General features: G+C 70.7%; 99 protein-coding genes, 5 tRNA genes, 5 pseudogenes and 1 riboswitch (2 of these 110 only partly in view). Of the genes and pseudogenes, 54 read left to right on the forward strand and 55 right to left on the reverse strand.

The window, feature by feature from the left end:
* Positions 1-995, forward strand: the 3' portion of a protein-coding gene (locus ACIQRL_RS09275) for an MFS transporter (RefSeq protein ID WP_401329147.1). The gene continues 214 nt to the left of window position 1, outside the view; 995 of the gene's 1,209 nt are visible here — the last part of the coding sequence; its start codon lies off the left edge, out of view; its stop codon occupies positions 993-995.
* Between the two features lie 101 nt (positions 996-1,096).
* Complete coding sequence (locus ACIQRL_RS09280; protein WP_401329150.1) at positions 1,097-1,519, forward strand: heme-binding protein; 423 nt, start codon at positions 1,097-1,099, stop codon at positions 1,517-1,519.
* Positions 1,520-1,623: 104 nt separating this feature from the next.
* Here ACIQRL_RS09280 and ACIQRL_RS09285 read toward each other — a convergent pair whose 3' ends face one another.
* Positions 1,624-2,490 (reverse strand): GNAT family N-acetyltransferase, encoded by an 867-nt coding sequence (locus ACIQRL_RS09285; RefSeq protein ID WP_401329153.1) that lies wholly within the window; start codon positions 2,488-2,490, stop codon positions 1,624-1,626.
* Positions 2,491-3,515: 1,025 nt separating this feature from the next.
* Here ACIQRL_RS09285 and ACIQRL_RS09290 point away from each other — a divergent pair.
* Positions 3,516-5,042 carry a globin domain-containing protein gene (locus tag ACIQRL_RS09290; RefSeq protein WP_401329567.1) on the forward strand — a complete coding sequence of 509 codons (1,527 nt, stop codon included), beginning with the start codon at positions 3,516-3,518 and terminating at the stop codon, positions 5,040-5,042.
* Positions 5,043-5,065: 23 nt separating this feature from the next.
* Here ACIQRL_RS09290 and ACIQRL_RS09295 read toward each other — a convergent pair whose 3' ends face one another.
* The 5 genes from ACIQRL_RS09295 to ACIQRL_RS09315 form a co-directional block, all read right to left on the reverse strand.
* The gene (locus tag ACIQRL_RS09295; RefSeq protein WP_355848175.1) at positions 5,066-5,548 is read right to left on the reverse strand and encodes an NUDIX hydrolase; all 483 of its coding nucleotides are present in this window, start codon (positions 5,546-5,548) and stop codon (positions 5,066-5,068) included.
* A gap of 183 nt (positions 5,549-5,731) precedes the next feature.
* Entirely contained in the window at positions 5,732-6,637 is a 906-nt protein-coding gene (locus tag ACIQRL_RS09300; protein WP_401329156.1) for a LysR family transcriptional regulator, read from the reverse strand.
* A 216-nt stretch (positions 6,638-6,853) separates the two neighbouring features.
* Entirely contained in the window at positions 6,854-8,053 is a 1,200-nt protein-coding gene (locus ACIQRL_RS09305) for a cystathionine gamma-lyase (RefSeq protein WP_401329159.1), read from the reverse strand.
* A complete protein-coding gene (locus ACIQRL_RS09310) occupies positions 8,050-8,541 on the reverse strand; it encodes a low molecular weight protein-tyrosine-phosphatase (protein ID WP_401329161.1) in 492 nt (163 codons plus the stop codon). Before ACIQRL_RS09310 ends, ACIQRL_RS09305 begins: the two co-directional genes overlap by 4 nt.
* A 9-nt stretch (positions 8,542-8,550) precedes the next feature.
* The gene (locus tag ACIQRL_RS09315; protein ID WP_401329164.1) at positions 8,551-8,928 is read right to left on the reverse strand and encodes a phage holin family protein; all 378 of its coding nucleotides are present in this window, start codon (positions 8,926-8,928) and stop codon (positions 8,551-8,553) included.
* An 81-nt stretch (positions 8,929-9,009) separates the two neighbouring features.
* Between ACIQRL_RS09315 and ACIQRL_RS09320 the strand changes: the two genes are divergently transcribed.
* The 4 genes from ACIQRL_RS09320 (at position 9,010) to ACIQRL_RS09335 (ending at position 11,529) form a co-directional block, all read left to right on the forward strand.
* Positions 9,010-9,327, forward strand: a complete 318-nt coding sequence (locus tag ACIQRL_RS09320; RefSeq protein ID WP_401329167.1) for a cupin domain-containing protein — start codon at positions 9,010-9,012, stop codon at positions 9,325-9,327.
* A gap of 164 nt (positions 9,328-9,491) precedes the next feature.
* Positions 9,492-9,704, forward strand: a complete 213-nt coding sequence (locus tag ACIQRL_RS09325) for a DUF5326 family protein (protein ID WP_401329170.1) — start codon at positions 9,492-9,494, stop codon at positions 9,702-9,704.
* 549 nt (positions 9,705-10,253) lie between these two features.
* A complete protein-coding gene (locus ACIQRL_RS09330; RefSeq protein ID WP_401329569.1) occupies positions 10,254-10,991 on the forward strand; it encodes an IclR family transcriptional regulator in 738 nt (245 codons plus the stop codon).
* Positions 10,992-11,091: 100 nt separating this feature from the next.
* Entirely contained in the window at positions 11,092-11,529 is a 438-nt protein-coding gene (locus ACIQRL_RS09335) for an SsgA family sporulation/cell division regulator (protein ID WP_401329172.1), read from the forward strand.
* Positions 11,530-11,611: 82 nt separating this feature from the next.
* On the opposite strand, the gene ACIQRL_RS09340 is transcribed toward ACIQRL_RS09335, so the two are convergent.
* Positions 11,612-13,129 (reverse strand): YibE/F family protein, encoded by a 1,518-nt coding sequence (locus ACIQRL_RS09340; RefSeq protein WP_401329175.1) that lies wholly within the window; start codon positions 13,127-13,129, stop codon positions 11,612-11,614.
* Positions 13,130-13,200: 71 nt separating this feature from the next.
* Positions 13,201-13,357, forward strand: a riboswitch (TPP riboswitch).
* Here ACIQRL_RS09340 and thiC point away from each other — a divergent pair.
* Positions 13,350-15,170, forward strand: coding sequence for a phosphomethylpyrimidine synthase ThiC (gene thiC / locus ACIQRL_RS09345; RefSeq protein ID WP_401329178.1), 1,821 nt, complete (start codon positions 13,350-13,352; stop codon positions 15,168-15,170). Its footprint overlaps the riboswitch before it by 8 nt.
* Before the next feature lie 57 nt (positions 15,171-15,227).
* On the opposite strand, the gene ACIQRL_RS09350 is transcribed toward thiC, so the two are convergent.
* Together ACIQRL_RS09350 and ACIQRL_RS09355 are read right to left on the reverse strand one after the other, a co-directional pair.
* On the reverse strand, positions 15,228-15,614 hold the full coding sequence (locus ACIQRL_RS09350) for a VOC family protein (protein WP_401329572.1): 387 nt from the start codon (positions 15,612-15,614) through the stop codon (positions 15,228-15,230).
* 5 nt (positions 15,615-15,619) lie between these two features.
* Positions 15,620-15,982 carry a DUF1801 domain-containing protein gene (locus ACIQRL_RS09355; protein WP_401329181.1) on the reverse strand — a complete coding sequence of 121 codons (363 nt, stop codon included), beginning with the start codon at positions 15,980-15,982 and terminating at the stop codon, positions 15,620-15,622.
* 187 nt (positions 15,983-16,169) lie between these two features.
* Here ACIQRL_RS09355 and ACIQRL_RS09360 point away from each other — a divergent pair, with 187 nt between their 5' ends.
* Together ACIQRL_RS09360 and ACIQRL_RS09365 are read left to right on the forward strand one after the other, a co-directional pair.
* A complete protein-coding gene (locus ACIQRL_RS09360; RefSeq protein WP_401329183.1) occupies positions 16,170-17,063 on the forward strand; it encodes a LysR family transcriptional regulator in 894 nt (297 codons plus the stop codon).
* Positions 17,064-17,110: 47 nt separating this feature from the next.
* Positions 17,111-18,622 (forward strand): VWA domain-containing protein, encoded by a 1,512-nt coding sequence (locus tag ACIQRL_RS09365; protein WP_401329186.1) that lies wholly within the window; start codon positions 17,111-17,113, stop codon positions 18,620-18,622.
* 234 nt (positions 18,623-18,856) lie between these two features.
* On the opposite strand, the gene ACIQRL_RS09370 is transcribed toward ACIQRL_RS09365, so the two are convergent.
* The 3 genes from ACIQRL_RS09370 to ACIQRL_RS09380 all read right to left on the reverse strand — a co-directional run bounded on the left by ACIQRL_RS09370 (position 18,857) and on the right by ACIQRL_RS09380 (position 22,359).
* Positions 18,857-19,720 carry a hypothetical protein gene (locus ACIQRL_RS09370; RefSeq protein WP_401329188.1) on the reverse strand — a complete coding sequence of 288 codons (864 nt, stop codon included), beginning with the start codon at positions 19,718-19,720 and terminating at the stop codon, positions 18,857-18,859.
* Between the two features lie 181 nt (positions 19,721-19,901).
* Positions 19,902-21,059 (reverse strand): metallophosphoesterase, encoded by a 1,158-nt coding sequence (locus ACIQRL_RS09375; protein WP_401329575.1) that lies wholly within the window; start codon positions 21,057-21,059, stop codon positions 19,902-19,904.
* A gap of 187 nt (positions 21,060-21,246) precedes the next feature.
* The gene (locus ACIQRL_RS09380; protein ID WP_401329191.1) at positions 21,247-22,359 is read right to left on the reverse strand and encodes a LacI family DNA-binding transcriptional regulator; all 1,113 of its coding nucleotides are present in this window, start codon (positions 22,357-22,359) and stop codon (positions 21,247-21,249) included.
* Between the two features lie 468 nt (positions 22,360-22,827).
* On the opposite strand from ACIQRL_RS09380, the gene hisC reads away from it, so the two are divergent.
* The 6 genes from hisC to ACIQRL_RS09410 all read left to right on the forward strand — a co-directional run bounded on the left by hisC (position 22,828) and on the right by ACIQRL_RS09410 (position 33,431).
* A complete protein-coding gene (gene hisC, locus ACIQRL_RS09385; RefSeq protein ID WP_401329194.1) occupies positions 22,828-23,904 on the forward strand; it encodes a histidinol-phosphate transaminase in 1,077 nt (358 codons plus the stop codon).
* A gap of 283 nt (positions 23,905-24,187) precedes the next feature.
* Complete coding sequence (locus ACIQRL_RS09390; protein WP_401329197.1) at positions 24,188-25,696, forward strand: cytochrome ubiquinol oxidase subunit I; 1,509 nt, start codon at positions 24,188-24,190, stop codon at positions 25,694-25,696.
* Between the two features lie 20 nt (positions 25,697-25,716).
* A complete protein-coding gene (gene cydB, locus ACIQRL_RS09395; protein WP_401329200.1) occupies positions 25,717-26,724 on the forward strand; it encodes a cytochrome d ubiquinol oxidase subunit II in 1,008 nt (335 codons plus the stop codon).
* 60 nt (positions 26,725-26,784) lie between these two features.
* Positions 26,785-30,318 carry a thiol reductant ABC exporter subunit CydD gene (cydD, locus tag ACIQRL_RS09400; RefSeq protein ID WP_401329203.1) on the forward strand — a complete coding sequence of 1,178 codons (3,534 nt, stop codon included), beginning with the start codon at positions 26,785-26,787 and terminating at the stop codon, positions 30,316-30,318.
* 198 nt (positions 30,319-30,516) lie between these two features.
* A complete protein-coding gene (locus ACIQRL_RS09405; protein WP_401329206.1) occupies positions 30,517-32,235 on the forward strand; it encodes a GAF domain-containing protein in 1,719 nt (572 codons plus the stop codon).
* A gap of 146 nt (positions 32,236-32,381) precedes the next feature.
* Positions 32,382-33,431 (forward strand): peptidoglycan DD-metalloendopeptidase family protein, encoded by a 1,050-nt coding sequence (locus ACIQRL_RS09410; protein WP_401329209.1) that lies wholly within the window; start codon positions 32,382-32,384, stop codon positions 33,429-33,431.
* Between the two features lie 222 nt (positions 33,432-33,653).
* On the opposite strand, the gene ACIQRL_RS09415 is transcribed toward ACIQRL_RS09410, so the two are convergent.
* The 7 genes from ACIQRL_RS09415 to ACIQRL_RS09445 form a co-directional block, all read right to left on the reverse strand.
* A complete protein-coding gene (locus ACIQRL_RS09415) occupies positions 33,654-34,541 on the reverse strand; it encodes a Cof-type HAD-IIB family hydrolase (RefSeq protein WP_401329212.1) in 888 nt (295 codons plus the stop codon).
* A 96-nt stretch (positions 34,542-34,637) separates the two neighbouring features.
* The gene (locus ACIQRL_RS09420) at positions 34,638-35,540 is read right to left on the reverse strand and encodes an LLM class flavin-dependent oxidoreductase (RefSeq protein ID WP_401329215.1); all 903 of its coding nucleotides are present in this window, start codon (positions 35,538-35,540) and stop codon (positions 34,638-34,640) included.
* Between the two features lie 74 nt (positions 35,541-35,614).
* Positions 35,615-36,163: an RNA 2'-phosphotransferase gene (locus ACIQRL_RS09425; protein ID WP_401329217.1), complete on the reverse strand. Its 549-nt coding sequence runs from the start codon at positions 36,161-36,163 to the stop codon at positions 35,615-35,617.
* A gap of 230 nt (positions 36,164-36,393) precedes the next feature.
* Complete coding sequence (locus ACIQRL_RS09430) at positions 36,394-37,338, reverse strand: MerR family transcriptional regulator (protein WP_401329220.1); 945 nt, start codon at positions 37,336-37,338, stop codon at positions 36,394-36,396.
* Positions 37,339-37,374: 36 nt separating this feature from the next.
* On the reverse strand, positions 37,375-38,280 hold the full coding sequence (locus tag ACIQRL_RS09435) for a metal-dependent hydrolase (RefSeq protein ID WP_401329577.1): 906 nt from the start codon (positions 38,278-38,280) through the stop codon (positions 37,375-37,377).
* Positions 38,281-38,372: 92 nt separating this feature from the next.
* Positions 38,373-40,142 (reverse strand): SDR family oxidoreductase, encoded by a 1,770-nt coding sequence (locus ACIQRL_RS09440; protein WP_401329223.1) that lies wholly within the window; start codon positions 40,140-40,142, stop codon positions 38,373-38,375.
* Entirely contained in the window at positions 40,139-40,981 is an 843-nt protein-coding gene (locus tag ACIQRL_RS09445) for a M24 family metallopeptidase (protein ID WP_401329226.1), read from the reverse strand. The genes ACIQRL_RS09440 and ACIQRL_RS09445 overlap by 4 nt, the downstream gene beginning before the upstream one ends.
* Positions 40,982-41,341: 360 nt before the next feature.
* On the opposite strand from ACIQRL_RS09445, the gene ACIQRL_RS09450 reads away from it, so the two are divergent.
* From ACIQRL_RS09450 to ACIQRL_RS09475, 6 genes are all read left to right on the forward strand, one after another.
* Positions 41,342-42,358, forward strand: coding sequence for an ABC transporter ATP-binding protein (locus ACIQRL_RS09450; protein ID WP_401329579.1), 1,017 nt, complete (start codon positions 41,342-41,344; stop codon positions 42,356-42,358).
* Entirely contained in the window at positions 42,348-43,253 is a 906-nt protein-coding gene (locus ACIQRL_RS09455; protein ID WP_401329229.1) for an ABC transporter permease subunit, read from the forward strand. Before ACIQRL_RS09450 ends, ACIQRL_RS09455 begins: the two co-directional genes overlap by 11 nt.
* A complete protein-coding gene (locus ACIQRL_RS09460; protein ID WP_401329232.1) occupies positions 43,250-44,161 on the forward strand; it encodes an ABC transporter ATP-binding protein in 912 nt (303 codons plus the stop codon). The genes ACIQRL_RS09455 and ACIQRL_RS09460 overlap by 4 nt, the downstream gene beginning before the upstream one ends.
* Before the next feature lie 10 nt (positions 44,162-44,171).
* Positions 44,172-44,891 (forward strand): ABC transporter permease, encoded by a 720-nt coding sequence (locus ACIQRL_RS09465; protein ID WP_389071670.1) that lies wholly within the window; start codon positions 44,172-44,174, stop codon positions 44,889-44,891.
* Positions 44,892-45,024: 133 nt separating this feature from the next.
* A complete protein-coding gene (locus ACIQRL_RS09470; protein ID WP_401329599.1) occupies positions 45,025-45,336 on the forward strand; it encodes a hypothetical protein in 312 nt (103 codons plus the stop codon).
* 261 nt (positions 45,337-45,597) lie between these two features.
* A tRNA-Ser gene (locus ACIQRL_RS09475) sits at positions 45,598-45,684 on the forward strand.
* Positions 45,685-45,855: 171 nt separating this feature from the next.
* On the opposite strand, the gene ACIQRL_RS09480 is transcribed toward ACIQRL_RS09475, so the two are convergent.
* From ACIQRL_RS09480 to ACIQRL_RS09520, 9 genes are all read right to left on the reverse strand, one after another.
* Complete coding sequence (locus ACIQRL_RS09480; RefSeq protein ID WP_401329235.1) at positions 45,856-46,710, reverse strand: HAD family hydrolase; 855 nt, start codon at positions 46,708-46,710, stop codon at positions 45,856-45,858.
* The gene (serS, locus tag ACIQRL_RS09485; RefSeq protein WP_401329238.1) at positions 46,707-47,984 is read right to left on the reverse strand and encodes a serine--tRNA ligase; all 1,278 of its coding nucleotides are present in this window, start codon (positions 47,982-47,984) and stop codon (positions 46,707-46,709) included. The genes ACIQRL_RS09480 and serS overlap by 4 nt, the downstream gene beginning before the upstream one ends.
* Positions 47,985-48,556: 572 nt before the next feature.
* Positions 48,557-49,492 carry a prephenate dehydratase gene (pheA, locus tag ACIQRL_RS09490; RefSeq protein ID WP_401329240.1) on the reverse strand — a complete coding sequence of 312 codons (936 nt, stop codon included), beginning with the start codon at positions 49,490-49,492 and terminating at the stop codon, positions 48,557-48,559.
* A 212-nt stretch (positions 49,493-49,704) separates the two neighbouring features.
* On the reverse strand, positions 49,705-51,063 hold the full coding sequence (gene efeB, locus ACIQRL_RS09495) for an iron uptake transporter deferrochelatase/peroxidase subunit (protein WP_401329243.1): 1,359 nt from the start codon (positions 51,061-51,063) through the stop codon (positions 49,705-49,707).
* Positions 51,064-51,071: 8 nt separating this feature from the next.
* Positions 51,072-53,273 carry a copper resistance CopC/CopD family protein gene (locus ACIQRL_RS09500; RefSeq protein ID WP_401329246.1) on the reverse strand — a complete coding sequence of 734 codons (2,202 nt, stop codon included), beginning with the start codon at positions 53,271-53,273 and terminating at the stop codon, positions 51,072-51,074.
* Between the two features lie 13 nt (positions 53,274-53,286).
* Positions 53,287-53,769 (reverse strand): copper chaperone PCu(A)C, encoded by a 483-nt coding sequence (locus tag ACIQRL_RS09505; protein ID WP_401329249.1) that lies wholly within the window; start codon positions 53,767-53,769, stop codon positions 53,287-53,289.
* On the reverse strand, positions 53,766-54,419 hold the full coding sequence (locus ACIQRL_RS09510) for an SCO family protein (RefSeq protein WP_401329251.1): 654 nt from the start codon (positions 54,417-54,419) through the stop codon (positions 53,766-53,768). The genes ACIQRL_RS09505 and ACIQRL_RS09510 overlap by 4 nt, the downstream gene beginning before the upstream one ends.
* Before the next feature lie 213 nt (positions 54,420-54,632).
* Entirely contained in the window at positions 54,633-55,367 is a 735-nt protein-coding gene (locus tag ACIQRL_RS09515) for a YcnI family protein (protein WP_401329253.1), read from the reverse strand.
* Between the two features lie 224 nt (positions 55,368-55,591).
* Positions 55,592-56,470 (reverse strand): hypothetical protein, encoded by an 879-nt coding sequence (locus tag ACIQRL_RS09520; RefSeq protein ID WP_401329255.1) that lies wholly within the window; start codon positions 56,468-56,470, stop codon positions 55,592-55,594.
* 251 nt (positions 56,471-56,721) lie between these two features.
* Between ACIQRL_RS09520 and ACIQRL_RS09525 the strand changes: the two genes are divergently transcribed.
* The gene (locus ACIQRL_RS09525; RefSeq protein WP_401329258.1) at positions 56,722-57,177 is read left to right on the forward strand and encodes an ATP-binding protein; all 456 of its coding nucleotides are present in this window, start codon (positions 56,722-56,724) and stop codon (positions 57,175-57,177) included.
* A gap of 424 nt (positions 57,178-57,601) precedes the next feature.
* Positions 57,602-58,426: a triphosphoribosyl-dephospho-CoA synthase gene (locus ACIQRL_RS09530; protein WP_401329261.1), complete on the forward strand. Its 825-nt coding sequence runs from the start codon at positions 57,602-57,604 to the stop codon at positions 58,424-58,426.
* A 165-nt stretch (positions 58,427-58,591) separates the two neighbouring features.
* On the opposite strand, the gene ACIQRL_RS09535 is transcribed toward ACIQRL_RS09530, so the two are convergent.
* Both ACIQRL_RS09535 and ACIQRL_RS09540 read right to left on the reverse strand, forming a co-directional pair.
* Positions 58,592-60,079 carry an aminopeptidase P family protein gene (locus ACIQRL_RS09535; RefSeq protein WP_401329264.1) on the reverse strand — a complete coding sequence of 496 codons (1,488 nt, stop codon included), beginning with the start codon at positions 60,077-60,079 and terminating at the stop codon, positions 58,592-58,594.
* Positions 60,080-60,178: 99 nt separating this feature from the next.
* Positions 60,179-61,690: a PP2C family protein-serine/threonine phosphatase gene (locus ACIQRL_RS09540; RefSeq protein WP_401329266.1), complete on the reverse strand. Its 1,512-nt coding sequence runs from the start codon at positions 61,688-61,690 to the stop codon at positions 60,179-60,181.
* Between the two features lie 482 nt (positions 61,691-62,172).
* Here ACIQRL_RS09540 and ACIQRL_RS09545 point away from each other — a divergent pair, with 482 nt between their 5' ends.
* Positions 62,173-62,838 (forward strand): bifunctional DNA primase/polymerase, encoded by a 666-nt coding sequence (locus tag ACIQRL_RS09545; protein ID WP_401329269.1) that lies wholly within the window; start codon positions 62,173-62,175, stop codon positions 62,836-62,838.
* Positions 62,839-62,893: 55 nt separating this feature from the next.
* Positions 62,894-63,466, forward strand: coding sequence for a hypothetical protein (locus ACIQRL_RS09550; protein ID WP_401329272.1), 573 nt, complete (start codon positions 62,894-62,896; stop codon positions 63,464-63,466).
* A gap of 244 nt (positions 63,467-63,710) precedes the next feature.
* On the opposite strand, the gene ACIQRL_RS09555 is transcribed toward ACIQRL_RS09550, so the two are convergent.
* The 3 genes from ACIQRL_RS09555 to ACIQRL_RS09565 form a co-directional block, all read right to left on the reverse strand.
* A complete protein-coding gene (locus ACIQRL_RS09555) occupies positions 63,711-64,679 on the reverse strand; it encodes a DUF5926 family protein (RefSeq protein WP_401329275.1) in 969 nt (322 codons plus the stop codon).
* Between the two features lie 137 nt (positions 64,680-64,816).
* Positions 64,817-65,446 carry an ATP-binding protein gene (locus tag ACIQRL_RS09560; protein ID WP_401329277.1) on the reverse strand — a complete coding sequence of 210 codons (630 nt, stop codon included), beginning with the start codon at positions 65,444-65,446 and terminating at the stop codon, positions 64,817-64,819.
* A 127-nt stretch (positions 65,447-65,573) separates the two neighbouring features.
* Positions 65,574-66,383 (reverse strand): glycerophosphodiester phosphodiesterase, encoded by an 810-nt coding sequence (locus ACIQRL_RS09565; protein ID WP_401329280.1) that lies wholly within the window; start codon positions 66,381-66,383, stop codon positions 65,574-65,576.
* A gap of 257 nt (positions 66,384-66,640) precedes the next feature.
* On the opposite strand from ACIQRL_RS09565, the gene ACIQRL_RS09570 reads away from it, so the two are divergent.
* A complete protein-coding gene (locus ACIQRL_RS09570) occupies positions 66,641-68,131 on the forward strand; it encodes a S1C family serine protease (RefSeq protein ID WP_401329283.1) in 1,491 nt (496 codons plus the stop codon).
* Between the two features lie 181 nt (positions 68,132-68,312).
* Here ACIQRL_RS09570 and ACIQRL_RS09575 read toward each other — a convergent pair whose 3' ends face one another.
* Both ACIQRL_RS09575 and ACIQRL_RS09580 read right to left on the reverse strand, forming a co-directional pair.
* A complete protein-coding gene (locus ACIQRL_RS09575) occupies positions 68,313-69,134 on the reverse strand; it encodes a DUF2637 domain-containing protein (RefSeq protein WP_401329285.1) in 822 nt (273 codons plus the stop codon).
* On the reverse strand, positions 69,127-69,435 hold the full coding sequence (locus ACIQRL_RS09580) for a hypothetical protein (protein WP_401329288.1): 309 nt from the start codon (positions 69,433-69,435) through the stop codon (positions 69,127-69,129). Before ACIQRL_RS09580 ends, ACIQRL_RS09575 begins: the two co-directional genes overlap by 8 nt.
* Before the next feature lie 257 nt (positions 69,436-69,692).
* Between ACIQRL_RS09580 and ACIQRL_RS09585 the strand changes: the two genes are divergently transcribed.
* Positions 69,693-69,777: transfer RNA gene (locus ACIQRL_RS09585), tRNA-Ser, on the forward strand.
* Positions 69,778-69,887: 110 nt separating this feature from the next.
* Here the strand turns inward: ACIQRL_RS09585 and ACIQRL_RS09590 are convergent.
* Positions 69,888-70,769, reverse strand: coding sequence for a bifunctional DNA primase/polymerase (locus ACIQRL_RS09590; protein ID WP_401329291.1), 882 nt, complete (start codon positions 70,767-70,769; stop codon positions 69,888-69,890).
* A gap of 371 nt (positions 70,770-71,140) precedes the next feature.
* Here ACIQRL_RS09590 and ACIQRL_RS09595 point away from each other — a divergent pair, with 371 nt between their 5' ends.
* The 9 genes and pseudogenes from ACIQRL_RS09595 to ACIQRL_RS09635 all read left to right on the forward strand — a co-directional run bounded on the left by ACIQRL_RS09595 (position 71,141) and on the right by ACIQRL_RS09635 (position 80,136).
* Positions 71,141-71,452 (forward strand): hypothetical protein, encoded by a 312-nt coding sequence (locus tag ACIQRL_RS09595; protein ID WP_401329293.1) that lies wholly within the window; start codon positions 71,141-71,143, stop codon positions 71,450-71,452.
* 340 nt (positions 71,453-71,792) lie between these two features.
* Entirely contained in the window at positions 71,793-73,049 is a 1,257-nt protein-coding gene (locus ACIQRL_RS09600; protein WP_401329296.1) for an acyl-CoA dehydrogenase family protein, read from the forward strand.
* Between the two features lie 92 nt (positions 73,050-73,141).
* Positions 73,142-74,236, forward strand: a complete 1,095-nt coding sequence (locus ACIQRL_RS09605; RefSeq protein WP_401329299.1) for a bifunctional MaoC family dehydratase N-terminal/OB-fold nucleic acid binding domain-containing protein — start codon at positions 73,142-73,144, stop codon at positions 74,234-74,236.
* Position 74,237: 1 nt separating this feature from the next.
* A pseudogene (locus ACIQRL_RS09610) lies at positions 74,238-74,639 on the forward strand (acyl-CoA dehydrogenase family protein); the annotation flags it as partial.
* Between the two features lie 483 nt (positions 74,640-75,122).
* Positions 75,123-75,779 (forward strand): annotated as a pseudogene (locus ACIQRL_RS09615) (acyl-CoA dehydrogenase family protein); the annotation flags it as partial.
* Positions 75,776-76,165 (forward strand): annotated as a pseudogene (locus ACIQRL_RS09620) (MaoC family dehydratase); the annotation flags it as partial. The pseudogenes ACIQRL_RS09615 and ACIQRL_RS09620, both read left to right, overlap by 4 nt.
* A 218-nt stretch (positions 76,166-76,383) precedes the next feature.
* The gene (locus tag ACIQRL_RS09625; protein WP_401329302.1) at positions 76,384-77,550 is read left to right on the forward strand and encodes a lipid-transfer protein; all 1,167 of its coding nucleotides are present in this window, start codon (positions 76,384-76,386) and stop codon (positions 77,548-77,550) included.
* Between the two features lie 236 nt (positions 77,551-77,786).
* The gene (locus tag ACIQRL_RS09630) at positions 77,787-78,380 is read left to right on the forward strand and encodes a SigE family RNA polymerase sigma factor (RefSeq protein ID WP_401329304.1); all 594 of its coding nucleotides are present in this window, start codon (positions 77,787-77,789) and stop codon (positions 78,378-78,380) included.
* A 100-nt stretch (positions 78,381-78,480) separates the two neighbouring features.
* Positions 78,481-80,136, forward strand: a complete 1,656-nt coding sequence (locus tag ACIQRL_RS09635; protein ID WP_401329307.1) for a long-chain fatty acid--CoA ligase — start codon at positions 78,481-78,483, stop codon at positions 80,134-80,136.
* Between the two features lie 227 nt (positions 80,137-80,363).
* Here ACIQRL_RS09635 and ACIQRL_RS09640 read toward each other — a convergent pair whose 3' ends face one another.
* Positions 80,364-84,491: a PAS domain-containing protein gene (locus ACIQRL_RS09640; protein ID WP_401329309.1), complete on the reverse strand. Its 4,128-nt coding sequence runs from the start codon at positions 84,489-84,491 to the stop codon at positions 80,364-80,366.
* Between the two features lie 257 nt (positions 84,492-84,748).
* Positions 84,749-85,414 carry an SSI family serine proteinase inhibitor gene (locus ACIQRL_RS09645; RefSeq protein ID WP_401329312.1) on the reverse strand — a complete coding sequence of 222 codons (666 nt, stop codon included), beginning with the start codon at positions 85,412-85,414 and terminating at the stop codon, positions 84,749-84,751.
* A 157-nt stretch (positions 85,415-85,571) separates the two neighbouring features.
* Here ACIQRL_RS09645 and ACIQRL_RS09650 point away from each other — a divergent pair.
* The 4 genes and pseudogenes from ACIQRL_RS09650 (at position 85,572) to ACIQRL_RS09665 (ending at position 87,015) form a co-directional block, all read left to right on the forward strand.
* Positions 85,572-85,662 (forward strand) — tRNA-Ser (locus tag ACIQRL_RS09650).
* A 236-nt stretch (positions 85,663-85,898) separates the two neighbouring features.
* Positions 85,899-85,971, forward strand: a tRNA-Arg gene (locus ACIQRL_RS09655).
* A 304-nt stretch (positions 85,972-86,275) separates the two neighbouring features.
* A pseudogene (locus ACIQRL_RS09660) lies at positions 86,276-86,440 on the forward strand (GntR family transcriptional regulator); the annotation flags it as partial.
* Positions 86,437-87,015 carry a GNAT family N-acetyltransferase gene (locus tag ACIQRL_RS09665; protein WP_401329315.1) on the forward strand — a complete coding sequence of 193 codons (579 nt, stop codon included), beginning with the start codon at positions 86,437-86,439 and terminating at the stop codon, positions 87,013-87,015. The pseudogene ACIQRL_RS09660 and the gene ACIQRL_RS09665, both read left to right, overlap by 4 nt.
* Positions 87,016-87,042: 27 nt before the next feature.
* Here ACIQRL_RS09665 and ACIQRL_RS09670 read toward each other — a convergent pair whose 3' ends face one another.
* Complete coding sequence (locus ACIQRL_RS09670; RefSeq protein ID WP_401329317.1) at positions 87,043-87,597, reverse strand: DUF4760 domain-containing protein; 555 nt, start codon at positions 87,595-87,597, stop codon at positions 87,043-87,045.
* 351 nt (positions 87,598-87,948) lie between these two features.
* Here ACIQRL_RS09670 and ACIQRL_RS09675 point away from each other — a divergent pair, with 351 nt between their 5' ends.
* From ACIQRL_RS09675 to ACIQRL_RS09710, 8 genes are all read left to right on the forward strand, one after another.
* Complete coding sequence (locus ACIQRL_RS09675; protein WP_401329581.1) at positions 87,949-88,863, forward strand: DUF2797 domain-containing protein; 915 nt, start codon at positions 87,949-87,951, stop codon at positions 88,861-88,863.
* A gap of 186 nt (positions 88,864-89,049) precedes the next feature.
* Entirely contained in the window at positions 89,050-89,400 is a 351-nt protein-coding gene (locus ACIQRL_RS09680; RefSeq protein WP_401329320.1) for an antibiotic biosynthesis monooxygenase family protein, read from the forward strand.
* Positions 89,375-90,370, forward strand: a complete 996-nt coding sequence (locus tag ACIQRL_RS09685; RefSeq protein WP_401329322.1) for an amidohydrolase family protein — start codon at positions 89,375-89,377, stop codon at positions 90,368-90,370. Before ACIQRL_RS09680 ends, ACIQRL_RS09685 begins: the two co-directional genes overlap by 26 nt.
* Positions 90,371-90,636: 266 nt before the next feature.
* Positions 90,637-91,377, forward strand: coding sequence for a response regulator transcription factor (locus tag ACIQRL_RS09690; RefSeq protein WP_261703843.1), 741 nt, complete (start codon positions 90,637-90,639; stop codon positions 91,375-91,377).
* Complete coding sequence (locus tag ACIQRL_RS09695; RefSeq protein ID WP_401329327.1) at positions 91,374-93,017, forward strand: ATP-binding protein; 1,644 nt, start codon at positions 91,374-91,376, stop codon at positions 93,015-93,017. The genes ACIQRL_RS09690 and ACIQRL_RS09695 overlap by 4 nt, the downstream gene beginning before the upstream one ends.
* A 14-nt stretch (positions 93,018-93,031) precedes the next feature.
* Positions 93,032-94,522, forward strand: a complete 1,491-nt coding sequence (locus tag ACIQRL_RS09700) for a glycosyltransferase (protein ID WP_401329330.1) — start codon at positions 93,032-93,034, stop codon at positions 94,520-94,522.
* Complete coding sequence (locus ACIQRL_RS09705; RefSeq protein WP_401329333.1) at positions 94,519-96,825, forward strand: ArnT family glycosyltransferase; 2,307 nt, start codon at positions 94,519-94,521, stop codon at positions 96,823-96,825. Before ACIQRL_RS09700 ends, ACIQRL_RS09705 begins: the two co-directional genes overlap by 4 nt.
* Positions 96,826-97,046: 221 nt before the next feature.
* Positions 97,047-97,820 carry a TetR/AcrR family transcriptional regulator gene (locus ACIQRL_RS09710; protein WP_401329336.1) on the forward strand — a complete coding sequence of 258 codons (774 nt, stop codon included), beginning with the start codon at positions 97,047-97,049 and terminating at the stop codon, positions 97,818-97,820.
* Between the two features lie 43 nt (positions 97,821-97,863).
* Here the strand turns inward: ACIQRL_RS09710 and ACIQRL_RS09715 are convergent, their stop codons facing one another.
* On the reverse strand, positions 97,864-98,334 hold the full coding sequence (locus ACIQRL_RS09715) for a PPOX class F420-dependent oxidoreductase (protein WP_401329339.1): 471 nt from the start codon (positions 98,332-98,334) through the stop codon (positions 97,864-97,866).
* Between the two features lie 154 nt (positions 98,335-98,488).
* Between ACIQRL_RS09715 and ACIQRL_RS09720 the strand changes: the two genes are divergently transcribed.
* Positions 98,489-99,247 carry an ANTAR domain-containing protein gene (locus tag ACIQRL_RS09720; RefSeq protein ID WP_401329584.1) on the forward strand — a complete coding sequence of 253 codons (759 nt, stop codon included), beginning with the start codon at positions 98,489-98,491 and terminating at the stop codon, positions 99,245-99,247.
* Between the two features lie 7 nt (positions 99,248-99,254).
* Here the strand turns inward: ACIQRL_RS09720 and ACIQRL_RS09725 are convergent, their stop codons facing one another.
* The 3 genes from ACIQRL_RS09725 to ACIQRL_RS09735 form a co-directional block, all read right to left on the reverse strand.
* Entirely contained in the window at positions 99,255-100,076 is an 822-nt protein-coding gene (locus ACIQRL_RS09725; RefSeq protein ID WP_401329341.1) for a YceI family protein, read from the reverse strand.
* 94 nt (positions 100,077-100,170) lie between these two features.
* Positions 100,171-102,699, reverse strand: coding sequence for an MFS transporter (locus ACIQRL_RS09730; protein WP_401329344.1), 2,529 nt, complete (start codon positions 102,697-102,699; stop codon positions 100,171-100,173).
* A 21-nt stretch (positions 102,700-102,720) separates the two neighbouring features.
* On the reverse strand, positions 102,721-103,227 hold the full coding sequence (locus ACIQRL_RS09735) for a MarR family winged helix-turn-helix transcriptional regulator (RefSeq protein WP_401329347.1): 507 nt from the start codon (positions 103,225-103,227) through the stop codon (positions 102,721-102,723).
* A gap of 366 nt (positions 103,228-103,593) precedes the next feature.
* Here ACIQRL_RS09735 and ACIQRL_RS09740 point away from each other — a divergent pair, with 366 nt between their 5' ends.
* Positions 103,594-103,791: a hypothetical protein gene (locus ACIQRL_RS09740; protein WP_401329349.1), complete on the forward strand. Its 198-nt coding sequence runs from the start codon at positions 103,594-103,596 to the stop codon at positions 103,789-103,791.
* A 308-nt stretch (positions 103,792-104,099) separates the two neighbouring features.
* On the opposite strand, the gene ACIQRL_RS09745 is transcribed toward ACIQRL_RS09740, so the two are convergent.
* The 9 genes from ACIQRL_RS09745 to ACIQRL_RS09785 form a co-directional block, all read right to left on the reverse strand.
* Positions 104,100-104,978, reverse strand: a complete 879-nt coding sequence (locus ACIQRL_RS09745) for a hypothetical protein (protein WP_401329351.1) — start codon at positions 104,976-104,978, stop codon at positions 104,100-104,102.
* A gap of 50 nt (positions 104,979-105,028) precedes the next feature.
* Positions 105,029-105,925, reverse strand: a complete 897-nt coding sequence (locus tag ACIQRL_RS09750; RefSeq protein ID WP_401329354.1) for an RNA polymerase sigma factor SigF — start codon at positions 105,923-105,925, stop codon at positions 105,029-105,031.
* A gap of 244 nt (positions 105,926-106,169) precedes the next feature.
* Complete coding sequence (locus tag ACIQRL_RS09755; RefSeq protein WP_401329357.1) at positions 106,170-107,282, reverse strand: SigB/SigF/SigG family RNA polymerase sigma factor; 1,113 nt, start codon at positions 107,280-107,282, stop codon at positions 106,170-106,172.
* A gap of 215 nt (positions 107,283-107,497) precedes the next feature.
* Positions 107,498-107,791: a Dabb family protein gene (locus ACIQRL_RS09760; protein WP_401329360.1), complete on the reverse strand. Its 294-nt coding sequence runs from the start codon at positions 107,789-107,791 to the stop codon at positions 107,498-107,500.
* 145 nt (positions 107,792-107,936) lie between these two features.
* Positions 107,937-108,116 (reverse strand): hypothetical protein, encoded by a 180-nt coding sequence (locus ACIQRL_RS09765; protein ID WP_037615173.1) that lies wholly within the window; start codon positions 108,114-108,116, stop codon positions 107,937-107,939.
* 529 nt (positions 108,117-108,645) lie between these two features.
* Positions 108,646-108,730: transfer RNA gene (locus ACIQRL_RS09770), tRNA-Ser, on the reverse strand.
* A gap of 156 nt (positions 108,731-108,886) precedes the next feature.
* Entirely contained in the window at positions 108,887-109,318 is a 432-nt protein-coding gene (gene tadA, locus ACIQRL_RS09775) for a tRNA adenosine(34) deaminase TadA (protein WP_401329587.1), read from the reverse strand.
* Positions 109,319-109,614: 296 nt separating this feature from the next.
* A complete protein-coding gene (locus ACIQRL_RS09780; RefSeq protein WP_401329589.1) occupies positions 109,615-110,160 on the reverse strand; it encodes a hypothetical protein in 546 nt (181 codons plus the stop codon).
* A gap of 843 nt (positions 110,161-111,003) precedes the next feature.
* Positions 111,004-111,186, reverse strand: a complete 183-nt coding sequence (locus tag ACIQRL_RS09785) for a hypothetical protein (protein ID WP_261703857.1) — start codon at positions 111,184-111,186, stop codon at positions 111,004-111,006.
* A 138-nt stretch (positions 111,187-111,324) separates the two neighbouring features.
* Between ACIQRL_RS09785 and upp the strand changes: the two genes are divergently transcribed.
* A complete protein-coding gene (gene upp, locus ACIQRL_RS09790; protein WP_389071401.1) occupies positions 111,325-111,960 on the forward strand; it encodes a uracil phosphoribosyltransferase in 636 nt (211 codons plus the stop codon).
* A gap of 63 nt (positions 111,961-112,023) precedes the next feature.
* Here the strand turns inward: upp and ACIQRL_RS09795 are convergent, their stop codons facing one another.
* Together ACIQRL_RS09795 and ACIQRL_RS09800 are read right to left on the reverse strand one after the other, a co-directional pair.
* Positions 112,024-112,680: a LytR C-terminal domain-containing protein gene (locus ACIQRL_RS09795; RefSeq protein WP_401329365.1), complete on the reverse strand. Its 657-nt coding sequence runs from the start codon at positions 112,678-112,680 to the stop codon at positions 112,024-112,026.
* Between the two features lie 90 nt (positions 112,681-112,770).
* Positions 112,771-113,067 carry a type II toxin-antitoxin system VapB family antitoxin gene (locus ACIQRL_RS09800; RefSeq protein ID WP_003999914.1) on the reverse strand — a complete coding sequence of 99 codons (297 nt, stop codon included), beginning with the start codon at positions 113,065-113,067 and terminating at the stop codon, positions 112,771-112,773.
* Between the two features lie 105 nt (positions 113,068-113,172).
* On the opposite strand from ACIQRL_RS09800, the pseudogene ACIQRL_RS09805 reads away from it, so the two are divergent.
* Positions 113,173-113,430, forward strand: a pseudogene (locus tag ACIQRL_RS09805) (helicase HerA-like domain-containing protein); the annotation flags it as partial.
* Between the two features lie 22 nt (positions 113,431-113,452).
* Positions 113,453-113,653: a hypothetical protein gene (locus ACIQRL_RS09810; RefSeq protein ID WP_401329602.1), complete on the forward strand. Its 201-nt coding sequence runs from the start codon at positions 113,453-113,455 to the stop codon at positions 113,651-113,653.
* Between the two features lie 99 nt (positions 113,654-113,752).
* Here the strand turns inward: ACIQRL_RS09810 and ACIQRL_RS09815 are convergent, their stop codons facing one another.
* On the reverse strand, positions 113,753-113,754 hold a 2-nt sliver of the coding sequence (locus tag ACIQRL_RS09815; protein ID WP_401329367.1) for an HhH-GPD-type base excision DNA repair protein. 583 nt of this gene lie beyond the right edge of the window; only 2 of the gene's 585 nt are visible here; its start codon lies off the right edge, out of view; the stop codon is cut by the window's right edge — 2 of its three bases fall inside, at positions 113,753-113,754.

The raw sequence follows: 113,754 nt of genomic DNA on the forward strand, positions 1-113,754 counted from the left end.
TGGTGCTCATGGGTCTGTTCATCCTCGGCAATCTGATCTCCGCCGTGGCTCCGGTCTTCTGGCTGATGTTCGCGGGCCGGGTGGTCGCCTCTCTCGCGCACGGTGCCTTCTTCGGCATCGGATCGGTGGCCGCCGCCGAGCTGGTCGTACCGGAGAAGAAGGCCGGAGCCATCGCGATGATGTTCAGCGGGCTCACGATCGCCAATGTCGTCGGTGTCCCGCTGGGCACGCTGATCGGGCAGACCGCCGGTTGGCGGGTCACGTTCGCGGGAGTCGCCGCGCTCGGTGTCATCGGGCTGCTGGGGATCGCCAAGCTGGTTCCGGAGATGCCGAGGCCCGAGGGAGTGCGTCTGCGCCACGAACTGGCCGCCTTCAAGAACGTTCAGGTCCTGCTCGCGATGGCGATGACCGTGCTCGGTTTCGGCGGTGTCTTCGCGGCCGTCACGTACATCGCGCCGATGATGACGCACGTCGCCGGCTTCGCCGACGGTTCCGTCACCTGGCTGCTGGTCCTCTTCGGCCTCGGCATGGTCGGCGGGAACCTGCTCGGCGGCAGGTTCGCCGACCGCGCGCTGATGCCGATGCTGTACGTGTCTCTGGGCGGCCTCGCCGTCGTGCTCGCCCTTTTCACCGTCACCGCGCACAACAAGGTCCTGGCGGCCGTCACGATCGCCCTGATCGGCGGCCTGGGCTTCGCGACCGTGCCCCCTCTGCAGAAGCGTGTTCTCGACCAGGCGCACGGCGCCCCCACTCTGGCCTCGGCCGTGAACATCGGCGCCTTCAACCTCGGCAATGCCCTCGCGGCGTGGCTCGGCGGCGTCGTCATCGCGGCGGGTCTCGGCTACACCGCTCCCAACTGGGTCGGTGCGGTTCTCGCCGCGAGTGCGCTCGTCCTGGCCGTCCTCTCGGCCGCTCTGGAGCGCCGCACGGCTCTCCCCAGTGCCGTGGTCGCCGGAGGTGTCCCCGCCGAACCGCGGACAGCCGTCCACCACTGACCGGGATCAGGCCCGTCACAGGACCAGGGCCGTTCCCGCGAGTTCTCGATCCAGCACGTCCCCGACTCGACACAGCACGCCCCTGCAAGGAGAAAACCCTGATGAGCACCACCACTGCCGCTTCCCCCCTGACCATCGAGGACGCCGAGGTTCTCGTCGCCGCGGCCCGTCGTGCCGCCGAGGCCGACGGTGTTCGGGTCAGCGTCACCGTCCTCGACGCGGGCGGCCACCTGCTCGCCTTCCGGCGCGACGACCACGCCGTACTGATCTCGGGAGAGACCAGCACGCGCAAGGCGTACACGGCACTCCAGCTGAACTCGGCCACCGCCGATCTCGTCGACGCGGTGCTGCCCGGCGGTCTGTTCCACACCCTGCCCACCGCGCTGGACCGCCCTCTGCTGTTCATCGCGGGCGGCGTTCCGGTCCACCGTGACGGCCGTCTGATCGGCGCGATCGGGGTCGGCGGCGGAATGCCCGATCAGGACCACGGTTTTGCCGCCGTCGCTGTCGAATCGCTCGTCTGACACTCGGCAGTCGCGGCACCCGCCCGACGTATGGCAGTCCGGAGGCGCCGGTCCCCTCACCTGTTCCGGGGATCGGCGCCTTTGCTGTGAAAGGCGTCCGGACCCTATCCGGCGGCCACGGTCAGCGGCGCGAAGCGGCGGGTCCAGTCACCGGGCAGTTCCGGGATCCCGTACGTCATGACCGCGTTGAATCCGACGGAGGCGAGCCCGCGTTCCTTCAGCCAGATCAGCAGTTCTTCGTGGCGCACGTCGACGTCGGTGCGCAGCGGACGGTCGGTGTGGGCGGCGAGTGAGGAGACGAGAGCCTTCGCCGTCCCCGTGTCCCGTGCGATCAGGGGGCCCACGACCTGGTTGGTCATGTTGGGCCAGGCGGCCGCGTAGCCGATGATCCGGCCGTTCTCCTCGGCCACTCGCAGCTGGTCCGCGAACGCGGGCAGCCGCGTGATCATGTGGGTGCGGTCGGCCCCGAAGATCTCCTCGTCCAGCCGGAGGATGGGGGCGAGGTCCCCCGCTGTCGCCGACCGGGTGAGGATTTCGGGCCCAGGGTCGCCAGGAGCGAACACCCCACGGACCATCTCGGCCCCGCCCGTGACCTTGAACCCCAACTCCTCGTAGAGCGGGCGCCCGTACACGGTCGCGTGCAGGGTCATCGGGATGGTGCCCATCTCCTGGACGACGTGCCGCATCAGACGGCGGCCGACACCCTGACGGGCGTACCGCTCGGCGACGAGGACCATGCCGATCGCACCCAGTTCGGGGCGCTCGCGCGGTCCGTAGGTGGTCACCACGCAAGCAGCGACGAGACCGCAGGCGGGGTCATCGATCCCGTATCCGGTCCCCGCGGCGAGCAGCAGACCCCACTTGTGCTCCTCACGGGGCCAGCCCCGGTTCTCGGACAAGTCGGCGCACGCGGCGAGGTCGCGGGGCGTCAGACGACGAACGGGCAGAACGGTGAGGGAAGGAATCGACACACAACCAGGCTGTCCGACACAGGCCTCTGACGTCCACCGCTTTCCCGACGGTCCCATCAGCTTCGGTCGTATGCCGCATCAGCGGTAGTGAGGGACCAGCTGTTTCACGTGAAACCTCGGCCCTGACCAACGGCGGCTTCAGTGGCCTCGACAGACATGGCGGGGCTGCATCTCTTCTACCTCGCTGGGACGTTGCTCCACGGCAGCCCGCGCCCTTGCGGGTTTCCCGGCAGCTTGGACGGGAAGCCGAGACCGCGGCGCTCGAAAGGAGCGCATGCGGTCCATGGCTCGCGCTTTCCCGCCGTCCGTTCGTGGAGCCGTTGGATGCGACCGGTGCTCTCAGCGCCGCGGCAAAGGTGCAGGTCACGGACCATCTCTGTGAAGAGTCCGGGGTGAGTCGCACCGACTGCGGCGCCTATCAATTGACGTGTCATGCCCGGTAATTGAGTGCGCGTGTTCTGCGTGGCGCGAATGGCAACGCAGGCCAAAACAGCCTAACGGGACGGAGAGATCGAAGACCTGCGTTTTCCCTTATGCGGCCGGGCGTTGACTCGAAGTGCGATGCTCGATGAGGGCGCTGCGGCCAATGCCGCTCTCTTTCCTTTCTTGTTCGTACGGGGTGGGTATCCGGCTTCAATGTGACCGCATTGGGCCGACAAGGACTGAACCGGGAAGGGGAGCAAACCGGCTGCGGGGGAAAGACAGGCATCTTCCGACCGAGGAGGTGCGCAGACCGACCGAAGATGTTCGAGGCGAGGCAGACCATGGACGCTCCGACCACCACGTCGGCCGACAACGGCACTTCAGGCGGCGCCGGCGGGGGCGGCTGGTTCACGCCGCGCAATGAGCCGTCGGCTCCCAGCGGTGACCAGGGGGCATCCGACGGCCGACGACTGGCCGCGATGCGTCCGGTGGGCCGTTCGTCCTCGACGCGGGGGGAACCGGGCCGGGCCGTCCCCGAGCTACCGGCCTCCGGACAGGAGAACACCGAGCGGGCCGGACGGCGAACACCCCAGCAGGAACGAATATCCCCGGCCGGCGAAGCGCTCTCGCCAGCTCGTGGGACAGCGCCGGTGCCCCACGGGACAGCTCCCACCGAGACGCGAACTCATGGGACAAACCTCCCGCAGTCGCGACCGCGCGAAGCCGCATCTCCTGGAACGCGGCCTTCCGAGCCCCCGGAGGCCGAGCCCGTTCCGGCCGTGAAGCGCTTCCTTCCGCCGGCACCGTCCGAGCTGCGGCACTTCGAGCCGGAACCCGCCCACGAAGGGGTACGGCCTCGGTCGGGTCCCGGACAGACGCAATTCGGCTCTCTGCGGCCCTCAGGGACCTTCGCGCCCGAGCAAGGATCCCCGCAACCCCAGCACGGCCCTCCGCGGTCCGACGCCCTCCCTGAGCCCCTTGTGACGGGCCGACAGCCCGCTCCCGACCCCGAGGCGTCACCCGACGCCGTGCTGATCCGCCGGACGATGGCCGAGGTCGGTCACATCGCCGACAAGGTCACCTCCTACTTCTACGCGCTGCTCTTCGTGCGCCACCCGGAACTGCGCCCGCTCTTCCCCGTCGCGATGGACACCCAGCGGGACCGGCTGCTGAAGGCATTGCTCACCGCGGCCGAGCACATCGACAACACCGAGGTCCTCGTCGCGTATCTGCAGAGCCTCGGCCGGGGACACCGCAAGTACGGCACCCGGCCCGAGCACTACCCGGCCGTCGGCGAATGCCTCATCGGCTCGCTCGGCCGGTACGCCTCGGCGGTCTGGGACGCCGAGATGGAAGCGGCCTGGGTGCGCACGTACACGACGATCTCCCAGGTCATGATCGACGCGGCCGCCGCGGACGAGCTGCGCGCTCCGGCCTGGTGGTTCGCCGAGGTGGTGTCCCACGACCTGCGGACACCGGACGTCGCGGTCGTCACGGTCCGGCCCGACCGGCCGTACCCGTTCCTCGCCGGGCAGTACACAAGCCTGGAGACGCCATGGTGGCCACGGATCTGGCGGCACTACTCCTTCGCCTCGGCGCCCCGACCGGACGGCCTGCTGACGCTCCACGTGAAGGCGGTTCCGGCGGGCTGGGTCTCCAACGCGCTGGTGCACCGAGCCCGGCCCGGCGATGTCATCCGGCTGGGGCCGCCGTCCGGCTCGATGACCGTCGACCACACCACCGACAGCGGCCTGCTCTGTCTGGGTGGCGGAACCGGCATCGCACCCATCAAGGCCCTGGTCGAGGACGTCGCCGAACACGGGGAGCGCCGACCCGTCGAGGTCTTCTACGGGGCTCGCACCGATCACGACCTCTACGACATCGACACCATGCTGCGGCTCCAGCGGACCCACCCCTGGCTCTCGGTGCGCCCCGTCGTCGACCGGCGGGCCCATCTCCAGCTGCCGGACGCCGTACGCGAGTACGGGCCGTGGAACGAGTACGACGCCTACCTGTCAGGGCCGCCCGGCATGATCCGCAGCGGTGTCGACGCACTCAGGGAGATCGGCATCCCGTCGGACCGTATCCGCCACGACTCGGTGGAAGAACTCGTCACGACAGGCGACTGACCCCGCGACGGCTTCTCCTCGCGTCAGCCCAGGTCGGGTGCGTGCATGGCACGTACGCCCTCGATGTTCCCGTCGAGATAGTGCCTCAGCGACAGCGGTACGAGGTGCACGGAGGCGATCCCGACCCGGGTGAACGGGACGCGGACGATCTCGTACTCACCGCATGGCTCGTCCACCTCCGGACCGTGCCGCAGTGCGGGATCCATGGACTCCAGCCGGCAGACGAAGAAGTGCTGGACCTTCACCCCGGTCGCGCCGCCGTCGTCGCCGATGTGCTCGACCGTGTCGACGAAGCAGGGCACCACATCGACGATCTTGGCGCCGAGTTCCTCGTGCACCTCACGATGGAGTGCTTCGACGACAGTCGTGTCCTCCGGTTCGACCCCGCCACCCGGTGTGAGCCAGTAGGGATCGACGCCGGGCTTGGTGCGCTTGATCAAGATCAGGTCGTCACCGTCCAGCAGGACGGCGCGAGCGGTTCGCTTGACCACGGGTCGGACGGTCATGGGAGAAATGTGGCCCGGCTGGTTCCACGTGAAACCTCGCGCGGCCGCGATTCCGCGTGAAAGGTCCTGGAGCCCTTCCCGGGCCCCGAGGAACTGGGGACGGACTTCGCCCGCGGCGCCGCCGTTCGGTCCTCGGCGGCAGGCCGTGTTGCCTTGCGAAGCGGTTCCCGGTCCGTGCCCGCCTCAGCTCCAGTCGGAGGCCGCCCGCAGCAACCATTCGTGCGCCCGGGCGATGTGCGGCATCGCCAGCGTTCCGGTCCGGACGACAAGGAAGTACGTACGCAGCGGAGGCACCGCGGGGTCGAGGAGCGCCACGACGTCTCCGCGCTCGATGGCTTCGGAGCAAAGATATTTGGGCAGGACGGCGAGGCCGGCGCCCGCGGTGGCGCAGGCGAGGACCGCCCGCAGATCCGGGACGACAACCGTGCCGGCGGCGGCCGGCCGGCAGTCGAAGACCGAGGCCCAGTAGCGGGCGACGAGCGGCAGCGACTCGTGGACCTCGACGATGGGGAAGTCCTCGAGTGCGTGGGCCCCCTTGCGGCGGAGCTTGCCCGGACCGATTTCCGCGGCCCAGCGCGGAGCGGCGACCAGGACATGCTCTTCGTCGCAGAGCGGAGTCGCGGTGAGAAGCGCACCCCGTGGTTGGGCCGTCGTCATGGCCAGATCATGATGTCCGGCGGCGAGTCCCTCCATCGTCTCCTCCGCGTTGCCGAAGGAGGCGCGCAGCGCGAAACCCTGTCCGTCGTCGCCGGTCAGTTCCGTGAGAGCGGGCAACGCGCGTTCCGCGGTGAACTCCGGTGGCCCCGCGAGATGCAGTGTGCGCAGGGAAGAGTCCTCGTCGAGTCCGGTCTCGGCTATTTCCACGAGGGCATCGAGATGCGGCGCCGCCTTGTGGGCGAGTTCGTCGCCGATGGTCGTGGGGGTCACCCCGCGCGCTTGCCGCAGAAACAGAGGCCGCCCCAACTGGCGCTCCAGTGTGCGGATCTGCGAGGTGACGGCCGGCTGGGACAGGCCGAGCAGCGCGGCGGCGCGAGTGAAGGAACCGGCCCGGTGCACTGTCACAAAAGTGCGCAGCAAGGCCAAGTCCATGGTGCCCCTCCCCTTTCAGCACCCCCGCGCGAGCCCCAACTATAAATAAGTCGATAGGTCTCTGTCGCTACTGTGATTGGACACTGACACAGAGTCAACTAGCCTTGTTCGCGCGGTTCTTCGCGCGCGGAACCGGGACGGTCCGAGCCACGAGGGGGGAGGCTCGGACCGTCCGTAATACGTAGCGGGGGTACTGATCCCGCCGTCATGGCCGTTTCACTCGGCGGATGCGTCGAGGGCCCGCAGCACGTCCGCCACCAGGTCCTCGGGGTCCTCGGCGCCGGCGGAGAAGCGGATGAAGCCTTCCGGGACGGCGTCCCCGCCCCAACGGCCGCGCCGCTCCGCCGTGGACCGCACCCCGCCGAAGCTGGTGGCGTCGTCCACCAGGCGCAGCGCGTCGAGGAAACGCTCGGCACGCTCGCGCGAGGGCAGCGTGAAGGAGACCACGCATCCGAAGCGACGCATCTGCTGCGAAGCGATCTTGTACGAGGGGTCGTCGGGCAGGCCCGGGTAGCGCAGCCCCGTCACCTCGGGCCGGTCCCGCAGGACCTCGGCGATCGTCCTCGCGGTGGCGGTCTGCCGGTCGGCCCTGAGCTGGAGCGTGGCGAGCGAGCGGTGGGCCAGCCAGGCCTCCATCGGGCCGGGGATGGCGCCGACGACCTTGCGCCAACGTCGTACGGGAGCCATCAGAGCGGCGTCCCGCCCGGTCACGTACCCCAGGAGGATGTCGCCGTGCCCGGTGAGCATCTTGGTGCCGCTGGCCACGGAGAAGTCGGCGCCCAGCTCCAGCGGGCGCTGTCCGAGCGGGGTGGCCAGGGTGTTGTCCACGGCGACGAGCGTGCCCTGCGCGTGCGCGGCGGCGACGAGGCGTCGCAGGTCGCAGACGTCGAGACCCGGGTTGGACGGGGTCTCGATCCACAGCAGCTTCGCGCCGTCGAGCACCTCCAGCTGGGCATCGCCGGCAGTGGGGGCGGTGCGCACCTCGATGCCGTAAGCAGTCAGCTGTTCGCGCACCAGCGGCAGCACCTGATAACCGTCGTCGGGCAGGACGACGATGTCGCCGGCCCGCAGCTGCGAGAAGAGCACCGCGGAGATGGCTGCCATGCCGGAGGGGAAGGAGAGCGTTTCGACGGAGTCCAGTCCGGGCGCCTCCAACTCGCCGATGGCACGCTCCAGGAGCGTCCAGGTCGGGTTCTCGTCACGGCCGTACGTGTACGGGCCGGTGGGTTCACCGGGCAGATGGAAGTGCGCGGCGAAGACCGGGCCGGGAAGAGTCGGCTCGTACTTGACGGGCTCGGGCAGCCCGGCACGCACCGCCCGTGTGCCGTCGCCCGGCGTCGTCGCCCGGGTGCTCCCACTCTCTTCCGCCGGGTCCGTGCCCTCGCCGCTCGCCGTGACGAAATCCCCTGACGTCATGCCGATCGTCCCTCCACTCGCTCTTGTACCGCGGCGAGCAGACCTGGGCTCGCCGCCTCCACCATCTCAAGACATTCCTCGAAGCCGTCCATATGTCCGTAATACGGATCGGGGACGTCCAGGTCGCCGGCCGCCGTGGGGTCGTACGAGCGCAACAGCCGGATCTTCTCCGCGTCCTCGGCACTGGTCGCGAGGCGGCGCAGGGCCTTGAGATGGCCGGTGTCCAGGGCGACGACGAGATCGAGACGGGAGAACCACGAGGCCTGGAACCGCCGGGCCGCGTGGCCGCTCTCGTAGCCGCCCCCTTCCAGCACGGCGACGGTGCGCTCGTCGGCGCCGTCGCCCTCGTGCCAGCCGTCCGTACCCGCGCTGTCGACCTCGACCAGCTCCCCGAGTCCGGCTTCCACCACGTGGGCGCGGAAGACGGACTCGGCCATCGGCGAGCGGCAGATGTTGCCGGTGCAGACGAAACAGACGCGGTAGGTCATCGGACTCTCTCAGTCGTTGTCGGGCAGGACGACATTGAGCGCCCAGGAGACGACGGAGATGATCAGGCCGCCCAGGACGGCGGTCCAGAAGCCCTCCACGTGGAAGCTCAGGTCGAGCTTGTCGGCGAGCCACGAGGTGAGCAGCAGCATCAAGGCATTCACCACAAGGGTGATCAGGCCGAGCGTGAAGATGAAGAGCGGGAAGGTCAGTACCTTCACGACCGGCTTGACCAGGAAGTTCACCAGTCCGAAGACCAGTGCGACGAGGAGGAGCGTGCCTATCTCCTTGCCCGTGCTGTCGCCCGTCAGGGTGATCTTGTCGAGCAGCCAGACGGCGACGGCCAGGGCCCCCGCGTTGGCGAGTGTCTTGACTACGAAATTCTTCATGTGTCTGATCGTGGCAGAGAGATCGACTGGCAAGAAGGGGCTGTGGAAACAGCCTGCGGTGCACAAGAGCGGACGAGGGCGATGAAGGCATTCCGGCTGGACGAACTGGAGGCGGAACGCGCCGCCAACGATGGCGCCTACCTGCAGTTCCTGCGGGAGCGGAACATGTCGGTCGGGCTGTACGCGCTCGACGCGGGCGGCCTCGACCCGCAGAAGCCGCACGCCCAGGACGAGGTGTACTTCGTGGTGAGCGGGCGTGCGTCGATCACCGTCGGCCTGGAGACCACCCAGGTGGCACGGGGCAGCGTCGTCTACGTACCCGCCGGAGTCGGCCACAAGTTCCACCACATCACGGAGGATCTGCGGGTCCTGGTTGTGTTCTCTCCGCCCGAGAGCTGACCCACGTCTCAGGGTTCCCTAGGGGGACGGTCAGGGGAGGACAAGGGACGCGGGGTCACCGCACGGCCCCCTCTCCGGCCTAGCATCGGATGCGAGACATCAAAGAACCCGGAATCAGTGTCCCGGCGTTGGGGCCACGGGCTAGGAGAGGTAAGGACAGGGCGATGCGAGAGATCTTCAACGGTATGCCGTGGTGGGTGAAGTGGGTCGCGGTGCCGGTCATCGCCCTGGTGGTGTTCGGCGGCCTGATAGCGACCGTCGTCGGCTTCGTGATCGGCCTGCTCTTCAAGCTGCTCGTCTTCGTCGCGCTGGTCGGCGGGCTGATCTACATCGTGCGGAAGTTCATGTCGAGTTCCTCCTCGCACGGCGACTGGTGAGGCGCGAGAGGGTGAGCGACAGGTAACGGTGAAGGGGGAAAGGGAACCCAAGGTTCCCTCGGCCGGGGGAAGTTTTCGGCGAGGCCGTATGCGAGCGGTGACGGGCGGTTAGAGTCCGGAACTCGACGCGGGGTCGACCCCGCGGGCAGCGCACAGCCCCCTCCCGTGTCTCCCCGCACGGGCGGTCCTCCTCGCGCTTCGGAGTGCCCCTTGGCCATGGTTGACACCGCACCCGCACCATCAGTCGCTCCCCCTTTCCGGCGATCGGGCACGCCCGCGGCGGCACGCGTGCCACCGGTCCAGCCGCGTACGTCACTGGGGGAGCCGCCTCTTCCACGCGCGCAGCCGGCCTCGCCGAGGGAGCCGACGCCGCAGCGAACTCCGACGGCGGAGATGCCTGCTCGGCGCACCCCGCCTGCGGATGGGCTCACCGGACGCACCAGGCCGTCGGTGACCCACGGTTCGCCGTCCCCGGTCGCGGGGACGGCACGGCTCGCCCGTACTCGTCCTGCGGAGCCCGACGCCGCTCTGGACTCCCACCCCACCACCCTGATCGGCTCGGTCCAGCGGGCGATGCGTCTGCTGGAGGCCGTCGCCTCGCGTGAGCAGGGCGCACCCGCCAAGCAGCTCGCCAGGGAGGCGGGACTCGCGTTGCCGACCGCCTACCACCTGCTGCGCACCCTGGTCCACGAGGGCTATCTGCGCCGCGACAGAGGGCTGTTCTTCCTCGGTGAGGCCGCCGAGCGGCTGAGCAGCAGTGGAGCCCAGCAGAAACGTCGCAGCACGGTGAGGGACACGCTCGCGCACTGGCGCGACGCACTCGGCGCCCCCGTGTACTGGGCGGTCTACCGAGACGGCGAGATCGAGCTCATGTGTGTCGCCGACACTCCGGCGAACCCCGCGGTCGAGGAGTGGGCCGACTTCCGTGAGACCGGTCACGCCCATGCGATCGGCCAGTGTCTGCTCTCCCAGCTGGACGACAAGTCCCGGCGAGACCACCTCGATCGCTACCCGGTGCAGCCGATCACTCCGTACACGGTGCGTGACAAGGACCGTCTGCTGCGGCGCCTGGAACGGACGGGGCGGATGGAACCGGTGATCGAGCGGCAGGAGTACGCGCTGGGCACGGTCTGCGCCGCGATCCCGGTCACCGCGGGCAGTTCGGCCGCGGCCGTCGCCCTGTCCCTCCCTTCCCACCAGGTCGACCGACTGCTGCCCGCGGCACGGAAGTTGCAGAGCGAAGTCGGCAGGCTGCTAGGAACACTCGCCATCTCTATCAGTATCTGAAAACTCACTCCTTGTAATGCGGCATGCACGTTGAGCAAGATTTCCAGCAGTGTCAGGGGGACGAATCCTGGCCAGTCGATGGCAAACGACGGGGTAGGCGATGCGCGAGTCGGTGCAGGCAGAGGTCATGATGAGCTTCCTCGTGTCCGAGGAGCTGTCCTTCCGGATTCCGGTCGAGCTGCGCTATGAGACCGGTGATCCGTACGCCGTGCGGCTGACCTTCCACTTGCCCGGCGACGCGCCTGTGACCTGGGCGTTCGGGCGGGAGCTGCTGATCGACGGAGTCGGCAGGCCGTGTGGTGACGGCGATGTGCACATCGCTCCGGCGGACCCGGAGGCGTTCGGCGAGGTGCTGATCCGGCTTCAGGTCGGCGGCGATCACGCGCTGTTCCGGTCCGGGGCCGCGCCGCTCGTCGCGTTTCTCGACCGGACGGACAAGTTGGTGCCGCTCGGGCAGGAGCGCTCTCTCGCGGGTTTCGACACGTCTCTGGACGAGGCGCTCGACCGCATCCTCGCGGAGGAGCAGAGCGCGGGCTGAAGCCCCGGCAGCCCGGAGCGGAGGAACGCTTCCTCACAAGGGGCGCCCGTGCAGGATGGTTTCAGCGTTTCCGGCGGGCCGTTCAGTGCTTGCGGCGACGTCCCTTCCCGCTCCGTGCCGACGTCCTGGCAGCCGCCGGCTCCGCGGGGACGGGCGCCGTCCCTTCACGGTCCGCGGCGACCACGAGTGCGGCCAGTACGGTCGTCACCGGCACCGCGGCGACCAGACCGATCGATCCGACCAGGGTGCGCACGATCTCCTCGGCGACCAGTTCGCTGTTGGCGACGGTGCCCACGCTGCTCTGCGCGATCGAGAAGAGCAGCAGCAGCGGCAGCGCGGCGCCCGCGTAGGCCAGGACGAGCGTGTTGACGACCGACGCGATGTGGTCGCGGCCGATACGGATGCCCGCGCGGTACAGGCCGCGCCAGCCCATCGTGGGGTTCGCCTCGTGGAGTTCCCAGACCGCGGACGTCTGCGTCACCGTCACGTCGTCGAGGACACCCAGCGAACCGATGATGACTCCGGCAAGCAGTAGACCGCTCATGTCGATGGACGGGTACAGGCCGTGGATCAGGCCGGTGCTGTCGTCGGTGTTGCCGGTCAGCACGGCCCAGTCGATGAAGACCGAGCCCAGGAGGCCGATCAGCACCAGTGAGAGCAGGGTGCCGACCACCGCCACGGATGTCCTGGCCGACAGACCGTGACACATGTAGAGCGCGATCAGCATGATCGCGCTGGATCCGACGACGGCCACCAGCAGCGGGTTCGAACCCTGCAGGATCGCGGGCAGGATGAAGAAGTTCAGGATCATGAAGCTGATGGCCAGGGCGACCAGCGCCATGACACCGCGCATCCGGCCGATCACCACGACGACCACGGCGAAGATCACGGCGAGCAGTGTCAGGGGCAGCTTCCGGTTCGCGTCCGTGACCGAGTACTGGAGGTCCTTGGGGGCGGAGGGCTCGTACGCGACGACGACCTTCTCGCTCTGGTGCAACTGCCGTGACTGATCCGGCTGAACGATCTCGACGAACGTACGGCCCGTGTCCTTGCCGGTGTCGATCCGGACGGTCGCCTTCTTGCATTCACCCGCGGCCTGCTGCTGGGCGGAGGAGCCCTCGGCGGTGGAGGTGTCGCCCGTCGGGGTCTCCGCGGAGGCGTTCACGGACTTGCAGTCCACCTGGTCGATCCTGGTGACCGTCGCCTGCTGCGTCTGCCGGTCGAAGCCGACACCGGTGCGTTGGTGGGAAGGCGCGCCGCCGGGCCACAGCACCACGAGACCCACCGCGACCGCGGCGGCGAAGGGGATCAGTACCGCGGCGATGACCTTGCGCAGGTGCTTGGAGACCGGCGCGGCGGGACCGTGGCTGTGCGAGTGCCCGTGCCCGGCGCTGGAACCCTCGCCGTGTCCGCCGTCGGGACTCGCTCCGTGTCCGCCGTCGGGACCGTGGTGCTCGCCGCCGGCCCCGTGACCCGGACCACCACCCGGCCCATGTCCATGCCCGTGTCCGTTGCCGGAGTTGTGCCTGTGCGCGTCGTCGGAGCCCGGACGGCGCGGCGGCTCAGACGGCGGGAACGGATGCTGCTGCGTCGTTGTCACCGCCAGATCATCGCAAGAACGGCAAGGGCCCTCTGTTCAGCGCGCCAAATATGACGCTAGCGTGGAGGCACCTTTGCACACGCGGGAGCTCGGAGCACCGGGCTGAGAGGGCGCTGACCTCCGTCTTCGCGATGTTTCACATGAAACATCGACGAACGGAAGCCGCTGCGTCGACCGCTGAACCTGTTACCGGGTAATGCCGGCGTAGGGAGTAGGTCTCATGACCGACAAGGACGTACGCACGCCTGCCTCCAGCCAGACGGAGGGGGCTTCCTCCCCGTCCCTGAACAGCGAGGCCGGGAAATCCATCGGCTGGCACAAGGCGTACGTCGGGGGTACGCGTCCCGATCTGCGGGTGCCGGTTCGCCAGGTGCACCTCACCAACGGCCAGTCCGTGACGCTGTACGACACCTCCGGCCCGTACACCGATCCGACCATCGACACCGAGGTGCGCAGGGGGCTGGCACCGCTGCGCGAGAACTGGATCATCGCCCGCGGAGACACCGAGGAGTACACGGGCCGGCCCGTGCGCCCCGAGGACGACGGGATCAAACACACCGCCCCGCGCGGGGGGCTGCGCAACCTCGACGCGGTGTTCCCCGGACGGCCGCGCCAGCCGCGCAGGGGGCGCGCCGGGCAGGCGGTCACCCAGCTCGCGTACGCGCGACGCGGCGAGATCACGCCCGAGATGGAGTTCGTGGCGGTCCGCGAGAACGTCGACCCCGAGGTCGTACGGGAGGAGATCGCCGCCGGCCGGGCGGTGCTGCCGGTGAACGTCAACCACCCGGAGACCGAACCGATGATCATCGGCAAGCGGTTCCTGGTGAAGGTCAACGCCAACATCGGCAATTCCGCGGTCACTTCCTCCATCGAGGAAGAGGTCGAGAAGATGACCTGGGCGACCCGCTGGGGCGCCGACACGGTCATGGACCTGTCGACCGGCCGCAACATTCACACCACACGTGAATGGGTGCTGCGCAACTCCCCCGTCCCCATCGGCACGGTGCCGCTCTATCAGGCGCTGGAGAAGGTCGACGGCCGTGCCGAGGAGCTGACCTGGGAGATCTACAAGGACACGGTCATCGAGCAGGCCGAGCAGGGCGTGGACTACATGACGGTCCACGCGGGCGTGCGCCTGGCGTACGTGCCGCTCACCGCGAACCGCAAGACCGGCATCGTCTCGCGCGGCGGCTCGATCATGGCGGCCTGGTGCCTCGCGCACCACAAGGAGTCGTTCCTGTACGAGAACTTCGAGGAGCTCTGCGAGATCCTCGCCGCGTACGACGTCACCTACTCGCTCGGTGACGGTCTGCGTCCCGGCTCCATCGCGGACGCCAACGACGCCGCCCAGTTCGCGGAGTTGACGACGCTCGGGGAACTCAACACGATCGCGAAGCGTTTTGATGTGCAGACGATGATCGAAGGCCCGGGACATGTCCCGATGCACAAGATCAAGGAGAACATCGACCTTCAGCAGGAGATCTGTGATGAAGCTCCGTTCTATACGCTCGGCCCGCTGACGACGGACGTCGCGCCGGCGTACGACCACATCACTTCCGGCATCGGTGCCGCGATGATCGCCTGGTGGGGCACGGCCATGCTCTGCTATGTCACGCCCAAGGAGCACTTGGGCCTGCCCGATCGTGACGACGTCAAGACCGGCGTCATCACCTACAAGATCGCCGCCCACGCAGCCGACCTCGCCAAGGGGCACCCGGGTGCACAGGAATGGGATGACGCGCTCTCCGACGCCCGCTTCGAGTTCCGGTGGGAGGACCAGTTCAACCTGGCCCTCGATCCGGACACCGCAAGGGCGTTCCACGACGAGACGCTGCCGGCCGAACCCGCCAAGACGGCCCACTTCTGTTCCATGTGCGGGCCGAAGTTCTGCTCGATGAAGATCAGCCAGAGCATCAACGAGCGGTTCGGCGGTGACACGGCCGACGGTGCTTCCGCGGCGGAGATCTCCGAGGGCATGCTTCAGAAGTCCCGGGAGTTCGCGGAGGCGGGCAACCGCGTGTACCTGCCGTTGGCCGACTGAGCCGCTTCACAGGGGCGCGGTCCGGGGCGGGTTCCCGGGCCGTCGCCCTCGGTCCGGTCATTCCGTGACGTCCTGCGGGTACCAGCGCAGTTCCACCGTGTTGCCGTCCGGGTCCTGGACGTAGACCGAGGTGGCGGTGCCCCGCGCGCCGAAGCGTTCCACGGGACCCTCGAGCACGGTGAAGGATTCCGACGCGATGACCTCGTCCCAGTCCAGCGGCTCCACGGTGAGACAGATGTGGTCGACGTTGGACTCCCCGCGGGCGTGGGCGACCAGGTCGATGATGGTTCCCTCGGTGACCCTCACCGACGGGAACGGGACCTGGCCGCCCCGCCACTCGGCGACGCGTACGGGAGCCAGGCCGAGGAGTCCGGTGTAGAAGGCCAGGGACCGTTCGACGTCCTCGACGTTGAGGACCAGGTGGTCGAAGGCCTTCACGCGCACGGTGGTCACTTCGCCTCCAGGGCGACGGCGAGGCGGAGCCACTCGCTGAACAGGGCGGGGTCGATGTCGTCGGCACGGCTGAGTTTCACGGAGGCCATCCGGCGGGCTCCCGCGATCAGTCGGCCCGAGGGGTCGGTCACTTCCTGGCCGCGCCAGAGGCCGAAGGTGACGTACGACGTGTAGGCCTTGAGCAGGCAGACCGGGGTCCGGCCCGGCTTGTCCCCGAGGCTCCAGGTGGGGTGGCCGTGCCACAGTGCGCCGGAGTCGTCGGGGAGGGCCGAGTCGATGACAGGCCTGAGTCTCTCGCCGATGGCGCGCAGGGGGCCGTCGAGTTCGTTCACGTAGGCGGTGATGTCTGACGAGTTCATCTGGTCCCGTTCGGAAGGGTGTGATGGGTGGTACCGGGCACGCGTGCCGTGCGCCCGGGTGTCCGGGGGACTCGTCGGGTTCTCTCCGGAGGCCGGGTGGACGCCTTCTACGATCCGCCGCGGACAGTTCGCCATCAAGGCAAGATCGGTGTACGACCGTTGAGCCAGATTTAACGCCGGGGGATTCATGCTGGAGCGACTGGAGATCGAGGCCTTTCTTACGCTGGCCGAGGAACTGCACTTCGGCCGGACCGCCGAGCGGTTGCTGATCACGACCGGACGGGTCAGCCAGGTGATCAAGAAGCTGGAACGCAGAGTGGGCGGCTCGCTGTTCGAACGCAACAGCCGTTCCGTCCGGCTCACCCCGATCGGCCGACAACTGGCGGACGACCTGACGCCCTTGGTCGCCGGGATGGAAGCGGCGCTGCGAAGAGCAGCCGACGCCAGCCGTGGGGTCACCGGAGAGCTGCGGGTCGCCTTCCTCGGTGAGTGGACGGCACCCGCGCTGCTCAGGGCGGTCGGCCTGTTCGGAGAGCGGCACCCGGACTGCCGGGTCGACGTACGGGAGGTTCAGCTGTCCAACTCCCGGGCGAGCCTGCTGGACGGTTCGATCGACGTGCTGCTCGCCTCGTTCCCCTTCGACGGCATGGCCTGCGGGCCCGCGCTGCTGCGGGAGAGACGGGTACTGGCCGTGGCGGCCGGTCATCCGCTGGCAGGCGAGGAGCGGGTGTCCGTCGAGGTGCTCGCGGAACACCCCGTCGTGCAGTACCCACAGGTGACCTCGGCGGGGTTCAAGCGGGACCGCACACCGGAGCGCACTCCCTCGGGCAGGCCCGTTCCCAAGGGCCCGGTCGGCGGGTCGTTCTCCGAAATGCTGACCCTGGTGGCGATGGGCCGGGGCGTGCTCCCGGTCGGGGAGCACTCGCGGCAGTACTACCCCCGGCCCGATGTGGCCTACGTACCCCTTCACGACGCGCAGCCGATCGAGCGGGGACTGGTGTGGAGGGAGGGCAACACGACCGAACGGCTTCGCGCGTTCGTCCGGGCCGCGACGGATGCGGCAGGCGCTCCCCGCGCGTAGGCGTATCGCTCGGTTCCGATGGCGGATTCTCTAGGCAGACTGGGCGTATGACACCGACATCGATGAGCAAGGGCGCGAACATTCCCGTTGCCGCGCAGGAGGTGCAGGTCGTGCTCAGCTGGTCCGGGGGTCCCGGTGCGCCGGACGCCGATGCCTCGGCTCTGCTGCTCCGTGCGGACGGACGGGTGCGGGACGACGGCGACTTCGTCTTCTACAACCAGCCGAGGCACGCCTCCGGTGCCGTGCGTCATCTGGGGAAGCGGAGGGAGGGCGACGGGACCACGGACACCGTCGGGGTGGACCTGCGTGCTCTGGAGCCGGAGATCCAACGGGTCGTCCTAGGCGCCTCCGCCGACGGGGGCACCTTCGGCCGGCTGTCGGATCTGCGACTGAGACTGCTCGACGCCGCTACGGGGCAGGAACTGGCGCTGTTCGACATGGAAGCGACGACGGAGACGGCGTTCATCGGGGGTGAGCTGTATCTGCGGGGCGATCAGTGGAAGTTCCGCGCGGTGGGCCAGGGGTACGCCTCCGGACTCGCGGGCCTGGCCACCGACTTCGGGATCAGCGTGGACGAGGAGCCGGCTGCTCCCGGGAGCACGGGCGCCAAGGACGCGCCCTCCGGAGCCGTCGGCGCCGGAGGCGCCCCGTCCCGGTTCGAGGAGACACCTCGGGCGTCCCCGCCCGCCGTTCCGCCCCGCCCTGTGGTGACGCCCCCTTCCACGCCGATGCGCCCTTCCACGCCGGTGCCCTCGTCCTCCCCGATGTCCCCGGGCTTCGGCTCGGCTCCTCATCTCATCAAGGGCGAGGAGCGGTTGCCCGTGGACATGCGCAAGCGGCTCTCCCTGCGCAAGGAGCAGGTGGCGGTCAGTCTGCGCAAGCACGGGGCGGTGGGTGTCAGGGCCCGCGTCATCCTGGTCCTGGACGCGTCCGGGTCGATGTCGTTCCTGTATTCGAAGGGCGTCGTCGCCGATGTGGTGGAGCGCATGGCCGCGGTGGCCGCGCAGCTGGACGACGACGGAGAGCTGCAGGCGTGGACCTTCGCGTCGAACCCGGCCCGGCTGCCGGACCTTGCCCTGGGGGACCTGCCGGAGTGGCTGGAGCGCCATGTCCGGGTCGGTGAACTGACCTTGTTCCGGCGGAGCAAGAAGCCGCGGAAGGGGCTGCAGCCGGGCCAGGTGGACATGCGGGCGGTCGGGATCCAGAACGAGGAGCAGAAGGTGATCGCCGAGGTCCGGACGTATGTCCGCGAGCACCCGGCCGCCGATCCCACGCTGGTGCTCTTCTTCTCCGACGGTGGCGTCTACCGCAACAAGGAGATCGAGAAGGAGCTGCTGGAGGCGGTGGACGAGCCGGTCTTCTGGCAGTTCGTCGGGCTGGGGCGCTCCAACTACGGCGTTCTGGAGCGGTTCGACACGCTGCCGGGCCGACGCGTGGACAATGTGGGCTTCTTCGCGGTCGACGACATCAGCGACGTACCGGATCCGGAACTCTACGACCGGTTGCTGTCCGAGTTCCCGTCGTGGACGAGGGAGGCACAGCGACTGGGCATCATCTAGAAGACGGGCCGAGGCAGCGTCCGGCGCCCGCGGGACCGCCCCGCAGCTCCGTAGGGACCCGTACCCGAGGCAGCCGTACGAGGTACTCGCGAAGGCCGTACGGACTCGCGGCCTGCCCGTACGAACGCGCAGGCGTGACGCGGCCGTACTGGGCCCGCACGCGTGACGGCCGTGCGGGCCCGCGCGAGCGCGCGGGCCCTTTCCTCCCTTGAACCCGGCCGTCGGCCGACCGGGTCACTCGGGCTGGTGCTCCGGTCCCCCGAAGTCCGGGCTGGAGAAGTCCGGGCTGGAGAAGCTCGGGCGCGGACCGGCCGCGGGTCCGCCGTCGGGGCTGCTGAACCCCGGCCGGCCGTAGCCGAGGTGGGGGATACGGCTGGGAGCCGGTGCCGGGCGGCCCAGTGCCGCCGAGCCCGGGTCCGCGAGAGCTTCCCGGAGGAACGGCAGGATGCCGCGCTCCAGCAGGGCATCGCGCCAGGCTTCCCTGGCCCGGGTGACCTGTTCGGTCAGCTCGCCGCCCGCTCCGGCACGGAGCGAGGACGAGCTGTTGCGCAGTGCGGTCAGCAGCAGTCCGGCCGCGGCGACCAGAATCGCGGCCGCCGTGACCGCGCCGAAGACCCAGCCCGTGGCCAGGAGAGTCCTGGCGATGGTCGGCTCGGGATCGAGCATCTTCAGGACGTAGCCGACGAGCAGGAAGATCACCGCGGCTGTTCCGGCGAGGACGGGGGCGAGCACCGCGACGACGGCGACCGCGCCGGCACCTGCGGTCTCGGTGACCTCCCCCACGGTGGCGGCGAGCCCCATCGCGGTCGAGCCCGGCTCGGTGGAGCCGGCTTCCTCGTTCACGACCGGGGTGGACCGCACCGGGCGTCGCAGTTCCTCGCGGACCTTCACATAGTGCGCGTACTCGTCCGACGCGGCGGACGTGATGAGGACGGTCGCGTTGAGCGCCATGGTGCGCAGTTGTTCGAGGTTGAGCCGCTGGCCGACAGCGGCGAGTTCCGGGCGGTGTGGTGCGGAGCGCAGCGCCTCATCGAGGATCCGCTCGTATTCCTGGCGGTCCTCGCTCAGCAGGTGCTGCGGAACGCTGTTCATCTGCATCCCCCGATGCTCCGTAGGGCTGGTGGCTCGCACGCTGACGAGCCGTTGGGCAGAAACGGAGGGGAGCCTGCTACGGATAAGCCGATGGTAGAGCGGTGACGGCACGCCGTGACAGGGGGTTTCCAGAAATTGGCCCCCGGCCGGCGTGGTCCGCCCGGGGAGACGCCTGCCCGGTGAACGCTCACATATCCAGCGGAAGTTGTTGGACCAGCAGCTTTCCGGCCATGGTCACTCCGCCGTCCATCGCGATGGCCAGCCCGTCGGCGTAGACGTGCGGTCCTTCGACCACGGGGCCCGCGCCGGCCTCGCCGTCCTCCGGGCCGACCTCGCCCAGCAGGTACGGAATGGGGCTGTGACCGTGGACGACCCGCGAGCCGCCGTACGCGCCGAGCAGCTCGTGGACGGCCTCGGCGCCGTCGTCGCGGAAGGCGAAGCGCCGGGTGAACTTGCGGAAGAGGTCCCAGCATTCGTCGGCGTCGTTGCGGGTGAGGGTTTCGCGGACGGTGTCGTTGACCGCTTCGATGGAGTCGCCGTAGTCGAGGTAGGCGGTCGTGTCGGAGTGCACCAGGAGGTGTCCGTCGACCAGTTCCATGGCGTCCAGGCGGGCCATCCACTGCAGGTGGTGGTCCTGGAGGCGGTCCATGTCCGTCTTCTGGCCGCCGTTGAGCAGCCAGGCGGCCTGGAAGGTGGCGGTGCCCGCGCCGGAGCTGACCGGGGTGTCGCCGAACCGCTTGGCGCCGAGCAGCAGCAGCTCGTGGTTGCCCATGAGCGCCTTGCAGTAGCCGCCGGCCGCGGCCGCTTCGGCGGACAGCCGCATCACGAGGTCGATCACACCGATGCCGTCCGGGCCGCGGTCGGTGAAGTCCCCGAGGAACCACAGCCGCGAGGTGCCGGCCGACCAGTTGCCCGTGGCGTCGACGAGGCCCTTCTCCTGGAGCGCGGCGACGAGCTGGTCGAGGTAGCCGTGCACGTCCCCGACGACGTAAAGGGGGCCGGGGCCCGTGCCGGGCGCGGGGGCAGGGGCGCCGGTGGGGTCGACGGCGACCTGGAGGGTGTCACCCCGATGGATGACCGGCAGATCGCGCTGTGTGGGGGTGTACCCCTCGGAGAACTCTCCCGGAAACTCCGCGGGAGACCCCCCGGACGCGTAGGGCGAGGATTCGCCCGACGTGTACCGCGCAGTCTCCCCGACGGGTCCGGCGCCCTCGCCCTGAGGCGTGTTCTGCGCATACGGACCGGTCTCGTGGACGTACCCGGGTACCCGGAAGTCGCGCAACGTCGCCGTCCGCACCACCTCGGGTCCCTGACCGGCCCCCTGAGTCATCGACCCCTCCACCACCATCGCGCCGCATCTGCACCGGTTCGGACTGCCTGGTCGCAGCGGCCCGCGGTGTCGTCCGCCCATCATAGGAATGCGGATCGCGCCATGTGATGACCCAGGGGTGGTGAATCGGAACAGGAGCCCAGTTCACCGCGGTTTTCGCCCGAATTGGGCGGGGCCCGCCCCGCCCTTCGCGCATCGGGCGTCAGCCCTGCTCGGGTGATCGGGGCGGACTGACGGTCGTACGGGGCGGACGGCGCTGCGACGAGGTCCGCACGATCAGCTCCGTCGGTATCACCTGCTCGACCGGTTGGTCCGATTCGACCCCCTCGATGGCGTCGATCAGCAGCTGGACGACGGCGGTGCCGATTCTGCGCGGTTTGAGGGAGAGGGTCGTGACGGGCGGCTCGGTGCTGGCGTAGACCGTCGACTCGCTGCAGCAGACCAGCAGCAGGTCGTCGGGTACGCGCAGACCGTAGCGGCGCGCCGCGGCGAGCAGGTCGGTGCCGTTCGGGTCGAAGAGGCCGTAGACGGCGTCCGGGCGGTCGGGCCGGGCGAGGAGCCGGTCGGCGGCGACGGCTCCGGCGCACGGATCGTGCGCCGGATAGGCCTCGTACACCGGATCCTGGCCCACGCGCTCGCACCAGCGCAGGTATGCGGTGGTGGAGAGATGGGTGTAGGTGTCCGTGGTGGTGCCGGTGAGGAGGCCGATGCGTCGGGCGCCGGCGGCGGCCAGGTGGTCGAGGATGCCGAGGACCGCGGCCTCATGGTCGTTGTCCACCCAGGCGGTGACCGGGAGCGATCCCGCGGGGCGGCCGTCGGAGACGACGGGCAGCCCCTGGCGGACCAGCTCGCTGACGACCGGATCCTGGTCGGACGGGTCGATGACCACGGTTCCGTCCAGGGCGACGTTCGACCACACGTCGTGGCGGGAGGTCGCGGGAAGGATGACCAGGGCGTATCCCCGGGCGAGGGCGGCCGAGGTGGCGGCTCTGGCCATCTCGGCGAAGTACGCGAACTCGGTGAAGGTGAAAGGTTCATCCCCGTACGTGGTGACGGTCAGGCCGATCAGGCCCGATTTGCCGGTACGGAGGGTTCTGGCCGCGGCCGACGGGCGATAGCCCAGCCGGTCGGCGACTTCGCGGACATGGCGTCGGGTGGCGTCCGGGAGCCGGCCCTTGCCGTTGAGGGCATCGGACACAGTTGTGATGGAGACCCCTGCTGCCGCGGCCACGTCTCTGATACCCGCCCGGCCCGGCCGACCGCCTCGGCGGGAGGTCTCCGCCCGGCTCACCTGGTGCTTCCCTGCTGCTGTCATGGCGAGCCGATAGTAGGGCTCATACGGTGGGGTAGTGCGGACGCATATGCACGCGTTGACAGGCACGTTTCTGCATGGTCCAAATGGCTTAACTTCCTTTGAAGTAAAGGCAGTTGAGCGATCTCATGCCAGTACGTGACTTGTCGGCGCGCATGGGCCTGCCAAGTGGGCCATGTTTCGAAGAGGTCTCAACTCACCTGTACGAGGGATGCGCGCCACGGCGTGAGCCACCGGCGCATGTGACGGCTGTCGACGCGCCCCCTTTTCGTACGACTTCGTACGAGGGGGACCGCCGGACGTACGGCGCCGACGGCCGGGTCCGGCGTACGCGGATGATCACCCGGCCGGACACAAGGTGGTGTTCGGTTGTCCACAGGCCATTCGCAGGGGCGCCGAATCCTCATAAGGTGAGAAGCATTGGTAGCCGGTGGTGGTCATGAGCCGCTGGTGGTCGCGAGGAGGACTGCGGTGAGCGAGACGAACCCCAAGCTGCGTGCGGAGCTGGCGGGTATCCCCACCTACAAGCCCGGCAAGCCCGCCGCGGCCGGTGCCGTGGCGTACAAGCTGTCCTCCAACGAGAACCCGTATCCGCCGCTGCCCGGGGTGATCGAGAGCGTCACGGCGGCGACCGGGTCGTTCAACCGCTACCCGGACATGGCGTGCACCGGACTGATGAACGAGCTGGCGGACCGGTTCGGCGTCCCGGTCTCCCACCTGGCGACCGGCACCGGCTCGGTGGGCGTCGCGCAGTCGCTGCTGCAGGCCACGAGCGGTCCCGGTGACGAGGTCATCTACGCCTGGCGGTCCTTCGAGGCGTACCCGATCATCACGCAGATCAGCGGGGCCACCTCGGTGCAGGTGCCGCTGACCCCGGGCGAGGTGCACGACCTGGACGCGATGGCCGACGCCATCACCGACCGGACCCGCCTGATTTTCCTCTGCAACCCGAACAACCCGACCGGCACCGTGGTGCGCCGGGCCGAGCTGGAGCGGTTCCTGGACCGGGTGCCGAGCGATGTGCTGGTCGTCCTGGACGAGGCGTACCGCGAGTTCATCCGTGACGCCGAGGTGCCGGACGGTGTGGAGATCTACCGCGACCGGCCCAACGTCTGCGTGCTGCGCACCTTCTCCAAGGCGTACGGGCTGGCCGGTCTCCGGGTCGGCTTCGCGATCGCTCACGAGCCGGTGGCGGCGGCGCTGCGCAAGACGGCGGTGCCGTTCGGGGTGAGCCAGCTGGCCCAGGACGCCGCCGTGGCGAGTCTGCGGGCCGAGGACGAACTGCTCGGCCGGGTCGGCTCGCTGGTCTCCGAGCGGACCCGGGTGGTCGACGGCCTGCGCGGTCAGGGCTGGACGGTGCCCGAGACACAGGCCAACTTCGTGTGGCTGCGCCTGGGGGAGCGCACCCTCGACTTCGCCGCCCACTGCGAGCAGGCCGGCGTCGTCGTGCGCCCGTTCGCGGGCGAGGGCGTTCGCGTCACCATCGGCGAGACCGAGGCGAACGACATCTTCCTGAAGGCGACCGAGGGTTTCCACAAGGAGCTGTAGCCGTCCGGCGGAGCACCGCCCCACCCGAGCCGCGAGAGAGGGCCCCGTACGCGTCGACCGTGTACGGGGCCCTCTTTCACGCATTGGGCCACCTGGTCCCTCCCGGTGGGGGCCAGTGGGTCCCGCTTAGGGACCCCCCACCCCTCATGTCTCGAACGACCATGCGTCATAATTGCTTGTGAATGTGAACGCGTTCACAAGCGTGTCCTGTTGCTCCCGTGATGTCTGCGATAAAGCGGGCAAACTGCCGCTGTGACCACGGCGATGTAAGGAGACTGACGACGTGGAATTGGCTTTGGCGCCGGAGACTCTGGCGCGATGGCAGTTCGGCATTACCACCGTCTACCACTTCTTCTTCGTCCCCCTGACGATCTCGCTCGCGGCGCTCGTCGCCGGCCTGCAGACGGCCTGGGTACGTACGGAGAACCAGAAGTACCTCAGGGCCACGAAGTTCTGGGGCAAGCTCTTTCTGATCAACATCGCGATGGGTGTCGTCACCGGCATCGTCCAGGAGTTCCAGTTCGGCATGAACTGGTCCGCCTACTCACGCTTCGTCGGCGACATCTTCGGCGCGCCGCTCGCCTTCGAGGCCCTGATCGCCTTCTTCTTCGAGTCCACCTTCATCGGGCTGTGGATCTTCGGCTGGGACAGGCTCCCGAAGAAGCTCCACCTCGCCTGCATGTGGATGGTCGCCATCGGCACCGTCCTGTCGGCGTATTTCATCCTCGCGGCCAACTCGTGGATGCAGCACCCCGTCGGCTACCGGATCAACAGGGCGAAGGGGCGCGCGGAACTCACCGACTTCTGGCATGTGCTGACCCAGAACACCGCGCTCGCCCAGGTGTTCCACACGCTCACGGCGGCCTTCCTGACCGGCGGCGCCTTCATGGTGGGCATCGCCGCGATCCACCTGTTCCGCAAGAGGCACATCGCCGTCATGAAGACCTCACTGCGGCTCGGCCTGGTCACCGTCGTCATCGCCGGTCTGCTCACCGCGATCAGCGGCGACACCCTCGGCAAGGTCATGTTCAAGCAGCAGCCGATGAAGATGGCCGCCGCCGAGGCGCTCTGGGACGGCCAGGACTCCGCACCCTTCTCGATCTTCGCGTACGGCGACGTCAGCAAGGGCCACAACACCGTCGAGCTGTCCATCCCGGGGATACTGTCGTTCCTCGCCAACGACGACTTCAACTCGTATGTCCCCGGCATCAACGACACGAACAAGGCCGAGCAGGCGAAGTACGGCCCCGGCGACTACCGCCCCATCATCCCGGTCACCTTCTGGGCGTTCCGCTGGATGATCGGCTTCGGCATGGCGTCGTTCGTGATCGGCGTGATCGGACTCTGGCTGACCCGCAAGAAGTTCATGCTGCCGCAGCATCTGAGGGTCGGCGAGGACGAGGTGCCGCATCTGGTCCTGTTCAAGAACAAGGCGCTCGGCCCGAAGCTCACCAAGTGGGGCTGGCGCATCGCCATCTGGACCCTGGCCTTCCCGCTGATCGCCAACTCCTGGGGCTGGATCTTCACCGAGATGGGCCGTCAGCCGTGGGTCGTGTACGGCGTGCTGCAGACCCGGTTCGCGGTCTCCCCCACCGTCTCGCAGGGCGAGGTCATCACGTCGATGACCGTCTTCACGGCGCTCTACGCGGTCCTCGCGTTCATCGAGGTCAAGCTGCTCGTGAAGTACGTCAAGGCAGGGCCCCCCGAGCTCACCGAGTCCGACCTCAACCCGCCCACCAAGATCGGCGGCGACTCGAGTGACGCCGACAAGCCGATGGCCTTCTCCTACTAGGCTCAGGGAGCTGCTGAGTCATGGAACTTCACAACGTCTGGTTCGTACTCATCGCGGTCCTCTGGATCGGCTACTTCTTCCTGGAGGGCTTTGATTTCGGAGTCGGCATCCTCACCAAGCTGCTGGCCCGCGACCGCGCCGAGAAGCGGGTGCTGATCAACACGATCGGTCCCGTGTGGGACGGCAACGAGGTGTGGCTGCTCACGGCGGGCGGCGCGACCTTCGCGGCCTTCCCGGAGTGGTACGCCACGCTCTTCTCGGGCTTCTATCTGCCCCTGTTGATCATCCTGGTCAGTCTGATCGTGCGCGGTGTCGCCTTCGAGTACCGGGCGAAGCGGTCCGAGGAGCACTGGCAGCGCAACTGGGAGACGGCGATCTTCTGGACCTCGCTGATCCCGGCGTTCCTGTGGGGTGTGGCCTTCGGCAACATCGTGCGCGGAGTGAAGATCGACCGGAACTTCGAGTACGTCGGCAACTTCTGGGACCTGCTCAACCCGTACGCGATCCTCGGCGGTCTGGTCACGCTGACCCTGTTCACCTTCCACGGGACGGTGTTCGTCGGACTCAAGACGGTCGGGGACATCCGGGAGCGGTCACGGAAGCTGGCACTGCAACTCGGCCTGGCAACGGCGGTGTTGGCGCTGGTCTTCCTGATCTGGACCCAGGTCGACAACGGTGACGGCGCCTCGCTGGCCGCGCTGATCGTGGCCGTGGTCGCCCTCGTAGCGGCGCTGGTGGCGGTCAATGCCGGGCGTGAGGGATGGGCCTTCATGCTCTCCGGGCTCACCATCGTGGCGGCTGTGGCGATGCTCTTCCTGTCGCTCTTCCCGGACGTCATGCCGTCCTCGCTCAACGCGGACTGGAGCCTCACGGTCACCAATGCCTCGTCGAGCCACTACACCCTGAAGATCATGACCTGGTGTGCCGTGATCGCCACGCCGATCGTCCTGCTCTACCAGAGCTGGACCTACTGGGTGTTCCGCAAGCGCATCGGCACGCAGCACATCGCCGTGGACGTGTCGCACTGAATCCGACGTAGTGGCATGTTTCACGTGAAACATGCCTGATGAGCCAGGGGTGTGTTTCACGTGAAACCAATCGATCCGCGTCTGCTTCGGTACGCCCGAGCCACCCGCCTCTTCCTTGCGGCGGTCGTGGGTCTGGGTGCCGCCGGAGCGGCGCTGGTCATCGCCCAGGCGATGCTCGTCGCCGAGGTGGTGGTCGGCGCATTCCAGCACGGTTTCTCCGTCGCTGAACTCCGCACCCCCCTGCTGCTGTTGATGGCCGTCGCTGCCGGGCGGGCGGTCGTGGCCTGGCTCACCGAGCTCGCCGCGCACCGGGCGAGCGCCGCGGTCAAGTCGGAGTTGAGGGGGCGGCTGCTGGAACGGGCCGCGTCCCTCGGGCCCGGGTGGCTCAGCGGTCAGCGGACGGGCTCACTGGTCGCCCTGGCGACGCGGGGAGTCGACGCGCTGGACGACTACTTCGCGCGCTATCTGCCGCAGCTGGGGCTCGCGGTGGTCGTCCCGGTGGCCGTGCTGGCGCGGATCGTCACCGAGGACTGGGTGTCGGCGGCGATCATCGTCTGCACCCTGCCGCTGATCCCCTTGTTCATGGTCCTGATCGGCTGGGCCACGCGCAGCCAGATGGACCGCCAATGGCGGATGCTGTCCCGGCTGTCCGGACACTTCCTGGACGTGGTCGCGGGACTGCCCACGCTCAAGGTGTTCGGCCGGGCCAAGGCGCAGGCCGAGTCGATCCGGAAGATCACCGGTGAGTACCGGCAGGCGACCATGCGGACGCTCCGGATCGCCTTCCTGTCGTCCTTCGCCCTGGAACTGCTCGCCACCATCTCGGTCGCACTGGTCGCGGTGACCATCGGAATGCGGCTCGTCCGCGGCGAGATGGACCTGTATGTGGGGCTCGTCATCCTCGTGCTGGCGCCCGAGGCCTATCTGCCGCTGCGGCAGGTGGGAGCTCAGTACCACGCCGCCGCCGAGGGGCTCGCGGCCGCCGAGGAGATCTTCGCGGTGCTGGAGACCCCGGCGCCGAGGTCCGGTTCGCTGCGCGCGCCCTCCGGGGAGATCGCCTTTGACGGCGTCACCGTGCGGTACCCGGGGCGCTCCGCGGACGCGGTCTCGGACGTCTCCTTCACGGTCGAACCCGGAGAGACGGTCGCCCTCGTCGGACCCAGCGGCGTGGGCAAGTCGACGCTGCTGAACGTCCTGCTCGGCTTCGTCGAGCCCACCGCGGGCCGGGTCCGGGCCGGGGGAGCCGATCTCGCCGAGGCCGACCTCGCGGAGTGGCGCTCGCGGATCGCCTGGGTGCCGCAACGGCCGCACCTGTACGCCGGATCCATCGCCGACAACGTCCGGCTGGCACGACCCGACGCGGACGAGGCGGCGCTGCGCAGGGCTCTCGTCGACGCCGGCGCGGCCGCATTCGTCGACGCGCTGCCCGACGGGGCCGACACGGTTCTCGGTGAGGACGGTGCCGGGCTGTCGGCCGGTCAGCGTCAGCGCCTCGCCCTCGCCCGGGCGTTCCTCGCGGACCGGCCCGTGCTGCTGCTCGACGAGCCGACGGCCTCGCTCGACGGGGCGACCGAGGCCGAGGTCGTCGCGGCGGTACGGCGGCTCGCCGTGGGGCGGACCGTACTGCTGGTCGTACACCGGCCGGCCCTGCTGGAGGTGGCGGACCGGGTGGTGCGCCTGGAAGCCGCCCGGACCGACGAGCCGCGGCCGGCACTTGTGGCCCCCGTCGAGGCTCCTGGCTCCCCGGAGCCGTTCCGCACACAGCTGCCCCAGGGAGTCGAACCAGAAGGCGCGCCCTCGGCGGACGGTGAAGCACTCGCCCCGACGTCGCCGAGCCGGGGTGGCGTGCTCGCCCGAGTCCGTGCCATGGCGGTTCCCCGCCGTGGACCGCTCGCGCTCGCCCTGCTCCTCGGCAGCCTCGCGCTGGGGAGCGCCGTCGGCCTGATGGCGACCTCCGGGTGGCTCATCTCGCGGGCCTCCCAGCAGCCGCCGGTGCTGTATCTGATGGTGGCCGTGACAGCCACCCGGACGTTCGGAATCGGCCGGGCGGTGTTCCGGTACGCGGAACGACTCGTGTCGCACGACGCCGTGCTGCGGATGCTGGCCGATACGAGGGTCGCCGTCTACCGGCGCCTGGAGCGGCTCGCGCCCGCCGGGCTGCGGACCACCCGGCGCGGCGATCTGCTGTCGCGGCTCGTCGCCGACGTGGACGCCCTCCAGGACTACTGGCTGCGGTGGCTGCTGCCGGCCGGAACCGCGGTCCTGGTGTCCGCCGCCTCCGTAGGGTTCACCGCCTGGCTGCTGCCCGAAGCCGGTGCCGCCCTCGCCGTCGGTCTGCTGGCGGCCGGTCTCGGCGTTCCCCTGGTGACCGGCGCCGTGGCGCGCCGCGCCGAGCGCCGGCTGGCTCCCGCACGCGGCGAGCTGGCGACCCAGGTCGCCGATCTGCTCACGGGGACCGCCGAGTTGACCGTCGCGGGCGCGCTGCCCGCCCGTACTGCCGAGACACGGCGAGCGGACGCCGTCCTCACCCGCATCGCCTCGCGAGCGGCCACCGCGACCGCCCTCGGCGACGGACTCACGGCACTCGTGTCCGGGCTCACCGTCGCGGCCACCGCTCTCGTGGGTGCCCAGGCGGTCGCCGACGGGCGCCTGCACGGTGTGCTGATGGCCGTCGTCGTCCTCACCCCGCTCGCCGCCTTCGAGGCCGTCATGGGACTGCCCCTCGCCGTCCAGTACCGACAGCGGGTGCGCAAGAGCGCGGAGCGCGTATACGAGGTGCTGGACGCCACCGATCCCGTACGCGAACCCGAGCAGCCGCGGCCGGCGCCCGCGTCGCCGTTCCCGCTCCGGGTGGCGGGGCTCCGGGCCCGGCACGCGGGACAGGACCGGGACGCGCTGGCCGGCCTCGATCTGACCCTCGAAGAGGGCCGCAGGGTCGCCGTGGTCGGCACGTCCGGAGCCGGCAAGACGACACTCGCGCAGGTGCTGCTGAGGTTCCTGGACACGGAAGCGGGGACGTACACCCTGGGAGGGGCGGACGCGTACGGGATGGACGGGGACGCCGTGCGCCGGCTCGTCGGGCTGTGCGCCCAGGACGCGCACCTCTTCGACAGCACCGTGCGCGAGAACCTGCTGCTCGCCCGCAAGGACGCGACCGAGACGGCGTTGCGCGACGCCCTCGATCGGGCCCGGCTCCTCGGCTGGGTGGACGGGCTCCCCGACGGGCTCGACACCCTGATCGGTGAGCACGGGGCACGGCTGTCCGGCGGCCAGCGCCAGCGACTCGCGCTGGCCCGCGCGCTGCTCGCCGACTTCCCCGTCCTCGTTCTCGACGAACCGGCGGAACACCTCGACCTGCCGACAGCCGACGCGCTCACCGCGGATCTGCTGGCCGCGACGCAGGGCCGTACGACCCTGCTGATCACCCATCGGCTGGCCGGGCTCGACGCGGTGGACGAGGTGATCGTCCTCGCTCAGGGACGGGTGATCCAGCGCGGGGCGTTCGCGGAGCTTTCGGCCGTCGAGGGACCGCTGCGGGAGATGGTGGAACGGGAGACCGCGGGAGATCTGCTGGTGGACGCGGTGGCCCTTTGAGCGCCGTGCGGACGGGTCGTCCGTGACGAGCGCGGGGGCGGTGACTGGTGGCCCGGGGAGGTGGCGGGGGCGGTGACTGGTGGCCCAGCCCAGGGGAGGTGGCGGGGTGGCGGCCTTGCTGTGCCCTCCCCGACCCGGCTTTCCCTTGCAAACCTGACTCGACTTTCCCCCGCAAAGGGGACTCATTAGGCTCAAGGCGTGTCAGCAGCGCCGGTCTCCCCCGTCCCGGACGGCAGCTCGGACGCGGTGGCCCGGGCGGTTCGTGGCCTGGACGGGCTGCCCGACGAGTCGGCCGCACGCGTCCCCCGGCTGCTGGAGGCCATGCGGTCGGTCGGATCGGGGCTGGAGCTGCACGCCACGCTGGACCGGATCTGCGAGACCGCGGCCGAGCTCACGGACGCGCGGTACGCGGCCATCGGGGTCGTGGCCGAGAGCGGGGAAGGACTCGCGGACTTCGTCCAGCACGGCGTCGACGAGGAGACCGCCCGACGGATCGGACGGATGCCCGACGGCCACAAGGGGCTGCTGGGGGCGCTCATCCGCGACCCCGATCCGCTCCGTCTCGCGAACCTGACCGTCGACCCCCGCTCCTGCGGGTTCCCGGCCGGGCATCCACCGATGCACAGCTTTCTCGGAGTGCCGATCCGGGTGCAGGGGGAGGTATTCGGGAACCTGTATCTCACGGAGAAGCGCGGCGGCGGGACCTTCGGCGACGACGACCTCACCATGGTCCGGGTCCTGGCCACGGAGGCGGGTATCGCCATCGGCAATGCCCGCCTGTACGAGGCGGCGAAGCAGCGCGAGCGCTGGATCGACGGCTCGGTGGCCGTCACCACCGCCCTGCTGGCGGGCGGCGATGCCGAGGAGGCCTTGCAGGTCGTCGCCGAACAGGCCCGCCAGCTCTCCGGATCCGCCGCCGGGATCGTACTGCTGCCCGCCGAGGAGGGCGGCCTGGAGGTCGTCGCGGTGGCCTCGGAACACCCTGCGAAGCTGCTCGGCGTGGTCGTCCCGCCGGAGAGCGAACTGGTCGCCGAACTCCGCGACGGGAAACCGGTGTTCCTGGAGGACGCGGCCGTCGACCCGCGCCTGCGCACGGATCTCACCCGCGCCTACGGACCCGTCATGATGCTCCCCCTGCAGAGCGACGGCCGGGTCCTCGGGGCGCTCCTCACCCCGCGAGGCCACGAAGGGCGCCCGTTCACGGAGACGGAGCGGACCCTCGCGACGCAGTTCGCCTCGCAGGCAGCGCTGGCGCTGATGATGGCCGAGACACAGCGCAACCGGGAACGGCTCGCGGTGTACGAGGACCGCGACCGGATCGCCCGTGACCTGCACGACCTGGTCATCCAGCGGCTGTTCGCCACCGGAATGACGCTGGAGAGCGCGCAGCGCCGGTCGAACGTGCCCGAGGTGCAGCGCGGGGTCGGCAAGGCGGTCGACGAACTCGACGTCACCATCCAGGAGATCCGCACCGCGATCTTCGCGCTCCGGCAGGGCCCCGCGGAGGCGCCGTCCGGGCTGCGCACCCGCGTCCTGCGCGAGATCAACATGGCCGCCGTCCCTCTCGGCTTCCAGCCCGGACACCGCTTCACCGGCCCCGTCGACACACTGGTCGGCGAACTCACCGCCAAGAACCTCATCGCCGCGCTGCGCGAAGCCCTCTCCAACGCCTTCCGGCACGCGGGGTCCTCCCGTATCGAGGTCTCCGTCGACGCGAACGTCCTTCTGCCGGACGGGCGGCCGGGGGTGCGCCTCGCCGTCGCGGACGACGGCGTCGGCATCCCCGACGGCGGTCGGCGCAGCGGTCTGAAGAACCTCAAGCGGCGTGCCGAGTCGCTGGGCGGCGCCAGTTGGTACGGGCCGGGGATCGGTGCGGACGGAGGCGGTACGACGGTGGTGTGGCAGGTTCCGCACTGAATCCCCGTGCGTGGGAGACCTGTTCGCGGGCCACCACGTCGGCACGGGGCCGTTCGGTTCCGCCATTGGGCCATCCGTGACGTCCCGTCCCCCAGGTGTACGCCTTGAACAGGCCGGGCCCGGAGGCGCGGGCCACGATCGCTGTCATGCGCTCATCTCGTCGCCATCCCCTCTTCGTACCGGCGCTGTTGTGCGCGCTCGTGGTTCTCGCGGCCCGGCCGGCGGTGGCCGACGGGGACGGCGACGGGGAGGACCTCGACATCAGCGCCCAGGTGGCGCGGCTGTACGAGGACGCCTCCGTGGCGACCGGGCAGTACGAGGCGGGGCGGCAGGATGCCGAGGCGCAGCGCGGCAGGGCGGAGCGGGCCGAGCAGCTCCTCGTACAGGAGCGCCAGGAGATCGCGGCACTGCACGAGGACCTGGGCCGGATCGCGAGCGCTCAGTACCGGCAGGGCGGTGGGCTGCCGTACACGGCGCAGATCTTGTTCGCGAAGGATCCCGACGACCTGATGCGCGGCCAGCGTGCCGTGCGGCGGGCCGATCTGGCCGTCGTCCACGCCGTCACGAAGAGCCGGCGCGCCGAGGGCCGGCTCGCCGCCGACGAGGAGAAGGCCCGGTCCGAGTGGCAGGCGCTGGAGAAGCGGACCGGGGAACTCGCCGAGATCAAGCGGACCATCGAGGAGAAGCTCGACGAGGCGCGGTCGACGTTGCAGAGCCGGGCGGACGCCTCGGTGGCGGCGGGCTCGTGCCGCGGTGCCGCCCGTCTCGACCAGCCGCCGGTGGACTCCACGCGCGCGTGGGTCGCGCCGGTGGAGACGTACGAGCTCTCCGCGGGCTTCGGCAGCGGGGGCGAGCACTGGGCGCACCGGCACACCGGGCAGGACTTCGCGGTGCCCATCGGCACCCCGGTGCGGGCGGTCGGGGCGGGCCGGGTGGTGAAGGTGTCCTGTGGCGGTGCCTTCGGCATCGAGATCGTGGTCGAGCACCCCGGCGGCTACTACACGCAGTACGCGCATCTGGCGTCCGTCGCCGTCGACCAGGGGGAGCGGGTCTCGACCGGGCAGTGGATCGGGCAGTCGGGCACGAGCGGCAACTCGACCGGCCCGCATCTGCACTTCGAGGTGCGGGTGACGCCGGACATGGGATCGGCGATCGACCCGGTGCCGTGGCTGGCGGAGCACGGGGTCGTTGTGTAGGTCCGTCGGCGGCACAAGCGGTTGCGGTGAGGCGACCCCGGCACCACCGCCGTACGAGGGCCGTAGGACCGCCGAATGCCTGCGGCAGGACCGGAAGCGACCGCCGTGGGGCCTTCGGCACGTGCGCCGGAGGCCCCGCGGGTATTGCCGCCGAGTGGTCCGGAAGCCCCGCGGTCGTGCTGCGGGAGGGTCCGGAGGTCCCGTGGCCGTGCTGTCGGTCGGTTACGAGCGGTCTGCCAGGATCCGCTCGATCACGACCGCCACCCCGTCCTCGTTGTTCGCGACCGTGCGTCCGGAGGCGGCGGCGATCACGGCGGGGTGGGCGTTGCCCATCGCGTACGAGCGGCCGGCCCAGGTGAGCATCTCGACGTCGTTCGGCATGTCACCGAAGGCGACGACCTCCTCGGGGGAGATACCGCGCTCGGCGCAGCACAGCGCGAGGGTGCTGGCCTTGGAGATGCCGGGGCCGCTGATCTCCAGCAGGGCGCTGGGGCTCGAGCGGGTCACATTGGCCCGGTCGCCGATGGCCGGGCGGGCGACGGCGAGGAAGTCGTCCGGGTCCATGTCCGGGTGGTACGCGAGCACCTTCAGCACCGGCTGATCGGCGTCCAGCGCGTCCTCGGCGAGGAGTTTCTCGGCGGGGGCGACGATCTCCGGAGGCTCCATGTGCATGAGGGGGTAACCCGGTTCGAGATGGAGGCCGTACGTCCGCTCGACGGCACACACGGTGCCGGGCGCGGCGGAACGCAGCACCTGGACGACGTCCAGGGCGATGTCGGGCGTCAGCTCGCGGATCTTGACGAAGCGATGGGTGCCGGGGCCGCCGTGCAGGTCCACCACGGCGGCGCCGTTGCCGACGATGGCCAGGCCGTGCCCGTGGACGTGGTCGCTGACGACGTCCATCCAGCGGGCCGGGCGGCCGGTGACGAAGAAGACCTCGATACCGGCCTGTTCGGCGGCGGCGAGGGCGGCGATCGTGCGGGCGGACACCGATTTGTCGTCGCGCAACAAGGTGCCGTCGAGGTCCGTGGCGATCAGCCGGGGCGGGACGGTGGAGGCCGGGGTCTCGGGCCGGCGAGTCGCTGAGGTCACGCGCTCATTCTCCCGCATATGCGCGCACGGCCGTGCGGCGGTCCGCACACTTGAGTGGTTACCGTCCTCACCGGTGCCGTCACGGCCTGTCGAACCAGGTCGCGGCGGCGGAGGTCAGTGCAGCTGGGCCACCGCTTCCATGGCGATCCGCTCGAAGACCTTCTCGTCGGCGGCGAAGTCCGAGTCGGGGATCGGCCAGTGGATCACGATGTCCGTGAAGCCCAGCTCGACGTGCCGGCCCGCGAAGTCGACGAACGCGTCGAGGGACTCCAGGGGGCGGCTCCGATCGGGGGTGAAGCCGGTGAGCAGGACCTTGTCGAGCTCGGCCACATCCCTGCCGATCTCGGCGCACGCGTCGGCCAGCCTGCCGATCTGCTCGCGAATGGCTTGAACCGACTGCTCGGGGGTGCCCGTCTCGTACAGCTTCGGGTCGCCGGTCGTCACCCACGCCTGCCCGTGCCGGGCGGCGAGCCTCAGTCCGCGCGGGCCGGTGGCGGCCACCGCGAACGGAAGTCGGGGGCGCTGGACACAGCCGGGGATGTTGCGTGCCTCGTGCGCCGAGTAGAAATTGCCGCCGTAGGAGACGGAGTCCTCGGTGAGGAGCCGGTCGAGCAGTGGAACGAACTCAGCGAAGCGGTCGGCGCGCTCCCGCGGGGTCCACGGGTCCTGGCCGAGCGCGGTGGCGTCGAAACCGGTGCCGCCCGCGCCGATGCCCAGCGTGACCCGGCCGTTCGAGATGTCGTCGAGGGAGATCAGGTCCTTGGCGAGGGTGACCGGGTGCCGGAAGTTCGGCGAGGTCACGAGCGTGCCCAGGCGCAGCCGGTCGGTGACGGCGGCCGCCGCGGTCAGTGTCGGCACGGCCCCGAACCACGGGCCGTCGCGGAAGGTCCGCCAGGAGAGATGGTCGTAGGTGAACGCGGTGTGGAAGCCGAGTTGCTCCGCACGCTGCCACGCGGAACGCCCGCCCTCGTGCCAGCGGACGTACGGCAGGATCACGGTGCTCAGACGCAGGCTCATGCATCGAGCGTAAACGGAGCCGGGGCGTGGCCGCCTCAGGGCAGTCCGTGGACCGGTCGTCCGGCGCCCGGGATTCAGTGCGGGCCGGGAAAGCGCAGGTAGCGCGGGGGTACGGTCTCCGTCAGCCAGACGCCGTTGGCGCTGACCCGGAAGACATGGCCGTCGCGGTGCATGGCGGCGGCGTCCACGGAGAGCACGACCGGGCGGCCGCGGCGGGCGCCGACGCGGGTGGCCGTCTCCCGGTCCGCCGAGAGGTGCACATCGTGCCGGTTCATGGGTTTCAGTCCCTCGGCGCGGATCGCGTCCAGGCTGCGGGCCACGGTCCCGTGATAGAGGTACGCCGGTGGGTTCGCCGGGGGCAGTCCGAGGTCGACCTCGACGGAGTGGCCCTGGCTGGCCCGGATCCGGGTGCCCTCGACGGCGAAGCGGCGCTTGTCGTTGTTGGCCACCACATGATCGAGTTCGTCGCGGGTGAACCGGAAGCCATGTGCGGCAGCCGCGGAGATCAGTGTGTCGATCTCGACCCAGCCGCCCTCACCGAGCGTGAGTCCGATCCGCTCGGGCTGGTGCCGCAGATGCTTCGAGAGGTACTTCGACACCTTCACGGTGCGCTTTTCATCCATCTGTTCATCGGCCTGCCCTTCTGTCCGATCATGCGACCGCTCATGCGCTTGGTGACGCGTCTGGTCGCCTGTCGGTGCATGCGCTCGGTCGTCCGTCTGTTCCTTCATCCTCCCAGCGTGCCTGGCGAGAGGCGGATCACGCATTTGATTTTAGATCGGAGGTTTGATCCACAGCCAAGTCGCGTTATCCACAGGTGAATTGACGAATCTGTGGACAACGCGGCGGCCGTTTAAGGTATTTCGTCAACAATGCTGTGATTCAAGCCCTTTGCGGCCAGCCGGTCCAACGTGCGTGCCTGCAGCTCTCGTTCAGCCGCCGCTGCGACGAACGCCGCCGCGTGCTCAGGGCCAACCAGGGCTTCCACGGCCCGCATTGTCCCCGCGGCGACCTCCACCCTACGGACGCCTTCCGGTTCGTTCGGGAGCTGCCCGGCCGCGAGGTGCCGGCTCAGGTGGCGCGTGGCGAAGAGCCGCATGGCGCGGGCCAGTTCGGCATCAACGGTCTGCTGCGCGAGCGGTCGCAGCCGCCGGACGAGCGAGGCCGCTTCGGCCGCCTCCGTGTCGCTCGGCGGGCGCTCCCCCAGATAGCGGGCGAAGACATACTCCGTGGTGAACTCCAGGAAACGGGAGGCGATGTGCTCCACCTGTCCCCTCAACTCCCGCAGATGGCAGGAGATCGCGGACAGCGGAACGCCCGCCGTGTACAACTCGACCGCCGCGGAAAGCTCTTGAGGACTCGGAACGAGGAAGACGTCCTCATCGCCCGGAACGGGCTCCAGCACGCCGAGCTCCACGGCTTCCGCCACCGCGGCTTCGTCAGAACGGCCGCCGAACCGCTCCTCCAGCTCGGCCCGGGAGATCCGGGCGGCCTCCTCGTCGGTCCACGGGCCGTCGACCTCCGCGACCAGGCCGAGTATCCCGCCGAGGCCCCGGCCGGCGTCCCAGGCCTCCAGGAGTTCCTTGATCGAGGCCAGCGTGTAGCCGCGGTCGAGGAGGCCGGCGATCTGCCGCAGCCGCGCCAGATGGGCCTCCGCGTACACATTGGCGCGACCGCGCCGCTCCGGGCGGGGCAGCAGCCCGCGGTCCTGATAGGCGCGGATCGTCCGGACCGTGGCACCGCTGCGGTGCGCCAGGTCCTCGATACGGTACGCGGCACCGCCCGGCTCGTCGCTCATCTCTCCCGCCGCCTCCCGCCCTCTCCGCACTGGGACCTAGGAGGCCACCGCCCGCCCGATCGCCCCCACCGCCGACCGCGCCGCGGGCGACTGCGCCAGATACTCGACCGCTCTGAGCAGAGAGCCCTCCTTCGACGGATGGTACGACCGCCGCAGATAGCGCGGTACGGCCGCGCCGAGCTCCTTCCAGCTCGGCAACAGCCCTTTGCGCACCGCCTTGTTGTGGGCGGCGAGCGAATAGCGCAGCCGGCTGGCGAGCTGGGGGTCGTGGCGGATCAGATAGGCGGTGCCCCACATCCACAGGTAGAGCATCATCGGCGCGGTGACGGCCATGCCCACGACCCGCCGGGCGTACCGGGGCGCGCCCTCGCCGCCGCAGTGCTGGTACAGGTCGAAGGCCACCGAGCGGTGCTCGACCTCCTCCGCGCCGTGCCAGCGCAGCAGGTCGAGCATGACCTCGTCGGCGTCGGCGAGGTCCAGGCCCTCGGCCGTCAGCACCCAGTCGCCCAGCACCGCCGTGAACTGCTCGATCGCCGCGACCACCGACAGCCGGAAGCGCAGCCACTCCCGGGCCGGGACCGGCACTCCCGGGGGCGGCTCCTCACCGAGCAGCTTCTCGAAGAGGAAGTCGACGTGCCGGGTGAAGCCGGAAGTGTCGAGCCGCTGGGCGGCGAGGTGGTCGAGGACGTACGCGTGCTGCACGCTGTGCGTGGCCTCCTGGCCCATGAACCCCTTGACGTCCTTGCGGAGTTCGGGATCGCGGACCAGTGGCAGCGCCTCCTTGAGGACCCGCACGAACCACCGCTCCCCGGCCGGGAGCAGCAGATGCAGCACATTGATGACGTGGGTGGCGGTGGGCTCCTCAGGGATCCAGTGCAGCGGGGTGTCCTCCCAGTCGAAGGACACCCGTCTCGGGACGATCGCGTGATGGCCGCCGCTCATGGAACCGCCGACCGGGCCGTCTCCGAGCGGTCCTGCCACGCCGTCTTCCGGCGGTCCGGCCGGGCTGTCCGCCGCGTCGTGCGATCGTTCGCTCACAGGGGTGGCTCCATTCGTGCGATCGCGCGCAGTGCCCTGGGCGCGAAACGGTGCATGAGGTGGGCGCCGCGCGCCTCCGGGGTGACCGGCACGACCGCCTCGTTGCGTACGACCGCGCGCAGGATCGCGTCGGCGACCTTCTCCGGTGGGTAGTTGCGCAGCTTGTACAGCCGCGCGGACTTCTTCTGGCGCCGTTTCTCCTCGGCCGCGTCGACCCCGGCGAAGCGCGCGGTCGAGGTGATGTTCGTGTTGACGACGCCGGGGCAGATCGCCGAGACGCCGATGTCCTGCCCGGCCAGCTCCGCGCGCAGACACTCGCTGAGCATCAGGACGGCCGCCTTGGAGGTGCTGTAGGCGGGCAGCGCCTTCGAGGGCAGGTACGCCGCCGCCGACGCGGTGTTGACGATGTGGCCGCCCTGTCCGCGCTCCGCCATCTGCTTCCCGAAGAGCCGGCAGCCGTGGATCACGCCCCACAGATTGACGTCGAGGACCTTCCTCCAGTCCTCCGGGGTGGTGTCGAGGAAGGAGCCGGAGAGGCCGATACCGGCGTTGTTCACCAGGACATCCACCACGCCGTACTCGGTGAGGACCTTGTCGGCGAGCTTCTCCATGGCCTGCTCGTCGGAGACGTCGACCGTCTCGGCCCAGGCCGCGGGTGAGCCGATCAGCCGGGACATCTCCGCGGTGCGGGCCGCCCCCTCCGCGTCCCGGTCGACGGCCACCACGCGCGCGCCGTTCTCGGCGAACGCGAACGCGGTGGCCCGTCCGATGCCGCTGCCGGCGCCGGTGACCAGCACCAGCTGGCCGCCGAACCGGTCGGCGTACCTGCCGGTGGCGACGGGTTCGGGTGCGGGCGTCCCGGCCTTGCGGTCCTCGTTGGCCGTTGCGAACTCGGATATCCAGGCGGCCAGTTGGTCAGGTCGGGTCCGCGGGACCCAGTGCTTGGCCGGAAGCGTGCGGCGCACCAACTTGGGCGCCCACAGCTCCAGTTCGTCGTAGAGCCGCTCGGACAGGAAGGCGTCCCCCAGGGGCGTGACGAGCTGCACGGGCGCGTGCGCGTACGCGTCCTCGCGGGGGCGGCCGAGCCGGGACCGTACGTTGTCGCGGTACAGCCACGTGCCGTGCGCCGCGTCCGAGGGCAGCGACGGGGTCGGATAGTCGCCCGCGGGCACCTTCTCGATCCGCTGGAGGATCTTCGGCCACCGCCTGCCCAGGGGCCCGCGCCAGGCCAGCTCGGGCAGCACCGGCGTGTGCAGCATGTACACGTACCAGGACTTGGCGCCCTGGCCGAGGAGCTGGCCGATCCTTCGGGGGGTGGGCCGCCTCACGCGCCGCTTGATCCAGAGGCCGAAGTGGTCGAGGGACGGACCGGACATCGAGGTGAAGGACGCGATCCGGCCCTCGGTGCGCGCGACCGTGACGAACTCCCACGACTGCACGGAGCCCCAGTCGTGACCCACCAGGTGCACGGGCTCGTCGGGGCTGACCGCGTCGACGACCGCCAGGAAGTCGTCGGTCAGCTTCTCCAGCGTGAACCCGCCGCGCAGGGGCTGCGGAGCCGTCGAACGGCCGTGTCCCCGTACGTCGTACAGCACGACATGGAAGCGGTCGGAGAGCCGGACGGCGACCTCGGACCACACCTCCTTGGAGTCCGGATAGCCGTGCACGAGGACCACGGTCGGCTGCCTGTCGTCGCCCAGCTCGGCGACGCACAGCTCGATTCCGCCCGTCCGCACCCAGCGCTCGCGCGCGCCCACGAGACTCACTTGTCCTCCGCCCAGCGCCGCACGTGCGGCAGATCGTCGTCGAGCCAGAACGCGCTCTGTTCGGGGTCACCGGAGTCCGTGACGACCAGGATCTCCTCGAACTTCGCGCCCGTACCCCGGAAACCGAGGTGCGGTTCGACCGCCCACAGCCCCGGCCGGGGCGGATGGTCGGAGAATCTGTACGGCGACCACAGGGGGGACCAGCCCTCCCGGTGCCCGCGCAGCGCGTCGCTCGCCAGCCCCTTCAGTGACTGGGTGCCGAACCCGAACAGACGCGGCGACCAGGACCGCTCCTTCACCCGGTCCACCTTGTGCGCGATCACGCCGAACGGATACGCGCGGTGCCGGTTGGCGCAGCCCTGACGGGTCATGAGCCGGTCGACGTCCTCGTATATCTCCCGCAGCGACCGCCGCTCGCGCACCTCGCGCAGGATCAGCTCGCGGTGCGCCTCCAGATCGGCGAGCAGCCTGTCCTGCACGGGGTTCGGCCCGAGCGAGCCCGAATAACCGATGTCCGCCGTGAAGCCCTTGTGCACCGGGGCCATGTCGAGGATGAAGGGCATCCCCGGCTCCAGCCGGCGGTCGGTGGGGAAGAACTGCAGCGGGATCCGGAAGCCGGCGAAGGCGGTGCGGTCACCGAACCAGGCGAACGGCAGATGGAACCAGTCCCGCACCCCGCGCTCACGCAGCCACACCCGCTGCATGCGCGCCGCCTCGCGCTCGGTGACGCCGGGCTTCAGCTGCGCCGCGACCGCCTCCGCGCACGCGTACGCGAGGCGCTGGACCTCTCTGAACCCCCGCAGTTCCGCCGAGAGTTCGCCCGCCACTGCCGTCGCCATGCCACCGTCCCACCCTGTCCGCACCGATTGCGGTACGTGCCCGTAACGTGACACTGGCGAATGTGACAGTTGTTAGAGGCTGCGTCAATAGGGTCGGGGCTGCCTGTGGACAACCGACGGGTCCTTCGCCTCGTCCGCGCACACTGACCTCTTGCCCGCGAACATGCCGCTCGGCATCGGCATCGGCTTCGGCCCGGCAATGGCCTCGCCGGCCGGACCGGCTGGCTGTGGATGACGGGCACCCGGCAGCCGGTACCTGAGGGTGACCCCTACGGGCCCGTACGACTGGAGACTGACGCGGATCCACCTCCGTGGGCTGACGACCGCTGTGGTGTGCGCCACTACCGTCGAAGCGTGACTGTGATCGCGACCGAAAGCCTGAGCAAGCGGTACCCCCGGGTGACCGCGCTTGACCGGCTCTCCGTGGACGTCGGGCCCGGTGTGACCGGACTCGTCGGAGCCAATGGAGCCGGCAAGTCCACACTGATCAAGATCCTGCTGGGTCTGTCCCCCGCCACCGAGGGCAGCGCCCGCGTGCTCGGCCTCGACGTCGCCACCGAAGGCGGCGCCATCCGCGAGCGGGTCGGGTACATGCCCGAGCACGACTGCCTGCCGCCCGACGTCTCGGCCACCGAGTTCGTCGTCCACATGGCGCGGATGTCCGGGCTGCCGCCGGCCGCGGCCCGCGAACGCACCGCGGACACCCTGCGCCATGTCGGACTGTACGAGGAGCGCTACCGCCCCATCGGCGGCTACTCGACGGGCATGAAGCAGCGCGTCAAACTCGCGCAGGCCCTTGTCCACGACCCCCAGCTGGTCTTCCTGGACGAACCGACCAACGGCCTGGACCCGGTCGGCCGCGACGACATGCTCGGACTGATCCGCCGTATCCACACGGACTTCGGCATCTCGGTCCTGGTCACCTCGCACCTCCTGGGCGAACTGGAACGCACCTGCGACCACGTCGTCGTCGTCGACGGCGGCAAGCTGCTGCGCTCCAGCTCCACCACGGACTTCACCCAGACCACCACGACCCTCGCCATCGAGGTCACCGACACCGACGAGCACCCGGACGGCACGAGCGCGGTGCGCGAGGTCCTCCACGCGCGCGGGATCGAGACCCACGACGGCAGCGGGCTGCCGGGCGCCGGACACATCCTGCTGCTCACCACCGAGAGCGAGGACACCTACGACCTCGTCCGCGACGTGGTCGCCGACCTCGGTCTGGGCCTGGTCCGCATGGAACAGCGCAGGCACCACATCGCCGAGGTCTTCGCCGACAGCGACGAGCAGCGGGCGAAGAACGAGCGAGCGGCGAGCGGCGATCCGCGGACCGGCGACGACCAGCGGAAGGAGGCGGTCGGCCATGGCAGTTGAGCAACCCCTCACCCAGCCGGGTGAGCAGACCCGTATCCACAACATCGGCTACCGCAACTACGACGGCCCGCGCCTCGGCCGCGCCTACGCCCGGCGCTCCCTCTACTCGCAGTCCCTGCGCGGCGCCTACGGACTCGGCCGCTCGGTCAAGTCCAAGGTCCTGCCGATGCTGCTCTTCGTGGTGATGTGCGTCCCCGCGCTGATCATGGTGGCCGTCGCGGTCGCCACCAAGGCGAAGGACCTGCCCGTCGACTACACGCGCTACGCGGTGATCATGCAGGCCGTCATCGGCCTGTACGTCGCCTCGCAGGGCCCCCAGGCCGTCTCCCGCGACCTGCGCTTCAAGACCGTTCCGCTGTACTTCTCGCGCCCCATAGAGACCGCCGACTACGTGCGTGCCAAGTACGCGGCGCTGGCCTCGGCACTGTTCATCCTCACGGCCGCCCCACTGATCGTGCTCTACGTGGGAGCGCTGCTGGCCAAGCTCGACTTCTCCGACCAGAGCAAGGGCTTCGGACAGGGACTGCTCTCCGTGGCGCTGCTCTCGCTCCTCTTCTCCGGCATCGGCCTGGTCATCTCGGCGATCACCCCGCGCCGCGGCTTCGGCATCGCGGCCGTCATCGCCGCCCTGACCATCTCCTACGGAGCGGTCTCCACCGTCCAGGCCATCGCCTTCGAGCGGTCCAGCAGTGGAGCCGTCCCCTGGCTCGGGCTCTTCTCGCCGATCACGCTCATCGACGGAGTGCAGACGGCGTTCCTCGGCGCCTCCTCCGCCTTCCCCGGCGAGGTGGGCCCCTCGTCCGGACAGGGCGTCGTCTACCTCGTCGTCGTCCTGGGTCTCATCGCGGGCTGCTACGGCCTCCTGATGCGCCGCTACCGAAAGGTCGGGCTGTGACCACGCTCAACATCGACCATGTCTCGCGCTGGTTCGGCAACGTGGTGGCGGTCAACGACATCACGATGACGATCGGCCCCGGCGTCACCGGCCTGCTCGGCCCGAACGGCGCCGGCAAGTCCACCCTCATCAACATGATGGGCGGCTTCCTCGCCCCCTCGACGGGCACCGTCACCCTCGACGGAAAGCCGACCTGGCGCAACGAGGACATCTACCGGCACATCGGCATCGTCCCCGAGCGCGAGGCGATGTACGACTTCCTCACCGGGCGCGAATTCGTCGTCGCCAACGCCGAGTTGCACGGCCTCGGCGCGAAGGCCGCCCACCGGGCCCTCGCCACGGTCGAGATGGAGTACGCGCAGGACCGCAAGATCTCCACGTACTCCAAAGGCATGCGACAGCGCGTGAAGATGGCGTCCGCGCTGGTCCACGACCCGTCGCTGCTACTGCTCGACGAACCCTTCAACGGCATGGACCCGCGCCAGCGCATGCAGCTCATGGATCTGCTGCGCCGCATGGGCGACGAGGGCCGCACGGTGCTGTTCTCGTCCCACATCCTCGAAGAGGTGGAGCAACTCGCTTCCCACATCGAGGTGATCGTCGCCGGACGGCACGCGGCGAGCGGCGACTTCCGGCGCATCCGCCGGCTGATGACCGACCGCCCGCACCGCTACCTGGTCCGTTCCAGCGACGACCGGGCGCTGGCCGCCGCACTGATCGCCGACCCGTCGACGTCCGGCATCGAAGTCGACCTCGCCGAGGGCGCGTTGCGCGTCCAGGCGGTCGACTTCGGCCGGTTCACCGCACTGCTGCCGAAGGTCGCGCGTGAGCACGGCATCCGGCTGCTGACGGTGTCGCCGTCCGACGAGTCGCTGGAATCCGTCTTCTCGTATCTTGTCGCGGCGTAGGAGGCCGAAGATGTACGACCCCACAGTCGCCCGGCTCACCTATCGGGGCCTGCTCGGCCGCCGACGGGCCCTCATCCTCGGCGTCCTGCCCGTCCTGCTCATCGTGCTCTCCCTGGCCGTCCGGAGCTTCTCCGGGGCCGACGACCAGGTGGCCTCGGACCTGCTCGGCGGGTTCGCGCTCGCCACCATGGTGCCGATCATCGGTGTCATCGCCGGCACGGGAGCGATCGGGCCCGAGATCGACGACGGCTCCGTGGTGTATCTGCTGGCGAAGCCCCTGAAGCGGCCCACGATCATCTTCACCAAACTGATCGTCGCGATCGCCGTCACCATGGCCTTCTCGGCGGTGCCGACCTTCATCGCGGGCATGATCCTGAACGGCAACGGCCAGCAGATCGCCGTCGCCTACACCGTGGCCGCCCTGGTCGCCTCGATCGCCTACGCCGCGATGTTCCTGCTCCTCGGGACCGTGACCCGGCACGCGGTGGTCTTCGGACTCGTCTACGCGCTCGTCTGGGAGGCCCTGTTCGGGTCCCTGGTGTCCGGCGCGCGCACGCTCAGCGTCCAGCAGTGGGCGCTCGCCGTGGGCCACAAGGTGACCGGCGGCGACCTGGTCACCTCGGACGTGAGCCTGCCGACCGCGACGGTCCTGCTGATCGTGGTCACCGTCCTCGCCACCTGGTACGCGGGACAGCGGCTGCGGTCGCTGACGCTGGCCGGCGAGGAGTGAGCGAGGGCTCTCCGCGCGCGTGCCGGCTGGTGGCCGGCACGCGCCCGGGGAGCCCCCTTTTTTGTTGACATCGGCTTCATCCCTGTCCGGGCACACTGGGCGAACGGGGGACGCACGGCCAGGAGGAACGGGGATGACAGCCCAGGAACCACGGGGTGACGGCCGCGAACAGGCCGGGAACCGGTCCGTGAACAGGTCGGGGGACGGGGCCGGGAACAGGTCGGGGGACGGGCTCGGGGACACGGCCGGGGAGCCGTGGGACGACCTCGTGCTCGACGAGAACTTCATACGGTCCGCCGAGACGGCCGAACCGTCGGCCCGCGCGCGCATGCTCGCCGCCCGCTGGCGCGAGGGAGGCCCCGATCCGCAGCCCTGGCGCTCGGACGAGCCGCCCGCGGGGTGGTTCTTCAGCAAGGGGCGTCGGCGCAGATGGCGCCGCAAGTGAGGCCCCACGGGGGCGGCCTTTAATCAGTGGCGCCCAAGTCGGCTTACGGGCACAGTGGTTGTGTTCACGCCGCCGCACAAAGCCGGCGCCACGTTCTGGGAGAGGAGCGCGACGATGTTCATCAGGAGCAGTACGTCGAGCTCCCGGCAGGGCAGCCCGCGGCGGGTTCCGGAGTAGTCACTACCTCCGTCGAACCCGCTCGCAGGGGGAGTTGCCCGGGGCGGCCGCTTCGAGCGCGCGTCATGCGCGGGCCGCCCACCCGGAGGATTGGCCGAGTGGAAAGGCACCGGCTTGCTAAGCCGTAGTCGGGGGTGAAACCCCGCGCGCGTTCGATCCGCGCATCCTCCGCAAGACCTGGCCGGGACACCCCGGCGAAGACACCCGCCGGCCCGTCACCAGCCGACCATCCACCCGCCAACACACCAGGCGGCCTGCCACCAGCCGACCAGCCATCCTTCGACCTGCCACCCGTCGAGGGCAGCTACCGGCCCGGGACCCCGAGACGGGTCCCGGCAACCGCTACGGCTGCGTCAGCAACCGCTCCAGTACCACCGCGATCCCGTCCTCCTCGTTCGAGGACGTCACCTCGTCCGCGATCGCCTTGAGGTCGTCGTGGGCGTTGGCCATGGCGACCCCGCGGGCCGCCCAGGCGAACATCGGGAGGTCGTTCGGCATGTCGCCGAAGGCGATGGTGTCCGCGGCCCTGACGCCGAGGCGCCTGGCCGCCAGGGACAGCCCCGTCGCCTTGGAGAGGCCGAGGGGGAGGAGTTCCACGATCCCCGCGCCCGCCATCGTGACGCCGACGAGTCCGCCCGCGACCTCCATGGCCACGGCCGCCAGCTCGTCGTCGGAGAGCGTCGGGTGCTGGACGTACACCTTGTTCAGAGGGGCCGACCAGAGGTCCGCCGCGTCCTTGATCGGAACGACCGGGAGCGGGCCGTCCAGCCTGCGGTAGCCGGGGCCGACCAGCACCTCGCCCTCGAGACCGTCGCGGCTCGCCGCCAGCAGCAGCGGGCCGACCTCCGCCTCGATCTTGGCGAGCGCGAGACCGGCGAGCTGCCGGTCCAGCGTCACCGAGGTGAGCAGCCGGTGCTCCCGCGCGTCGTAGACCTGCGCGCCCTGTCCGCAGACCGCGAGACCCCGGTAGCCGAGGTCGTCGAGGATGTGCCGGGTCCAGGGCACCGCCCGCCCGGTGACGACGATGTGGGCCGCGCCCGCCTCGGTCACCGCGGCGAGCGCGTCACGCGTGCGCGCCGAGACCGTCTCGTCGGAACGCAGCAGCGTCCCGTCGAGATCGGTCGCGACGAGCCTGTACGGGAAGGCCCCCGGCCCCGTGGCCCCGGACGGTCCCGTCGACCCGGCGGTGCTGGTCACTTGGAGATCGGCTCCAGAACCTCACGGCCGCCCAGGTAGGGCCGAAGTACCTCGGGAACCCGCACCGAACCGTCGGCGAGCTGGTGGTTCTCCAGGATCGCGACGATGGTGCGCGGGACCGCGCACAGCGTGCCGTTCAGCGTGGCGAGCGGCTGGACCTTCTTGCCGTCGCGCATACGCACGGACAGGCGGCGGGCCTGGAAGCCGTCGCAGTTGGAGGCCGAGGTCAGCTCGCGGTACTTGCCCTGGGTCGGGATCCACGCCTCGCAGTCGAACTTGCGGGACGCCGAGGCGCCCAGGTCACCGCTCGCCACGTCGATCACCTGGAAGGGCAGTTCGAGGCCGGTCAGCCACTGCTTCTCCCAGTCGAGGAGCCGCTTGTGCTCGTTCTCGGCGTCCGCGGGGTCGACGTACGAGAACATCTCGACCTTGTCGAACTGGTGGACGCGGAAGATGCCGCGGGTGTCCTTGCCGTAGGTGCCGGCCTCGCGGCGGAAGCACGGCGAGAAACCGGCGTAGCGCATCGGCAGCTTGTCGGCGTCGAGGATCTCGTCCATGTGGTACGCCGCGAGGGGGACCTCGGAGGTGCCGACCAGGTAGTAGTCGTCCTTCTCCAGGTGGTACACGTTCTCCGCGGCCTGGCCGAGGAAGCCGGTGCCCTCCATGGCGCGCGGGCGGACCAGCGCCGGGGTCAGCATGGGCGTGAAGCCGGCCTCGGTGGCCTGCGCGATCGCCGCGTTGACGAGGGCGAGCTCCAGGAGCGCGCCGACGCCGGTCAGGTAGTAGAAGCGCGAGCCGGAGACCTTGGCGCCGCGCTCGACGTCGATGGCGCCCAGGGCCTCGCCGAGTTCCAGGTGGTCCTTGGGCTCGAAGCCCTCCGCGGCGAAGTCGCGGATGGTGCCGTGCGTCTCCAGGACGACGAAGTCCTCTTCGCCGCCGACCGGGACGTCGGGGTGCACCAGGTTGCCGAGCTGGAGGAGGAGCCGCTTGGTCTCGTCGTCCGCCTCGTTCTGTTCGGCCTCGGCGGCCTTCACGTCGGTCTTGAGCTGCTCGGCCTTCTTCAGCAGCTCGGCGCGCTCGTCCGGCGAAGCCTTGGGGATCAGCTTGCCGAGCGACTTCTGCTCGGAACGCAGCTCGTCGAAGCGGACGCCGGACGACCTGCGCCGTTCATCGGCGGAGAGGAGAGAGTCGACGAGCGCGACATCCTCTCCACGGGCGCGCTGGGAGGCGCGAACACGGTCGGGGTCCTCACGGAGCAGGCGAAGGTCAATCACCCCTCAAGGCTACCGGTGCGGGCTTCCGGCCAACGACCCGATATTCCAGAGCGTGAGGGCTGTCACGGTATGAGTGAAATGCCGGACTGAATCCCTTGATCACCGAACGACGTCAAGGAAAAGGGTCCTACTCCCTGAAACGGGGCAGACGGACCTTCACCGGTTGACTGGATTTCCTTGCGGGGGACGGGACTTGCGAACCAGGTTGTCCACAGGTGCCGGGCCCCTCGGGTAGTTATCCACAGGGTGTGTGGAAGATCTGTGGATGTCGGAATTGATCATTCCGAGTAGCCTTCGTGGGCTGAGGAATTCCCGGTTCAAACCCTCCGTATGCCCACTTTCGGGTGTAAAAGATTCCCTCCATAGGGTTGATCAATGGAAAAGGGTAGACGAAGGGTGTCGTACCTGGGTGTGGAAGGACTTGGGCCAAGTAGCCGATTTGTCGATGATGTAGTGCTTCGTTGTCGACTTGTCCCCAGGTCGAGAAGCGCACCTGTGGATAACCTCTGTGGATGACGAAAATCAGCAGGTAGGACCGTGCGGAAACGTTCGGACGGGCGTGGATCCGCCGTTCAGAACCGGCCGTCCGCGCAGCGCGCCAGCCAGTCCGACGCGGCGGCGAACTCGGTGTCCGACGTTCCGGGCCGCAGCGGCCGTACGTCCTCCAGGGCGACACCGGCCCGCGGATAGGAACCGAGGAAGCGCACCTGCGGGCAGATCCGCTTGAGGCCCATCAGGGCCTCGCCGACCCGGCGGTCGGTGATGTGGCCCTCGGCGTCCACCGAGAAGCAGTAGTTGCCGATGCCCTGGCCGGTCGGGCGGGACTCGATCCGCATCAGGTTGACGCCGCGCACGGCGAACTCCTGAAGCAGTTCGAGCAGCGCGCCGGGGTGGTCGTCGCCCAGCCAGATCACCACGGACGTCTTGTCGGCGCCGGTCGGCGCGGCCGGCCGGGCGGGGCGGCCGACCAGTACGAAGCGGGTCTCGGCGTTCGCCGCGTCGTGGATCTCGGTCACCAGCGGTTCGAGGCCGTACGTCGCCGCGGCGAACTCGCCCGCGAAGGCCGCGTCGAAACGGCCCTCCTGGACCAGCCGGGCGCCGTCCGCGTTCGAGGCCGCCGACTCCCACAGGGCGTCCGGCAGGTGCGCGGCCAGCCAGTTGCGCACCTGGGGCTGGGCGACCGGGTGTCCGGTGACGGTCTTGACGTCCTTCAAGGTCGTGCCGGGCCTGACCAGCAGGGCGAAGGCGATGGGCAGCACGACCTCGCGGTAGATCATCAGCTGGTCGCCCTTGGCGAGCTCGTCGAGGGTGGCGGTGACACCGCCCTCGACGGAGTTCTCGATCGGGACGAGAGCGCCCGCGGCCTGGCCGCCGCGCACCGCGTCGAGCGCGGCCGGTACGGACACCATGGGCACCAGCTCCCGCGTCGCGGCCTCGGGAAGCGTGCGGAGGGCGGCCTCGGTGAACGTACCCTCGGGGCCGAGATAGGTGTAGCGCGTCGCCGACATACCGTCACCCTAATGGGCCCCGCCCGACGCGGCGGCTCACGCCTGTGGAACCCGGGCACCGTGCCCGTTGCGGGGCCCGGCACCGAGCCCGTTACGGGTCGGGCGCCCCGATCCTGGTACGGAGCCCGGCACTGAGCGCCCGGATCCCGGCGCCGGACCGGGTACGGAGCCCGGCACCGAGCCCGGTCGGCGCTCGGCACGGATGGTCCCCGTCACCCCTCCAGCAACCGCTGCCCCACGTACTCCCCCTCCGCCGCGCCGCCCGGCACCGCGAAGAGCCCGCTCGCCTCGTGGCGGATGAACGTCGAGAGCGCGTCACCGCGGTCGAGTTTGCGCTGGACGGGGACGAAGCCGCGCACCGGATCGGCCTGCCAGCACACGAAGAGCAGGCCGGCGTCGGGTGTCCCGTCGGCGCCGATGCCGTCGTGGAAGGAGAACGGACGGCGCAGCATCGCGGCGCCGCCGTTCTGGTCGGGCCGGGTGATGCGGGCGTGCGCGTTGACGGGCACGACCGGGTTTCCGTCGGCGTCGGTCTTGTCCAGGTCCATCGCGGTGGTCTCGGTGCCGCCGCTCAGCGGCGCCCCGGTGGACTTCTTCCGCCCGATGACGTCCTCCTGGGCCTTGCCCGAGAGCTTCTCCCAGTCGTCGAGAAGCATGCGGATACGGCGTACGACGGCGTACGAGCCGTTCGCCATCCATCCCGGGTCGCCGGAGGCGGGGACGAAGATGCGCCCGTCGAAGTCGGGCTCGGAAGGCTTCGGATTGCGGGTGCCGTCGATCTGGCCCATCAGATTGCGCGCGGTCATCGGCTCGGCGGTGGCGCCCGGCGAGCGGTTGAAACCGTTCATCTGCCAGCGCACACGCGCCGCGCTGCCCGCGTCCTTCTGGATCGCGCGCAGGGCGTGGAAGGCGACGAGAGCGTCGTTCGCGCCGATCTGGACCCAGAGGTCACCGTCGCTGCGCGCCTTGTCGAGCTGGTCGGAGGAGAAGTCGGGCAGCGGGTCCAGCGCGACCGGGCGCTGCTTCTCCAGGCCCGTACGCGCGAAGAAGCTGTGCCCGAAGCCGAAGGTGACCGTGAGGGACGACGGGCCGGCGTCCCGCGCGACATCCGTGTCCTCATGGGCCGCGGCCTCGCCCGCCATCAGCCGCTGGGCCGTCACCGACCAGCGGCGCAGCAGCGCGGCGGCCTCCCTGCGGCCCGCGCCCGCCGTCAGGTCGAAGGCGACGAGATGGCCGCGTGCCTGGAGGGCGGTGGTGATGCCGGGCTGATGTTTCCCGTGAAACATTGCCATGTCCGCGCCGACCGAGGTCAAGGGGACGGTCTTCCCGGGGGAGGGCGCCGCCGCGTACCCCACGGCCGCCCCCGCTGCTCCGAGGGCGAGCCCGGTGGCGCCGGCGGTGCCGAGCAGCCGGCGCCGCGACATGACCCCCTTCGGGGAGTCGCCGGGAGTCGCGATGCCGGAGGTCGCGATGCCGGAAGAGCCGATGCCGGGGGCCGCCGGGGACGCCTCGGGGGAGGGGGCCTTCCGGGCGGAGGGGGAGGAGGTCCCGGGGGTGGACTGGTCAGCCATGGTCAGGTTCAGCCGATCTGCGCGTTCTTGTTCACGGTGGTCTGGTCGATGTCCGAGGTGCGCACGGTCACCGCGATCTTCCAGTCGCCCGCCATGGGGATCTGCACTCCGCTCGCCGCCCAGTGTCCGGTGGCGACCCGGTCGGGGGTCACGGGCAGCGGGCCGACGTTCTTCGCCGTGAGCGTGAAGGCGACCTTCACCTCGGGGACGTCGAAGGCCTTGCCGTTCGGCCGGACCACGAAGACGTGCATGTCGTTGCCGCCGACGCGGGCCGGGTCGAGGGTGACCTCCACCGTGCCCCTGCCGTCCTCGCCGCCCGTGTCGAACGGGATCTTCAGGGACAGCGGCCCGGAGCGCTGCGAGGCGGACGCGGTGGCCTGCCGGGCCGCCTCCGCCGTACGTCCCGGTTCGGTGGTCGTCAGCGCGGTCGTGACCGCGAGCAGGACGACCGCGACCCCGGCCTCGGCGAGCACCGAGCGGCGCAGACCCGAGCGGTGCGGGTCGGCGTCGCGGACGCGCTTCTCGCGCGTGGAAGCCACGGCGGCCTGCTGCCGGGCGAGTTGGGCGGCGCGCCGGGAGTCGGCGGGGACGGTGGCGGGCGTCCGCGGTGCGGAGCGCTGCTCCACCACGGCGGCGACGGCCTCGGGGGCCGTCTCGGCCAGTTGGGCCGTCCAGCGCCGCGAGATCCACGCGATGCCCACGAGGAGGGCCACCAGGCCGACCTTGACGAGCAGCAGCTGTCCGTACGTCGTGTCGGTGAGCGCCGACCAGGAGCCGAGCTGTCGCCACGACTGGTAGATCCCGGTCGAGACCAGGACGAGGACGGCGCCGAACGCGAGGCGGGAGAACCGGCGTACGGCCGTCGCCTCGATCTGCGCGTCCGCCGGTGCCCGGAACAGGGCCACCACCAGCGTCGACAGACCGCCGAGCCAGACGGCGACGGCCAGCAGGTGCAGGATGTCGACGGGCATCGCGATGCCGGGCTGGATGCCGGTGGAGGCGTGCTCGGCCATGGCCCAGGTCGCGGCCAGGCCGGCCGCGACGACCGCGCCGCCGACGGCGAGTCCGAAGGTGAGATCGCTCTTCTCCGCGGCCAGGTCCTCGGCGTCGGAGGGGAGCTCGTCGGCCGTGGCGTCGGCGGGGCCGCCGTCCGCTGCGCCGGCCGGTCCGTCGCCCGTCACCTCGGTGGCGACGGTACTCGTTTCGGCCGCCTTCGCCCCAGCGGCCTCCGCGTCGGCCGCCTTAGCGGTGACGGCGTTCGTGTCGGCCGTCTTCGCGGAGACGGTTTTGGTGGAGACGGTTTTGGCGGCGACGGTCTTGGTGTCCGTCTTACCGGCGGTTTCCTTGGCGCCGGCCGTCCTTGCGCCGGCCGGCGCCACGGCGGCGTCCGCTGTTTCGGCCGTGACCGCCGCCCGTTCGTCCTCGTCGCGTTTGGCGTACGCGCCGAAGAGCACCGCGATGAACAGCGCCGCCGCGGCGAGCAGCAGCAGCCGCGACACGAGCGCCGCGCCCGACTTGGTCTGCAGTACCTCCCCGAGCAGGGTCAGGTCGAAGATGTCGCCGACCTTGCCGGACCCCACGTACGAACCGCGCAGGAGCAGCAGGGCGAGCGTGGAGGCGGTCAGCGTGAGCCATCCGCAGACCACGAGCCGCTGCACCGGCCGGATGCCGGAACCCCGCTGCCAGCAGCCCAGCACGAAGGCGGCGCCGCCGACGAGCAGGATGAATCCCGCGTACGAGAAGTAGCGCGCGGCTCCGTAGAGGAAGCCGACCACTCCGCCGCCCACCGCCTGGTCGGACAACGCGACGGAGGTCTGCGAGGGCGCGCCGACGGAGAAGGTGAAGGCGCCGGACACGGGGTGGCTGTCCGCCGACACCACCTGGTAGGTGACGGTGTACGTGCCGTCGGGCAGCCCCGGGCGCAGCTTCAGGCCGTAGGTGTCGCCGCCGAGGTCGCTCGCGCCGCCGGCGTCGACCCGGTCGCCCTTGGGGTCGAGCACCTGGAGCGAGTTGCCGTTCAGCGAGACCTGCTCGGAGAAGGTGAGCGAGACCTGGGCGGGTGCCGTGTCGACCACCGATCCCTGCGTCGGGTTGCTCCCGGTCAGCGCGGCGTGCGCGGAGGCGGGCGCGGCGCCCACCAGGAGCGCGCCGAAGACGGCGAGGAACAGCAGCAGGAGGGTCCGGAAGCGGGGAGCGATGGTCAGTGTCACGGTGATGCCTCCCTCAGTGCCCGGTCTTCGGGTTGTATGTCGCGGACTTCACCGGCATGGAGATCCTGACCGTGCCGGACTTGGCGAAGTGCAGTTCCACGGACACCTTCTCGCCCTGTTCGGGCTTGTGGGTGAGCTTTGCGAACATGAGGTGGTTGCCGCCGCTCGCGAAGTCCAGGGTGCCCTCGGCGGGCACGGCGAATGATTCCTTCTCCTGCATCGCGCCGTCCTCGGTCGCGTGCATCGTCACGTCGTCCGAGAGGTCGCTGGTGACCGAGGTGAGTGTGTCGGCGCCGCCGGAGTTGGTGACGGTGAAGAAGCCCGCCGCCATGGTGTCCATGCTCGGGGCGGGCATGTAGGCGCCGGTGACCTTGAGTTCGGGGCCGGCCGAGGACGACGAGGAGCCCGAGCCGCAGCCCGCCAGGGTCCCCGCGGCGGCTATGACCAGGGCGCCGACGGCGAGGAGCCCCGCGCGACGGCCCGGACGGCGCCTCACGGGTTCTTCCCCTCGGCGATCTTGGGCAGGTCCTTGGTGTAGTCGTCGACGGTGGCGCCCTCGCCGTACAGCACATAGCCCGCGTCGGTCTTGGGCGAGAAGGCGATGACCTGGGTGCCGTGTACGGAGACGACCTTGCCGTTCTTGTCCTTCGTGGTCGGCTCGATGGTGATGCCCAGGGTGCGGGCCCCGGCCTGGATCGTGGCGAAGTCGCCGGTCAGGCCGATGAAGTCGGAGTCGATGCCCTTGAGCCACGCGCCGAGCGCGGCGGGGGTGTCGCGGGCCGGGTCGGTGGTGACGAACACGACGCGCAGCTTGTCCTGTTCGGCCTTCGGCAGTTGCTTCTTGGCGACCGCGAGGTTGTTCATCGTCAGGGGGCAGACGTCGGGGCAGTGGGTGTAGCCGAAGTAGATGAGCGTCGGCCGGCCCTTGGTCTCGGCGCGCAGGTCGTACTTCTTGCCGGTCGTGTCGGTGAGTACGAGGTCCGGCTTCTCGAAGGGATTGTCGAGGACGGTCGCGGCCTTGCCGGAGCCCGCCTCGGCGGACACGACGGCGACCGGCTTGTTGCCGTCGTCGCCACTGCCGCAGGCGGAGAGGGTCAGAGCGGCGGCGGCGAGCAGGGCGGCCACCGCGTACGTCTTCTTGCGCATAGAAAAATGTCCCAGATGTGAGCGCTCCGGTGCGCACCGGGGGTCGAACGAGGCCGAACTGCCAGGTCGGACGTGACCGGGGGCGGGTCCGAGCCGGCCGAGCCGAGCCGGTTGGGCCGAGCCGAGCCGGTCGGTCCGGAGAGCCGCGTCCGCGACCGTCCGGTGCGCACCAAGAGCTGTTGTGTCTCAGTACCTCAGGTGTGTGCCGGCACCTCAGACGTTCGTACGCCGCCGGCCGGCCAGAACGCCGTACGCCACGCCCGCCAGGCCGACGGCGATGCCCACGACGCCGAGCACGCGCGCGGTGGTGTCGCCGCCGTCCGTGGAGGAGGCCGCCTCGGCTGTGTCCTTGGCGGTCTTCCCGGTGGCGGAGGCGTCCTCCGCGACGCCGGAACCGTGATGGCCCTCCTCGGTCGCCGCCGAGAGGGCGAGCACCGGAGCCGGGTTCGCGGGTTCCTCCGCACCCGCCTTCTGCGGCTCGATCCAGCGCACGACCTCGTTGTCGGAGTACGTCTGGAGCGCCTTGAAGACGAGTTCGTCGGTGTCCTCGGGCAGCGCGCCGATGGAGAGCGGGAACTTCTGGAAGAAGCCCGGTTCGATGCCCTTGCCGTCCGCGGTCCAGGTGACCTTGGTGACGGCTTCGCTGATCTTCTCGCCGTGGGCGGTGACCGGCTTGTCCAGCTTGGATTTGGTGACCTTCACGGTCCAGCCGTCGAGCGGCTGCGGCATGACGGAGGCCAGCGGGTGGTCGGCCGGGAGGTTCACCTCGACGCGGGTGGTCGAGGCGTTGTCACGCTCGTTGGGCACCTTGAAGTTCACGACGGCGTAGCCGCCCTTGGCGGCCGCACCCTCGGGCTGCACGCTGACGTGCGCGAACGCGGGGGCGGACAGGGCGAGAACGGCCGTGGCGGCGACGGTGCCGACGGTGGCGAGACGAGAAGCCTTCATGGAAAGGAACACTCCACTTTCAGTCCGGTGACGAAGGGGACGCGCGTGTGCCTCGGTGTCCCGCGGAAAGGGGCGAGACGGTGCCCGGGGAGACCCGGTGGGCACGCGCGCGTGCGGCACGACCGCGTCCCCTTCGGGAAGGTCCGTGAAGCCCATGAGGTCCGCGAAGTCGAGGACTTCGGGGACGCGGGAATTCAGTGGATTCCGTGAGGTGGCGCGTCGTGTCAGGCGGCGAGGACGAGTGCGGTGGAGACGGGCGGCCCGCGTCGGACGACGGTGTGCTGAAGGGCGGTCGTCCGTGGAGCGAGGGGCACGAGCAGCGCGGTGCGAGGCGTGCGCGTGACTGCGGGCGCTCCGGGAAGTCCCGTACACAGGGCGCGTACGAGGGTCAGAGCGGCGCGCAAGGACCGTACGAGCGCCGTCTCCGTGACTCCCTGGGCCGACAGCCGCATGAGACGCAGGAGCGCCAGGTCGCCGCGGCGCAGCACCCAGCCGGCGACCACGGCCGCGAGAACGTGCCCGAGCAGCATCGGCAGGGAGGGCAGCACCGCCATCGGGGAGCCGGCGGAGGCCGGTACGGCGTCCGCGGCATGGCGCATGGACGACGTCATGCCCGTCATGCCGGTGTCGATCCGCGCGTCGACGAGGATCTTCCGGGCGGCGGCGGGGTTGATCGCCGTCGCGGCCGTGCCGCACACCAGGTGGGCGGCCCGCGCCACGAGCGAGGCGTCGGACATCGACATCCCCGAGGCCATCGAACCCATCGAAGCCATCGAGCCCGTGGAACTCATCGAGCCCATCGACCCGGTGGCCGTCGTCGTACCGGCCTGCAGGCCGAGCCCGAAGAGGGTGTGCAGCACGGTCTGGCCAAATGCCAGGAGCGCCACGATGCCCGGCAGCGCGCGTTCCCGTCCCGCCAGCGCCGCGGCGACGGCGAAGACCGCGAGGAAGCCGGCGCCCAGAGTCCACAGGGGGACCGTGGCGCAGGAGGCGATCCCGTGACCGGCCGCGGCCAGCACGACGCAGACCGCGGCGAACACCGCGGCCCTCAGGGTCCGGAGGCCTGCTCCGGAGCGCGCCGAACGCTGGTGGGGGGCAGTCATGGCGGGCCCATCATCGCACTGGGCGCGGACGCCCCACGCGGCAGGTCCGATTGACGGCATGTGACTGTTCCGTCCGCAACGCGGCGTTCGGCCGAAAGGCGGTCGTCCGGCGTCGGCTCGCTTGTGCATACACCGCCCTCTCGGGAGAGCGCGTCGGCCGTATGGGCGGCATCACGTCTCGTATGCGATTGCGCACGGGTGGTTGCGGCAATACGTAACGGTATGTCGAGCCGCGGCCGGGAGGCTGGAGCATGAGCATCTGGTGGTCACTCCATTTGCGGCGCGAGGCTGCGAGTGTTCCGCTCGCCAGACGCCTGTTGCTCGGCACGATGGAGAGTGCGGGCGTCGACCCGGACATCTCGTACGACCTTTCCGTCGCTCTCACCGAGGCCTGCGCCAACGCCGTCGAGCACGGCGGTGACGACGTGCGGGGTGCCTCCTGCGAGGCGTATCGCGTGACGGCCTATCTCGACGGTGATCAGTGCCGCATCGAAGTCGCCGATTCCGGTCCCGGTTTTCCCGCCGGGAACGCCCGCGCCCTGCTCCGCCAGGCCGGGGAGGACGCGGAGCACGGCCGGGGGCTGTGCCTGATCCGCGAGCTCGCCGACCACGTCCACATCGGCAACAAGCCGGGGCGGGGCGGTGCGGTGGTGAGCTTCGACAAGATCCTCAAGTGGAAGAAGGTCCCCTCGCTGCTCCCGGCTTGACGCGCCGAGCCGAGCCGAGCCGAGCCGAGCCGTGCCGAGCCGAGCCGTGCCGAGCCGAGCCGTGCCGAGCCGCGGTGACGAGCTGAGCCGCGCCGCGCCGCAGTGACGCGCCGAGTCGCGCCGCGGTGACGAGCTGAGCCGCGCCGCGCCGCGGTGACGAGCTGGGCCGCCCGATCGCGTCGCTCGACCGAGCCGGTTGATCGAGCCGCCTCGCCGTGATCCCTTTCGGTCGTCGGGAGAACCCCGGCCGCCGAAAGGGCCCCTCCACTCGCCGGTCCGGGTTCCGGTCGCCCCGGAGTCCACAGGACCGTCACAGGCTGCACCCAGGTTCTTGAGGGCTGATGTGCCTAGCTTTCCTTCGCACGCAGCCGGCTCGTCTCCAGGTGCCCTCATCGCCGGCGTCCTCATGAGAAGGGGTACCTCGATGAGCAGCCGCGAGGACGACGAGGCGCTGGCGCTGGCCGCCGTGGCCGCGCTGACCCGGCAGTTGGAGCTGGCACCCAAGCCCGGGCTGCCCGACCCGCGCGACCTCCGCGCTCGGGCCACCCGGCGGGATCTGTGTTCCCTGCGCTGGTCCGCCAAGGCGCTGGCACCCGGTCTCGCGGCCATGGCCGCGGCCGCCCGCCGTACCGGCCGCGCGACGCCCGAACTCCGCGCGGAACTGGGCGCGATCGGCCGGTGCACCGAGCACTCGGTGGCCCTGACGGGCGGCGGTCACCGCGGCGCCCTGTGGGCCCTGGGTCTGCTGGTCGCCGCGGCGGCCCTGGACCCCCGGGCCACGGGGCCCGACGTCACCACGACCGCCAAGCGGATCGCCGCGCACGCCGACCGGCGGGCACCGCGACGCCCGTCCCGCGGCTCGTCCGTCTCCGCGAAGTACGGCGCGGCCGGTGCGCGCGGTGAGGCGCGTGCCGGATTCCCCCACGTGCGAAGGGCGTTGGACGCGCTCGCCACGGCACGCGCGGCCGGCGTGCCCGAACCCAGCGCCCGTCTCGACGCCCTCCTCACCGTCATGTCCACCCTCCAGGACACCGAGTTGCTGTACACCGCCGGGCCCCACGGTCTCCGGCATGTCCAGGCGGGCGCCCAGGGAGTGCTGGAAGCGGGGGGCACGTCCACGGAGGCGGGGCGTGCGGGCCTGGCCGTTCTCGACGAGGATCTCCACGCGCGCGGGTGGAGCCCCCGGGGCAGCGGCGGCCTGCTCGCGGGCGCGCTGTTCGTGGACGCTCTGCCGGTCGCGCGCCTCTGACGGGCCCGTTGGGTCCACTCCGGCACCGGACCGGAAGCCGGAGTCCGGGCAGGGCCGCCCGCGTGGTCACGCCGGGGTCCGGAGGCGCCCCGGGACACACCGATGGCCGGGCACCCCGGAGGGCACCCGGCCATCAGTCTCGTATCAGCCCTCGCGGGCACCGTGTCAGTCCTTGAGGGACGCCATCCAGGCCTCGACCTCGTCCGAGCGGCGCGGGAGGCCGGCCGACAGGTTGCGGTTTCCGTCCTCGGTGACGAGGAGGTCGTCCTCGATGCGGACGCCTATCCCGCGGTACTCCTCGGGCACGGTCAGGTCGTCCGCCTGGAAGTACAGGCCAGGTTCGACGGTCAGGCACATGCCCGGCTCCAGCGTGCCCTCGACGTACGTCTCGGTGCGCGCGGCGGCGCAGTCGTGGACGTCCATGCCGAGCATGTGGCCGGTGCCGTGCAGGGTCCAGCGGCGCTGCAGGCCGAGCTCCAGGACGCGCTCGACCGGCCCCTCGACGAGGCCCCACTCGACGAGCTTCTCGGCCAGCACGTGCTGGGCGGCGTCGTGGAAGTCGCGGTACTTGGCGCCCGGCCGCACGGCCGCGATACCGGCCTCCTGGGCCTCGTACACGGCGTCGTAGATCTTCTTCTGGATCTCCGTGTACGTGCCGTTGACCGGGAGGGTGCGCGTGACGTCGGCGGTGTAGAGGGTGTGGGTCTCGACGCCCGCGTCAAGGAGCAGCAGGTCGCCGGAGCGGACCGGGCCGTCGTTGCGCACCCAGTGCAGCGTGCAGGCGTGCGGTCCTGAGGCGCAGATCGAGCCGTAGCCGATGTCGTTGCCCTCGACCCGCGCGCGCAGGAAGAAGGTGCCTTCGATGTAGCGCTCGCTGGTGGCCTCGGCCTTGTCGAGGACCTTCACGACGTCCTCGAAGCCGCGCACGGTGGAGTCGACGGCCTTCTGCAGCTCGCCGGCCTCGAACGCGTCCTTGACGAGCCGTGCCTCGGAGAGGAAGACGCGCAGTTCGTCGTCGTGCTCGCGAGTGACCTTGTCGGTCAGGGCGGCCTCGATCGCGGCGTCGTAGCCGCGCACGACCCGGACGGGTCCGGTGGCTTCCTTGAGCGCGGCCGGCAGTTCGCGGACGTCAGACGCGGGGATGCCGTAGAGCTGCTCGGCCTCGGCGAGGGAGTGGCGGCGGCCGACCCACAGCTCGCCCTGGCCGGACAGCCAGAACTCGCCGTTCTCGCGGTTGGAGCGCGGCAGCAGGTAGATCGTCGCCTTGTGGCCCTCGGCGGCGGGCTCCAGCACGAGGACGCCGTCCTCGGTGAGGTTGCCGGTGAGGTACGCGTACTCGACCGAGGCACGGAAGGGGTATTCCGTGTCGTTCGAGCGGGTCTTCAGGTTGCCCGCGGGGATCACCAGGCGCTCGCCCGGGAAGCGCGCGGACAGCGCGGCGCGGCGGGCCGCCGTGTACTCGGCCTGCGTGATCGGCGCAAGGCCCCGCAGCTCGGTGTCGGCCCAGCCGGACTTCATGCTGTCGGCGAGCTCGTCGGACACGCCCGGGTACAGGCCGTTCTTGCGCTGCTTGATGGGCTCTTCCTCGCCCGCTTCGTCAGCGGCTTCGTCGAGCACGGCTTCCGGGGTCTCCGGGGTGAGCGCCTCCGACACGGTCTGCCTCCTTGATACGACTCTGGACCTCCCCCATCGTACGGTCGTACTGAAGGGGGCCCAGGGCCGGAAGACCCATTACACCGGGTGTCCGTCCGTTCACTCGAACCGGGCCGCCAGCAGGACCACGTCCTCGTCGCTGTCCCCGTCGTCGAGACCGTCCGGCAGCACGCCGCGCAGCACATGGTCGGCGATCGCGCCCGGGTCGTCGCGCAGCGCCCTCGGGACACTCGCCGCCGCCGCGTGCAGCCGCGCGAAGGCACGGTCCATCGGATCGCCGGTGCGGTGCAGCAGGCCGTCGGTGTAGATCAGCACGGTCTCGCCGGGGTCGGCGGTCAGTTCGACGCTCGGGGCCTCCCAGCAGGCGAGCATGCCCAGCGGCGCGGACAGGGAGGTCTCCACGAACTCGGTGCGCCGCGGGCCGATCACCAGGGGCGGGCTGTGTCCCGCGCCGGCCAGCGTGAGCTTGCGCAGGGCGGGTTCGCAGTACGCGAACAGGGCGGTCGCGGAGCGCGCGGGTTCGGTCAGCCGCAGCAGCAGTTCCAGGTCGGAGAGCACGGCGACGGGGTCCTCGCCCTCCATGACGGCGTAGGCCCGCAGGGAGGCCCGCAGCCGGCCCATGGCGGCGACCGCGCTGGGACCGGACCCGGTGACGGAGCCGACCGCGAGGCCGAGCGCGGCGTCGGGCAGCGGGAGCGCGTCGTACCAGTCGCCGCCGCCGCGCGGGCCGGTGCGGTGCCGGGCGGCGAGCTGGACGCCGGAGACCCGGGGCAGCCGTGGGGGAAGCAGCTCCGCGGACATCGTCGTCACACAGGCACGCGCGCGTTCCAGCTCCAGCACCCGCGCCAGGTGCTCCGTGGCGTAGCGGGCGTAGAGGCCGATGAGGTGGCGCTGACGCTCCACCGGTTCGGCGGGTTCGTCGTAGAGCCATACGGCGGCACCGAGACGGCCCGCAGCCTCCGTGGACAGCGGCAGCGCGTAGCTCGCGGCGTAGCCGAGGCGGGCGGCCACCTCGCGGTGGCGCGGGTCGAGCCCGTCCTCCGAGAGGAGGTCCGGCTGGGTGATCTCGCCCTCGCCGCCCGGCAGCCCGTCCAGGATCTTGCCGTACGACATGGAGCTGCGCGGCACCGTCTCGATGTGCCCGAGATCCGCTCGGGCCAGGCCGAGGCCGATCGTGGTGTCGGGGCCGAGGCCGTCGCCGGGTTCCATGACGACGAGGCCGCGCCGGGCGCCGACCAGGGCGGCTCCGGCACGCAGAAGTTCCTGCAGCGCGTCGCTCAGTGTCGCGGTGCGTGCGAGGCGCTCGGTGAGCTCGTGGAGCGTGGTGAGATCCGAGACCCAGCCCGCGAGGCGGTCCTGGAGAGCGGCCCCGGGACCGGCCGACGGGATGGCCGAAGAGGCCCCCGTGGGCGCGGGCGCCGGCGCGACAGTGTGTGCGGGCGATGGAACCGTTGAATCGATTCCGGCCACTTTCGGAAGGTGAGGGGCGTTCATGACGTCCGGCTTTCCGACCGGTGCGTATTGCTCAATAGCATCGCAAACCCCCATGTCGTTCTGCGCCGCTAGCGGTGTCTCCACATGTACACGTACTCGTGAGGGGATGTCCAGCATTGTCCTGCTGGGATTCCTGGTGTCCGTGAGACCGGCGGTAACCCTTGCGGGAAAACAAAATTGGCCTAAAACTGACTCGGGTAACGGCTTATTGAGGTCGACTGGCCTCGTTCGACGGAGCGTCACAGCGGTCGTGATGGGTACGTACTCGGTGAAGGCCAGGGGTGGTTGAGATCCGCCCGGAACCTGGCGACGGACCCGGGCGTCTTAACCACCGACGACCGTGCCCCATCCTCCCGTGGCGGAGGCGGCAAGGAATACGCGGGACGTAAAACGCCAGGCGCCGCCACCCCACGCCATGCCCATGCTTTGGATACCCGCAGCATGGGCGCGGACACAGCCACATGCTCGGCTCAGAGGGGTTCCCCTTGTCTCCAGCAGGGGTGTGATGCGCCAGCAGGTACGCACAGTGAAGTGATCGACACTTGGTGTGATGTGATCCTCGGTGTTGCCAGGCGTGCAACGGAAAGGAACGAGCGCTCATGCGCGAGATCCTCGGAAGGCGACGCAGGCTCCTGTCCAGGCGGAACAACGGGAGGCCTGAGATGCTCAGCGCGGCCCTGACCTTCGCGACCGAATGGCGGTGGCCCGTACTCCCGGGTGTGGCGGCCGACCCGCAGGGGCGTGCCCGCTGCGGATGCCCCGACCCGGAGTGCACGGTGCCCGGCGCCCATCCCTTCGATCCCGGCCTTCTCGCGGCCACCACCGACCGGCGCATGGTGCGCTGGTGGTGGACCAACCGGCCGTCGGCCCCCATCGTGCTGGCCACCGGAGGCAGCGCCCCGTGCGCGGTGAGCCTGCCCGCACTCGCGGCGGCCCGCGCTCTCGACGCCCTCGACCACACGGGCATGCGCCTCGGCCCGGTCGTCGCGTCCCCCTCCCGCTGGGCGATCCTCGTCGCCCCGTACTCCATGGAGCAGCTCGGCGAACTGCTCTACGCCAAGGACTTCGTTCCCGGCTCCCTGCGCTTCCACGGCGAGGGCGGCTACATCGCGCTGCCGCCGTCCGAGACGGGCCAGGGCCAGATCCGCTGGGAGCGTGCTCCGCTGCCCGGTTCGGCCGCTCCCTGGGTGCCCGACGTGGAGGCTGTGGTGGATGCCGTCGTCGAGGCACTCACTCGTACGGGTGTGAGCGCTCCCGAGTTGTAGGGGCGTCCGGCGCGCGGCGAGCCGCGCGCCCGCCCGTGCTCGTTATCGTCCGCCTATGCAGCGTCGTTCTCGGGGGCACAGGGCCTCAACGCCGTCGTGCGGCGGGCCGGACCCCCGAAGGGTTCGTCTGGTGGCGCTGGCCGGTGTCGTGGCGTGTGTCCTCGGCCTGCCGCTGGCCGTGGCCTCGGCCGGCTCCGTGGGCGACGGCGACTCCGCGGCGGTTCGCGCGGACGCCGGGCCGCGGACGCCCGGACCCCGGCGCTCTCCCCCGCTCCTCGGCCTCGGTCCGGCCACCGCCGCCCGGTGCGGCCCCGAGCTCTCCTCGCCCGACGGCGTCGAGGCACAGACCTGCGTCCTGACGCAGGGCGAGGAGACGTGGGCGCGCACCTATTACCGCAACGCGACCGGCGACGAGCTGAGCTCGGTCCTGTGTCTGATGGGTCCCCGCGGGCGCACGGTGCAGATGGACTGCGCGGTGGACGCGGAGGACGACCCGGGGGCGTGCGAGACGCCCAGGGAACGCACCGCGGGGGATCCGGGGGCGTACTCGGCGGTCGCGGAGTTCGCGAGGGGCGCCGGTCCTGACGCGCCGCTGCTGCTGCGCTCGGGGAGCAACTCGGGCCGGTAGCAAGGCGGTTGACGCCTTCCGGGATTCCGCGCATGGAAAGACCCGGTTGCTGGCGACGGGGGATGCACCAGCAACCGGGCTACTCGAACGGTAACAAGAGATCGGCGGTTCGCAAATTCGATCTCGGCTATTCGGACACGGATTTACCTGTCACAACGGGGAGTTGTGACAGGAGTCACCCGTTTCCGAGGGCCTGACGAGCTGACCGGTCGGTCAGTTTCCGGACCTGTGGTTCCGCTGTGGGTCAGCTGAGTGTCACCTGGCGGTTGGTGAGCCCCCCGCGCGCGCGGCGCTCGTCCGCCGTGAGCGGCGCGTCCATGGCCAGAGCGGTGGTGAGGCGCTCGGCGAACTCGGCCGCCGGCTTCTCGACGTCGTCCGCCGTGACACCGGTAGGCAGGTCCCAGACCGGCACCGTGAGCCCGTGCGCACGGAAGGAACCGACCAGCCGGGTGCCCTCCCCGAGGCTCGAACGGCCCTCGGCATGCAGCCGCGCGAGGGCGTCCAGAAGCTGCTCCTCCGCGTAGGGCATGACCCAGCGCAGGTGGTTCTTGTCGGGCGTCTCGCACCAGTAGGCGGCGTCGACCCCGGAGAGCTTCACCGTCGGGATGGCGGCGGCGTTGGCCCGCTCCAGCGAGGCGGTCACCTCGGCCGTCGCGTTCTCCGCGTCGGGGACCCAGAATTCGAAGCCGCTGTGCACGACTGGCTCGAAGGTGCCTTCGGGGTCGAGCAGGTCCTGGAGCCGCGGACCGCCGGCCGGGGCGCGCCGTCCCTCGACCGGGGTGCCGGGCGGCGCGACGAGCGCGCGCTGGAGGGTGTCGGCCAGGTCGCGGCTGATGTCGCCGGACGCCGTGTCGTTCTGCAGGCCGATCAGCACCGAGCCGTCCTCGCGGCGCAGCGCGGGCCACGCCATCGGCAGGACCGTGGCGAGGGTGACCGAGGGAACGTCCTCGGGCAGGCTCTCCTTGAGCTTCAGCTCGACGGTCGCGGCGGGCACCAGCTCGCGCAGCGCGACCCAGTCCCCTTCGCCCCGCAGGCCCTCGAACGGGCGGTGCACCAGCTCGGTCACGGCGTGCGCGGCAGCCCGGCCGTGGCAGGCCTTGTAGCGGCGGCCGCTGCCGCAGGGGCAGGGCTCGCGAGCGCCGACAACCGGGATCTCGCCGCCGTCCTTCAACTGCGGCTGCTTGGCCTTCGTCTGGGGTCGCTTCTTGGCCATCGTGGGTGTCTCCCGATCACGGCTCGTCTCGTACTGGCGCGAGCCTAGCCGTTCGTACGGGGACCGACGGGATCCTGTGGACAACGCACCGCGTCGTCCCGGAACCCGGCGGCCGGTCCGCGTGCCCCGCCCAGGCCTCAGTCCAGGTCGTCGAAGGCGTCCACGAAGTCCAGTCCCGATGTCCCGGACACCCTCGGTGACGCGACGCGCGTAGCGAAGTCGTCGCGTCGGCGCGCCGTTTCGATGTCGTCCTGGATGACCACCCACACCGTGACCTCGCCGTGGATGTCGTCCCGTACACCCCAGTCCTTGGCCAGCGCCGTGATGATGTTCAGCCCGCGACCGCCCCGCGCGGTGACCGAGGGGGTGGCGGGAACCGGGCGCGTCGGGCCGCCACCGTCCGTCACCTCGACCGTCAGCCGTCCCGCCGGGTCGATACGCCATGTCGCGCGCACATCGCCGTCGCCCGCGAGGGCGTCGCCCAAGGGCCGGCCATGTCGGCAGGCATTGCTGAGCAGTTCGGAAAGGATCAGTACGGCATCGTCGATGACCGTTTCCGCCACACCGCCGGCGCGCAGTTGATCGCGCATCCGGTGTCTTGCTTCCCCCACGCCCGCAGGGCCATGGGGTACGGCCATGCTCGACGACGTGGGCACCTCCTGTGCCACCACCAACGCCACCCCCGAGACCTCCTTCGCCCCACGCCACGGAGTGGATGCCCCTCTGGACTGGACCGGAAACCGGCCAATCGACGTCTGCTGACGCACTCGTAACGATCGAATGCGGAACGAACGCGCCGGTGCACTCCCTGTAATCGGTTGGCCGATTCTCGATGGTTTTCGAGGGGTGGCCGTGGTGTTATCCGTGGGGCGCGCACCCGGGGACGGCGCCTGGTCAGCGGCCCAGTTGACGCAGTACCGCGCGCGGGCGGTTGGTGATGATGGCGTCAATACCCAGCTCAACGCAGAGATCGACGTCCTCGGGCTCGTTCACGGTCCAGACGTGCACCTGATGTCCGGCTCGTTTCAGTCGTTCGATGTACCCGGGGTGACTGCGTACGATCCGCATCGACGGGCCCGCGATCCGGACACCCGCGGGCAGTCGTCCGTCCCGTAGCCGGGGTGAGACGAACTGGAGCAAATAGACCGTCGGCAAGGTCGGGGACGCGGCGCGGACGCGATGCAGTGAGCGGGCCGAGAAGCTCATGACGCGCACCGCGGACTCGTCGGCGGACGCGGGGGCGTCCAGGCCGAAACGCTTCAGCAGGTGCAGCAGCCGTTCCTCGACCTGGCCCGCCCAGCGGGTCGGGTGCTTCGTCTCGACGGCCAGCTCGACGCGGCGGCCGGCGTCGGCGACGAGTTCGAGCAGTCTCTCCAGGGTGAGTACGGAGGTGTCCTCGAGGCCCCCGGGAGCGTGCTCCCAGTCGGGCGACTCGTCGCGGTTCTTCCAGGAGCCGAAGTCCAGTGCGGCGAGTTCGGCGAGCTCCAGGGCGGAGACGGCTCCGCGGCCGTTGGACGTCCGGTTCACGCGGCGGTCGTGGACGCAGACGAGATGGCCGTCGGCGGTCAGCCGCACATCGCACTCGAGGGCGTCCGCACCGTCCTCGATAGCCTTCTTGTACGCGGCCAGGGTGTGCTCGGGGGCCTCTTCGGAGGCTCCGCGGTGGGCGACGACCTGAATCGGGTGCTGTCGTGCGAGGGTCACCGCGTCATGGTGCCATCGTCGCGGGGTGAGTGTGAGGTGAGATGCGTCCCAATTGATTCCTTTCGACCGTAAAGGTCCGTTATAAAGGATCGCCTCGGACGCACAGCCACCGCTTATGGTGCCCTGACGCCCTGTGGGAAAAGCTGACGGCGTACAAAAGCACATGCACAGCTGAATCGCGCCGGGCCATCGACAAGTGTGAGTGGGCGTGACCGAGTGCGACCGAGAACAACAGCCGTGGATCGAGGAGAAGAGCTGTGAGCACCGAGAACGAGGGCACCGCAGTACCCCCGGCCCCGTCCGCACCTCCCGTGCCGGTGGAAACTCCTGCTGCTTCCGCGCAGGGCGCCTCGCACGCGGGGGGCGCGCCGACCGCTCCGATTCCCGCGGTGCCCGGCACCCCCGGCGCACCGGAGCACCCGTCGGCGCCCGCGGGCATGCCGGCGTACGCGTCGGCCGGAGCCGGGCAGGGGCCCGACCCCCACGGACAGGCCGCGCCCCAGGGTTCCGCCCCCGAGGCGGGCTGGCCGCCTCCGCCGCCCGCCACCCCGTCGTACGCCGACGGCGGCGGCTCGGGCACCGGCGGCTGGGGCTCCTCCTATCAGCAGCCCGCGCCGAAGCCGAAGAACGGGCGCGGCGGCCTGGTCGCCGCGGTCCTGGTGGCCGCGCTGGTCGCCGGTGGCGTGGGCGGCGGCATCGGCTATTCCCTGGCCAAGAACAACGACAACTCCACCGACTCGACGACGGTCTCCGCCCCGAGCACCAGCGGCGAGGTCAGGCGCGCCTCGGGCACGGTCGCGAACGTGGCGGCCAACGCGCTGCCGAGCACCGTCACCATCGAGGCCCAGAGCACCAGCGGCACGGGCGGCACCGGCACGGGCTTCGTCTTCGACACCCAGGGCCACATCCTCACCAACAACCACGTGGTGGCGGACGCGGTCGACGGCGGCAAGCTCACCGCGACCTTCCCGAGCGGCAAGAAGTACGACGCCGAGGTGGTCGGCCACGCCCAGGGGTACGACGTCGCGGTCATCAAGCTGAAGAACGCGCCCTCGGACCTGAAGCCGCTCGTCCTCGGCGATTCCGACAAGGTGGCCGTCGGCGATCCCACGATCGCGATCGGCGCGCCCTTCGGTCTCTCCAACACGGTGACCACGGGCATCATCAGCGCGAAGAACCGCCCGGTCGCCTCCAGCGACGGCAGCGCCAGCAGCAAGTCCTCGTACATGAGCGCGCTGCAGACGGACGCCTCGATCAACCCGGGCAACTCCGGCGGTCCCCTGCTCGACGCCTCGGGCGCGGTGATCGGCATCAACTCGGCGATCCAGTCGTCGACCAGCGGCGGTCTCGGCGGCTCCGGCCAGTCCGGCTCCATCGGCCTGGGCTTCGCCATTCCGGTCAACCAGGCCAAGTACGTCGCCCAGCAGCTCATCCAGACCGGCAAGCCGGTGTACGCGAAGATCGGCGCCTCGGTCTCCCTGGAGGACGGCACCGGCGGCGCGAAGATCACCGAGCAGGGCGCGAGCGGCTCCTCGGCGGTCGAGGCGGGCGGCCCCGCCGCCAAGGCGGGCCTCAAGCCCGGTGACGTCATCACCAAGCTCGACGACATGGTGGTCGACAGCGGTCCGACCCTCATCGGCGCGATCTGGACCCACAAGCCGGGCGACACCGTCAAGCTCACCTACACGCGTGACGGCAAGACCCACACGGTCGACGTCACCCTCGGCTCCCGAGAGGGCGACAACTGACCCTCGGCTCCTGTCCCGGACCGGGTCGATCCACGGGCCGGCCGGTCAGGCGATCGGCAGTTGCTCGCCGGCTGCTCGGCAGGTGAACAGACGTACAGCTCAGAAGGGGTGTCTCCCACGGGAGACACCCCTTCCGCGTTCCGGTCCGCCCCGCCTCGGGCGGGAAAGCCCCGCGGACGGATCAGGCGTGCGGCGTCTTCGCGGCCGCCGACCCCTTCTTGCCCTCGGCGCGTTCCGGGGAAGCCGGCGGGCACGGGCGCTGCCGATGGCGGGACACGGTCTGGCGCGGCGGGCGGGTCAGCGTGATCTGACGGACGAGCTGCTGGAAGCAGCTCAGGGACGCGAGGGCCGGTACGACGGCCGTGGCCACACCCGTGATCGTCTGGTGGGCGTCGGCCACGCAGAACATCATGGCGACGGAGGAGAACAGCAGGACGATGTACCACGAGTGCACGGCCCGGCGCTGGTGCAGGGCGGCTCTCAGAATGGAGAGCGAGGCCACCATCCAGGGGCCGTAGACCAGAAGGGGCCACCAAGGCCCCGTGCCGCTCTGCGCGTTGGACGCGATGTGCTGCAGAGGCGTGTAGGCCACCATGCCGCTGAAGACGCTCACCATCGACACGGTGGCGGCGGCGAGCGCGGCGATCACGAAGCTGACGGTCTGCAGCCAGTTGAAGCGGGGATTGCGGACTCGCACTTTCCGGTGTCCGGCCGAGGACCGCCGGAGGGGCGGCAACTCGGCAGTGATCTGAACCAGATTGTCCATCGGGTCACTGGTGAAGTCGGCGGTGTGCGTCTGCTCGCTGCGCGGTGGAGGCACGATGACCTCCTGCTCCGCCGCGGCGGCGTCCTGCAGGAGGTAGGTGAGCTCCTCGACCGGGTCCCAGCCCTGTTCGTGCAGCGAGTCGACGGGATCGCCGTACTGACCGGTCTCCGTCCCGGTGGGATATCCGGGTTGTTGTCCGTACCGGGCGAAGGAGAGATTCGGATAGTCGTCATTCACGGAAATTCGTCCCAGTCACGTGAGGGCTGTGGCGGCCGGAGCGTCCCTGGCCGTTCCACCGCTGGTTGATTTCCTCTTGAACCGCGTCCAGCACCGTCAGGAAATCGTCGAGCAGCGGTCTGGTGTCCCGCAGTTCGATGCGCGCGCCGTCTCCGTGCAGGGTGCCGCGGGCGTCAGGCGAGGTGTACGCGGCGGCAGGCGTGTAGGTGTACCGTCCGGCCGACACGGCGCGGGCCGCGGCGGCCGGACCCTCCGCCGTCGATCCGGAGACGGGTGGAGCGAGAGAACTTGCTTTCGCCATATTTCGCTAACGCCGCTCCCCCTCCTTCAGATGTGTGGCAATCGAGTGAGCGCAAGGCGGCGGAGGTATTCACGAAAGCGGCTTTTCGTGTACCCGAACCGAGGCGTTGTCGGGCGTCGGCTGCCGGGCCCCGCCGGCACGGCACCGGTGACACCGTTGCCGGATCAGCGCTGGTGGATCCGGTGCGGACCATGCCTCCGCGGGACCCGCGGCGCCGGGTACGCTGTATCCGCTCCACCCCTGGCGGGCAGGAGCGGGGTGGGTTGCCCGAGCGGCCTAAGGGAACGGTCTTGAAAACCGTCGTGGCGCGAGTCACCGTGGGTTCAAATCCCACACCCACCGCGTAGCAGGTCAGAAGGTTGCAGGTCAGAAGGGGTGCCCCTCTCCGGAGGGGCACCCCTTCGGTGTGCAGCGGCCGTCGGCCGCGTCAGCGCCCCGGCGGTGGTGCCGTCTCAGTGCTGCCGGGACGAACCGGCCGTCATGCGTGCGGCGGAGGCGATCGTCGAGCGGGCCTCTCGTTCGGTCAGGCCCGTGCGGACGGCCGCCTGGACGAGCGGGGTGATCAGTTGGGGGCCGATCCCGTTCTCGTAGGCGCGGCAGGCGGCCCAGAAGAGCCGGGTGTTGCGCTGGCCCTCGTGCGCGGCGAGGACGAACTGGACCAGCCCTTGGCCCTGCCGGTCGGTCGCGGTGGCCGTGGGGTGGTGCGCGCGGGGCGCGGGCGGCGGCAGGAGCAGGCGCAAGAGTTCGGTCGGGCAGGGCGCGGGCGCGAGCCGGGCGGTTCCGGGGGCCGTCTCGTACACGCCGTGATCGGTGCGTGAGCCGGGGCCGACGAGGTAGCCCCCGGCGCCGCGGATGTCGATGCCGGGGGCGAGCCGGCCGGCCGAGTTGGGGACGACGACGTCCGGCGGTCCGCTCAGCCACAGATGGCGGCCGCCGCTGGGGGTCAGGACGACGACCGTGTCCGGGATCGTGAAGAGATGGCGCAGCGCCAGTTCGCGCAGGGCGGCCGAGGAGTCCGTATCGGATTTGGTGTCGAGGTCGACGCCGATGAGGTGGTGCGGGTGCAGCCCGCAGGCGATGCCGTAGCCGGTGGCCCAGGGGGCGGCGGCGAAGAGTTCGCGGATGCGCCGGGGCTCGGTCGAGGCGTCGTACACACCGTGTCCGAAGCGGCCGCATTCGCCGTGGCAGGGGAGGGGGTCGGGGTCGTCGCGGTGGGGGGAACGCAGGGCCGGGAGCTTCGTACGGGACAGCGGGATCACTGCCAGCCCGCGCTCGGCGGCGGACAGGGCGTGGGCCAGGGCCAGGGTGGTGGCCCGCCGGTCGATGGTGGCCATGCATCCATGTTCGTACGGGTGTTCGAAAAAAGGAAGGGCTCTCCGGGTGTGCGAGGGCGCCGAGCGGGCGCCGGGCGAGATCGGCCGAAAATGTGCCGGAACGCTTCACCTCTTGCGGCGCTTGGGTTGAGCGGTCGGCGGGCGGCTGAGCAGGGACTTTGTCGGCGTGAAGGTGGTTTATCGACATGTCCTCACGCTTGAGGGGGAATCACGGCTTTCAGGGTGTTTCGCCGGGGATGCGGTGGGCAACTCTGGACTCGCGACGTCGTGGACAGCACCGAGGCGGCCGGCCAACCGCCTTGGAACAAGCCGTTTTTCCCGTACATCCCGGCTCACCGCCGGTGCGTACAACCGGTTCTGGAGGAATTCACATGGCAAGCATCCGTACCGCTCGCGTCCTCGCCGCCGTCGCGGCCCTGCCCCTGACCGCCGCCCTCTTCACCGGTGTCGCGGCGGCCGACAACGGCTCCTTCGCGGACACCGGGTCGAACGCGGGAGTGGCGACCGTCGCGGGCAGCGGGGTCGGACGCGACAACAGCGGCAACTCCTCGACGGCTCAACAGCAGGCGGTCGGCTCCGGAGCCTCGAATCAGAGCAATACCGCCCAGGTGAAGGGCTCCGCGGTCACGGCCGTCAACCAAGGCGACGAGAACGTCCTCGTCAACTTCGGCAAGCTCTGGTGAGCCGGGGGCCGATGCGCTCCCATCGGCCGGGGGACTTCTGCGTGGGGTAGTGCTCCTTGGGGGTTTCACAACGTCTGCGCGACGGTGCTAGGGCGCCGTCGCGCAGACGTGTTCGGGGGTGCCGGATCGGCCCGACCGGGGTGTCGTACGGACCCGTGACGGGGTCCCGCGCAGGGGGTGTTGCCGGCCGGGCGGGGGGCGACGGCGGGAGTGTCGGACGGGTGGCCCGGGGCGGTCGCGCGCGGGCGGTTCGGGGTGGTGTCCGTGACCTTGACAGGCAACGGTATCTGACGGACAGTCAGAAAACCTTGTTCGTACGAGGTCCGGGAGGGCCGCCACCGTGCACCTCGCCCCCACCGAGCGCCAGCAGCGGTTGCGCGCCGAGCTCCGCACGTACTTCCGGGAGCTGATGCCGGACGGGCCACCGTCCGCCGGCGACCCCGCACGACAGCGGGCGCTGCTGCGCCGCATCGGCGCCGACGGTCTGCTCGGGCTCGGCTGGCCGGTCGCGTACGGGGGGCAGGGGCGTGGAGCGGACGAACAGTTCGTCTTTTTCGACGAGGCCTACCGGGCGGGTGCGCCCGTCTCGATGGTCACGCTGAACACCGTCGGACCGACCCTCATGAAGTACGGCAGCGAGCGGCAGAAGGACTTCTTCCTGCCGCGCATCCTCAGCGGTGACCTCGTCTTCGCCATCGGGTACTCGGAGCCGTCGGCCGGCACGGATCTGGCCTCGCTGCGGACCCGTGCTGTCCGGCAGGCCGGGTCCGGCACCGGCACCGGCACCGGCACCGGGTCCGAGTCCGGGTTCGGCGCCGGGGCCGGAGAGGGCGCGGGAGCGGCCGGCGCCGAGGGCGGTCACTGGCGGATCGACGGGCAGAAGATCTTCACGTCCAACGCCCAGAACGCCGACTGGATCTGGCTCGCCTGCCGGACCGACCCGGACGCGCCGAGGCACCGGGGCATCTCGATCCTGCTCGTCCCCACGGACGCCCCCGGCTTCTCGTGGACACCGATCGAGACGGTCGGCGGCCAGACCACCACGGCGACCTACTACGACGGGATCCGCGTCCCGGCCGGGAACTTGGTCGGCGAGGAGAACGGCGGCTGGGGACTCATCACCAGCCAGCTCAACCACGAGAGGGTCGCCCTCGCCGCGATCGGCATGCAGGCCGAGGACTTCTACGCGGCCGCGCTGGAGGCGGCCCGTACACCCGATCCAGTGACTGGCCGGCGCAGGGTTGACGAGCCGTGGGTGCGTTTTCAGCTGGCCGAAGCGCATGCCCGACTGGCGGCATCACGCCTGCTCAACTGGCGTTTGGTGGGTGATCTGGGAGCCGCTGGACCGGCGCCCGGAGACGCGAGCGGCGTGAAGGTCATGGGAACTGAATCCGCGGTCGCGGTGTTCCGAATATGTCAGCACATTGTGGGAGCGGACGCATGGGTCCGCTCCGGTTCACCGGGGGCGTTCGGGGCCGGCGAACTGGAGCGGATGAACAGGGCGGCACAGATCAACACGTTCGGGGGCGGGGTGAGCGAGGTGCAGCGGGAGATCGTCGCGACGATGCGGCTCGGCATGAAGAGGGGGCGGCGGTGAGCGGCCGGGGAGCGGGCGGCGAGGGCCCCGCGGCGGGAGCCGGCACTGCGTGTGGCGGCGCTGTGTCCGACCGTGCTGTGTCTCACGGTGCTGTGTCCGACGGCGACGGGGGCGACCTGGCGGTGCGTTTGAAGGGGTACGAGGGACGCGCGGCCACGGTCGGCGGTGTCGGCAAGGACCCGGTCAACCTGCCGATGATCCGGCACTGGTGCGAGGCGATGGGAGACACCTGCCCGGCCTACGACGGGCCGGACGCCGTCGCTCCGCCCACCATGCTCCAGGCGTGGACGATGGGCGGCCTCGGCGGGCACCCCGGCCGCTCCGGGGCGTACGACGAACTGCTCCGGCTGCTCGACGGCGCCGGGTACACCTCGGTGGTCGCCACCGACTGCGAGCAGGAGTATGTGCGCCCGCTGCGCCCCGGGGACGAGATCACCTTCGACGCGGTGGTCGAATCCGTCTCGGGCCGCAAGACCACCAAGCTGGGCACGGGGTACTTCCTCACGACGCGGATGGACATCCGGGCCGGGGGAGAACTCGCCGGGACGCACCGGTTCCGCATCCTCAAGTACGTTCCGGCGCAACGGAGTCCGAAGGGCCCGGCGGGGCCCGGGGACGCGCCGGGCCCCGCGGAGGCCAAGAGCGGGCGCTTGCGCCCGCGCCCGGTGATCAACCGGGACAACGCCGGGTTCTGGGAGGGCGTCGAGCGGCACCGGCTGCTCATCCAGCGCTGCACGGCGTGCGGGGCGCTGAGATTTCCGTGGCTGCCCGGGTGCGGCGCCTGCGGCTGCCCGGACTGGGACACCGTCGAGTCGCGCGGCGAGGGGATCGTCTATTCGTACGTCGTCATGCACCACCCGCCGTTCCCGGCCTTCGGTCCTCCCTACGCCGTCGCCCTGATCGAACTCGCCGAGGGGGTGCGGATCGTGAGCAACGTGGTGGGCGTTCCGCACGACGAGGTGCGGATCGGGATGCCCGTGCGGCTCGAATTCCAGCGTTACGACGAGGAGTTGGAGCTGCCCGTCTTCCGCGCCGAGAAGGAGCCCGACGATGACGGCGCTCCCGGCGACGCGGCCGTGTTCTCGCCCGGCGGCGACGGCGTTCCGGGCGACTCGGCGGTGCGCTCACCCGGTGGCACCGTCCGGACGGCCGCCGCGTCAGCCGGGCGCTCGGGTGGGGGGAGCTGACATGGATTTCACGCCCACCGAGGAACAGGCGGCGGCCCGGGACCTGGCCGCGCGGATCTTCGGCGACCTCTCCACGCACGAGCGGCTGACCGCGGCCGGGACGGGCAGTGACGCCGGACTGTGGAAGGAACTGTGCGCCGCCGGTCTGGTGGGGGCGGTCGCGGACATCGGGCTCCTCGGCCTCGTCCTGCTGCTGGAGGAGCAGGGGCGCACCACGGCACAGGTGCCGTTCGCGGCGACCTGTGTGTACGGACTCCTCGCGGTGGCGGCACACGGTTCGCCCGAGCAGCGCGATCGGCTGCTGCCGGGGATCGCCGAGGGGACGGTGGTGGTGGCCGGCGCGCTCTCCGGAGCGGGGCCCGGGCCGGTGTCGACACCTGGATCAGGAACAGGTTGCGGACCCGGATCAGGAACAGGTTGCGGACCGGGATCAGGAACAGGTTCCGGACCGGGATCAGGAACAGGTTCCGGACCGGGATCGGGACGGCGATCGGGGTCAGGACTGGGGTCAGGACCCGGGTCAGGACCGGGTTCGGGATCGGGACCGCGATCGGGGTCAGGACCCGGGTCAGGACCGGGATCGGGGTCGGGGTCGGGTTCGGGTTCGGGTTCGGGAGCGGAATCAGGATCGGGATCAGGATCGGGGGCGATATCCGGATCAGGGTCGGGATCTGGGCCGGGCGCGGGCGCCGGTGTCCGGGCCGAGGCTGACACCGAGGCCGGTACCGGGGTCCGTACCGGGGCAGACATCGGTACCGCCGGGGTCGATGCCGAGCCCGGTTCGGAGGCCGCCGGGTCCGGTCCCGTGCGGGAGCAGGCGCCGCTGACACGGGAGCGGGCGCCGGGGAGGGCGGACCGGGCCCCGGGGCGACGGGAGCGGGCGTCCGGGAGACTGACCGGTGTCGTCCCCGTCGTGCCGTGGCTGCGCGACGCCACCCATGTGCTCGTCGCCGACGACCGGCGCGGGCTCTGGCTGGTCCGTGCCGCTGAGGCGGCGGCGAGGGAGCCGGTCGAGCTGACGGCGCCCTGGTCGGCGGGGCGCCTGACGCTGGACGGGACGCCGGGCGAGGCACTGGGCGCCGAGGGAGCGTACGACGACCTGCTGGCCACGGCCCGTACGGCCTTCGCCGGACTGCAGGCCGGGGTGTGCGCGGGCTCGCTGGCACGGGCGGTGGAGCACACGAACGCGCGGGAGCAGTTCGGGCGGCCGCTCGCCGCCAAGCAGGGCGTCCAACTGCGGGCCGCCGACGCCTACATGGACACCGAGGCGATCCGGGTGACGGCGTACGAGGCGGCCTGGCGGCGCGACGAGGGGCTGTCGTACGCCACGCACGCCCTGACGGCCGCCTGGTGGGCGTCCGAGGCCGGGCAGCGGGTGGTGCACACGGGCCAGCATCTGCACGGCGGGGCGGGCGCCGACCTCGAACACCCCGTGCACCGGCATTTCCTGTGGGGCCGGCAGCTGGACGCGTATCTGGGAGGCGGGGGCGAAGTGCTGCAGGAGTTGGGGGAGTTGATCGCGAACGGGGAGGCGGGGACATGAGGGTGGGCGAGGTGCTGGCGCCGCTGGAGATCGAGATCACCCGGACGCTGATCGTGGCCGGGGCGATCGCCTCACGGGACTACCAGGACGTGCATCACGACCCGGAGCTGGCGCGGGCGAAGGGCTCGCCGGACATCTTCATGAACATCCTGACGACCAACGGTCTGGTCGGACGGTATGTGACCGACCACTTCGGCCCGGCCGCCGTGCTGCGCAAGGTGGCGATACGACTGGGGGCTCCCAACCACCCGGGGGACACCATGGTGTTGACCGGATCGATCGAGGAGGTCGAGGGCGACACGGCCACCGTGAGGATCCTCGGCGCCAACGGCATCGGCCGGCACGTCATGGGCACGGTGACGGTGACCGTCCCGACCGCGGCTGCGGTTCCGGTTCCCCTTCCGTGGCCGGAGCCGACGCCGACGCCCGACTCCGGTCCCGCAACCGTCCCGGCGCCTACAGCGCCTACACCTACACCTGCCCCGGCGCCTACACCTTCCCCAGCTCCAGCCCCTGCACGTTCCCCTTTCCTGGCCCCAGCACCAGCCCCAGCACCTTCCCCTTCCCCAGCCCCCGACAACGCGCCGTCCGACGGCGGTGTCGCATGAGCGTGCGCAAGCGGGACGGTCTCGGCGGGCGGGCCGCGATCGTCGGGATCGGGGCCACCGAGTTCTCCAAGGACTCGGGGCGCAGTGAGCTGCGGCTGGCGGTGGAGGCGGTGCGGGCCGCGCTGGACGACGCGGGGCTGACCCCCGGGGACGTGGACGGGATGGTGACGTTCACGATGGACACCAGCCCGGAGATCACCGTCGCGCAGGCGGCCGGGATGGGGGAACTGTCGTTCTTCTCGCGCATCCACTACGGCGGTGGAGCGGCCTGCGCGACCGTGCAGCAGGCGGCGCTCGCGGTGGCCACCGGAGTGGCCGAAGTCGTGGTCTGCTACCGGGCGTTCAACGAGCGGTCGGGCCGCAGATTCGGCTCGGGCGTGCAGCGGCGGGAGCCGTCGGCGGAGGGCGCGGCCCTCGGCTGGGCCCTGCCGTTCGGGCTGCTCACCCCTGCCTCCTGGGTGGCGATGGCGGCCCAGCGGTATCTGCACACCCACGGCCTGACACCCGAGGCGTTCGGCCATGTCGCGGTGGTCGACCGGAAGTACGCGACGACGAACCCGGCGGCGTACTTCCACGGCAGACCGATCACGCTCGCCGAGCACGCGGCCTCGCGGTGGATCGTGGAGCCGCTGCGGCTGCTGGACTGCTGCCAGGAAACCGACGGCGGCCAGGCGCTGGTGGTCACCTCCGTGGAGCGGGCCCGCGATCTGCCGCACTCCCCGGCCGTGATCACGGCGGCCGCCCAGGGCGCGGGCCGGGCGCAGGAACAGATGACCAGCTTCTACCGGGACGATCTGACGGGTCTCCCGGAGATGGGCGTGGTGGCCCGGCAGCTGTGGCGGACGGCGGGGATGAGCCCGGCGGAGATCGACGTGGGGATCCTGTACGACCACTTCACGCCGTTCGTGCTGATGCAGCTGGAGGAGTTCGGCTTCTGCGAACCGGGGGAGGCCGCGGACTTCGTCGCCGAGGAGAGGCTGCCGCTGAACACGCACGGGGGGCAGCTCGGGGAGGCGTATCTGCACGGGATGAACGGGATAGCGGAGGGCGTACGCCAGTTGCGCGGCACGTCCGTGAACCAGATACCGGGCGCCGGGCGCGTCCTGGTGACCGCGGGAACCGGGGTTCCCACGTCGGGCCTGATCCTCGGGGCCGACGGATGAGACCCCCGCAGGTGATCGCGCGTCCCGCCCTCCCGCGTACTCCCGCCCTCCCCCATGGTCCCGCTCCACCGCGTACTCCCCCGGTGGTCGTCTCTCAGGGGTGAACCCTCAGAGGACGGCCCCCCTTGTCCACCTTCAGGAGGTGAGGACAACCCCAGTTCTACAACCTGAGGCGGACATGGCTTCGGGACCTGCGGCCGATCCGCCGGAGGCGGGGGCGAACCTAGCGTGGAGCCATGACCACACTCGTCTGCACGAGCGCCTCGGACGCCGCCACACGGGCGACGCGACCCCGCTCGTACGCGTCCTTCTCGTCGTACGTGAAGGCGCGGCAGCCCGTGCTGCTGCGCACCGCCCGGTCACTCACCGCGAACCCGAGCGACGCGGAGGACCTGCTGCAGACGGCGCTGACGAAGACGTACGTCGCCTGGGACCGGATCGAGGATCATCGGGCGCTGGACGGCTATGTGCGGCGCGCTCTGCTGAACACACGGACGTCGCAGTGGCGCAAGCGCAAGGTCGACGAGTTCGTCTGCGAGGAACTGCCGGAGCCGGAGGGGCTGCCGGCCGCCGACCCCGCCGAGCAGCAGGCGCTGCACGACGCGATGTGGCGGGCGATCACGAAGCTGCCGGCGCGGCAGCGGGCGATGGTGGTGCTGCGCTACTACGAGGATCTGAGCGAGGCCCAGACGGCGGAGGTCCTCGGGGTCTCCGTCGGCACGGTCAAATCGGCGGTGTCCCGAGCGCTGGGCAAACTGCGCGAGGACCCCGAGCTGATCCCCGTACGTCAGGAAGGGTCCGGAACGGCGTCCCAGCAGGCCCTGAGCTGATCGATCATTCCTTCGCCTAGTGACATACCGCGCGGTATGTGAGCAGAATCAGCCCAGCCCATTACTACCGCGTAGGCAATGTCGCCCCCGGGAGGACGCCGTGCTGAGCACGATGCAGGACGTACCGCTGACTGTGACCCGCATTCTGGTCCACGGGGCGCTGGTGCACGGAGAGTCGCAGATCACGACCTGGACCGGTGAGGGCGAGCCGCAACGGCGCAGCTTCCGTGAAGCCGGGGAGCGGGCGAACCAGCTCGCCCACGCCCTGCGTGACGACCTCGGTGTGACGGGCGACGAGCGGGTCGCGACCCTGATGTGGAACAACGCCGAGCATGTCGAGGCGTACTACGCGATCCCCTCCATGGGCGCCGTGCTGCACACCCTGAACCTGCGTCTCCCGGCCGAGCAGCTCGTCTTCATCGTCAACCACGCGGCCGACCGCGTGGTCATCGCCAACGGTTCGCTGCTTCCGCTGCTCGCGCCGCTCCTCCCCCAGTTGCCGACGGTGGAGCACGTGGTGGTCTCGGGCCCCGGTGACCGTTCGCTGCTCGACGGGACGAGCGTGCGGGTGCACGAGTACGAGGAGCTGATCGCCGGGAAGCCGACGGTCTACGACTGGCCGGAGATCGACGAGCGGCAGGCCGCGGCCATGTGTTACACCTCCGGGACCACCGGAGACCCCAAGGGCGTCGTGTACTCCCACCGTTCGATCTACCTGCACTCCATGCAGGTGAACATGGCCCAGTCGATGGGGCTCACCGACCATGACACGACCCTCGTCGTGGTCCCGCAGTTCCACGTCAACGCCTGGGGCCTGCCGCACGCGACCTTCATGTCCGGCATCAACATGCTGATGCCGGATCGTTTCCTCCAGCCCGCGCCCCTCGCCGAGATGATCGAGAGCGAGCGGCCGACGCACGCCGCGGCCGTCCCGACCATCTGGCAGGGCCTGCTCGCCGAGCTGACCGCCAAGCCCCGGGACGTCTCCTCCCTCACCCAGGTGACGATCGGCGGCTCGGCCTGTCCGCCCTCGCTCATGGCCGCCTTCGACGCTCTGGGCATGCGTGTCAGCCACGCCTGGGGCATGACGGAGACGTCCCCGCTCGGTACGGTCGCCCGCCCGCCGGCCCACGCCGTGGGCACGGACGAGGAGTTCGCCTACCGCCTCACCCAGGGCCGATTCCCGGCGGGCGTCGAGGCCCGCCTCACCGGCCCCGACGGCGAACGGCTTCCCTGGGACGGCGAGTCCGCCGGTGAGCTGGAGGTCCGCGGCCCGTGGATCGCCGGCGCCTACTACGGCGGCAACGACGCCGAACCGCTGCGCCCCGCCGACAAGTTCAGCGAGGACGGCTGGCTCAAGACCGGAGACGTCGGCACGATCAGCGCCGACGGTTTCCTGAACCTCACCGACCGCGCCAAGGACGTCATCAAGTCGGGCGGCGAGTGGATCTCCTCGGTCGACCTGGAGAACGCCCTCATGTCCCACCCGGACGTGACCGAGGCGGCGGTCGTGGCCGTCCCCGACGAGAAGTGGGGCGAGCGGCCGCTGGCCACCGTGGTCCTGAAGGAGGGCTCCACCGCGGACTTCGAGTCGCTGCGCGCCTTCCTCGCCGGCGAGGGGAAGATCGCCAAGTGGCAGCTTCCCGAGCGCTGGTCGATCGTCGAGGCGGTCCCGAAGACGAGCGTCGGAAAGTTCGACAAGAAGGTGATCCGCAAGAAGTACGCGGAGGGCAGCCTGGACGTGACCAAGCTCTGACGCGTCACCGGGGCGGCCACGGCCGGTCCCGGGGACCGTCACACGTACGCCGGGCGGGGTGCCTCAGGGCTCCCCGCCCGGCGTACGCGCGGTTCATGGACGTAGAGCCGCACGGACGCCCCACCGCATGGACGTACGGGCGCATGGGCGCGGGTGCGTCCGGCCGGTCGGGCGTGCGGACGCGGATACGGACGCGGCTACGGCTACGGATACGGCTAGGACAGCCCTCAGTTGGTGCCGATACGGGCGAGGAGGTCGACGATCCGGTCCTGGACCTCGGCGCTCGTGGAGCGTTCGGCGAGGAACAGCACCGACTCCCCCGCGGCCAGCCGCGGCAGTTCGGCCGGGTCGACGGCGGCGGTGTAGACGACCAGCGGCGTGCGGTTCAACTGCCCGTTCGCCCGAAGCCAGTCGACGATTCCGGCCCGTCGGCGCCGCACCTGCATCAGGTCCATCACAACGAGGTTCGGCCGCATCTGCGAGGCCAGCGTGACGGCGTCCTCGTCCGTCGAGGCGCGGGCGACCTGCATCCCGCGCCGCTCCAGCGTCGCCGTCAGCGCGAGCGCGATCTCCGCGTGCTCCTCGATGAGCAGCACGCGCGGCGGGTGCTGCTCGGAGTCACGCGGCGCGAGCGCCTTCAGGAGGACGGCGGGGTCGGCGCCGTACGCCGCCTCGCGCGTCGCCTGTCCGAGTCCGGCCGTCACCAGGACGGGCACCTCGGCGGCGACGGCGGCCTGCCGCAGCGACTGCAACGCCGTGCGGGTGATCGGGCCGGTCAGCGGGTCGACGAACAGCGCGGCCGGGAACGCGGCGATCTGCGCGTCCACCTCCTCGCGCGAGTTCACGATGACGGGCCGGTAGCCGCGGTCGCTCAGCGCCTGCTGGGTGGTGGCGTCGGGCGCCGGCCACACGAGCAGCCGCCGCGGGTTGTCCAGCGGCTCCGGGGGAAGTTCGTCGTCCACGGGCCGCAGCTGCGGCTGGTCGGCGACCTCGACGGCACCGCCGGGACCGTCGAGCGGCTCCGGGCCCTCGGCGGCGTTCTCGTCCGGTGCTCCTATGGCGTACGACCGTCCGGCGCCTTCGGTGGTGCCGGGGCGCCGGGGTCCGGCACCCGGCTGGCCGCCCTGGGGAAGCGAGCGCGCGGCCGTCTCCGTGCGTTCGACGACCGGCTCGGGCGGAGTGCCGAGCTTGCGGCGGCGGCCCCCGCCGTTCGTCCCGTGCGGGGGAGGCGTCTGGGCCTGGACGCCGCCGCCCGGCTGGGCCGCCGCGACCTGGCGGGCGAACGGAACGCCCTGACCGAGCGTGCGCACGCTTATGGCACGGCCCTGCGTCGAGTTGGAGTCGGCCGGGGCGGACGCGGGCATCGCCTCGGCGGGCAGTGGCTGGGCGATCCGCGGTGCCGGGCGCTCCGGGGGGAGCGGGGCGGGGACCGGCTGGGCCGGGGGAGCCGCGTTCGCCGCCGGGAGCGCGGGCTGCACGCCGATGCCGGAGGTGGTGTTCGCGTTGGGCCACGGCTGGGGCGCCGGGGCGGGCACGGCACCGGGCGCCGCAGCCGCGGTACCGGACGGGCCGGCCTGCGCGGCGACGGCGGGCCGCCCAGGGGCGACCGGCTGACCGGCGGTCGCGGCGCCCGGGACGCCCTGCGCCGGAAGTCCCTGCGCCGGAACCGTCTGCCCGAGCGCCGGAACCGGCTGTCCGGGAACGCTCTGGGCCGGGAGCGCCGCTGCGGGCCGGCCCGGGGCGGCTTCCTGACGGGCGCGCCGACGGCCCGTGGGAGCGGAGGCGGGGTGCGGCTGCGGCGGCGTGTGATCGTCGTCGGGGTCGTGCTGCATCGCGTCATGGCGGCCGTCGGGCTGCTGGGCCAGTGCGACCTGAGCCTGTGCCGCCTGGGCGACCTGCGCCCGAGCGGCCTGGACCTGGTCGGCCTGGGCTTGCGCGGCCTGTGCCTGGGCGGCCTGCGCCTCGGCCTCGGCCTGGACGTACTCAGGCGAGCGGTCCGCCTCAGCCGGCGGCAGCGCGAACACCGCACGGGCGCCCGCCTCCTGCTGCGCGGCGGCCCGCTCGGCCGCCGCGGCCAGCGCACGCCTGCGTCGCCCGGTCGGCTCGCCCGCGTCCTCGTCGGGACCGTCCTCCGGTGCCTGCGCCGCAGGAGCGGCCTGCGCGGCGGGCGCCGCCGGCAACGCCGCGGGCAGTGCGTTCTGTTCGCCGTCCCGGCGCGCGCGTCGTCCGGAGGGCACCGGCACCCCCTGCGGAGGCACCGTCCCGCCCAGCCCGGATCCCACGGCCGCGGTTCCCGCCCCGTGCTCGCCCGCCATCACGACCGCGCCCTCGGAGACCCCGTCGGGCGTCCCCTCGGCCGCGGCGTCGCCCGTGCCCTCGACGGGGCTGGGCCGGCCACGGCGCCGCCCGGTACCGCCGGAACCGTCCTCGGAGCCGTCCGTCTGCTCGGGTGCTTGCGGGAGCTCGCCGGCCGCCTGCTCCTCGGCGGCACGCCGCCGACGGCGCCCGGTGGGAGCGGTCGTACCGGCCGCCTCGACGGCCTTCGGGCCGGACTCCCCCGTCTCCTCGCTCTCCAGGAAGGCGTCCACGGAGGACCGCCGGGCCCGCCGCCTGCCGCCGCTCTGCTGCGCGGTCGGCTCGGCAAGGGCGACCTCGGTGGAGACCACCGGTCCGGTGGCGAGCGGAACCGAACCCGCCCCGCCCCCGATGGGCACCTCCAGGACGTACGCGCTGCCGCTCATCCCCGGCACCTCGTGCGTCTGGAGCACACCGCCGTGCGCGCGCACGATCCCGCGCACGATCGGCTCGTGCACCGGGTCTCCCCCGGCGTACGGCCCGCGCACCTCGATCCGTACGACCTCGCCGCGCTGTGCCGCCGCGACGACGACCGTGTTGTCCATGTAACCGCCCGCCGACACCGGAGCGTTGCCGGTCGCGTCGACTCCCGCGACGTCCGCGATGAGGTGGGCGAGGGCGCCCGCGAGGCGCTGCGGGTCGACCTCGGCCTCGATGGGCGGCGCGTGCACGGCGAACTGCACACGGCCGGGCCCGATCAGGTCGATGGCCCCGTCGACACCGGCCGCGACCACGGCGTCGAGCATGACGTTCGTACGGAAGATCGTCTCGACGCCGGCGTCCAGCCGCTGGTAGCCGAGGACGTTGTCGACGAGGGTCGTGATGCGCGAGTAGCCGGCCGAGAGGTGGTGGAGCACCTGGTTGGCCTCCGGCCAGAGCTGCCCCGCGTCGTCGGCGGCGAGCTTGGCGAGTTCGCCGCGGAGCTGGTCGAGCGGCCCGCGCAGGGACTGGCCGAGGACGGCGAAGAGCTGCTCGTGCCGGGCGCTCAGCGCCTCGTAGCGGTCCTTCTCCCGCTCGCCGAGCGCCGCGTACCGCTCGTCGCCGGCGGCGATCTCCTCCTCGTGCCCCTCGGTCAGCTCGGTGAGTTCGGCGGTGTGCCGCTCGCGCAGCTCCTCCAGTTCGGCGGCGTGCTCCTCGCCGAGCCGTTTCAGCTCCTCGGTGTGCCGGGTGACGGCCGCGTCCTTCTCCTCGACCAGGGTGTCGTACGGCCGCCGGTCGGTGAAGGTCATGACGGCGCCGACGAGCTGGTCCCCGTCCCGTACCGGAGAGGTCGTCAGGTCGACCGGCACCTTGTCCCCGGACTTCGACCACAGCACCTGCCCGCGCACCCGGTGCTTGCGCCCGGAACGCAGGGTGTCGGCGAGCGGCGACCCCTCATAGGGGAACGGCTCGCCGTCCGCCCGCGAGTGCAGGATCAGGGTGTGCAGTTCCCTGCCGCCGAGATCGCTGGCCCGGTAGCCGAGGATCTGGGCGGCGGCGGGGTTGACGAGCACGACCCGCCCGTCGGTGTCCGTCCCGACGACACCCTCGGCCGCCGCGCGCAGGATCATCTCGGTCTGGCGCTGCGAACGCGCGAGTTCGGCCTCGGTGTCGACGGTGCCCGAAAGGTCGCGTACGACGAGCATGAGCAGCTCGTCGGGGGTGGGGGCGTGGTTGTCGTAGGCCTGCTGGCCGCTCTCCAGGTTCGCGCTGGTGACCTCGACCGGGAACTCCGTGCCGTCGGTCCGCCGCGCGATCATCCGGGTCGGCTTGGTCCGTCCGCGCTCGTCGGTGGTGTCGGGGCGCCGCATGGAACCGGGGATCAGCCGGGAGTCGAACTCGGGCAGCAGATCGAGCAGCCCGCGGCCCACCAGGGCCGTGCCCGGGGTCTCGAAGGCCTCCAGGGCGATCGTGTTCGCGTTGACGACGGTCCCGTTGGCGTTGACCAGGACCAGCGCATCGGGCAGCGCGTCCAGTATGGCTGCGAGGCGAGCAGCGCCTCGGGATGGCCTGCTGCTCACGAGACGCTTCCTCCCTGTTACCGCACCTTGCCGACCGCGGATGCCATCTTGCCAACCGGCCCGCGGCGTGTCACGCGAGGGAGTCTACGGGCACTGGTTGCGCTCGGGATGCCGGATGAGAGGGAGGTCGCACACATATGAGACGCAGAACCGGCGGAGAACCTGTGACCACGCATTTCACCCGGCGGAACCGTGAGAGCACCGTGAGATCACCGTGACGTCGCCGTGTCCTCTGCCCGTCCGCGGCCGGACAGGTCCTAGGGACGGGCTCCGGGCAGCAGCGGCACCAGGGCGTTCCAGCGCGAGATCTCGCACCCGTTCGAGCGGTCGTAGCGCGCGTCGACGGGGCGCCCCGCCCAGGTCCCCGTGACATGCGCGGTGGCCGGACCCCCGTACTCCATCGTGCACAGGGTGTCCGGCGGGACCGGGGCGAAGGTGTCCTTGCCCCAGGTGGTCATCTGGTCCAGCCGGTCGCACGCCTCCGCCGCGTGCGGATGACTCCCGCCCGCGGGGTGGCACTCCACCTCGAACGTCCCGTCCGCCCCGCCGCCCACGTCGTGGACGGTCACCGTCAGCCGGTCGACGGAGTCCTCCGGGCGGGCCGGCGGAGGCATGAGGGCCGGAAGGGCGACACCGTAGGCGGCATCGGACAGCGCCGACGGCCCGCCCGGGAACAGCGACGACGATCCGCCGGGGTACCGCGGCGAGGATCCGCCGCGGACCGCCTCAAAGGGTCCGGCGGGAGGCGCCACAGGAAGGAGGGACACCACAGACGGGGGAGACGCCATCGGTACGGGCGACACGACAGGTACGGGGGACACCCGGGGCATGCCGGCGGAAGGGGTGCCGGCGGTGGCGCTGGGCACGGTCGAGAGCGCGGCGGTGGCGGACACGGCGGCGGTGAGGAGCAGTCGGCGCAACATGACCTGCCTAACGCGGGGCGACCCACCCGGTTGCGTGCCGTTAGGGGCTTTGCGGTGCGGCGTATTCGCCTAGTACCGTAGGGGTCGATTGGTGACACCGCGCTCGTCTGTGTCATCATCTGCACGCACCACTTGCGCTCGCGTGAGCGGTTGTGCGGGAGGCGTCGCCTAGTCCGGTCTATGGCGCCGCACTGCTAATGCGGTTTGGGACTTCAATCCCATCGAGGGTTCAAATCCCTCCGCCTCCGCACGAAGATCCGAAGCCCCGGTCCAGTGGACCGGGGCTTCGGCGTTCCGGGTCTCGGTGGACTGCGGAGCGCGCCGGCGTGAGGGGTGCTCGCGAGGGCCCAGAAGGACGTTTGCCCAGCTCACAAGGGGTGAGGCAAACGGATTTCACATGGCGGCGGCAGTCATGTAATGTTCTTCCTGTCGCCGCGAGCGGGGCAAAAGCCCGGGGAGCGAAGACAGAAGCACAACAGAACAAGCACTCGTAGCTTAACGGATAGAGCATCTGACTACGGATCAGAAGGTTGCAGGTTCGAATCCTGCCGAGTGCACACAGATCAAAGGCCCCGCCGGTTGAACCGGCGGGGCCTTTGACATCAGCGGGTGCCATCAACGCCCCCGAATATCGCCGATCGGGCTGCGCTCTCCCCCTCCGGATCACCTTCGGAAAGGCCGGAGCCCAACACGTCGTCCACCCGATCGGACGCGGCCCGCAGGATCGTCCCCGTCATCTGCGCGTATGTGTCCGGCGTCGTCGTGATCGTGCTGAGCCCCAGGGTCTCCCCGGTAGCGGGCCCACGCGTTCCACGGATCGGTGGCGAAGTAGCCCTTGAGAGCGCTGAGCGGGTCCAGGATGTGTTGGAGGGCGGCGCTGGTGTGCCGGTGTTGCTCGGGACGCGGACGGGCTGCTCGGCAGATCGGCCCGTCCGGTGCACCGTCACGACCCTCCGGGGCGACTTGAACCGGATGAACTACGAGATCGGCCATCTGTCCGCCCGAAGCGAGAACGAGTCTCAGTGAGAATCATCCCCGCCCGACCGAGCGATGTGTCCAAGCTGCTGGCCTTCCGATCGGAGGCCGCAGCCTGGCTTTCCCGCCGCGGAACCGACCAGTGGCAACTCCCGTACCCGGCGGACAAGCTGTTGGACACCGTGGAGGACGGGACTGTCTTCATGGTCCTGGACGGTGCCGCGACGGTGGCGACCGTCACCCTGACCCCCGAGGTGGAGTCGGGCCTCTGGACGGAGCGAGCACTCTCCGAGCCTTCGATGTTCATCAACAAACTCTCCGTCGTGCGAACGCACGCCGGACAGAACGTCGGCGGCCGTCTGCTCGATTGGGCCGGAGACCGTGCCCATCGAGCCGGGGCCAAATGGCTCCGGCTCGACGCGTGGACGACCAACGAGGATCTGCAGGCGTACTACCTCCGCCAGGGGTTTGCGCACGTCCGCACGGTTCTGGAGGGGGCGGCGATCAACGGAGGGCCTCGGGTCTCGGGTTGGCTGGCCCAGCGGCCGACGCACCCGGCCGAGCACGGCTTTGTGGACGAGACCCCGGAGCCGGAACGTCTTGGTGACGGCCCGGACAGGTTCTAGCCCGACATCCCCGTGCCCCCGGGTCCCCTACGGAACGGGTAGTGCCTGCGGGGGCAGGTTTCCGTCGGCTCCGGCGGCAGCGACGGGTCGGCGTGGCGTCATTTCGCCGGCCAGCCATTCCAGGTTCTCCCACACGCGGGGCTCGCCGTGCACCTTTCGCTGCGTCTCCATCCAGAGCCGGTAGTTGTTCCAGACGGCGATGATGAGACCTCCCCAGGCCTCGTCGATGACTTTTGGGTCGAAGGCGTCCGACTGTGCGCCGACAGCAAGGAAGTTGAACGTCGTGAGGTAAGCCGTGATCAGTTTCGTCGTCGGCTCGTCACCCGCCAGCGAGAGGCTGATCAGAGCTGAAATGGCCTCGTGATCGCGCTCGTTGGGTATCCCCTCGTCGAACAGCACCTTTCGCCGCTCCATGGTGGCCGTGAGGTACTCCATGGTCGCCTGTTTGCGGCGCCTGTCGTGATCCTGGCCTGTGCCGCGAGCCAGCATGAGGAGCTGCCACGCCAGTGCGCCGAAGGCGACGACACTGACGAGCAGAGAGCCGAACGAAGTAATCAGGGACCACCGCTCATACGACGTCACGGCCGGATACTTTACGGAAGACGCGCAGCTCTGCGGGGCTGTTTCCGACATCAAGGCCTGACCTCGACGTCCATGTACGAAAGGCGTCCAGTCACGGATCTTGCTCGGATCAGCGATGACCGGTCCCGACCGCAGATCGACTGTGGACCGCTGCGTGCAGCGAGGGTGCACTCGCCTGCGGATCGGAAGGCTGCGGTTCGACTCCTGCCGAGTGTCCATGGACGAGAAGCCCCGGAGAAATCCGGGGCCTCTTGCGTTCTCCGGATCCGTTCCCGGCGGCGGCGCGCCGGGGCTTTCGGGTGTTCTGGCTGGTCAGGGTGCCTGTCAGCGGTGGGCACTACTGTTGTCGGAGTGCGGCGGGTGTGGGTGTGTTCGGGGTTGCGGTGGTCCGGGGACGGGCCCGTGCTGGTGTGGGGCGGGGGGCGCGGGAGCCCGCTGGCTCCGGGGCGGCGGGTCGCGTTCGGCGTGGTGGACGGGGGTGTGCGGACGTGCGTCGGGGCGCGGGGGAACGCGTGTCCCGTGCGGGCCGTCGTGTCGCCGCGCGGTACGGGAGCGCGGTGCGAGGAGTGCGCGCGGCTGGACCGGACACACTCCGTGGCCGCCGACACGCTGGCCGATGATCCCCGGCCGTACCGCGTCTATCTCGCGTGGTTCGGGCCCGGCCTGGTGAAGGTGGGGATCACCCGGGCCGAGCGGGGTTCCGCGCGTCTCCTGGAGCAGGGCGCTGTCACCTTCACCTGGCTGGGGCAGGGGCCGTTGATGGCGGCCCGCCGGGCCGAGGAGCTGTTGCGGGCCGCGCTCAAGGTGCCGGACCGGATTCCGTACGCCGGCAAGAGGGCGGTACGGGCGACACTGCCGGGGCCCGAGGAGCGCGTCGCCGAGATCCGGGAGCTGCACGGGCGCGTCGGGGATCTCGAAGGCTGGCCGGAGTCGCTCCGGCGCGCGGCCTTCGAACCCGTCGACCACACGGACGTGTTCGGGCTCGCTGGGCTTCCGCCCGCGCAGGGGGTCGTGCGCGAACTGGTCGCGGGAGGCGCGGTCAGCGGTGAGCTGTGCGGCGCCGCGGGTCCCGATCTCCACCTCCTCACCGGGCGCGGAGTCGTCGTTCTCGACACTCGGCTGATGACGGGGTGGGAACTGACCGGCGTCGGGGGCGTGGGTGGAGGCGAGGGTGAGGGCAAGGGCGCGCTCGGGGGCTTTGGCCTCACCTTTCCCGTAAGGGAGTTGTCGGCGGCCGACGCCGGTGTTCAGGACGGGCTCTTCTGAACCGGGCCGGTCGAGGCCGGGCCCGGTGAGGTGGCGGTGGGGTCCGCGGCGGTGAGTGTGGCAGGGCAGCCGATCGAGGGGGACGAGGGGCGGGCTCTGGGCCCGATGGTCAAGACTTCGATCCCTTTCGGATCCCGTTCGGAAAGGTGCTGGACGACGGGGACGCCCGGAAGGAGAGTGTCGGACATGAGCGATCACCCTCACACGCCTGTCGCAGCCCATGAGCCGCCCTACTACGTCGCCGTGTTCACCTCCGTTCGGATGGAGGAAGACGCCGGGTACGGGGAGACCGCCGAGCGGATGGAGGAGCTGGTGGAGCAGATCCCGGGCTATCTGGGGATGGATTACGCGCGGAGCCCGGGCGGACTGGCCATCACCGTCGGGTACTTCCGGGACGAGGACGCCATCAAGGAATGGAGTGCGCATGCCGAGCACCGGGCGGCACAGCGGCGCGGCCGGGCCGAGTGGTACGAGCGGTACACCCTGCACATCGCCAAGGTCGAGCGGAGCCATGGGTTCGAGCGTGCCCGGGACTGATCGGGAGGGAGCGGCCGGCGGCGGGGAGGCGCACTCCGGGGTGCGGAGCCGGACCTCTCAGGAGACGCCCGGCGAGGGGGCCACCCGGGTACGGGACGAAGCACGGGAGGTGCGGGGGTTCTGGGAGGGGCTCGGGCTGCCCGGGCTGGTCGACGTCCACACGCACTTCATGCCCGAGCGGGTGCTGCGCAAGGTCTGGGACTACTTCGACGGGCTCGGTGAGCTCACCGGCGGCGTCGAGTGGCCGATCACCTATCGCGCGGACGAGGACGAACGGCTGTCGCTGATCCGGGAGTTCGGGGTCCGCGCCTTCACGGCCATGCTCTACCCGCACAAGGCCGGCATGGCCGAGTGGCTCAACTCCTGGGCCGTCGACTTCGCCCGCCGGACCCCGGACTGCCTGCACACCTCGACACTCTTTCCCGAGCCGGGCGTCGAGGGGTATGTGCGCGAGGCGGTGGAGGCGGGCACGCGTGTCTTCAAGTCCCATGTGCAGGTGGGGGCGTACGACCCGGGGGACGAACTCCTCGACCCGGCCTGGGGATTGCTCGCCGACGCCGGTGTTCCTGTCGTGATCCACTGCGGATCGGGGCCGTCGCCCGGCAAGTACACCGGGCCGGGACCGGTCGCGGCCGTCCTCGGCAGGCATCCCCGGCTGCGGTTGGTCTTCGCGCATATGGGGATGCCCGAATACGAGGACTTCCTCGGCCTCGCCGAGCGGTACGACGAGGTGCGGCTCGACACGACCATGGCGTTCACTGACTTCAGCGAGCGGCTCGCGCCGTTTCCGTCCGACCTGCTGCCCCGGCTCGCGGACCTCGGGGACCGAGTGCTCCTGGGCACCGACTTCCCGAACATCCCTTACCCGTACGTCCACCAGCTCCGCGCGCTGGAACGGCTGGGGCTGGGCGATGACTGGCTGCGGGCGGTCTGCTACGAGAACGGCGCACGTCTTTTCGGCCGCCACTGACGTGGGCGTAGGCGTGGGTGTGGACGTCTACGGGCGCGGGGCGGGCGGGAGTTGAGCTGGGGTGAGCCCCTTGCTCGCGCCTGTGCCCGGGCTGGGACAAGCCTTGGCCCGCGCCTCTCCCCGGACCGGGACGGGCCCCGGACCGTGTCCTGCCCGGGAACCGCGTGATCTTCCCAGGAGTTCCCTGAGAGGCACCTGTGTGTTTCTCAGGGAATTCACAGGTTGCCGAAAGGGTGCTCTCAGCGGCGCCCACCAAGGTGTCCGCTATGACCACGACCTCGCCCCAGGGGCGCACCGAACTGCTGAGGCCGGACGGGAGCCCCGTCCGGGTGCTTGTGGTGGACGACGAGCTGTCGATCACCGAGCTGCTGTCCATGGCCCTTCGCTACGAGGGCTGGCAGATCCGCAGCGCGGGCGACGGGACGGGCGCGGTGCAGACCGCGCGCGAGTTCCGGCCCGACGCCGTCGTTCTCGACATGATGCTGCCGGACATGGACGGGCTGACGGTGCTCGGCCGGCTCCGCCGGGAGCTGCCCGATGTCCCGGTGTTGTTCCTGACGGCGAAGGACGCGGTCGAGGACCGGATCGCGGGGCTCACCGCCGGTGGCGACGACTACGTCACCAAGCCGTTCAGCCTGGAGGAGGTCGTGGCCCGGCTGCGCGGTCTCATCCGGCGTTCCGGCGCCGCGGACCGGCGGTCCGAGTCCGTGCTCGTCGTCGGTGACCTCACCCTGGACGAGGACAGTCACGAGGTGTCGCGGGGCGGTGACAACATCCACCTCACCGCGACCGAGTTCGAGCTGCTGCGCTTCCTGATGCGCAATCCGCGCCGGGTACTGAGCAAGGCCCAGATACTCGACCGTGTGTGGTCGTACGACTTCGGTGGGCAGGCCAATGTGGTCGAGCTCTACATCTCGTATCTGCGGCGCAAGATCGACGCCGGGCGTGAGCCGATGATCCACACCCGGCGTGGGGCCGGATACCTGATCAAGCCCGCCGTGTCATGAGCGGACGACGACGGCCGCGAGCGCAGAAAAGGCGACGACAGCCGCGCACCCTGCGGACGCGGCTCGTCGTCTCGGCGGTCGCGCTCATCGCCGTGGTCTGCGCCGTGATCGGCACGGTGACGACCATCGCGCTGAGCCAGCATCTGTACACGCAGCTGGACTCGCAGATCACCGACGCGGGCCGGCGGCTCTCGGGTCCCCCCGGGAACATCCGGGGCGTGAACCCGGGTGACGGAGACCAGGGTCCCGGGAACCCCAACGGCGGCGGCTCGGCGGCTTCCGCCAACGGTGCGTCCGGTGCGGACAGGCTCGGCAATTTCGTCGCCATGGGCGGAACGCAGACGAAGACCATAGCGGCCGAACTCGGCACCGACGGTCGAGTCGACAAGGCGGTCGTCGCCGCGGAGCAGTCCACCAGCAGCGATGGATTCGAGCGGATGAAGGCCGTCCCGCTCACCGCCGCGCAGAAGGCCGAGCTCGCCTCCGTCGCCAAGGACGGCAAAGCGCACACCGTGGACATCCCGGGCCTGAGCGAGTACCGCGTCATGTATATGACCGGCGCCCACGGCAACTACTACGTCGCCCTGCCCACCGAGTCCGTCACGAACACCATCGACACGCTCATCCTCGTCGAGGTGAGCATCACCGGTGCCGGTCTCATCGCCGCCACCATCGCGGGCAGCGTGATCGTCAGCCTCGCCCTGCGCCCCCTGCGCAAGGTCGCCGCGACCGCCACCCGGGTCTCCGAACTCCCCCTGCACACCGGGGAGGTCACCCTCTACGAGCGGGTCTCGGAGTCCGAGTCCGATCCGCACACCGAGGTCGGACAGGTCGGGGCGGCGCTGAACCGCATGCTCGACCACATCCACGGAGCGCTGCACGCGCGGCAGCAGAGCGAGATGCGCGTACGGCAGTTCGTCGCGGACGCCAGTCATGAGCTGCGGACCCCGCTCGCCTCCATCCGCGGGTACGCCGAGCTGACCAGACGCGGCCGGGAGGAGACCGGGCCCGACACCCGGCACGCGCTCGGGCGCATCGAGTCCGAGGCCGGCCGGATGACACTGCTCGTGGAGGATCTGCTGCTGCTCGCGCGGCTGGACGCCGGGCGGCCGTTGCAACACGAGCAGACCGACCTCGTACCCCTCGTGATCGACGCCGTGAGCGACGCGCGGGCCGCCGGGCGTGGTCACAACTGGCGGCTCGAACTGCCCGAGGAGCCGGCGCTGGTGTCGGCCGACGCCGCGCGCCTGCAACAGGTCATGGTCAACCTCTTCGCGAACGCCCGCACGCACACCCCACCGGGGACGACCGTCACCGCGCGGGTGCACCGGCACGGGCCGTGGCTGTGCGTGGACGTCCAGGACGACGGACAGGGCATTCCCGCCGATCTGCTGCCCCGCGTCTTCGAGCGGTTCGCGCGAGGCGACTCCTCGCGTTCGCGCTCCTCCGGATCGACCGGTCTCGGGCTCGCCATCGTGCAGGCCGTCGCGGCCGCGCACGGCGGCGCGGTGACCGTGGACAGCGTCCCCGGCAGGACCGTGTTCACCCTGCATCTGCCCGCGCTTGTCCCCGAAACATCGTGGCAACCGCACTCACAGGCACAGCACAGCGCCACCACATGGGTGCAACAGGGCGCTTGACCAGAGTCGTTCCCATGCGAACCGACTCTTCTCCCGGCAACCTGCCGGCGCGGGAGCACCTCCCGGCCGGAGACGCCGGAACGCCTGTCCTGGACGTAGTGATCCCCGTCTACAACGAGGAGAAGGACCTCCAGCCATGTGTGCTCAGACTGCACGAGCACCTCAAGCGCACGTTCCCGTACGCGTTCCGCATCACGGTGGCGGACAACGCGTCCACGGACTCCACCCCGCTGGTGGCGGCGCGGCTGGCGGCACAGATCCCGGAGGTCACGTCCTTCCGGCTGGAGCAGAAAGGCCGCGGCCGGGCGCTGCGGACCGTGTGGTCGGCGTCCGACGCGCCGGTCCTCGCGTACATGGACGTGGACCTGTCCACCGATCTGAACGCGCTGCTCCCGCTGGTGGCCCCGCTGATCTCCGGTCACTCGGACCTCGCGATCGGCTCCCGGCTGTCCCGCTCCTCGCGTGTGGTGCGGGGCGCCAAGCGGGAGTTCATCAGCCGCACGTACAACCTGATCCTGCGCGGTTCGCTCCAGGCCCGCTTCTCGGACGCGCAGTGCGGCTTCAAGGCGATCCGGCGTGATGTCGCCCAGGTGCTGCTGCCCCTGATCGAGGACACCGGCTGGTTCTTCGACACCGAGATGCTGGTGCTGGCCGAGCGGGCCGGGCTGCGCATCCACGAGGTCCCGGTCGACTGGGTCGACGACCCGGACTCGACCGTCCACATCGTGAAGACCGCGACGGACGACCTCAAGGGGGTGTGGCGGGTGGGACGGGCCCTCGCCACCGGCTCCCTGTCGCTCGACCGGCTCGCCCGGCCCTTCGGGGACGACCCGCGCGACCGCGAACTGACCGACGTACCCAAGGGCCTGGCCCGCCAGCTCGTCGGCTTCTGCGTCGTGGGCGGCCTGTCCACACTCTTCTACCTGCTGCTCTACAGCGGCTTCCGCTCCTTCTCGGGGGCACAGGTCGCCAACGCGCTCGCGCTGCTCGTGTCGGCGATCGCCAACACGGCGGCCAACCGTCGCCTCACCTTCGGTGTACGCGGCCGGGGCGGCGCCGTCCGGCACCAGGCGCAGGGCCTGGTCGTCTTCGGTATCGGGCTCGCCCTGACCAGCGGCTCCCTCGCCGCGCTGAACGCGGGGACGAGCGATCCCGCGCACTCCACCGAGCTAGCGGTGCTCATCGCCGCCAACCTCGCGGCGACCGTGCTGCGCTTCCTGCTCTTCCGCGCCTGGGTCTTCCCCGACCGGCAGGGCGGGACACCGTCGACGTCTCCCGTGGTGGCCTCGCACCAGCCGGCCCCGCCGGTCCGTCCGACGGCCGTACGGCACGGCGTGGACGCGTATCCGCCGCTGCCGCAGCGCCCGGCGGCGCCCTCGTCCCCGTACGACACCGCCCCGTTCCGCGCCGAAGAGGCCGCGGACCGCTCCTGGCGGGATTCGACCATGCAGTTGCAGGCGGTGCGCCCGCACGATCACGATCACGATCCGAGGAACGCGCGATGACGACACAGCCCGATACGAGCACCGGCACCAACACCGGTAACAGCACCGTCGGTTCCCACGCGGGTGGAGTCGACGCGGGTACGAGCCGCGGCGCCGGGCACGCCTGGGGGCCGTCCGCCGCGACGCTCCCCCCGGAGACGGCCCCGCCCGCGGTCACGCCCGGGGCCGGTGAGCCCGAGCAGCCCTTCTTCCGGCGGGTCTGGAGAGGCCGGCCGGAGGACCCGCGCTGGGCGCGTCCCGCCTTCCTCGGCCTGCTGCTCGCCACCGCGGTGCTGTACCTGTACAACCTGAGCGCCTCCGGGTACGCCAACTCCTTCTACTCCGCGGCCGTACAGGCCGGCAGCCAGAGCTGGAAGGCCCTCTTCTTCGGCTCGCTCGACTCGGCCAACGCCATCACCGTCGACAAGCCCCCGGCCTCGCTGTGGCCGATGGCCCTGTCGGTACGGATCTTCGGTCTCAGCTCGTGGGCGATCCTCGTCCCCGAGGTGCTCATGGGCGTGGCCACGGTCGGCGTCCTCTACGCGGCCGTACGCCGCCGGTTCAGCCCGGCGGCGGGCCTGATCGCGGGCGCGGTGCTCGCGCTCACTCCCGTCGCCGCGCTGATGTTCCGGTTCAACAACCCGGACGCGATGCTCGCGCTGCTCATGACCGTCACGGTCTACTGCGTGATCCGCGGCCTGGAGGACGGCCGGACGAAGTGGCTTCTGTGGGCGGGTGTCGCGGTCGGCCTCGCCTTCCTCGCCAAGACGCTGCAGGCCTTCCTGATCCTGCCGCCGCTGGCCGTGCTGTACGCGGTCTGCGCGCCGGTGACGGTAAGGAAGCGGTTCGCGCAGCTGGGTCTCTCTGCGGTCGCGATGGTCGTCGCCGGCGGCTGGTGGGTCGCGATCGTCGAACTGTGGCCCGCCTCCTCCCGCCCGTACATCGGCGGCTCGCAGAACAACTCCTTCCTGGAGCTGACCTTCGGCTACAACGGTCTCGGCCGTATCAACGGCGACGAGACCGGCAGTGTCGGCGGTGGCGGTGGCGGCGGTGGCACCGGGATGTGGGGTGAGACCGGCTGGAACCGGATGTTCAACTCCGAGATCGGCAGCCAGATCTCGTGGCTGCTCCCGGCGGCCCTGATCCTGCTGGTGGCCGGCATCGTCCTCACCCGCAAGGCGAAGCGGACCGACCTGGCCCGTGGCTCGTTCCTCGCCTGGGGCGGCGCGCTGCTGATGACCACGCTGGTCTTCAGTTACATGGCGGGCATCTTCCACCAGTACTACACGGTGGCCCTGGCCCCCTACATCGCCGCCGTGGTCGGCATGGGCGCGACGGTGCTGTGGGAGGAGCGGGGCAAGGTGTGGGCGTCGCTCACCCTCGCCGGTTCGGTCACCGCCTCCGCGGTCTGGGGGTACGTCCTCCTCAACCGCACCTCCGACTACCTCCCCTGGCTCAAGTGGCTGGTCCTCGTCGGCGGTCTGGCCGGCGCGCTCGGTCTGATCTTCGTGACCAGGCTCGGCCGGCGACTCGCCCTCGCGACCGTCGGGCTGAGCTTCGTGGCCGCGGTCGCCGGACCGACGGCGTACGCGCTCTCCACGGTGAACACCGGGCACACGGGATCCATCGTGACGGCCGGTCCGGCCGGGGCGAGCATGATGGGCGGCCGCGGCGGTGGTCCCGGCGGCGGTGGCACGCGGGGCGGGTTCCCCGGTGGCGGCCAGAACCAGCCGAACGGCAACGGCACCACGCCGAACGGCCAGCAGGGCGGCGGCATGGGCCAGCCCCCGACGGGCGGCACCGGTGGCTTCCCCGGCCAGAACCAGCAGGGCAACGGCACCACCCAGGGGCAGAACCAGCAGGGCGGTATGCCCGGCGGCGGCATGGGTGAGGGCGGTACGGGTGGCATGGGCGGTGCCGGCGGACTGCTGAACGGCGCGACCGTCAGCTCCGCGGCCGCGACGCTGCTGTCGAAGAACGCGGCGGACTACACCTGGGCGGCCGCCGCGGTCGGTTCCCAGAACTCCGCGAGCTACCAACTGGCCACCGGCAAGCCGGTGATGGCGATCGGCGGCTTCAACGGCACCGACCCGTCCCCGACCCTGGCCCAGTTCAAGAAGTACGTGACGGACGGCAGGATCCACTACTTCATCTCGGGCGGCGGTATGGGCGGCGGAGTGGGAGGTGGCATGGACGGCGGCGGAAGCTCCGGCACCACTTCCAGCTCCTCGCAGATCAGCTCGTGGGTCACGGCCAACTTCAAGAAGTTGACAGTGGGTTCGGCCACCTTCTACGACCTGACGCAGTCGACGAGCGGCAACTGAGCGACAGCTGAGCAGCCGCCGATCAATGACTGGGCGGCGGTCGGCCTCGGATCCCCGGGGGCGGTGGCCCGGAGCGCGTGTGCTCCGGGCCACCGCCCTTTCGTGGCTGTTTCGGATGGATCGCGGGCCGGGTCCGTGGGGTGCCCGCTTAGCATCGAGGAGGAGGGTGGACCGGGGAGTTCCGGCCCGCTCCGTGGTTCGAGTTCCGAGGAGGGTGCGCCATGGTGAGGGCAGCCGACAGGGCGAAGCGACCGGCGCGGACCAGTGTGTGGCTGGAGGGCAGGGCTGCCCGTGGCGGGGCCGCCCGGGGTGGCGGCCAGCCGTCCGGGCTCGACCGGGGGCGGATCACCGGGGCCACCGTGCGGTTGCTGGACGCGGAGGGTCTGGCGAAGTTCTCCATGCGGCGGCTGGCGGCGGAGCTGAACGTCACGGCGATGTCCGTGTACTGGTACGTCGACACCAAGGACGATCTGCTGGAGCTCGCGCTCGACGCCGTGTTCGGTGAACTGGAGCTGCCGGAGGCCGAGTCGGAGGGGAGCTGGCGCGATCGGCTCCGGGCGCTGGCCGTCGGGTACCGGGCGCTGCTGGTGCGCCACCCGTGGGTGTCCACGCTGATGGGGAACTTCCTGAACATCGGGCCGTGTTCCATGGCGTTCTCCTTGCGCGTGCAGGAGGTGATCCGGAACACCGGGATGCCGGCGCACGGGCAGATGGGGGCGATGTCGGCGGTGTTCCAGTTCGTGTACGGGTTCGGGACGATCGAGGGCCACTTCGTGCAGCGGTGCGCCTCGGCGGGAGTGTCGCAGGACGAGTACTTCCGGCAGGCCATGAGCACCATCAGCGAACAGCCGGAGTTCGCGGCGCACTTCGAGAGCGCGGCCGGTCTCATGGAGGCGCGCGGCGGGGACACCGTGTCGGAGATGCGGGAGCGCGACTTCGGGTTCGCGCTGGAGCTGCTGCTCGCGGGGATCGAGGCGATGGTGGCACGGGGCTGAGCCCCGTGCCGGCTTCCGGCCCCGGGCGCGTGTGGGACGGGTCCTAGTCCTGGGGCGCCAGGTGGGCCGGGAAGCCCCCGGTCGCCACCGGGCCCCAGCGGGTGGGGGTGATCCGGATGATCGACTTGGCCTGCTTGCGCATCGCCTCGCGGTACTCGTCCCAGTCGGGGTGCTCACCGGCGATGTTCCGGTAGTACTCGACGAGGGGCTCGACGGAATCGGGGGAGTCGAGGACCTCGGCGGTGCCGTCGATCTGGACCCAGGGGCCGTTCCACTCGTCGCTGAGGACGATCAGGGCGACCCGTTCGTCCCGCTGGGCGTTGCGGGTCTTGGCGCGCTCGGGGTACGTCGAGACGACGATGCGGCCCGAGTCGTCGACACCGCAGGTCAGCGGGGAGCCCTGGGGACCGCCGTCGGCGCGGCGGGTGAGCAGGACGGCCCGGTGGCGGGGGCGTACGAAGTCCAGCAACTCGTCGAGGGAGACAGAGGTGTTCGTCGCGATGTTGGGTGCCATGCGATCAGCCTAGGCCGCCCACCCCCCGGTCGCCCGCGGGGTGGGCCGGCGGGCGGCACCGGACCTGATCGGAGCGGCTAAAGTGCTCTTCGTCCTGTGCTCGCAGTCGGGAATGTGCTGCGGAGCTCTCCTGCGCATGGCCTTTTGGCCGTGCATGCCGAAGAGGTTCGTGGTGGCTGCGTCCGAGTTTTCTGAATTGCCCCGTTTCGCTACGGGTTTTGAGCTGGCCGAAGGCCTCACGACCGCTGCTCAGAAGCTTCACGAGACATCGAGTCCCCGTGCCACCCTGCGTACCGCCGTACGGCTGGCCGTGCACATCCTGCCGGGCGCCGAGCACGTCGGGATCTCCGTCATCGAGCACAAGGCCCACCGGCAGACCCTGGCCTGGACGCACGAGGTCGTGCGCACCGCCGACGCCCTGAACGCGGGCCGCGAGCATCACCCGCACTGGAGCCGGCTGTGGACCGCGCCGGTGGCCCGGATCGAGGACAGCGCCGCGGCCGACGGGGACGGGGATCCCGCGCTGTCGGACCTCGGGCTGCGCTCGGTGCTGTCGCTGCGGTTGCGGGCCGACCGGCGCCGGCTGACCGTCCTGACGGCCTACGCGCGGGCGCCCCGCGTCTTCGACGAGTCGGCCACCCGGATAGGCCGGCTGTTCACCGCGCACGTCGGCATCGCGCTGGACTCGGCGACCCTGCGCGAACAGCTCACCGAGGCGATGCGCACCCGGGATCTGATCGGGCAGGCCACGGGCATCCTCATGGAACGGCTCGGCATCGACGCGGCCGAGTCCTTCGACAGCCTCGTACAGGCCTCCCAGCGGGAGAACGTCAAGCTCCGTGACCTGGCCCGACGGATCGTCGACACCGGCGCCGGCGCCGGTGAGGGCGAGGGCCAGGGTGAGGGCGAGTGAGCCGCGCTCAGGCGGCGGGCAGCGACTTCCCCCGCACCGCCTGGATGTCCAGCTCCACCTTCAGGGTCGTACCGATGGCGGAGACACCCGCCTGGACGATCTGGTTGTAGTGCAGGGCGAAGTCCTCGCGGTGGAGTTCGGCGGTCGCGCGGAACGCGGCGCGGGTGCCGCCCCAGGGGTCGGCGCCGGTGCCGAGGTAGGCGAGGTCGAGGTCGACGGGACGGACGACACCGTGCAGGGTGAGCTCGCCGTGCACGGTCCAGCGGTCGGAGCCGGCCGGTGTCAGGTCCGTCGAACGGTAGGTGATCAGCGGGTACTTCTCGACGTCCAGGAAGTCCGGCGACCTCAGGTGTCCGTCGCGCATGCCGTTGCCGGTGTCGATCGAGGCGGCCGTGATCGTCGCCTCGACCCGGGACATGGCCACCTCGTCCGGGGCGATCTCGACGCGGCCCGCGACGTCCGTGAAGCGGCCGTGCGCGCTGGAGATGCCCAGGTGCTGGGCGACCACGCCGATCGAGGAGTGCGCCGGGTCGATGGTCCAGGGTCCTGGCGGGGGCAGTTCGGTGCCGCCCCGGCGGGCCAGTGTCACCTGGCCGACCTCGGCACGGCCGGCCGCTGTGACGATCGCGCCGGCCGCGGCGGGCGCGTATCCGAGCGCGGTCACGATCACCGTGTAGGCACCCGGCGCGAGGCCCGTGGTGTCGTGCACGGCTCCGTCGGTGTCCGCCTCGGCCCGCAGCACCTGCGCGCCGGTCGCGTCGGTCACCGTGACGACCGCGTGCGACACGGCCCAGCCGTCCCGCGTACGGATCTTCGCGGTCAGTCCCATGGCAGTAACTCCTTGCGATGAAGCAAATGAAAACCGGCCCGCGGGGGGCGCGCCTCCGCTCAGAGCGCGCGCACCCCACGGGCCGGGGCTCGGACTACTCGCCGGGGTGGGCGAGTTCGATCTCGTGGTCGTCCACGCCACCGCCGCCGAGGGTCAGCGCGGTCGCCACCGGCGGGTAGCCCGCCGCGATGACGGTGTACTCGCCGCCGTCCAGGTCGGTGAAGGCGTACGCGCCGTCGCTGCCGGTCCTGGCCGTGCCGACCACGTTGCCGGCCGCGTCCACCAGCGTCACGCGGGCGTCCGACAGCGGGCCGTGCGGCGCCCGTACGACACCCTGGAGCTGGGCACCCGCGTCGAGGTCGACCTCGATCCGGGTGACCCCGGTGCCGCCGACCTCGACGGGCAGGGCCCGCGGCCGGTGGCCCGCGGCGTTCACCGCGACCGTCACGACGCCGGGCACCAGCTCGGCGAAGGCGAACTCGCCCTGCTCACCGGTGGTTCCGGAAGCCAGCACATCACCGCGGACGTCGGTCACGACGACCATCGCGTCCTTGACCGGAGTGGCACCCTCGGCGGCCCGGACGACACCGCTCAGCCCGCTGGTCCCGCTCAGCAGGATGTCGTACGCGAGCGGCTCGTCGTTCACGACGATCGTCGAGGCCTGCGGCTGGAATCCGTCGGCGGAGGCGATCAGGACGTAGGAGCCCACACCGGGCGCGTCCACGGCATAGGAGCCGTCGGCCTGCGCGACCGAGCGGCCGAGCTGGCGTCCCGCGGGTGAGATCAGCGTGACCGCGGCCTGCGGCACGGGCGCGCTCTCGGCGCCGCGGACCTGACCGTGCACCCTGATCCCGCCGGACGCGGGCTGCGGGGCGCTCTCCCGCGTCGCGGTGGCGACGGCGGCGAGCCGCTGCGTGCCCTCGGCACCGGCCTCGGCCGTGCTCGCGGCGACGGCAGGGGCGAGAGCGGCGGTGGCCGCGGCCTCGACCGCTTCGGCGACGGGGGCCTCGGCGACCGGCGTTCCGGCCCGCTCCGCGGCGGCCTGCGCCATCGCGCCGGACGTCCGCAGCGGGACCTCCTTGATGAACAGCACGATGAGGAAGGCGACCAGTGCCATGCCGGCGGCGATCAGGAAGACGTCCGCGATGCCGTGGCCGTACGCGCTCTCCATCACGGTGCGCAGCGGCGCGGGCAGCTTGTCCATGTCCGGGATGCTGGAGCTGGAGTCCGAACCGGAGCCCAGGGCCGCGTACTTGGGGCCGAGGTCGGTCAGCCCGTCCTTGACGTAGTGGGTGATCCGATTGGCCATGACCGCGCCGAGCGCGGAGACACCGATCGCACCGCCGAGGGAACGGAAGAACGTCACCGTGGAGCTCGCCGAGCCCAGGTCCGACGGCGCCACCTGGTTCTGCGTGGAGAGCACCAGGTTCTGCATCATCATGCCGACGCCGAGGCCCAGCAGCGCCATGAAGATCGCGATGTGCCAGTACGTCGTGTCGTAGCGGATCGTGCCGAGGAGGCCGAGGCCCGCGGTGACCAGGAAGCCGCCGCTGACGAGCCAGTACTTCCACCGTCCGGTCTTGGTGATGACCTGGCCGGAGACCGTGGAGGAGATGAACAGGCCGCCGATCATCGGGATCGTCATGACGCCCGACATCGTCGGGGACTTGTCCCGCGCGAGCTGGAAGTACTGGCTGAAGAAGACCGTGCCGGTGAACATCGCGACACCCACGAAGAGCGAGGCGAGGGACGACAGGGTGATCGTGCGGTTGCGGAACAGCCGCAGCGGGATGATCGGCTCGCTGGCCCTGGACTCGACGAGGACGAACAGCAGACCGAGGACGATCGCGCCGGCGACCATCGTGTACGTCTGCCACGAGACCCAGTCGTACTTGTCACCGGCGAAGGTGACCCAGACCAGCAGCAGCGAGACCGCGGCGGAGATGAAGAACGCGCCGGCCCAGTCGACCTTCACGTCCCGCTTCACGACGGGCAGGTGCAGGGTCTTCTGCAGCACGATCAGCGCGATGATCGCGAACGGCACACCGACGTAGAAGCACCAGCGCCAGCCGAGCCAGCTCGTGTCGGTGATGACACCGCCGAGCAGCGGACCGCCGACGGTCGCGACGGCGAACGTCGCGCCCAGGTAGCCGGAGTAGCGCCCGCGCTCACGCGGGGAGATCATCGCGGCCATCACGATCTGGGCGAGGGCGGACAGACCGCCGACGCCGACGCCCTGGACCACACGGCACGCGATGAGCATGCCGGGGTTCTGGGACAGACCGGCGGCGGCCGATCCCAGCACGTAGATGATGAGCGCTATCTGTACGAGCGCCTTCTTGCTGTACAGGTCGGAGAGCTTGCCCCACAGGGGCGTGGTCGCGGTCATCGCCAGCAGCGAGGCCGTGACGACCCAGGTGTAGGCGGACTGGCCGCCGCCCAGGTCGCCGATGATCTCGGGGAGCGCGTTGGTGACGATCGTCGACGACAGGATCGCGACGAACATGCCGAGCAGCAGCCCGGAGAGCGCCTCCATGATCTGGCGGTGCGTCATCGGAGCGCCGTCGGCGCCTCCGTGCTTGGCGTGAGAGCCCCGCACACCGGCTGGTGTGGTCGTTGCCATGGGCTTCCTTTTCTTACGTACTTACGCGGGTGTACGGGTGGTCAGTGCTGATACGTCTGTCGCGTACGGGGGAGGGTGCGCGGGCGGTCGCTGCGGGGAGCGGCAGTCGCCGAAGCTCTCGCGGAGCCGGCCCATCAGCTCGATGAGCAGACCGACCTCGTGGTCGGACCAGTGGCTCAGCCGGTCGGCGAGCAGCCGCGACGTACGCAGGGAGAGCTCGTCGAGCTGCTCCTGGCCGGCGTCGGTGAGGCGCAGGATGCGTGAGCGCTTGTCGGCCGGGTCGGGGGACCGTTCTATCCAGCCCCGGTCGGCGACGTGCGCGACATGGCGGCTGGTCACCGACATGTCCACCGAGAGCAGCTCCGCGAGCCTGCTCATCCGCATCTCGCCGTACCGGCCGAGCAGCGTGAGCACGGCCGCGGAACCTCCGGGGCACTCCGGCGGCAGGATCCGCCCCATGTCCCTCTTCACGGCACCGATGGCGCTGAGCTGACGAGCCAGTTCCTCGTACTGCGCCTGCTCGGCCATCGCACCCCCCCGTATTCGTTGCTTAGGGCAACCATAAAGAAGTTGGTTGCCGCAGGCAAACGAGTTGGCGGCTTCAGGGCTAAAAACTTGGCAAAGGCATGTATGGGCAAACGTAAACGTGCAGGTGGGGTTGGGTGCGGAGAGGGTCGGGCTGAAGGGTGCGGGACAAGTGACGACGGGCCACGGGCGACGGGCCACGGGCCTTGGGCGCGCGAGATGCAGGGCGCCGGGCCGTCTCTCGGCGTGAAGAGGCGGTGCGAGGGCGGTGTGCGGGCCTGTCGTGGGTGGTGTGCGGACTCGTCACGATCGGTGTGAAGGGGAACCCGGCACTTGGGCAGCCCCCGCGTATTCGCTAGGGTCCGGCCTATGGCAAACACCCAGGGCCCCGAGGGCAACTACGACCCCGCGGGCAGCACCCAAATGTTCCGTGCGTTCGTCGACGAGGCCCCCCAGGGCCGGCAGCAGCAGGCGGCCGCTCCCGCGGGTCCCCGCGTGGGCCTGATCGTCGGCGTCGTTCTCGCCGTCGTGGTCGTCGCCGCGGTGGCCTGGCTCGCCCTCATGTAACCGAGCGGGGCGTGCGACCGAGCAGGGCGTGTGACCGAGCAGGGCGTGTGACTGCGGGGACGTGTGACCGAGCGGGACGTGTGACCGAGCGGGGCGTGTGACTGAGCAGGGCGTGTGACTGAGCAGGGCGTGTGACCGAGCGGGACGCGTGACCGAGCGGCGCGTGCGACCGAGCGGCGCGTGCGACCGAGCGGCGCGTGCGACCGAGGGGGTCACGCGACCTGGCCGGGGTACGCGACCTGGCCGGGGTACGCGACCTGGCGCGGGCACGCGACCGGCAGGGCCGCGCCACCGCTTCCGCTGCTTCCCTACTTCCACTGGACGGACACGTCCCGGGTCTCGATGTGCATGCCCAGCGGCACCCGCCACGCGTCGACGCACACCGTCCAGGTCTTGCTCTTCTTCGCGCCGGCGGCGATCGGCGCGGGAAGGGCCTCGGCCGAGCGGATCGTCGCCCAGTCGATCCCGAGCGACCCGATGATGTGCGTCCCGAACGTCACCGTGCCCGAACGCGCCGCCGTACCACCGGTGTTGCTGAAGGAGACGGTCACCTCCTCGCACCACCGCTGATCAGCGGCCGCACGCGAGGTGCCGCTGACGCGGAGCTCGGCGGGCCCGGCACTCGCCGTCGACCCGGGCGCGGGCGGCGCGGAGGAAGGCCCCGAACTCCCGCCCGTACGACCGGAGTCACCGCCGGAGCTGCCTCCCGAGGACGAACCGGTGGACGAACCGGCGGACGAACCGGATGTCGAAGAGGACCCGCCGTTGTCGCCGGCCCCCGTGCCTCCCGGACCGTCCGCCCCGGTCCCGGGGTCACCCCCACCGGAATCCGACCCTCCCGAGCCGGCGGTCCGGCCCACGGTGCCCGCCGGACCACCTGAGCCGTCGGGCGAGGACCCGCCCGGTCCGCCGGTCGACGCCGTCTTCCCGGAGCCGGAACTCCCCTTGTTCCCGGTGGCGTTGGAGCCGTTCGCGGCCGTACCGTCCAGCGGCGCCAGGGACACATCGCCCGAAGGTGCCACCACCGCCCCGGACGCCCGGGGGGAGCCTCCCGCGGCCCCGACGGCGACATAGCCGCCGCCACTCCCGCCGCCCCCGCACGCGGCCAGCGCTCCGCCCAGACACAGCACCGCCGCCGAGGTGCCCAGCAGGGCACCTCGGCGACCACGTATCGACTCGCGACGCATCGCGCCAGTGTGGCTGACGATCCGTCAATTATGAACCCTGCGTGGGGCGGTCAGTCGGAGATGAGGCCTTCGCGCAGCTGGGCCAGGGTGCGGGTGAGGAGACGGGAGACGTGCATCTGCGAGATGCCGACCTCCTCGCCGATCTGCGACTGGGTCATGTTCGCGAAGAAGCGGAGCATGATGATCCGGCGCTCGCGGGGCGGCAGCTTGGCGAGCAGCGGCTTGAGCGACTCGCGGTACTCCACGCCCTCCAGCGCGGTGTCCTCGTAGCCGAGGCGGTCCGCGAGGGAGCCCTCACCGCCGTCGTCCTCGGGGGCGGGCGAGTCCAGCGACGACGCCGTGTACGCGTTGCCGACGGCGAGGCCGTCGACCACGTCCTCCTCGGACACCCCGAGAACGGCGGCGAGTTCGGCGACCGTCGGAGAGCGGTCGAGCTTCTGCGAGAGCTCGTCGCTGGCCTTGGTGAGGGCGAGCCGCAGCTCCTGGAGGCGGCGCGGGACGCGGACCGACCAGGAGGTGTCGCGGAAGAACCGCTTGATCTCGCCGACGACCGTCGGCATCGCGAAGGTCGGGAACTCGACGCCGCGTTCGCAGTCGAAGCGGTCGATCGCCTTGATCAGGCCGATGGTGCCGACCTGGACGATGTCCTCCATCGGCTCGTTGCGGGAGCGGAAGCGGGCCGCCGCGTACCGCACGAGCGGGAGGTTGAGCTCGATGAGGGTGTCCCGGACGTAACCGCGCTCCGGGCTGTTCTCGGCGAGTGCGGCGAGCCGCAGGAAGAGGGAGCGGGACAGGGTCCGGGTGTCGATGGCGCCCGATGACTCGGGGACCAGAACGGCTTCCGGAGCCTCGGCGGCAGGGACATCGTGAAGCGCGGCGTGCGCCTCGGGCACTGCGTCGCTCTTCGTGAGCGTGAGCACCTTCGAGCTGCCCTGATCTGCGGACATGCCACCCCCTTTGGGTCGCGGACGGTCGCGGCAGTCGCTCCCGTCGGAGGAACGCAGCCTCCACCTGAATACCGGAGGCGAGGCCGCGGCAAACGCGCTTCCGGCAGAATGTCACATGTCGGCAACACGCTGTAGAGACTTGTCGACATGTAGAGGGTGGATCGGCCCTGGAAGAAGGGGGTCTGACGGTTTTTCAGCGCTGAACTGACAGAAAAAGCGTTCTTGAGCGATTCGCTCTTTTCGGTTACGCCTCGATCCTGTTTGCGGATCGAAGTCGCGCGAAGCTGCGGGCGAGGAGCCTTGACACATGCATCTGGGAAACACCCAGTTCGGCGCTGATCTGTGACTGGGTGAGGTTGCTGTAGTAGCGGAGCAGCAGGATCCGCTGCTCGCGTTCGGGCAGTTGTACGAGCAAATGCCGTACGAGATCGCGGTGTTCGACTCCGTCGAGCGCGGGGTCCTCGTAGCCGAGCCGGTCGAGCAGTCCCGGCAGCCCGTCGCCCTCCTGGGCCGCCTCGAGGGAGGTGGCGTGGTACGACCGGCCCGCCTCGATGCAGGAGAGCACCTCCTCCTCGCTGATGCGCAGCCGTTCGGCGATCTCCGCGGTGGTGGGCGAGCGCCCGAAGGCGGTCGTCAGGTCCTCGGTCGCGCTGTTCACCTGCACCCACAGCTCGTGCAGCCGGCGCGGTACGTGGACGGTGCGAACGTTGTCGCGGAAGTACCGCTTGATCTCGCCGACGACCGTCGGCATCGCGAAGGTCGGGAACTGCACGCCGCGGTCCGGGTCGAAGCGGTCGATGGCGTTGATCAGGCCGATGGTGCCGACCTGGACCACGTCCTCCATCGGCTCGTTGCGGGAGCGGAAGCGGGCCGCCGCGTAGCGGACGAGCGGCAGATTCGCCTCGATGAGTGCGCCGCGGACCCGGTTGTGCTCGGGAGTGCCCGGCTCCAGCACCTTGAGTTCGCCGAAGAGCACCAGGGTGAGGGCCCGGGTGTCGGCTCCGCGGCGCCGCTCCTGGGTGACCTCCTGGATCGGCGCCGGGCCGGTCGGGGAGTCCGGTGCGGGAGTGACGGTGGGGCTGGTCGCGGGGTCCGGTGCGGGAGTGGCGCTGGGTCCGGTCGCGGGGTCCGGTGCCGGGCCCGGTGCGGGAGTGACCGTGGGGCCGGACGTGGGGCCGGGGCTGAGTGGGGCCGTGGAGCGGGCTGTGGGGCCGACTGCCGGGCTCGGGGCGCTCGGTGCGGCGCCCGGTCCCGTGGTCTGCGCCGGGGGCGAGGGGGAGGGCGGGGCGGGCGTGAGGGCCGGCGCCTGGGCCTTGGCCGGGGCTTCCTCCTGGGGCGGCGCAGTACTGGCCGACACGGTCAACGCCACCTCTTCATTCGTCAACGATCCGTCGACGTATCTGTCAACTCATCCGTCAAAAGCGGTCATAGCATCACAAGACATGTGCACTGTGTGCAAGCACCGCATAACGCCGTGTTGGAGGTGAGTTGGAGGTGAGTTGGGGCGTAAGACGCCAAAAACCCCTGACCGGTTGCGGTCAAGGGCTCGGTAAAGAGTGCGATCGAAAACGGTCAGAACGGGTAGTCGGCGATCACCCAGGTGGCGAACTCCCGCCAGAGCGCGACACCGGCCACATGCGCCGGGTGCTCCAGGTAACGCTTGAGGGCGTCGGCGTCCTCGACGGCGGCGTTGATCGCGAAGTCGTACGCGATGGGCCGGTCGCTGATGTTCCACTCGCACTCCCAGACCCGCAGTTCGGGGATCAGGCCGCCGAGCGCGCGGAAGGCGGCGACGCCCTCGGCGACGCGGGGCTCGTCGCGCAGGACACCGTCGTTGAGCTTGAAGAGGACCAGATGGCGGATCACGGATGCTCCCTGGTGGTGGTGAGGTGGGTCTTCGCCCGGTCGCGTCCCTGTTCGGCCGCGCCGCGCTCCGTCGTGCCCGCTCGGCGCGGGGCGCGCGGAATCGCCGGGGCGCGCGTTCCCTGAGCGCGGGCGTCGCCCGACGGCGTCAGTTCTTCGCTCCGTCGGCGATCCAGGTCATGAAGTCGCCGATCGCCCCAGCGGCGTTCGATATGCCCTCGAACGCTATCTGGACATAGTCGGCGGCCTTGGCCGGATCCGTGATGATCACGTACAGCGCGAAGACCACGAGCACATAGATGGCGATCTTCTTCGAATTCACCGCCATGGCGGCCTCCCCTGTGACTGCTGCGCCCGTGGGCCCCCTGCTGCCGGCGGTGAGTGTAACCTTCACGCCGCCTTTAAGGACCAACGGCCCGCTGGTCGAGGTCTTTTGCGGGGCCTGGCGGGCGCTCCCGGGGGCCAGGATGGAAGGGAGCCCCGGCAGGAACCGTCAGGAGTCCACGGGGCCCGGAGGGACCCCACTGCGGGGTCCGCGCCGCCCGACTTTCCCCCGAGACGGCGGCGCGGGCTTGCGGGTCCTTTCCGTGGGGGAAGCGGCGCCCCCGATACGCCGCTTCCCCCTCCTCTGTGGGAGCGGAGAACCCTTCCGGGTACGGAGGAGCCCCCGGCGGCTGAGTGCCGCCGGGGGCTCCTCCGTACCCGGGGCCGTACGGAACCCCACCCGGACCCTCACCCGGAAACCCTCCGCGGAACCCGCGCCCGCCGGAATGCAGGCTCACCGGAAACCCGTGCCCCCGGAATGCGCGCCCTGGAACGCACGAAGGGCCCCGTCTTTCGACGAGGCCCTTCAGAAGCGGTAGCGGAGGGATTTGAACCCTCGGTGACTTGCGCCACACTCGCTTTCGAGGCGAGCTCCTTCGGCCGCTCGGACACGCTACCGAGGGAGACCCTACCCCAAGGTGGGCCGTGGTCTGAAATCCGTTTCGGCGGCCCCGGACCCTCCGCGCGGGACGCGGGACGACCGCCCGGCCGGTGCCCGGCCCGCCCCCGGCAGGGCATGCCGGGTGCGCTTGCCGGGTGCGCGGCGACGGCGGGTCAGCGGTCGCGGAAGAAGTCGGTGAGCAGAGCGGCGCATTCCTCGGCGAGGACGCCCTCGATCACCTCGGGCCGGTGGTTGAGCCGCCGGTCGCGGACGACGTCCCACACGGAGCCGGTCGCGCCCGCCTTCTCGTCACGGGCGCCGTACACCACCCGCTCGACGCGGGACTGGACGAGGGCGCCCGCGCACATCGTGCAGGGCTCCAGGGTGACGACGAGCGTGCACCCGGACAGCCGCCACTCGCCGAGCCTGGCGGCGGCCCGGCGCAGCGCGAGGACCTCGGCGTGCGCCGTCGGGTCGCCGGTGGCCTCGCGTTCGTTGTGCCCGGCCGCCAGCACGGTCGTACCGTCCGGAGACAGCACGACGGCACCCACCGGAACGTCCCCGCCCCGAACGGCCAGCCGCGCCTCGTCCAGCGCGAGCCGCATCGGGGCACGCCACCGATCTCGTACGGGATCGGGCGGCCGGGGTACCTGGTGGGGGGTGCTCACCCGGGGAACCTAGCGGAATCCCGACGGGTGCGACGGCAGGGACCTGCGGGCGCCGTCCCCCGCCGCACCACGGTCCCGGCGAGGGCACGTGGCGAACGGCAGACGAAGACCCGGCCCGCTGGATGGGGCCGGCTCATCGGTATGAAGGTTGGCTCGCGGACAAGGAGCTGACAGGGAGCGGACAAGGAGGGGCTGGGCCCGTCCATCCGTTTCCGACCACCGTTTCCGGCGGCCTAGCGGACGGTCTCCAGGACCTCTGCCGCTCCCAGCGCTTCGGCGATCGTGCTGAGCGCGTCGCCTTCGTCCAGGGCCAGCAGTTCCCTCTCGCTCACTCCGAGGTCCGCGAGGATGTAGCGGTCCCCGACGGGGCTGTGCGACACGGCATCGCCGGACACGCTCCCCTGTTCCTCCTCGTCGTCCTCGTCCTCGGAGTCCCTGGGTTCACCGTCCTCAGTGCCGTCCAGATCGAGGGAGTCCAGGTCGGCGTCGTCGTCGCCCGGCTCCCGTCCTAGTAGTTCGTCCGTGAGCAGGATCTCGCCGTACGAGCTACGGGCGGCCGCGGCGGCGTCCGAGACGTAGATACGAGGGTCCTCCTCGCCGTCCACGCGGACGACGCCGAACCAGGCGTCCTCCTGCTCGATGAGTACGAGCACCGTGTCCTCGTCCGAGACTTCACGGGCCAGGTCGGTCAGATCCGACAGGGTTTCCACATCGTCGAGCTCTGTATCGCTCGCTTCCCACCCGTCTTCGGTGCGCGCGAGCAGTGCGGCGAAGTACACCGTGACTCTCCCACTGGTCATAGGCGTGCCGGTTGGGGTTCCCCCCGGCGGAGGCTATGGGCGAGGAATGCTGCTCCGAGCCCCGCCCACTCGGAATCGTGGCAGAAACAGAGCGTTCAGGGGATGTCTTCGGCCTGCTGTGTCTGCCTCTTTTGATCGCTAACAGCGGATCGTACGCGGCTGCCCGCGCCGTGTAGGCACCTCCCCGCCCGACACGTCCACCACACGGCCCCTCGGGACACGGGCGTGGCCCGGTTCCACAGCGGCCGGGCGACCGTTTTCTCCCCCGGCGCGCCATCGGCTGCCGCGCGGGCGCGTCACCCTTCACGGTGGCCGTGCTCCCGGCGGAGACGCGGGCGCGCCGACGACGTTCCCACGGGCGTGGCGGCAACGCCCGCGGACTCCCCGTGGGCGCGTCGGCTCCCTCCCCGGGCGCGCGCGGGGCGAGCCGGCAGCGGGCCCGCCACCGACCCGCCCCGTGCGCGGCACCCCGCCGCACGGCCTTGCAACCGGAACGACGTGCCGCCCGGGCGGCCGCCAGCGGCGGGCGGGCCGACGTCCCCGGCGGGTGCGGGGCGGCAATCAGGGCGGTCGGGGCCGGTGACCGTGCTGGGTGCGGGCCGATGGCCGAGGCGGGCGGGCCGAAATCCCCGGCGGGTGCGGGTCTGCGCCCTAGGCAGGCCGGCCGTCATCCCTGGCGGGTACGGGTCTGCACCCAAGGCGGGCCGGCCGTCATCCCTGGCGGGGCGCAGGCCGGCACCCAAGGCGGGCGGCGGGTCGGCGATCACGGGGGCACGGGGCTACGGCCGGGGTCCGCGGACCCGTGGCCGGGGCGGGTGCCCGCTACCAGCGGAACGTTCGCATGCGCATCGCGTGGCGCAGTCGGGCCGTCTTGGCGCGGCGCGGCTGGACCCGGTCGCGCAGCTCGCGCGCCTCGGTCAGGTCACGCAGGAACTGGGCCCGTCGCCTCCTGCGCTCGGCGTCGCTCTCCAGCCGCTCGGAGGACTCCTCTTCCGGGTTCCGCATGCGCACACCACCCCAGGTCCGTCCCTCCCACCTTCCCTCCGATGGACGGTTTGATGCCAGCGGACGGGTGATGCCGGGTGGCAGCCCTTGCCGGGCGGGTCGGTGGCGGGGGGCGGGAGCCCCGCTAATGTTGTGGACATGCGTCTTCACGTCGTCGACCACCCCCTGGTCGCCCATAAGCTCACCACCCTGCGCGACCAGCGCACCGACTCCGCGACCTTCCGGCGGCTGGCCGACGAGCTGGTCACCCTGCTCGCCTACGAGGCCACCCGCGACGTGCGCACGGAGCAGGTCGACATCGTGACCCCGGTCTCCCCGACCACGGGCGTCAAGCTCTCCTACCCGCGCCCGCTCGTCGTGCCGATCCTGCGAGCCGGCCTCGGCATGCTCGACGGAATGGTCCGGCTGCTGCCGACCGCCGAGGTGGGCTTCCTGGGCATGGTGCGCGACGAGGAGACGCTTCAGGCCTCCACGTACGCCACCCGTATGCCGGACGACCTGTCCGGCCGTCAGGTGTACGTCCTCGACCCGATGCTGGCCACCGGCGGCACGCTCGTCGCCGCGATCCAGGAGCTGATCAAGCGCGGCGCCGACGACGTCACCGCCGTGGTCCTCCTCGCCGCCCCGGAGGGTGTCGAGCTCATGGAGCGCGACCTCGCGGGCACGCCGGTCACCGTCGTCACGGCCTCGGTCGACGAGCGCCTGAACGAGCACGGCTACATCGTGCCGGGCCTCGGCGACGCCGGGGACCGGATGTACGGGGCCGCCGAGTAACTCCGCGGGCACCGCGGAGCGATTCCGGAGTCGGCGGGCTCTCGTCCCCGAGCGACTCCGGAGTCAGCAGCTCTTCTTCGTGGCGGAGGGTGCCGGCTTGGGCTGGGCCAGGACGGTCAGCGCCTTGTCGGCGTCCTCCTTCTTCGTCAGCGCCTTGAACTCGGTGCCGATGATGAGGTCGACCGTGGTGGCCTGGACACGGCCGTCGGTCTTCAGCTGTGCGCCGGAGAGCTGGGTGTTGAGGACGGGCAGCGCGGCCTGGTCGGCGGCCTTGGCGCCGAGCAGTATCCCGGCGCCCGCGACCTTCTTGTCGTACGTGGCAGGCGCGTTGCCCACGTCGCCGATCTTGAAGCCGCGCTTCTTCAGCTCGTCCGCCGTCTGCTTGGCGAGCCCGCTGCGGGGCGTCGCGTTGAGGACGTTCACGGTGATCTGGCCGGGCTTGGGCAGCGTGGCCGCCAGGGCGGCGGCCACGGAGGCCTTCGCCGAGGGCGTGACCTTCGACGCGCAGTCCGCCTTCGTGCCCGCCGCCGTGGCCTCGCTGCCGCCCGTGTAGATGTCGATGAGCTGCAGAGACCCCCAGCCGATCAGACCGAGAACGGTGACGGAGGCGACGCTCACGAACACGAACTTGCGACGCCCGCGGGGGCGGCGCATCCGCGGGTACTTGTCCCCCGTGATCCGATACTGGCCACCCATGCCAGGGGGAGTAAGCATGCTCATGGGCGCAGCGTAGTGCGCCGGGGCGCCAATGCCTACTAGATGATCATTGCCCGGCGTTCAGTTCAACCCATTGGGGTCAAGCCGTGGCCATTAGTCCAGTTCAAGAACGCGGGCGTGCAGCACCTGGCGCTGCTGGAGCGCGGCGCGGACGGCGCGGTGCAGGCCGTCCTCCAGGTACAGATCGCCCTGCCACTTGACGACGTGGGCGAAGAGGTCGCCGTAGAAGGTGGAGTCCTCGGCGAGGAGGGTCTCCAGGTCGAGCTGGCCCTTGGTCGTCACGAGCTGATCGAGGCGGACCGGGCGCGGCGCGACGTCCGCCCACTGCCGGGTGCTTTCCCGGCCGTGGTCGGGGTACGGCCGGCCGTTTCCGATGCGCTTGAAGATCACACGGAAAGCCTACCGGTCAAGACGTTCCGGGCGCAGCCATGGCGACGGAGTGCGACGCTGGAAAAGATGTCGTAAATCCTTGCAAATCGGGAACATGGGTCTGATATGAGTGACAGCGAGACCATGCCGTCGGCTGCCGCTGAGACCGTTCCCGAGCGGGTGGCCGGCGCTCCCGCGCTCCCACGGGAAGCCCTGGAGATCGCCGTCGGCTACGCCTTCGCGGGTCCCGCTCTCGATCTCGGCGCGCTGATCTGGGACGGAATGTGTCTGCCCGACGCGCAGATCCGCATCCCGCTGCCGATGCTCAACCGGCACGGCCTGGTGGCGGGCGCCACCGGCACCGGCAAGACCAAGGCCCTCCAGCGGGCCGTCGTCCTCCGGGGCGGTGCCCTCACCCGCGTCGGTCCCCCAGGGCGGCCCGGGAGCCGCGGGCTCCGGCGGCCGGGGCCGCCCGAAGCAGGACGCCTCCGTCGTCGAACGGGTCGTCGTCAGCGGGCTGTTCACGTCCCTGGCCCGCTCGGTGGGTACGCAGATCGGCCGGGAGATCACCCGATCGATCTTCGGGACGGCGCGCAAGCGGCGCTGATTCCAGCCCGTCGGGCGCTCGCGGGGCAAGGGTCCGGGGCCGGAGCGGGCCGGAGCGGCGTTGTGGGGCACCGCCGCGCAGCAAGGGGCCCCGCCCCGGCT

Origin of the sequence: Streptomyces sp. NPDC091209 (assembly GCF_044757755.1) — a bacterium.
In the GTDB taxonomy this organism is placed as follows: domain Bacteria; phylum Actinomycetota; class Actinomycetes; order Streptomycetales; family Streptomycetaceae; genus Streptomyces.

What these genes read in the sequence shown, in the direction of transcription:
- ACIQRL_RS09510 (WP_401329251.1), bottom strand. Translation starts at nt 54,419, where the DNA reads ATGCGCAAGAAGACGTACGCGGTGGCCGCCCTGCTCGCCGCCGCCGCT.
- ACIQRL_RS09685 (WP_401329322.1), top strand. Translation starts at nt 89,375, where the DNA reads ATGGGTTCGAGCGTGCCCGGGACTGATCGGGAGGGAGCGGCCGGCGGC.
- ACIQRL_RS09680 (WP_401329320.1), top strand. Translation starts at nt 89,050, where the DNA reads ATGAGCGATCACCCTCACACGCCTGTCGCAGCCCATGAGCCGCCCTAC.
- pheA (WP_401329240.1), bottom strand. Translation starts at nt 49,492, where the DNA reads ATGTCGGCGACGCGCTACACCTATCTCGGCCCCGAGGGTACGTTCACC.
- ACIQRL_RS09515 (WP_401329253.1), bottom strand. Translation starts at nt 55,367, where the DNA reads ATGAAGGCTTCTCGTCTCGCCACCGTCGGCACCGTCGCCGCCACGGCC.
- ACIQRL_RS09465 (WP_389071670.1), top strand. Translation starts at nt 44,172, where the DNA reads ATGTACGACCCCACAGTCGCCCGGCTCACCTATCGGGGCCTGCTCGGC.
- ACIQRL_RS09720 (WP_401329584.1), top strand. Translation starts at nt 98,489, where the DNA reads ATGCCGAAGAGGTTCGTGGTGGCTGCGTCCGAGTTTTCTGAATTGCCC.
- ACIQRL_RS09415 (WP_401329212.1), bottom strand. Translation starts at nt 34,541, where the DNA reads ATGCGGGAGAATGAGCGCGTGACCTCAGCGACTCGCCGGCCCGAGACC.
- ACIQRL_RS09305 (WP_401329159.1), bottom strand. Translation starts at nt 8,053, where the DNA reads ATGACGTCAGGGGATTTCGTCACGGCGAGCGGCGAGGGCACGGACCCG.
- ACIQRL_RS09630 (WP_401329304.1), top strand. Translation starts at nt 77,787, where the DNA reads ATGACCACACTCGTCTGCACGAGCGCCTCGGACGCCGCCACACGGGCG.
- ACIQRL_RS09355 (WP_401329181.1), bottom strand. Translation starts at nt 15,982, where the DNA reads ATGAACTCGTCAGACATCACCGCCTACGTGAACGAACTCGACGGCCCC.
- ACIQRL_RS09555 (WP_401329275.1), bottom strand. Translation starts at nt 64,679, where the DNA reads ATGGCCAAGAAGCGACCCCAGACGAAGGCCAAGCAGCCGCAGTTGAAG.
- ACIQRL_RS09625 (WP_401329302.1), top strand. Translation starts at nt 76,384, where the DNA reads ATGAGCGTGCGCAAGCGGGACGGTCTCGGCGGGCGGGCCGCGATCGTC.
- ACIQRL_RS09550 (WP_401329272.1), top strand. Translation starts at nt 62,894, where the DNA reads ATGCAGCGTCGTTCTCGGGGGCACAGGGCCTCAACGCCGTCGTGCGGC.
- ACIQRL_RS09430 (WP_401329220.1), bottom strand. Translation starts at nt 37,338, where the DNA reads ATGAGCGACGAGCCGGGCGGTGCCGCGTACCGTATCGAGGACCTGGCG.
- ACIQRL_RS09705 (WP_401329333.1), top strand. Translation starts at nt 94,519, where the DNA reads ATGACGACACAGCCCGATACGAGCACCGGCACCAACACCGGTAACAGC.
- ACIQRL_RS09745 (WP_401329351.1), bottom strand. Translation starts at nt 104,978, where the DNA reads ATGCGTCGCGAGTCGATACGTGGTCGCCGAGGTGCCCTGCTGGGCACC.
- ACIQRL_RS09700 (WP_401329330.1), top strand. Translation starts at nt 93,032, where the DNA reads ATGCGAACCGACTCTTCTCCCGGCAACCTGCCGGCGCGGGAGCACCTC.
- ACIQRL_RS09335 (WP_401329172.1), top strand. Translation starts at nt 11,092, where the DNA reads ATGCGCGAGTCGGTGCAGGCAGAGGTCATGATGAGCTTCCTCGTGTCC.
- ACIQRL_RS09310 (WP_401329161.1), bottom strand. Translation starts at nt 8,541, where the DNA reads ATGACCTACCGCGTCTGTTTCGTCTGCACCGGCAACATCTGCCGCTCG.
- ACIQRL_RS09795 (WP_401329365.1), bottom strand. Translation starts at nt 112,680, where the DNA reads ATGAGCATGCTTACTCCCCCTGGCATGGGTGGCCAGTATCGGATCACG.
- ACIQRL_RS09315 (WP_401329164.1), bottom strand. Translation starts at nt 8,928, where the DNA reads ATGAAGAATTTCGTAGTCAAGACACTCGCCAACGCGGGGGCCCTGGCC.
- ACIQRL_RS09595 (WP_401329293.1), top strand. Translation starts at nt 71,141, where the DNA reads ATGGCAAGCATCCGTACCGCTCGCGTCCTCGCCGCCGTCGCGGCCCTG.
- ACIQRL_RS09740 (WP_401329349.1), top strand. Translation starts at nt 103,594, where the DNA reads ATGGCAAACACCCAGGGCCCCGAGGGCAACTACGACCCCGCGGGCAGC.
- ACIQRL_RS09785 (WP_261703857.1), bottom strand. Translation starts at nt 111,186, where the DNA reads ATGCGGAACCCGGAAGAGGAGTCCTCCGAGCGGCTGGAGAGCGACGCC.
- ACIQRL_RS09445 (WP_401329226.1), bottom strand. Translation starts at nt 40,981, where the DNA reads ATGGCGACGGCAGTGGCGGGCGAACTCTCGGCGGAACTGCGGGGGTTC.
- ACIQRL_RS09735 (WP_401329347.1), bottom strand. Translation starts at nt 103,227, where the DNA reads ATGGCCGAGCAGGCGCAGTACGAGGAACTGGCTCGTCAGCTCAGCGCC.
- ACIQRL_RS09765 (WP_037615173.1), bottom strand. Translation starts at nt 108,116, where the DNA reads ATGGCGGTGAATTCGAAGAAGATCGCCATCTATGTGCTCGTGGTCTTC.
- ACIQRL_RS09360 (WP_401329183.1), top strand. Translation starts at nt 16,170, where the DNA reads ATGCTGGAGCGACTGGAGATCGAGGCCTTTCTTACGCTGGCCGAGGAA.
- ACIQRL_RS09725 (WP_401329341.1), bottom strand. Translation starts at nt 100,076, where the DNA reads ATGGGACTGACCGCGAAGATCCGTACGCGGGACGGCTGGGCCGTGTCG.
- ACIQRL_RS09715 (WP_401329339.1), bottom strand. Translation starts at nt 98,334, where the DNA reads ATGGCACCCAACATCGCGACGAACACCTCTGTCTCCCTCGACGAGTTG.
- ACIQRL_RS09695 (WP_401329327.1), top strand. Translation starts at nt 91,374, where the DNA reads ATGAGCGGACGACGACGGCCGCGAGCGCAGAAAAGGCGACGACAGCCG.
- ACIQRL_RS09420 (WP_401329215.1), bottom strand. Translation starts at nt 35,540, where the DNA reads ATGAGCCTGCGTCTGAGCACCGTGATCCTGCCGTACGTCCGCTGGCAC.
- ACIQRL_RS09365 (WP_401329186.1), top strand. Translation starts at nt 17,111, where the DNA reads ATGACACCGACATCGATGAGCAAGGGCGCGAACATTCCCGTTGCCGCG.
- ACIQRL_RS09435 (WP_401329577.1), bottom strand. Translation starts at nt 38,280, where the DNA reads ATGAGCGGCGGCCATCACGCGATCGTCCCGAGACGGGTGTCCTTCGAC.
- ACIQRL_RS09325 (WP_401329170.1), top strand. Translation starts at nt 9,492, where the DNA reads ATGCGAGAGATCTTCAACGGTATGCCGTGGTGGGTGAAGTGGGTCGCG.
- ACIQRL_RS09710 (WP_401329336.1), top strand. Translation starts at nt 97,047, where the DNA reads ATGGTGAGGGCAGCCGACAGGGCGAAGCGACCGGCGCGGACCAGTGTG.
- ACIQRL_RS09580 (WP_401329288.1), bottom strand. Translation starts at nt 69,435, where the DNA reads ATGGCGAAAGCAAGTTCTCTCGCTCCACCCGTCTCCGGATCGACGGCG.
- tadA (WP_401329587.1), bottom strand. Translation starts at nt 109,318, where the DNA reads ATGCGGCTCGCGCTGGACGAGGCGCGGCTGGCCGTTCGGGGCGGGGAC.
- ACIQRL_RS09470 (WP_401329599.1), top strand. Translation starts at nt 45,025, where the DNA reads ATGACAGCCCAGGAACCACGGGGTGACGGCCGCGAACAGGCCGGGAAC.
- ACIQRL_RS09520 (WP_401329255.1), bottom strand. Translation starts at nt 56,470, where the DNA reads ATGACTGCCCCCCACCAGCGTTCGGCGCGCTCCGGAGCAGGCCTCCGG.
- ACIQRL_RS09540 (WP_401329266.1), bottom strand. Translation starts at nt 61,690, where the DNA reads ATGCTGGACATCCCCTCACGAGTACGTGTACATGTGGAGACACCGCTA.
- ACIQRL_RS09590 (WP_401329291.1), bottom strand. Translation starts at nt 70,769, where the DNA reads ATGGCCACCATCGACCGGCGGGCCACCACCCTGGCCCTGGCCCACGCC.
- ACIQRL_RS09380 (WP_401329191.1), bottom strand. Translation starts at nt 22,359, where the DNA reads ATGACAGCAGCAGGGAAGCACCAGGTGAGCCGGGCGGAGACCTCCCGC.
- ACIQRL_RS09455 (WP_401329229.1), top strand. Translation starts at nt 42,348, where the DNA reads ATGGCAGTTGAGCAACCCCTCACCCAGCCGGGTGAGCAGACCCGTATC.
- thiC (WP_401329178.1), top strand. Translation starts at nt 13,350, where the DNA reads ATGACCGACAAGGACGTACGCACGCCTGCCTCCAGCCAGACGGAGGGG.
- ACIQRL_RS09750 (WP_401329354.1), bottom strand. Translation starts at nt 105,925, where the DNA reads ATGTCCGCAGATCAGGGCAGCTCGAAGGTGCTCACGCTCACGAAGAGC.
- ACIQRL_RS09690 (WP_261703843.1), top strand. Translation starts at nt 90,637, where the DNA reads ATGACCACGACCTCGCCCCAGGGGCGCACCGAACTGCTGAGGCCGGAC.
- ACIQRL_RS09410 (WP_401329209.1), top strand. Translation starts at nt 32,382, where the DNA reads ATGCGCTCATCTCGTCGCCATCCCCTCTTCGTACCGGCGCTGTTGTGC.
- ACIQRL_RS09280 (WP_401329150.1), top strand. Translation starts at nt 1,097, where the DNA reads ATGAGCACCACCACTGCCGCTTCCCCCCTGACCATCGAGGACGCCGAG.
- ACIQRL_RS09530 (WP_401329261.1), top strand. Translation starts at nt 57,602, where the DNA reads ATGAGCAGCCGCGAGGACGACGAGGCGCTGGCGCTGGCCGCCGTGGCC.
- ACIQRL_RS09425 (WP_401329217.1), bottom strand. Translation starts at nt 36,163, where the DNA reads ATGGATGAAAAGCGCACCGTGAAGGTGTCGAAGTACCTCTCGAAGCAT.
- ACIQRL_RS09370 (WP_401329188.1), bottom strand. Translation starts at nt 19,720, where the DNA reads ATGCAGATGAACAGCGTTCCGCAGCACCTGCTGAGCGAGGACCGCCAG.
- ACIQRL_RS09545 (WP_401329269.1), top strand. Translation starts at nt 62,173, where the DNA reads ATGCGCGAGATCCTCGGAAGGCGACGCAGGCTCCTGTCCAGGCGGAAC.
- efeB (WP_401329243.1), bottom strand. Translation starts at nt 51,063, where the DNA reads ATGGCTGACCAGTCCACCCCCGGGACCTCCTCCCCCTCCGCCCGGAAG.
- upp (WP_389071401.1), top strand. Translation starts at nt 111,325, where the DNA reads ATGCGTCTTCACGTCGTCGACCACCCCCTGGTCGCCCATAAGCTCACC.
- ACIQRL_RS09730 (WP_401329344.1), bottom strand. Translation starts at nt 102,699, where the DNA reads ATGGCAACGACCACACCAGCCGGTGTGCGGGGCTCTCACGCCAAGCAC.
- ACIQRL_RS09525 (WP_401329258.1), top strand. Translation starts at nt 56,722, where the DNA reads ATGAGCATCTGGTGGTCACTCCATTTGCGGCGCGAGGCTGCGAGTGTT.
- ACIQRL_RS09645 (WP_401329312.1), bottom strand. Translation starts at nt 85,414, where the DNA reads ATGTTGCGCCGACTGCTCCTCACCGCCGCCGTGTCCGCCACCGCCGCG.
- cydB (WP_401329200.1), top strand. Translation starts at nt 25,717, where the DNA reads ATGGAACTTCACAACGTCTGGTTCGTACTCATCGCGGTCCTCTGGATC.
- ACIQRL_RS09300 (WP_401329156.1), bottom strand. Translation starts at nt 6,637, where the DNA reads ATGGACTTGGCCTTGCTGCGCACTTTTGTGACAGTGCACCGGGCCGGT.
- ACIQRL_RS09295 (WP_355848175.1), bottom strand. Translation starts at nt 5,548, where the DNA reads ATGACCGTCCGACCCGTGGTCAAGCGAACCGCTCGCGCCGTCCTGCTG.
- ACIQRL_RS09320 (WP_401329167.1), top strand. Translation starts at nt 9,010, where the DNA reads ATGAAGGCATTCCGGCTGGACGAACTGGAGGCGGAACGCGCCGCCAAC.